Raw genomic sequence first — 93,578 nt, 5'->3', positions numbered from 1 at the left:
GGGGCCCCCCGGCGGGGGGGGGCCGGGGGCCCGGCGCCCGGGGGGGGGCGCCGCCCCCCCCCTGGTTGTGTTCAACCAACAAAAACCCCCGTGTTCGGCGGGGGGGGCCCCCCCCCGGGGCCCCCCCCCCCCCCGCTTCATTCCCCGAGGGCCCCGAGGGCCCGGACGGCTCCGACGGCCCCGAGGGTCAGAAGGTTGCCCCGGAAGCTCCCGCAAGTGCTCCGAAGACGATCGGTAGCAGGAGCAGTACGTGCTGAAGGCGAGGATGCCCGGCTCGTCGCGTCCAGGCCATGCATCCGGCCGTGGCGATGGCGAACACCGCGGTGAACAGGAGCGTGTCCGACCAACTCGCCTCGGCCCACGTGGATGCCAGCCACTGTGCGACCGTCATGGACCCGCCGAAGAGTGCGGCCCCTGACAGGACATCGCTGCCGCTCAGCGCCCTCGGTTCCGGCCCATTGCGCTTGAGGAAGCGCCAGAGCTGGAGAAGGAGTACGAGTACGGTCACGCACTGCACGACGACGGCGAGTACGAACGCACCCATGAACACATGCTGCATTTAAGGGCCTTCCTCCCTGTTGCCGGGTCGGTCAGCCGCCGCATGCCTTGACCACGCCGCTGATACCGCTGATGTCACCGAAGATCGCAACGGCCAGCTTCCACCGTTCCGTGCTGTTCCCTGCCTGTGCGATGAGCTTGGCGCCCTTGATGACGCCGCCGAACTTGGCGGCCTTGGTCACCAGGAGGCCGTTGCCGGCGACGAAGGCGCCGACGGCACCGATGCACGCGGTGACCCGCTTGGTGGTGTCCCACCACCCGTATTGGACACCCCCGTCGAGATGGGATGCGGCAGGGGCCTGGGGGGTGTTGACGAGAAGCGGAAGCGCGGCCTCCTGAGCGGCTTCGTTGCCCGGGTACATGGCTTCGGCGACCTGCTGCGGGGACGGATTCGACGGGAGGGCCAGCAGACGCTCTTCGAAGCCGTCCTCATCGATGGCGGCCAACAGGTCGATCTGGTCCTGAGCCTGCTGAACCTGCTCAGTCTGCTGCGTGTTGCGGGCCTCGACGGCGTGGTGCCGCTCTGCTGCGGACGCCATGGGGGCCGCCACGGCCACCGACGCGGCGGCGAGTGCGGTCAAAGTGGCAAGGCGTATGGACTTGCGGTTCACGTAGAATTCCTTTGCGGTAACGATGCGGGCACGTCTGCGCACTTATGGCCTAGGAACCATGCGCTCGTGCCCGCATCCCGGCGCGGTCAGCCCGGGACGTCATGAACCCTCTCTGGTCCAGACCTCTGACGCAACCTACAACCCCCTCTTTGTGATCTACCCCGCACCTTTATCTAAGGGGCAACCCTCGCCGCGCTAACGAAGTCGCCGTCTGAATAGCCATTTGGTCGTGCTTTCCATGGTCAACTTATGAGCACCTGTTGTGGCTGTTTCAGGCCTCACGCGCCTTCGAGCAGTCGCTTTCCGAGAAGCTCAGCCGCTTCCCCCGATAGGTGGGAAGGTCCTGGCGTGGCTGCCTGCAGGTGTCCGGTGCGCGATGGTTCGCGCGTGGGCGTGCCACCGGCTCACGTCAGGAGACGGGCTGGACCCTGGGGGATGCGCTGTCGGACGCGTCGAGACTGAGCGGGCACACGAGTGCGGAGAGGGAAGTCGTATGGCCTGCCCGGTAGTTGTTGTGCGGCGCGCTGTTTTCCTTTATGACGATGTCCGTCCTGGGTGTGCTCGGCCCCGTCGCAGTCGGGACGGCAGAGGCCTGGGGACGACCTCTCCCTGGCGGTACGACGATCGAGGTTGCGTCGATGTGGACGAGCGCGTCGGGAGAGCGTTGCGGACACCCGACAGGTCCGCCCCGGGCTGGTGTTGACGTTGATCATCTGAGTGCGCGGTGTACCGCGCGTAACGGCGCCGAGGACTCCGCAGAGGGCCGGTACGACGAAGTAGCAGGCCACCAGCACGCCTGTGCCGGCCGCGTCGAGGGAACTTCCGAGGACGAGGACGAGGACGAGGACGGGGGCGAAGAAGGCGGCGGTGGTTTCGGCCAGTAGAAATCCGGCGACGCCACCGGGTGGGGCCTCGCGCTACTTGCCGAACCGTCGAGAGCGCAAGCCAGCGGCTGGTCATTGATTTCTCAATGGCCGGTCGTCGGCCGTTGGGCATGGGTCAAGCCACTGTGCCGTTACGGGGTTCCTGAGCCCCGGGCAGGGAGCTCTTCGAGGACCTGCTCACTCTCGCCCCGCTACACTCCCAGCACTCGGAACGGAACAGGCACATCCTGCCGATGCGGTTCGGCCAGGAACTCATCCAGGCTGAGGTCGGCGAGAGCCTGGGTGTCGCACAGACGCGGGGCTCCTGCCTCCTGCCCCGCGCATCGTCAGCCAGCTCCACGGCCTCCGTCCAGCTGCTCATGCCCGCTCCGGCCCTGGGCGGCTCCACAGAGTCGCCCTGCCGACGGCCAACGCCTCTGAACCGCGGTTGCCTAGACCGGCATTGCGTGAATCAGGTGACGGTCCGGCGGTAGATCTGCCGGCTGCCGCCCTCGGGCCCTGGGGCGGCAGTCTCGGCGGGAGCGAAGCCGAGACGTTCGTAGAAGACGCGTGCGCCGCTGACGAGAGCACCGGGGTGGTCGGCCCCGAAGGTGACTACCTCGATGCTGCCCGGACCCCGCACCCACCTACGCATCGCGTCCGACATCAGCGCGTGACCGACGCCCTGCCCTCGTGCCTGTTCCGAGACGACAAGCCAGTGGATGTGGTACGTCGACGCCTGCGCTCCGAACAGCAGCCCGCCGAAGACTTCCGGTCCCGTCGATGCCGCTACGAGTGCCCTGGACCGACGGATGTGCTGGCGCAGAGCGTCATGGAAGCCGGCGTCCTCGACCATGGGACCGAACCAGTGCTCAACCTGGGCCGCCAGGCCGAGGAAGCCAGAGAAGTCCTCATCTTCTGCGAGTCTGACGATCATCCAGGCAGTCTGGCATGAGCAGGACGAGCGCTGCGTCATGGGCCCACCGCGAGTGCATCGGCTCCGGGCACGCCGGGAATTCGGGGACGTCAGTCAGGGTCTCTGTCTCAGCTCGCTCACCATGCTGGCGAGGGGGGGAGGGCTCTACTGCTTCCCCACGCTCTCCATGTGGGCCCCTCCTCAAGGACGGACCTCGGGTCTTGCACGCCCGCCCATGCGGCTCAAGCCCACCTGCCGACAGTCCCGGTGGAGAGACGCATGCTCAGGCACCCTCGGGCGTGATCAGACAGAAGGGATGGCCGACGGGGTCCTCGTAGACCCGGTAACCGACCGGCTTGTCCGAACCGTCCAGCAGCGCTGCACCGAGGGCGAGCACCTGGGCCTCGGCCGTATCAAGGTCCGCGACCATCACGTCGATGTGCATCTGCTGAGGGTGCGCGGGGTCCGTCCACCGTGGCGCGCGGAAGTCATCCACCCGCTGGAAGGCGACTACCGGTGCGCCTGCGTCGTTCTGGAGCACGACGAAGTCACCGGTGTCCTCCCCTCTTGAGAGTGACAGCAGCTTTTCGTAGAAACCGGCGAGTTCACGCGGGTCAGGGCAATCGATGACAACGGTGTATAGGCGTCCGATCATCCAGCTCACTATGCCACTCGCGCGAACGGGCCAAGTGGCTGGTGTGGCGCCCCAGTTCAGATGCTGCGTGGCCGTTCCGCGGCGACCGGCCCCGTCCTGTGAGTCTGCGGGTCGTACGCACCCGCGCCGGGGTCAAGTCCCAGCCCACCTGCCAGACAGAGCCGACCAGTTCAGACATCATCCGGTGCCCATCGCCCCCTGCCGTCACTGGAACATCAATTTTTTCCAAGCCTGTCCGCTGGTCCATGAATACGATCGCCGACGTGGTCACGAAGCAGGATGGCCGTGTTCCGTGACTATCGCCGTAGTCGTAAACGAACAGCGCCACCCCCGACTCCCAGACCTGACAGGTGCACCACAATCTCACGAGCTGCCTACAGGGAGCCGCTCCCCGCGCCCCCCACAGACGCCCCAAAGAAAGACAGGTGCCGCATGCGCGCGCTTCGAACCCTCCTGCTCGGCGGAGCCCTGGCTCTGGCCTCGTTGGCCTCGGCGCCCGGCGCCCTCGCTCTGGAGGGCGATCCCGCACCCCAGGGAACAGAGACCGTCACCACCCCCGCAGGGGCCGTCGACGCGATCCAGAGCTTCCGCAATCAGGCCACGGGACGTTGCCTGGACGACACCGACAACGGCGGTTTCCGCGCCTGGAGCTGCAACGGCTCCAACCCGCAGAAGTGGTCCGTGCACGTCTGGGGAGACAGCACCCGTCAGCTGCGCAACGTGGCCACCGGCCGCTGCATCGAGGACACCGACAACGGATTCCGCACCGTCGGCGCCTGCAACTCCAGCCCGGAGCAGAGCTGGTGGGTCACGGTCTGGGGTGACGGCACCGTCCGCTTCCAGAACCAGCTGACCGGACGGTGCATCGACGACAGCTCGCTGGGCCTGCGCACCTGGGGCTGCAACAACACCCCGTACCAGAGCTGGTCCTGACACCTGACCCCCTGACACCCGACAACTGACCCCCTGACCCCCTGACACCCCACAACCGACACCCAACCCCCGCCCCACCGGCGCGGCCCCGCCCCCGACAACGACCACGGAGCAGTCCCATGCGTACCCCCCGCCCACGACAACGACCACGGAGCAGTCCCATGCGTACCCCCCGCCCACGCCACGCCCTACCCAGAAGAACACTGCTCAGATCGGCGCTCTTACTGTCCTTACTCTGCTTACTGTCCACGGGCGCTCTCGCCGCCCCCGCCTCGGCCCGAGGTGGACACGAGGTGCCGGGGCCGCTCGGGAACCGTGAGCCGGCCACGGTGCTCTGTGACATCCCCCCGGACCGGGACATTGCGGTGATCCGCAAAGTGTACGAGGTCGGGCAACGCCGAGGCGTGTCCGACATGGTGATGCTCGCCGGCTTTGAGACGGGCTGGGTCGAGTCCCGGATGAACAACCTGAACTGCGGGGACCGCGACTCCCTCGGCGTCTTCCAACAACGCCCCTCGCAGGGGTGGTGCGACCCCGACCAGTGCCTCGACGTCGACTACGCGGCCAACAAGTTCTTCGAGGTCGCCCAGGAGATGGAACCCGGCTGGGCCACCGCCGGAGAGCTGGCGCAGGCCGTGCAGCGCTCCGCCTACCCGGAGCGCTACGCCCAGGCGGAAGGCTACGCACGGGAGTTGATGAGCGAGGCGTTCCAGCCGTACGGCACCATCGGTGCGAAGTTCGCCGGCCTCGGGGGAGAGGGCGGCCCGCTTGGCCGGCCGTTGCGCGCCGAGGAGGACGCCCGGCTCGGCGGACGGTTCCAGCTCTTCCAGAACGGAATCGTCATCTGGCACCCGGACGCCGCGCACGCGATCTACGGGGACATCCTGCAGAAATACTGGGACTCGGACTCCGAGCAGCGCTGGGGCTTCCCCACGATGGACGAGGCGGACGGCGCACAGGCGCCCGACGGGACCCGCGGCCGCTACCAGTTCTTCGAGCGCGGCCTGTTCCTGTGGTCGCCCGCGACGGGCGCGCACACCGTCCACGGCGCGATCTACGACGCCTTCCACGCCGGCGGGCACGAGGGGACGTACGGCTACCCCACGGCCGACGAGGTCGACGAGGCGGGCGGCAAGGCCCAGCGCTTCCAGAAGGTGACCTTTCACTGGAACGCGACCCGCGGCACCTGGATCACCAACAACTAGCAGGAGACAGCTATGAGATCGCTGATTCTTCGGCGGGTGATCGGGGTTGTGGCGCTGGCGCTGGTCTCCCTCGGCCTCGTGTTCACCGCGCCGACGACCGCAAGCGCCTCGGAGCCCGGTGGCTCGATCGGCCGGGGCGAGGTGATGGACCGCGCGTGGTCGTGGGTTGCCGAGCGGGTGCCGTACGGCCAGAGCGGCTGCTACGAGAACGAGTTCGGCTGCTACCGGCCGGACTGCTCGGGCTATGTGTCGATGGCCTGGAATCTGCCCACCTCCCTCACCACCTGGGACCTGTGGAACGTCACGGTCGACGTTCCCGCGAACGATCTGCAGCCCGGTGACATCCTGCTGCGCGACTCGGGTGGCATCGACCATGTGGCGCTGTTCGCCCGCTGGGCTGATGCAGCCCACACGCAGCCGGTGGTGCGCGAGGAGTGGGACTTCGGCCAGGTCGCCGAGGAACGGGTGTGGGGCAACGGCCTCCGCGGCTTCACGCCCAGGCGCTACAACAAGCTCGACGACCTGATGCCGTACGGGACCATCAGGGCCAAGTACGACAGTACGGGCGGCCCTTCCGGACCGTTGGGCTGGCCCGTCACGGGCGAGCGCGACTCCTCCCTCGGCGGGCGCTTCCAGCAGTTCCAGAACGGCATCGTCATCTGGCATCCCGATGTCGCGCACGCGATCTACGGGGAGATCCTGCAGAAGTACTGGGACACCGACGCCGAACGCCGCTGGGGCTTTCCCACCACGGACGAGGCCGACGCCAGCACTGCGCCCGGCGGAAACCGCGGCCGCTACCAGTTCTTCGAGAAGGCCCTGTTCCTGTGGTCCGCCGAGACCGGCACGCACCCCGTGCAAGGCGCGATCTACGACGCGTTTCGCGAAGCCGGCCACGAGAAGGCGCTCGGATACCCCACCACCGACGAGACCGACGAAGCAGGCGGCAAGGCCCAGAGGTTCCAGAAGGTCACCATCCACTGGCACCCCGACAGAGGCACCTGGATCACCAATAACTAGCGGCGTCCACGGCGTCCAGCTACAGCCGGGGGCATGTTCGCTGCTTCCGCCCTCCCTCGGGCATCGATCCGAGGTCGGCGTACGACCGCGACCGCCTACCCAAGGCATCCGAGCCCACCAGTCCAACCAGTTCGCGCAGTACAGCCAGCCCAACCAGTGCAACAGGAGCAACCAGCCCCACCAGACCAACCGACCGAGTCAACGAGACCAACCAACCGAGGAGAATCGAATGCGATCGAGGAAAATGGCGGCCGCCTTGTCCGGCCTCCTGCTGACGGCCGGACTCACCGTGGCGCAGGCCCCCACGGCGCAAGCAGCGGCTCCGTGCGAAGGCACCTACACCATCGTCGTCGGTGGCACCGGCAGCTCATGGAACAACGACCTGTTCTACGGCAACATCCAGCAGCACGTCGGGTACCCCACCCAGATTCCCAACGGTGCGAGCGCGCGGGCAGGCGTCAACGAGCTGAACCGGCTGGTCCGCGACCAACGTGCCGCGTGCCCGGCCCAGCACGTCAAGATGGGCGGTTACTCCCTGGGTGCCGCAGTGGTACACATCTGGGTCACCGAGAACTGGCAGACGTTCGACAACGTCAATGCCGTCCTGGTCGCGGACCCCAAGCGCAAGGGGCCTCCCGGCGCCAACGGTGGATCCGTGCCGTTCGGCGGAATCGTCGGCGCCCCACTCGCGGGTGCTGACGACTTCTTCGGCAACGTGCCGGTCAAAACGATCTGCCACTGGGACTACGTCTGTGACGAGTCGGCCGGCATCTGGACCTACCCGCACAACCACGTCGAGAACTACAAGGCGAACGACTTCAACATGGACCACCACAACGACGTCGCCAACGAGCAGTGGCACAACGGCACCTGGTACCCCCGCCCGTGAGGCCGTAGGCCGAATGTCCTGGGGTTGAGTCCGGAAGTTGAGTCCGGTTGCGAGGGCGCAGGCACGGTGGCGCGGGTGCGTTTCGACCGGCGTCGCATGCCGCAGCTGCACTGCCCTCGCGGAACTCACGCCGCGGGGAGGCCGATTCCTCATCGAAGGGCACCGGCGTGCGCTGTTACGCCGTCAGATCGGGCCGGCTCGATCTTGTACGGGGGCGGGGGGCGCACGCCGGAGTCACCTCCGCCGCGTACCGGCAGCTTGCAGCCGGGTCGCCAAGGGGGAGTGACCGACGCAGGAGGAGAACGGGATGTTGCATCCGGCGCCGGCCCGCTCAGGCAGGTGCAGCCGGCGTCGGACACCTGGCGGAGTCGGCCTCGTGGCCGCGATGTCGGTGGCGGGGTCCGCTCGCCGAGGCGCCGAGGTCGCCGAGATCCCCGTAGGGGGCGCACGCCCCCTGGTGGCTGGCCGCCGGGGACATGCGTCCAGCGCCTGGACGCTGTCGCAGGGCTCGTCCCCCTGCCTTCGCCGGACGCGGATCGTGAGCCCGAAGGGCTAGTTACTCCAGCCGAAGATCGTGACTGGCTGGAACGGCTCATGCTCTGCGAGGCTTGCGCGGCTTGGCCCAGCTGCCGGGCGGCCGGTTTCGCTCCTGGGTGAGGATTGCCGCGTCGAACTCAGCCTTGCTGGTGACCGTTCGTGGCTCTGGTTCGAGCACGGCCGCAGCCGAGCGCCACGGGACAGAGGAGGCCCAGCCGACGAGGGGCATGGTCTCGTTGTAGTGGCGAGCGAACCGCGCGGTGATGAGGGCCGGCATCTGGTAGTTCAGGTCGCGCGCGTGCTTGATGAACGTCTCGGGAAGTAGGACGTGGTGCGTTTCCAGATAGTGCGGGAAGTCCTGGCGCCAGATCCAAGTGCCGTCGGTAAGCAGCGATGAGCAACCCAGGGAGTGGCGGTGCGCGTTCCCGGTGATGGCGTCGCGGCCGGGCCGTTCCACCCCGTTGGCACCCATGCCTGCGGCCACCCCTGACCATCGGTGTTGAAGACTGCAACTTGTGCGGTGGCCGCGAAGCACAGCGTAGATCCTGCCCGTCGGCACCAGACTTTCGAAGTCCTGACGGGCCGGCCAGCGGGCTGACTCGCGCAGGTGGAGCCCCGGCACGGGGGGGACTTGGTGTTGGGGCTGGTGTCGGACCCGCCGCGCAAAGACTGCTGGAGCTCGCCAAGTGGGCCGGACAGGCGACTCCCGACGGCATGCAGCACCCCGATGCCCCCGTGAAGTGAATCCCACCGATCCGCCCGCGCCGCGAACGCAAAGCAGTCCACTCACTACTCGCGAGCGCTAAGCAGCAGCGCACGTAACCTCATTTGCCACCTCCGGTTGCCGGCTTGACGCGGTTTGCCAGCCAGTGGCTCATCGTGTCGAGGTACCCGGGAACGAGGGCGGCCGACTGTTCTGCCTGCAGACGATGGTCACCGCCCGGGAACACCTCCACGGACAGGGTGGCGTGGGGCGGGCGGGCCGAGTAGCAGGAGGCGGCGGCGAAGATGCGGATGCTGTCGGCGACCGGCACTGTTGTGTCCGCACCACCGAACAGCGCCAGATGCGGGCAGCGCAGCTGGAGCAGGTCCGGGACCGGGTCGTGATCCTGTTTCCGCTTCAGGAACGACCAGAGGTGTTCGTCCACTTCGCCCCAGTAGTAGTCCAGTCCCGGCGGCGCTCCCGCGTCGTCGACGAGCTGTTGAGCCGTAGAGAAGCCGACGTCGCGTCGGCCTGCTTGTGCCAGCTGGTCGTACAGGCTCAGGGTGTTGCGGATCTGAGGGTGCCCATCGCCGTGCAGGTCCGTCAGGTGGTTGGCGAGGGCGTAGCGTTCCTGCTCAGCAGGGCTCACACCCGGGCAACTGTTGGTGACCACCCACGGCAGGCCATCGCGCGCCGCGGAAGCACGCAGAGCGACCCAGCCTCCCTCGCTATGCCCCCAGAGCCCCGCCGCCCGTGGCTGAACCTCTGGTTGAGCACGGAGGAAACTGAGCGCGGCGGCTGCATCAGCCGCCAGATCGTCCAGGGTCGCTGTGCGCCAATCGCCGGATGACTGGCCGACACCGCGTTTGTCATAGGAGAGCACGGTGAATCCGGCCTCTAGAAAATGCTGCCTGATGGGTGGGAAGTACGTGCCGTTGTCCCTGTCTGTGGGCCCGGACCCGCCGATCATCACCACGCCAGTACCGGCCAAGTCGGTCTCATCTGGCACTCGCAGTGAACCGGCGAGTTTTACAACCCCGTTGACGAACGTGACGTCCCGCACTCTCACGCTTCTCATGAACTCAGTCTCACGGTTACGGACCGATGTGTTCCTTCATCTGGGGGGAGTGCGTCAGCCGGCCGTACTGGCTGCCGCCTGTCGCGCTCCGTCCAGGATCAGGCATCGGCCTCGTACGGGAGCAGAGCGAGCATCCCTTCCACGAGTACCACGACGGCGACCACCTCCCCGGCCGAACAACGGCCCACCCACACGGGGTACGTACCGTCTCCGGTCATCGCAAGGGCGACCAACTCGCCGCCGGAGGCCTGGTCCTGGGTGCGTAGTAGGTACCTGGAGACGCTAATGTGCTCGGCCGTGTCCGGATCTCCCTGGATGAGCCCGCTCTCGAAGAGGTCGAGGAGCGGCTCCGGGCCCCGTCGTCGGCGAAGCAACCGGTGGCACCGTCAGTGTCGAAAGCCGGTGATCTGGTGGTCGACGAACGACCGGGGGTCGTCGTCCGGTCTCCTGGCCATTTCCCAGGAAGCGGCGGGGGCCGCGCTGACGAGCAGGCGGACGGCCGTGGTGGCCGTACTTGTGACCTGGGTCGCTGTCCACTCAGAGTGGTAACTGTGGCGGGCCTGCGCCTCGTCGAGTACGTACTCCCCGGGTGGGGCGGGGAGCGTGATGTGCGGTCCGTCGCCATAGTCGATGCTGGGAGGCTTCGTGATCCCGTGGGCCTGGGCCGAGACCAACGGCCAGTTGTCGAACGCGGGCCGGATCATCCAGCATTCGTCCTCCGGAAGGACGGGAAAAGTGGCGTACGAACCCCCGAGCTCACCACGACGCTCCTCCGTCCGCCGACCCCTTCCATCAAGGAAGAAGTCCTTGGTAATCCTGGGGCACCCCTCACCGAATTCCGCCATCCTGGGGCGGTGTAGGCCGTGTTCATCGGCGTGGTGTTCGTACCGGATGTAGAGCCGTTTGGACTGGCGCAACCCGGCACAGGCGCACTCGGCCTCCCGGCACCCCTGGTCGAGACCGTCACCACGGTCGGTATGCAGACGCCGCGTCTTGCGACGGAAGCGTCCTCGCAGCCCCCGAGTGAGAGGGTTGGTGTCGAGCGGTGGCGGGGGCCGGGTGACGTCGTGCCGGTTTCCGCCGATGAGCGTGGCAACGAGAGGGATGAGTAACTCCTGACGTTGCTGGACGCCGCGCGCATCTGAGATCAGAGCAGTTTCAACTGGTACCGGGAACAACCGCCGTAAGCGCCGGATCCACCACCACCCAAAAGCAAGGGCACGTGGAGACAGAGGCAATTGCCGTCCAGCTGGTCGCACGTTGAGCCGGCTCGGCGAACTTCCTGACAGGCTGCTCTGTACGATCACTGAATATCGGGCGTTGGACCGTCCGTCGTGTGCCGAGATCAGCAAGTGGTGTCCTGCCCGGACGATTGAGGGAGTTGGCGAGTGGCCGCGTTGGACTTCTATGCACACGTCGCCATTGGCGGAGAGGTCCTGGGAGTTGGCCTCGGTGCCGACCCGGAAGCCTGGGAAGCCGCCTTGGGTGCGACATACCTTGATGTCCCCACAAGGGGGCTACTGCGGCGGGACTACGGGCTCGTGGAAATCAACTTCTCGCCTGAGCGGTCAGGGCGACAAGGACGGATGTCGTGCTTCGGCTTCGGCGTGAAGATCCAGCGACTGCTGTACGACCAGTCCCCGAGCACCGTGCCGCCCCCGCTCTCGCGGGAGTACGGGGAATTCCCGCCCAGAGTTCCTTTCACGGAACTGCGGACCACCATCCTGGCCCTGGGCCACACGATCGCACTCGACCAGAGCAACACGACGAATGACATGGACTGCTACCGCGTATCTGCTTCCGCTGCCCGTATCCACGTCGTCAGCGACCCTGACCCGTACGGGTCAGGCGCATCAGATCCAGACGGGCATCGGAGGGGCGACATCTGGTCCATCGGGGTGGAGTGACCAGCCAGCCGACGCGGCTCAGCCGAGGCAAACTAGCTCGCCGTATCAGCGGCGTCGGCCCCGCCTTGGCCGATCGCGTCCAACGCGCGGTGCAGGACTTTGTGGACTTGTCCGTGGGCCGAAATCGTGGTCACCAGGCCCTGCGCCCGGTAGTGGTTGACGACCGGCGCCGTCTCGTTGCGGTAGACCTCCAGTCGCTTACGAACGGTTGCCTCGCGGTCGTCTTCACGTTGGTACACCTCAGCGCCGCAGAGGTCGCAGACTCCTGCCACTTCAGGCGGGCCGTAGTCGACGCGAAAGATGTGCTCGCGGTCCTGACGGCACAAGCGTCGTCCAGCGATCCGTCTGATCACCTGGCCCTCGGGAATTTCCAGGTCGAGCACGGCGTCCAGCCCCAACTTGGAGTCGGCCAGGATGCCGTCCAGCACCTGCGCCTGGGCAACGTTGCGAGGGAAGCCGTCCAGCAGGAACCCGTGCTCGGTGTCCGGGCGGGCGAGGCGCTCTCCGATCACGCCGATCGTGACCTCGTGCGGTACGAGGGCGCCGGCGTTGATGTGCGTGTGGGCGTTCTGGCCGAGCTCCGTGCCCCGGCCAATGTGCTCGCTAAACAGGTCACCGGTGGAAACGTGCGGGATCGACAGATGTGCGGCAAGGTGCACCGCCTGGGTGCCCTTGCCGGCCCCGGGCGGCCCGATCAGGAGGATGCGCATCGATGTGAGAACCCGTCGTCGTGCGGCCCAGGATCGGTCCCGGATTCGCAGCCGTGCCTGAACGCTAGTGCCGTTCCACATGGGGGCGCGATCCGGCGTACCCCAAGACCGTAGCTCGGGATAACCCCCGGCGTGAGCCTCACCTTTCCCCGGCCGGCTCACCCAGCACGCCAGCAACTAGAGCTGCATCAGGCTACGTCCGCCTCCTCTGGAGTCTACTGACAGGCGGCCAGAGGGCCGCATCCGGCGGCTGTGCGAATGGACTCGCGTAGGGTGCGTGGGTGTTCAATCGACTTGAGATCAACGTGTCGCCACCAGGCCCCCGCTGGGCTGCCCAATTGTCTCTCCGGATCGACGGCGAGGAAGTGGTTGCGGCCACAGTCGGAGAGGGAGGCCGCGGTCCGTTTGCCGAGGAGGCATTGCCGGCCGATGGCCACGGCCCCCTCTGGGCGACCGAGCAGGGACGACGTGTAGTGCTGGGTGAGCCCGAGTGCACGGGCGGATGCTGTGGCTACCTGTCCGTGTTCGTGCAACGCCACGGCGGGATCGTGGAGTGGTCCGACTGGCAGGTGCCTGCCGATGAAGCGCGCCCTCCGGCCTTTCACTTCGACGCCGATCAGTACGACGGTGAACTGATCCGCGCGCTGTCTACGTTCACCTCGTGACTGTCTGCCGCGTGGGCGGTTTCCTGCGCGGCTTTCCAGGCCAGACTGATCGCGTGGCTGGACGTGTACAGGTTTGTGAGAGCCAGGACAACGAAGGCCGACGGCCGCTGCGGATTATCCGCCGGGGCACCGGGCCGGCGGTGATCTGGCGGCAGGCCCAGATGGTGCTGCTGTTCGCGCAGGGCATGCCGGTCGCGAGATTCCGGGACGGGATGGTGCAGCGCGGCGCGAGCCTGTCGCTGGCCCAGGACATGGCCGACATGGTCAACGGGTGCTTGACGCGGCCGTCCCATCCGGCGCTTGGGGAACCGGACGCGCACTTTGTGATCGCGTGATGTTGCCCCTCGAAATGATCAGAGTCGGCCGTCTCCTCCGGTGAGTACCGCGCTGTCATACCTCAGCCGTCGTCGAGACTGGCCACCGCCTGCGGTGAGGACGGGCGGGCCGTCGCGGCGTGACGACGAATGTGCGGGCGTCAGTCGTAGAAGAAGAGCTCAAGGTCCTCGATCGATCCCGGCCGGGTGATGAAGCCCTCGGCCTTCGCGATCTGGTCCTCCGGTGGCGGTTCGCCCTTCAGGAGCCGATGCATCCAGATTTCACCCTGCTCGCCGACCGCGTAGATGCCAGACAGCAACTCGGTCATGCCAGCAGGGTTTGACGGGATGCGTGCGGCGACGGGCTGGAGCACCCAACCGCCGGACCGGCCGCGAGCTGCAGCACCCCGGCCCAGTTCGGACTCCGCCCCTACCGATACCGCGTGGCCAGCGAAGGCACCGCCCTGCTCGCTCTCCACATGACCGTCATGACGGTGGGTTGCTGCCCTGCAGTATGTCGCCGGCCCGGAAGACGAGTTCGTCCGCACGCGTGTCGGTGAGGACGAGGCGAGCAGCGTGGGGCGGGTCTACTTCGGTGACGAAAAACTTGAAGGTAGCGCTGGATCTCTGTCAGGGTCAGGGTGATGGCCAGGCTCTGGCCGTTCGCGTGGTGAAAACGGGCTCCAAGTCGTGTTGTCGCCAGACAGCGCACAACGATGGCAAGCATGTCGGTACTGACACTTTCCACCTCGACGACCTGGACCTTGGGCAGTGACTCTCGGGACTAGCCCATGTCGCCATGGTCCCAGGGCGTGGTCAGCTACCTGAGCGGGCTGTCGACGAGGTACCCCGGCCCGGTGGAGCCTTCCTTCGGAACCGCGCGATCTACTGTCCGGAAGCTCGACGAGCGGCCGCACCTGTCCCGGCACCGAGGCGGGAATCACTCTCCCTCGACCGCGGGACCCTCACCACGATGATGTGGGTGCGGGCGCCTAGAACCACTCTGCGCGGTCCGGCTGCCCAGGCCCCTCGCGCCGGCGGACGGCACCCGCGAGGCTGCGGCAGGGGCTGCCCCCCTGCTTGCAGTGCTGCTGATGCAGGCATCGGCGGGGTTTCCGGCGGTGGGGAGACCGCCGTGCGTGATGTGCCCGCCGGTGTGGCAGAAACGTGCGTTCAGCCCAGTTCCAGCACGCCCACCGTTTGGTCTCCGCTGGTCTCTCCGGTGGGTTGGAAGCCGAGTGCCAGATAGAAACCCACTGGGCCGTCCGCTCCGGGATGCCAGGTGGTCGTCAGCCGCGTGCCTCCTCGGCGCCGGATCTCGTTGGCAACGGACTGCACTGCGAAGCGTCCGAAGCCCCGGCCCTGCTTTCCATCAGCGATGTTGAGACGCCAGAGTCCGGAACGGAAGTCAGTGCCCTTGCCGGTCCAGTCGATGTCGAAGAAGGCCATGAGGAACCCGACGACCTCGTCGTCGTCGCAGATGAGCCGGGGCCATGCGATGCCGGGATGGACGTATGCCTCAGCGAGTGACTTCACCACGGGTGCCACCAGGTGTTCCTGGTCGGCGCGGACCCTCAGGTCGATGGCGCGCTCGAAGTTGTCAGCAGTTATCTCTTGCAGGTGAAGCGAAGTTGGCATGTCGGCAGTTTATGTAGGTGCTGCAAGCGATTTCCGGAGTGTGTTGGCCATGATCAGCCGACGGACCGGTACTTCGTTGGCTCAGTCGTCGGCGCGTGCGCTCGCTAGGGTCCTCCCGGAGCTGTGCGATTGGTCAGCGGCGCGTGTGGCCGGGTGCGAGCAGGCTGGTCAGATCAGAGATCGTCTTGGCGGACGGCTGCGGTAGCGGTAGCGGCGGACGTTCTCCGGCTTCTTGCGCCGGGACTTCGCCATCAGCATCAGCAGGGAGGCACCCTGCTCCCCGTGGTGGGTGAGGCGGAATCACGGCAGCAATCTCGCAGGTTCCAGCCGGCCCCGGCCCCGGCCCACGCATCGCGGTGTGTTCGTCGAACAGGGCGCGGGCCCGGCCGTAGGAGATTCGAGCTGAGCCGGTGTCCGGGCACACGTCGCGCGGGCTGACGACCTTCCCCGGGTCGGGGCGGCGGTAGGTAACGAACACCGGACCGCGGGTGCGGCCGCGCAGGAGGCGGGGCAGTAGTCGGGCGGTGTCAGTGTCTCGTCACGGACAACGGGAGCGCTTCACGTACTGGATCAGTCGCACTGGCGGGCAGGGGCCTACGACAGCGTCGACATCGGGCGCAGGTCCACCCGGACCGCCAACGCCGGGGGCGAAGCCGTAAGACGAAGCCGTAAGACGAAGCGTTTAGTCGTTCGGGGAACAGGCCGAGCGCACGGGTGCGGTCTCGGCGCAGCGGTTCACGCACGCCAAGCCGGTGCTCAGGTACTCGTCGGCTCGGGGGAGTCAGCCGAGTCGGCGTCGATGCGGACGTCGTCGCCGCGAGAGGTTTTGCCGAGGAATGAGCAGTCGTACTCCATTACCAGGTGGCCGAGATCGTTCGTCCGCACCCGCGCTTGTGCGTAACCGTCGCGGTCCCGGTACTCGACTTTCAGGTCGTCATGGTCGGCCTTGCCCTTTGCCGTGCCAAGGGCCACCGTCTTCTGTTCGGGCTCGCCGTACATGGCTGTCAGCTCGTACACGACGTACCCGCTCCTGCTGTCCCACCCCCCTGTGAGCCGCAGGATGTCGTCGGAGAAGCTCAGGGGGCCGTCGAGGTCGTACCTTTCCCCGTGCTCGTTCTCGTACGCGTAGCCCATCGGTTGCTGCACCTTCCCTTCCGCGCCGGCGCGGGCCTGCTGCCTGTGCTGGACGCCATGATCACCGTTCCCTGAGTGCGGCCGTACATGCACGCGGCCGCGGCTTCGGTGTCGCGCGTCGGGGAGTGCTCCGGCCGCTCGTGTTGTGGGTGCGTCGCGTGGACGCGTCCCTGCGAGGTGGTGGTGGCTCCGTCACGTCAGGACGACGCACCCCTGCCGTTCCAGCTCGCTGAGGAGCGGTGGCGAGGGATCGACCTCGTTCCAACGCAGATCCAGCTTCTCCAGCGACGGCATCAGGGCGAGCCACTCGGGCAACCGGCCAAGGCGGTTGCTCCGCAGGTCGACGTGGCGCAGGCGCGGGAGGCCGGCCAGTGACTCCGGCACCTCGACCAGAGAGTTCTCGCGTAGGTCCAGGTGGCGCAGTTCGCGGAGGCCCGCTGCCGACGTCGGCAAGTGCTCGATCGCGTTGCCCCGGAGCCACAGCTCGCGCAGGTTGTGGAGCCGGCCGATGGCATCGGGCAAGGTGGTGAGCCGATTGTGCTGCGCCCTCAGCTCGACGAGGCCGCTCATCCCGCCGATCGTCTCCGGCAGGGTGGTGAGGGGGTTCTCACCGACATTGAGGTAGCGCAAGCGGGTCAGGTTTCCCAGAGAGTCCGGGAGCCGTGTCAGCTGGTTGTCGTGCAGGTAGAGGCAGCCGTTGAGCTCGGTCAGGGTGCTGAGTTCTTCGGGGACCGACGTCAGCGCGTTGTGGCCCAGGTCCAGGGTGTTCAGCTGGTGAAGCTGCCCGATGTCCGGAGGAATCGCCGTAAGTCCGTTGTCCGCGAGGATCAGCACGCGGAGTTCGGTCTGCCGCCAGACCGACTCGGGCACCTCTCCGAGCTCTTGACGCCACAGGTTCAGTGTGTGCCGCACGGCCTTCTCCTTTCATCGGTCCTCCTGGGCTTCGATTCTCGTCCCGGTTTCGGGGTCGGCAGGAAGTGACGACAGGAAGTGACGACAGGGTGAGCCGGGCCTTGGGTCGCGCGCCTCAGCCCTTGCTTTTACGAGGAGTTGTGCGGATTTCCGGCACAGTCGCGCAGTCCAGGCCCGTGGAATCCCGTGGAACGCGGCCGTCAGTATGCGCGGTAGCTCGTCGAGCGGGCCGCGCCCTCCGAACTGCCGGTCTGCCAACCACTGGCATGCCCGTGCTCTTCTCGGATCCGGAGGGGCGGGCCCGGTGTGGTGTGGCCAGCTAGGGCATCAGCTCGACGTGTGGGTGCTCCGGTGCTGCCGGACAGACGTAGAGCTGCTGTGCGTAGCCACTGCCGAATTGGACAGCGGTCGGTCGCTTCGGCGCGGGGTTGGTGCCGAGGCAGCCGGCACGGGCGTTTGCTGGGGACGCGACCGCGGTTGTTCACCCCAATTCAATGCCTTGGGCTCGGAGGCATCGATCGGGGGCTGTCCCTCCGGCGCAGTGCGGTCCAGGAGGGACCGGTCTGTTCCCGGTCTTCGCGACCCTCGTGCAGGCAGGCGCCACCGCGGCGAAGACGCAGCGCTGAGTGCGTCAGCGCAGGCGCGTTGCGGCCATCCCGCCGTCGATGTCGAGGGTGGCTCCGTGGACGAATGCGGCCTCGTCGCGTACGAGGAAGCGCACCGCGTACGCGATGTCGATGGGGCGTACCGGTGCACCCGCGGGCGTTCCCTTCGCCATTTCGGCCAGTGCGTCGGGGTTCTTGGAGGTACCGGGGGTGGCAGTCGCTCCCGGGGCCACGGTGTTCACCCGTACGCCGCGCGGCCCGTACTCGGCTGCCCACGCCCGCGTCAGCTGCTCCACGGCGGCCTTGGTCGCCGGGTACAGGGCCTTGAAGGGAACGCCGACCCGAGCCATCCACGAGCCGATGTTCACGATGGCGCCGGTGCCTCGCTCGGCCATGCGTGGCGCGAGAGTGGCCACGAGGACGTGCGGGGCACGGATGTTGGTGGCCCACAGCGCCTGCATCTCGTCATCGGTGACGGTCTCGGTCAGGAAGCCGGGGTACACGCCCGCGTTGTTGACGAGGATGTCGACGCGCCCGCCGAGTGCCTCCTCGGCCTGCTGCGCGAAGGCCCGGACGGCAGAGGGCTCGCCGCTGAGGTCCGCAGTGACTGCGTGCGCCTGCCCGCCGGCCTTGACGATCGCGTTCGCCACGCCCTGCGTACGAGCCTCGTCGCGTCCGCTGACGACAACCTCGGCGCCGGATGCGGCCAGGACACGGGCGATGGCTTCGCCCATGCCTCCCGACGACCCGGTGACCAGCGCGGTGCGTCCGGTGAGCGAGGTGTCGGAAGGAAGGGAGCTCAAGAGTTCTTCGTTCGTCTGCATGCTCCGATCCTTCCCTTTGATGACGCATTGCGTCTTGCTGCAAATGCTCGTTTTCTTGCCTGATCCCGTCTCGCGGCGCGAGCGGAGGCCAGCGCATTGCTTAGATGGCGTGATGGACGACGAGACTGCCGGAATGCTTGGTGGCGCCGTGGATGACGAAACTGCAGGTTTGCTCAGGTGGCGCCGTGGATGACGAAACTGCCGGATTGCTCAGGTGGCGCCATGGATGACGAGACCGCCCGCAGCCTCGACCGAGCGGCCGAGGTCGTCCTGCGGCGCGCCCCCAACCGGGAGCTGGCGCAGTCGCTCGGCCTTCGGCTCAGCCACGTCACAGCGCTGACGGAACTCGGTTACCAGCACTACCCCCCGTCCCTGTCCACCGTCCTGGCGGGCCGCAAGCGCACCATCGTCGGGGACGACGACCAGGTCTGGGGAGTGGACCGCTTCATCATCACCCCGGTCGACATTCCCGTCGTGTCCGGTGTGATCGAAACAGACCCCCGGCGCGGTTTCCTCGCGGCCCGGTGGCAGATCTCCCCGGCCCTGGTCAGGGAGGTCGCGGCTGCGATGCCGCGCAGCCGTCAGCCCGCGGGTGACATCCGCCGCCTCGGGACATGGACCCCTGCGTTGGCCGACGCCTTCGCAAGGATGGTCTCCTTGCTCGACGCACCCGAGGACATCCCCGTCCTTGCCCCGCTGATCTCACGCGAGATCGTCCTGCGCCTCCTGCAGACCCAGCAGGCTCCGCGCGTCCTGGCGGCGCTCGACGACGGTGACCCGGTCGTTCCGCACGCCGTGGCTGCGCTCACCGACCGCATGACCGAGCCGTGGTCGATGAGCACGCTCGCCGCCGAGATCGGCGCCAGCCAGCCGACGCTGTTCCGGCGCTTCAAGGAGGCGACGTCCATGACACCCATGCAGTACCTCAAGCGTCTGCGACTGGGCGAGGCCCGTCACCGCATGGTCGTCCTGGGCGAATCCGCCGCCCAGGCCGCCCTCAAGGTCGGATACCGGAGCGCCCCCCACTTCTCCCGTGACTACCGCCGGCTCTACGGAGCACCACCCGCCGCAGACAGCACGCGCCTGCGCGAACGGCTGCAGCAGGGAGAATTCGAGGGCGTACTCCGACCCGGGTTGTGAAGCGGCTGCACGCGCGGAGCGGACGCCGCCGCCGACACACCGAAGGTTTTCCGACACGCAGACGCCAGGCGGCAGTGGGGCCCGCTCCGCCTCGTGGCGGCCGGCGCGCAGCCGGGCGTCGGTGCAGGCGCGTAGCCGGCCGACGGCGCCGTCGACGTACTCGTGAGTCAGGGGTAAGGGGTAACCCGAACTCGACCGGGCCGGGCGCTCTCGTGAGGTGAGCTACTTTCCGTGCGGGTCAGTGCTGTTGAGGGCCTCGATCACGCGGTCGTAGTCACCACGAGCCTCGCCGTAGCGCAGGAACTTCACCTGCTCGACCTGGATCTCCTTCGCGTCGGGCCGGCTCTCGAGCAGGGAGATCACCTCGGTGATGAAATCATCGAGCGGCATCGCTGCCTCGTTCTCCTCGTGACCGGGCATGAGGGCCGTGCGGACGGCCGGCGGCTCCAGTTCCACCACCCTCACCGAGGTGTCGGCGAGCTGGAGCCGGATGGACTCGCTGAGCATGTGGATCGCGGCCTTCGAGGCGTTGTAGGTCGGTGTGAGCTTGAGCGGCGCGAACGCCAGCCCCGACGACACGGTCATGATCGTCGCGTCCGGCCGGCCCTGCAGGTGCTCGATGAACGACGCGATCAACCGGATCGGACCGAGCACGTTCGTGGTGATCGTTGTTTCGGCCGTGGAGAGGAACGACGCCGGGCTGTGCCAGTCCTCGGCGATCATCACGCCGGCCATCGGTACGAGGACATTGAGGTCCGGGTGGCGAACGAGCACCTGCTTCGCTGCGGCTTCGATGCTGGCCGTGTCGGCCGTGTCGATCTGGACGGTGTCGATACCGGGGTGATCGGCGGCGATCTGCTCCAGCAGTTCGGTGCGCCGACCACCGACGATGACCGTGTTCCCCCGCTCCTGCAGCGCGAGCGCCAGCGCCAGACCGATGCCGCTGGTGGAGCCGGGGATGAAGATGGTGTTTCCGGAGATGTTCATGCGTCCAATATCGACTGGTGCGGGGCGCAAGTGCAGAGACCACTTATCGGGGGATCGGCGATCCCTGGCTGAGGTACGTCGTTCGGCCGACACTGGAGGCATGGACCGACCAGCCCTCGCCGATTTCCTGCGCCGCCGCCGTGAGGCACTCCAGCCTGCGGATGTCGGCCTGCCGATGGGCGCCCGCCGCCGCGCCCCGGGCCTCCGACGTGAGGAGGTGGCCTCCCTGGCTGTCATGTCCACGGATTACTACACCCGGCTGGAGCAGCAGCGCGCGCCTCAGCCCAGCGAGCACATGCTGTCCTCGCTCGCGCGGGCCCTGCGGCTGACCGCCAGCGAACGTGACTACCTGTACCGCCTCGCCGGTCGCAACGCGCCGACCCTACTGTCGACCACGCCTCATGTGGCGCCCGCGCTGCAGCGCGTGCTCGACCGCCTGGTCGACACGCCGGCCCTGATCCTGAGCGATCTCGGCGAGACGCTGGTCCAGAACGACCTGGCCGCGGCCCTGTTCGGCGACGCGTCGCACCTGACCGGGCTCGCAAGAAGCGGGATCCACCGCTGGTTCACCGACCCCGGGGCCCGCACCATGTATCCGGAGGCGGACCGGGACCGGCAGAGCCGTAGCCAGGTCGCGAACTTGCGCGTCGCCTACGGGGTCCGAGGCCCCAAGTCCCGGGCAGGTGAGCTGGTACGGGCGCTGAGCAAGGTGAGCCAGGAGTTCGCCGAGCTGTGGGCCATGCACGAGGTCGCCCGCCGTTTCGAGGACCACAAGACGCTCGTACATCCGGAGGTAGGCGCCATCGAGGTGGACTGCCAAGCCCTTTTCACCGAGGACCAGTCGCAGGTCTTGCTGGTGCTCACCGCCGCACCGCGCAGCGAGAGTGCGGAGAAGCTGCGGCTGTTGTCCGTCCTGGGACAAGGCAGCTACAGCGCGTAACGCAAGCTCGACGCCGCCTGTGCGCCGAAGGCGACAGCGGCACCTGTAAAACGCACCCGGGCGCGGCCCGATCTGCGCCTGCCGGCCGCCGGACCGGCCTCGGTCCAGCTGGGCGGTCCCACCCTGAAGTGACGTGCCGCGCGAGGAGTGCCGGAGAGGCTCATGGGCCCTCGTCGTAACTGCGGGCGAGCTGTTCCACGGTGCTCAGCAGTTTTCGCAGCTGCTCCTGATCTTCGGCGGAGAGTTGGGCGCGCAGCCTCCGTTCGAGAGCGAGGACCCGGCGGTCGGCTCGGTCCAGGACGGTCTGCCCCTCGGCGGTCACGTGTGCCTCGCGCACATGGCGGTGGGTGGCGTGACGGGTCCGTGCGATCCAGCCCTCGCGCTCCAGCCGGGTCACGGTCTCGTTCATGGACTGGGAGCTGACGAAGCAGCGGCGGGCCAGCTCGGCGCTGGTGATGCCGGGGGACTCGGCCAGCATGATCAGCACGTTGTACTGCGTCATGGTGAGACCGGCCGCGCGTACGGCTGCGCCCTTCGCGACCTGGGTGGCGTGCTCGGCGGTTTTCACGGCGGTGAGCAGGCGCCGTCTGGGCGCGAAGTCGGGGTCCATGCGGCTGAGTATAGGTTCTTGATAGACATCAGGTAGCCTGATACTGAGCAGGATGCCTGTGACAACCACACGAGCAGGAGTCCGGGACACGTCACGACACGTCACGACACGTCACGGCCTTCCCGCCCGAGTACTGCAATCCCTTGCCCCTTCTGGAGATCGCTCATGGACACCCCCACCCCGACCCCCGCACCCTCCGCACCCCGCCCCGCAGACGTCGTCCAGCACTTCCTGAAGGCTTTCTGGGCGGGTGACCTCGACGCGGCTGCGAACCTGGTCGCCGACGACGCCGTATGGCATGTCGACGGCGCTCCCGGGGTCCCGCCGACGGGGCTGCGTCGCGGCCGGCGCCAGGTGCGGGAATGGATGGACGTCTTTCCCGCCGCGTTCGAGCCCCGCGGCGGGACCGTGCTCACCACGGTGGCGCAGGGCGCGGACGTCATCGTCTGCGGCCGCTTCCACTTCCTGGTGCGGCCGACGGGCAGGGTGCTCCGGGGCGACTACACGATGCGCTTCACTGTCCGGGACCGGCAGATCGCCCGCTACCAGATGTTCGAGGACTCCCTCGCCCTGGCCAGGGCGTTCGACGTGGCCTCCGACGATCGCAGCGGTCCGGACGCGCACCGGCTCCGGGTGAACGACACCGTCTACGGTTACGACGACCTCGGCGACGGGCCCACGGTGCTGTTCCTGCACGGCCTGTTCGGTGACCGGGCAATGTTTTCGCACCAGAGCGACGCCCTGCGCGCCCGGCACCGCTGCATCGTGCTGGACATGCCGGGACACGGCGCCTCGGTGGCGCCTGCGCGGGGCTGGACCCTGGACAGCATCGCCGACGATCTCGCCCTGATGGCCGAGGAGAAGGACTGGGGCCCGCTGACGCTCGTCGGCCACTCGCAGGGCGGCATGGTCGCCATGCTCCTCGCCGCCCGCCGGCCCGACCTGGTGGACAGGGTGGCCCTGGTCAACACCAGCGCACGCCCGGAGCCCCAGGAGCGGCTCGGGATGTGGCAGGAGCGCCGTGCCGTGCTCGGCGACGGCTCTCCCGAGCAGCGCGAGAAGCTGATGCGCGAGGTGCAGGAGAGCGTCACGGGTACCCGCTGGCGCACGGACGAGCCCGAAGCGGCTGCCGCCGAACTCCGATTGATGGCGGGCCAGGACCCGTACGCCATGCAACGCGCCCTGGATGCGGCAGTGTTGGAACGCCGCGACATGCGCCCGCTGCTGTCCGGCATCCAGGCCCGTACTCTCGTCCTGGCCGGTGCGGACGACAGGGCGACGCCGCCGGCCCTCTCGGATGAGATCTCCGGCCTGGTCCCCGGCTCGCAGCTCACCGTCCTGCCCGAGGTGGCCCACCACGCCACCGTCGAAGCGCCTGAACTGGTCACGCGCTGCCTGGAGCAGTTCCTCGCCGAGGGCGGCGGGGAGTAGGGGCGGCGAGGAGCGGTGGCGAGTATGCCTACTGCGCGGCCCCCGCCCGCCCTGTCTGTCCTGGGGCGGGGCCGGCCCTCCGGTACTCCCGCAGCGCTGGAGCGCACGTAGACCTTCGTACGGGCGGTAGGCACGGGGTTGGGTGGTCAGGAGCCGTAGGGCCTGTTCGTGAGGGCCTGCTGGAGGGGGAGCCGGGGCTGCGCGAGAAAATCGCCTCTGCTGCCTAGGCCTCGCCCGGGTGGTGTCGGCCGCTGGATTCGGCCCCGGAGCCGTTCTGAGCGCGAAAGGTGCGGCGATAGCTGTCCGGTGGGACGCCGACGGTCCGGTGGAAGTGTCGGCGCAGTGTGGTGGCGGTGCCCATGCCGGCGGCTGTGGCGATGGCGTCGACGGTGTCGTCGGTGGTCTCCAGCAACTCCTGGGCATGGCGGATGCGTTGGACATGGAGCCACTGGAGCGGGGTGGTGCCGGTGACCTGCTTGAAGTGGCGACCGAGGTGGCGTGAGCTCATACGTGCCTGGCGGGCCAGGTCCTCGACGGTGAGCGGCTCCCCCAGCCGTCCGAGCACCCAGGGGAAGAGGTCGGCGAGCGGGTGGTTGCCCGGGGTGGGCACGGGGGTCTCGATGAACTGGGCCTGGCCACCGTCCCGGTGCGGCGGTACGACCAGGCGGCGGGCGATCTTGTTGGCGTTGGACGAGCCGTGGTCGAGGCGGACGAGATGCAGGCAGAGGTCCATGGCGGCGGCCTTGCCGGCGGAGGTGAGTACGTCGCCGTTGTCGACATAGAGGACGTCCGGGTCCACCGTGACTTTCGGATGGCGTCTTGCGAGTTCCCGGGTGTGTGCCCAGTGTGTGGTGGCGCGCTTGCCGTCCAGCAGGCCGGCTGCGGCGAGTACGAAGGCGCCTGTGCACAGCGAGACCACGCGCGCACCACTCTCATGGGCGGCGCGTACTGCGTCGACGAGTTCGCCCGGAGGATCCTGGTCGGTGTCGGCCCAGGCCGGGACGATCACGGTGTCCGCGCTCGCGAGACGGTCGAGCCCGTGGTCGGGCTCCATGTGGAAGCGACCCACCCGCACGGCGCCCGGTCCGCAGACGGAGAACTGGTACCAGGGGTCCACGAGATGGGTCAGGTCCGATCCGAAGACCTCGACCGCCAGGGACAGTTCGAGATTCAGCATGCCGTCCGTGACGGCCAGCGCGACATGGTGCATGTCCGAAACTGTACGGGGTATGTCGTTTCAGACTCTCGGTGGGAATGCTCTTTCTCGACAGGATGTGCGTGTCAGGCCGCAACAGATCAACAGATCGCAGCGGTCATCCGAGTGCAGGGACATGCCATGAGGTCTGGTCAGAGGGTTGCTGTGTTCGGCGCGTACGGGCACACCGGGCGGTTCGTGGTGGCGGAACTGGTGGAGCGTGGGTTCGTCCCGGTGCTGTCAGGCCGGGACGCCGACAGGCTCAAGGCCCTGGCGTACGAAACCGGTCTCGACGCCCGCCCGGCGATGGTGGAGGACCCGGACTCGCTCGACGGCGCACTGGCCGGCACGGCCGCCGTGATCAACTGCGCGGGCCCCTTCGCCTCGACCACCGCCCCCGTGATCGAGGCGGCGCTGCGGGCCGGAATTCCGTATCTGGATGTGGCGGCCGAGCTTGAGGCCAACATCGACACCTTCGCCCACTTCGCCGATCGTGCCCGGGACGCCGGTGCGGTGATCGTCCCGGCGATGGCCTTCTTCGGCGGTCTGGGCGACCTGCTGGCAACCGCGGCGATGGGCGACTGGACCGAGGCCGACGAGGCACACATCGCGTACGCCCTGAGCAGCTGGCACCCCACCGCCGGGACCCGGCTCTCGGGCGCGGTCTCGCGGGAGCGGCGCGGCGAGCGGCGCATGCGCTACACGGGCGGCGGGTGGGAGTACCGCACCGACGCTCCGCCGGCCCTCGACTGGCGCTTCCCGGAACCGATCGGTCCCCGGGCGGTGATCGGGGAGTTCACGATGGCGGACGTGGTGACCGTACCCAGCCACCTGTCCGTCCCGGACGTGACCACCTACATGACGGTCGAAGCGGTCCGGGACATCGGGGCCCCCAACACCCCGACCCCGGTAGCGGCCGACGAGAGCGGAAGATCGGACCAGACTTTCCTCGTCGACGCGGTGGTACGCCTGGGCGGCACCGAACGCCGCGCCGTGGCCCGTGGGCAGGACATCTACGCCGTCACGGCACCCCTAGTCGTCGAAGCCCTCGCCCGGGTCCTCACCGGCCGCACCCGCACGGTCGGGGTCGCCGCCGCGGGCGAAATCTTCGACGCGACGGACTTCCTGCGCGCGTTGTTCCCGCACATCACGCTGGAACTTCTGCAGTAGTGGACTGTCTTCGGCCTTCGTGCCGGGCGGCACGTGGCGGTCTGGCCGGGGCGTGGTTGAGGCGGAGTCGGTGCCGGCGTGTCTTGCCGGTAGAGCTCCCGTTGCGGGAGACGGCTGCCCGCTGTTCGGCGTCGACCACGCGATCCCGTCGTCGAGGGCTGTCCGGTCGATGAACTTGAGGGCGGCGTGGCGCGACTTGAACGTCTGCGGGCCCCCCGCCCTGTAAACGGCAGACGCTGTTGCCGTCGTGGGCCCGCACCCGCGCCGGCCTCCCACCGGCTACGCCCCGTCCTGGCACAGCCGAGTTGGCGGGCACAGTGGCACACTTGGCGAACCGGGTATCGAACAGAGCTGACGGGCACCCCCTCCGCCACCGTGGCGGCCGGTGGGTGGCAAGTCCGGATGTCAGTGGCTGTCCCTAGGGTCAGCACATGAGAATTGAACTGGTCCAGGAATCGTGGGACCGCATCGACGCGTGGCTGCGCGAGCACGCGCCTCGCACCTTCGCCACCCTGAGGCCGCCCGCAGGGCTTGAGGAAATTGCGGCAGCGGAGGAGGAGCTGGGCGTCACCTTCCCTGCCGACCTGGTCGCGTCGCTGCTCCGGCACAACGGGGCCCGGGACGGGGCGGAAGCGTTCCAGTTCAGCACGCACGACCGGCTGCTCGGAACGAGCGAGATCGTCGAGGACACCCAGTGGATGCGCGGCATCGCCGAGGACCTGGACGAGGAGGAGGCTGAGTACTACTGGAGCGGCGGTTACCTGAAGATCGGTTCCTACGGGGTGACGGCTGACGGTCTCACCATCGACTGCCGCCCTGGCCAGGACTCCTGTGGTGCGATCGGTCGGTTCTTCGACGAGACCGGCACCGACTTCGGACATGCCGTCTCCCTGGGTAGGTACCTGGAGGAGCTGGCCGGCCTGCTGGAGAGCGGCCAGGACGGGGGAGCGGTCACGTTCAACGGCCGACTGTTCTGGGAGTGGGCCATGCCTCCCGGCCCGGACTGGGGAAGTGCCGGCGACCCTCTCCCCGGACCGGATGAGCAGTTGCCGGAGCTGGACCTGTCCTGCAGCCCTACCGATGTCCTCCATGTCGGAGCCCTGGACGGGCTTGAGGAGCTCGGGGCGCTGCTCGCGGTCCTGCCCCGTGAACAGATAGCCGAAGCGGCACGGAAGCAGCTGCGCAGAGTGGCCGTGGAAACGGGCCTGATCAAGTACCTGGAGATCGAAGCGTTCCTGGACGCGCTGGATCGGGGCGAATGCCTGCCGCAGCAGACACAGGCCGATCCGTTCGTACTGCGACTGCGCTCGGTGATCGTCCAGGCGGACACTCACCAGGACTCTCCTCGCCGGTGGGCCGCCGAGAGGATGGTGCACGGGGCCTGGGGCTCGCCCTACAGGTCCCTGTACGAGAGCGTGAGCCTCCGCGGCCGCCTCGCTGCCAACTGGCGTGCGGATCTGCACGCGGACCTGGGAAACCCGCCCCTGCCGCCGATACCTGACAATCGCTTCTGGGGGACCCTGCACAACCCTGCCATCGACTCCAGCTGGCACGCAGCGCAGTACGCCCGCGACCAGGGCTGACCGGTTCCGCGTGGCGCGTTTCATCTGGCGAGGCCCGCCAGATGAAACGCGCAGTCGCATCCGCGCGAGCGAACCCACTCTGCGCAGCGGGTTCGCTCCCGGCGGCGGTGACAATGACCGTATCCAGGCCAGGCAGTTGCGGTGAACTTCGGAACGAGCGTGCTGCGGGACTTCTCGATGAGCTTCGGGATGAAGCGGTCACCACCGCGCCGTAGGGGCGTCCATGACACAGGTCGCCAGGCTGCACGCGAGGTCGTGAGCGGGCGTGGCCCGCGGTCCTTGGAGTCCTGGACCCGCACCTCGGTTGCCGTCCGCTGCTGTACAGCCCTCGACGCATGCGTCCTGATAATCACCGCTGTAGGTGCTCTTGTGCCAGACGCTCGGAGGCAGCGGCACGGGTGTCTTACTGACGGTGCAGACGGGCAGCTTGGCCATGCGAGTCCCTGTACAACGCGCCTACGCATGTCCGTGTTCAGAAAAGCGAATTGTTGCCACGCAAACGGCGTTGCAGGAACGCGGCGAAGCTCAGATCTTCCAGGCAGGTGAGCGCCGAGCCGTCCGGCTCCAGGTAGGCGATGCGCCAGTCCCTTGGATCTTCCTGTGTGGTGAGCCACCCCATAGCTCAGCCGTCAGCTTCCCTCCAATGCCTGCAAGACGTGCCCTGTCCCAGCCCCTTGAGCCGTGCTGACATGTCGCCTCCCCGTTCGTCGTCGGTCCTGGTCGCGAGGCTCCTCGAAAGAGGGAATACGCGCACTCCCGCAATAACCCCTCCCGCGAATTCTTTCATGATTGCCGTATAGTCCTCCGGAAATTCTGTAACATATTCCCCCATAGTGCATTCGAATTGTTTGTTCGCGTATCGATGGAGTCCCGGTGCGCTGATATTACGAAATCGAGTAAGCACCTCCGTCGTTGGCTCGATCTCTGGGTCGGCCAGGGTGAAGGCCGCCTCCCGGGTCCTCTCGTGAACCTCCCAGAATGTGCCTTGCTCATATTCCCCGAACGTCTCAAAGAGGGGAGTGGTGTCACTGTGTCCGCTAAGTACCGTCCATATATTCCACCAGGGGCAGGAAGAAAGGGAAGCGAAAGGGGCTGCGCCCGGAAGAACAGTGAATCCTCCATGCTGGGCGATGCGCGCGGTGGGGCAAAGGGTGCAGCTCTTTCTAGATTCAGCATTGGAGAGTCGCGAACATTCGACTGGACAACATGCTTTGAGACTTACTCATCCAACAGTTCAACATCTAGGTTCCGAAGTGGAATTCCAGATTTTCCGGGGTCACCATACTGGAACCGAGCGTGAGCCTTGTGGTGCATGGATGACGACGAAGGCCCTCACCGTCACCGAAACTTGATCGCCTACCGGTAGTCAGGGCTACTTCATTGACAGACCTACCGCGCGAACATGCATCTCGCTGTACAGTAGGTGCATGTCATCGACCTACTCGATCGTAGAAGCCCGGGGCAAGCTCGGCGACCTCGCACGCCGTGCTGCGCAGCACGAACACATCACTCTCACCGACCGCGGCGTGCCCGCCGCCGTCCTCATCAGCCCCGTCGAGCTCGAGAACCTCCAGTCCTCCCTCGCCCTCGCCGAGTACGAGAACGAGAAACTGAACGGCACCCTGCGCACCGTCAGCCACGAGGAAGCGCGTCGGCGCCTCGGATTCACCAAGTGACCTACGAGATCCACTGGCGCCTCCAGGCCCTGCAGGAGGCGGAACGCCTGGCTGTGACCGACCCCGAAGGCATCCGGCAGGTGTTCGACTCTGCCGATCTCCTGGCCGAGGATCCCCGCCCGCAGGGTTCCTTCCCCTACGGGGTCAACATCCGCCGCATCCACGTCGGACGCTACCGGGTGATGTACGAGATCGAAGACGGCCGTCTGACGATCATTGTGTTCCACCTCGGACGTACCCCATAGGCGCGTGGGGACGGTAGGTGTCCAGCCACCAGTCACCCTCACATGCTCGTGATTTGCCCGCGCTGAGCGCTCATGCGCGATTTCCGCTCCATCAGTCGCCACTCTGGACCCGGTGCGTGAGTAACGAGGGTGGTTAACCCCCATGGGAACGGGGACCACACCTGGGGCAACCAGCTCGTCCCCGGGGCGGAACGCATCACTTCCGTGGCGTGCGGCGTGTGCGGCTGAGTACTTCGGGCATTTCGACCTCTCCGGCATCACCGTCCAGGAACCGGCCCGCACGTTCACTGGGCGCCTGGAAGTCGAGGTCAGGAAGTGGTCGAGCCGCTCGTCCTGGGGCTCCGGCCACAGCCACGCCGACGTTGCCGTGCACGTGCCTCACGACGGTGTGATCTTCGCCGGGGACGCCCTGTGACCGTCTGGCCCGCGTCCTGGAGAGTCCCGCCCACCTTGCCGCGGCCGGCGTCGGGCTGTTCAAAGCAAGCAGCCGGGTGATTGGCCGAGCACGCCGACAGGCTGGCCCATCCCGAGCGCCTGTTCACCGCGATGGCTGCCGCGTACAAGGACGAGGGACCCTTGACATCCCGTCGGGAACCCTTCCGCTGGTGGATGGAACGGCAGCGCTTGACGCCCTTTACTCGGACCCCACGCTCCATCCGAGCGTGCCTGACGAGTCGCCACCTCAACCAGGACCATGGGAATAGAGCTCGCGGCCGTGTAGAGCGCTCTGACCATGAGGGTCTGCCGGGCCTGGGTGGGCGAAACTCCGCATGGACGCCTCTGCCGACGGATAGCGTCATGTCCAGGATGAAGGGGGATTCGTAATCATGGCAGAACGTGTGGTTCCGTCTCGCGTAGTGGCCGCGGAGCGTGTCGCCTTCGAGGCGGGTTTCAAGAAGAGCTGCATCCCTCAGGTGGGCAGGTTGCTCAAGTTGGCTGCTGCTGCGAAACCCCACGGAGTCATTGCGGAGAGCGGCACCGGCTCGGGTGTGGGTACCGCGTGGCTGCACAGCGGGCTTGGCGCCGGTGCCCGCCTGGTCACCGTGGAACGGGACGAAGAGCTTGCGCGTCGAGCGGCTGGTGTCTTCGCGGACGACGACCGCGTCAGCGTCCTCACCGGGGACTGGCGGCTGCTTGAGCAGCATGCCCCGTTCGAAGTCTTCTTCTGTGACGGTGGAGGCAAGCGTGACGACCCCGAGCAGGTCGTCGAGCTGCTGGCTCCCGGTGGCCTTCTCATCCTGGACGACTTCACCCCATCGCCCCATTGGCCGCCTCGTTTCGGCAGCGAAGTGGATGAGCTCCGCTTGTTCTACCTCACTCACCCGGACCTGGAGGCAACTGAGGTACTCACAACCCCCGCTAGTTCCGCGGTAGTTGCGGCACGCCGCCTGTAGCTAGGAAGACATGGACCGTTCTTGATCACGCCGCGAGAGCTGGTCGGCCGCCCGGCGGATGCCTTTCGCGCTGTGAATGGGCGTTTCTTGCGCTGTGCGGCGAGGACTTCAGGGTGGCGGGCGCTGACGTTGCGCCAGCGTAGGTAGCAATGCGGGGCCCGGCCCTACGCGGGATGGCTGCGGCGGTACGAATTCGCCAGGGGGTGCCGCAGTGGGGCCGAAGTGCGTTCTTCTTCGCGCAGCCCCGGATGCCCGCGCCGGTGTGGGCGGGGAGGTTGTCCAGAACGATGTAGATCGGGGCGCCGTCAGGCCGGGCGCCGCGGATCGAGTTCACGCCTGCCAGGCAACGGGACGAGACCTGTGATGTGGACCCAGGGCCTGGCGCGTGAGGTGATCGGACGCAAGCCGTAGGGACCCACCTCAGCGAGGCCCGCGAGCGGGTCGAGGATGGGCCCGGTCGGCCTGCGGGAGGAGAGTTCGGGGGTTCGCCGCAGCCGTGGCCGGGCCGTTGTCCGATGACCCGGACGCGCTGCCATCGGCCGCCGATCGCACCGCCCGTAATGGAGCGGGAACCACGCGGCACGCGCGGTGGCTCCAGGCGCCATGGCTGAGTCGCACCGAACCCGCATCGTTCCACCGCCCGGACAGGATGACGGTCACGCGCCGCACGGCACAACTCCCGGACGGCGCGCCGCACTGTGACTGGGCGCCCTCGCCGACCAACATCTCCCCATCTCAACGCCGAAATGCCCCGCCGGTAGGGTCAGTTCGACGCAAGTGCTGATCTGGGGGACTCATGACTGCAGCGGGTGCACCGCCCATCGTCTTCGTACACGGGACGCGGCTCAGCGCGGGACAGTGGAGCCCGCAACTCGCCGCACTCGCCGAGGACTTCCGGGCGGCCGCTGTTGACCTACCGGGCCACGGAGCTCGCTCTGCTCAACCCTGGAGCCTTGACGCGGCGACGGAGATCATCGCTTCCGCAGTGGCATCGCTCGACCACGGGCCGGCGTTGGTCGTCGGGCACTCGCTCGGCGGATACGCCTCGCTGGAGTTCGCGCGGTGCCGCCCCGAACAGCTGCGGGGACTGGTCCTCGCGGGCGCCAGCGCCTCGACTCGTGGCCCATGGGCAACCCCGTACCGGTGGGCTGCCGGACTTGTCCCTCGCATTCCGGCGAACCGATTGGCCCGGTGGAACGACCGGTTGCTGCGCCGGCTCTACCCTCCCGACGTGGTGGAGGCGACCATACGTTCTGGATACGCCTTCCACACCCTGCCGGCAGCTTGGGGTGAGGTGCTGGGTCGCTTCGACGCGGGCTCGATGCGTCATGTGGCAGCCCCCGTGCTCATTCTGAACGGCGAGAAGGACACCGTCTTCCGGTCCGGCGAGAGGGGTTTCGCCCACGCGCATCCGAACGCCCGCGTCGAATTGATCCCGCGGGCAGGACATCTCGCGAACTTCGACGATCCAGCCGCCTTCACCGACGCTGTCCGCCGCTTCGCCCTGCAACTGCCTGTTCGCAGCTGAGCGGTGGCCGGTGTGGTGTGGCGGGTGGCCCGCTGCCACCTCGGGAGGGTTGGGCTCGCGGACACGGACCTGGAAGCTTCGGCTTTTCAGCTCATGGCCGCTGCCCATGGGTGCCCGAGAGCTCGACGGCCACCCGGATCAGTGCGGAAACGACTCCAGGGGCAATGATCCATTCAGGAAGCGCGCCGTCCGCCGGTCCACTGACGACACCCCAAAGCACCGTGGAAGCGGACAGAGAGAGGTGAGTACCCGCGATCGCCAGACCCAGCACGCGTTGAGATGGAAACAGCCAAACGAGTAATGCCCACACCAGAGAAACCAGGGCCCATACGGGGAACAGCAGGAGCACAGGTTTCCTCCTCAACTATGGAACTCCACGCTATCCCAACTGACTTGGTCTCATGGCCCTATGTAGAAGTATCGGTGTCAGCTCCCGATCTCGGCCGCGCCCGGCTGGAACTACGGAGCGCGACCGGGTCCACGCTCCGGCGTGGACGTTGTCGCTGAGCTGTGTGCCGACGGCCAGGCTCTCTTTTCGGCTGACCGCGCGGCCGTCGAAATGGAATCGCGGCCCAGCAAGTGCCTGCTGCTTCTCGGCTCGAACCGGAGGTGCCGGTGGTGTCCGGGTCGGAGGGGTGGCGGCGCGGCGCTGCGGGCGGGATCCGCCCTTTCCTCGCCCGAACACGCCATACCCGCGCGACGAACCGGATACGGACAAGTCCGGCCACCTCGGCGCCGAGCGCACTTTGTACCTTCCCCGGCCCGCCACCTCTTGAAAGGCAGACACACGCATGATCACCCACCACACCACCGGCCTCACCGGCCCTGCCCCCTCGGTGACGGTCTCCGTCAAGCCGCTCGTGCTGAGCGCTCCGCAGCGCGGCGAGGACCTGCACGTCCGCGTCACCGCTCCCACCACCGGCACGAATCTGCCCGTTGTGCTCTTCGCCCATGGCTTCGGCTCGAACCTGGACGGCTACGCCCCGCTGATCGACCACTGGGCGGCCGGTGGCTTCGTCGTCGTCCAGGCCACCCACCTGGACTCCAAGCGGCTCGACCTCCCCGCCGACGATCCCCGCCGACCCCGGATGTGGCGCTACCGAGTACAGGACATGCGGTGCATCCTCGACGAGCTCCCCACCCTGGAGGCGGCGGTGCCGGGCCTGTCCGGCCGCATGGATCGCAGCCGTGTCGTCGCGGCCGGGCACTCCTTCGGCGGCCAGACCGCCGGCATCCTGGTGGGTCTGCGCGTCACGGACCCGCAGACCGGTGCCGTCGAGGACCTTTCCGATGCCCGGGTCATGGCGAGCATCCAGCTGGCCACCGCAGGCAAGGGCGACGACGAACTGACTCCCTTTGCCCACGAGCATCTTCCCTGGCTCCGCGACCAGGACTTCTCTCACGTCACCGCCCCCGGCCTCGTCGTCGCCGGAGACAAGGACGACCTCCCGCTGACCACCCGGGGCGCGGACTGGACGACCGATCCATACACGCTCAGCCACGGCGACAAGAGTCTGCTCACCGTGCTGGGTGGTGAGCATTTCCTCGGTGGCATCTCCGGCTACCAGGTGGCGGAGACCACCGACGAGGACCCCGGCCGTGTCGCTCTTGTTCAGCAGGTCACGCTCGCTTACCTGCGGCACGTCACCGGCGTTGACCACACCGACTGGCGGCAGGCTGAAGCCGTCCTTACGGACAACCACCCACTGGGGCACCTGGTATCCAAGTAGCCCTCGCCACCGCGGCCTCGCGTCCCGTGTTGCGGGACGGAGGCCCACCGTGGTCAGCACCCGCCGCGGCTGAAGCCGCGCGGCACCGTCTCCCGGAGGGTCGAGGGCGTCGCTCTCATGTACGCCGCTCTTCTGCCCCAGTTCATGGATCCGCAGGCGGGCCCGGACTGGGCGCAACTGCCCCAGCTCGGTGGTGTACAGATCATCGTGGGGATCTCCGTGAACGCTCTGATCATGCTGGGCGCAGCACGGGTGTCGGGGTTTCTGGCCGCCCGGCCTCGCGTGATGACCGCTCAGCGGTTCGCGTCAGGCGGCTTGCTCGGCGTCTTCGCGCTGCGCACCGCTCTGTCCCGTACGCCCGTCTCGGCCTGAGCCGTGCCCGCGCGCCTGTGACACCGGTACTACTGGGATCATCCGAACACGTCAGGGAGATCGCCGACGCGATCGTGAGTGATCTGGGGTGTTCTCATCAGCAGCGCCCGGCGCCAGAACCAGCATGTCTGCTGCTGGGTTGCACAGGACGTCATGTTCGGAGCCAGATGGCGACGGACGCCGCGGTGGTGCCGAGGATGACGTAGCCGCGCTTGTCGTAGCGAGTCGCGACCGCCCGGGACTGCTTCAAGCAGTTGATCGTCCGTTCGGCGGTGTTGCGCTTCTTGTACCGGTCCTCGTCGAACCCCGATGGTCGTCCGGCTCGCGATCCCTTGCGCAGGCGGGCGGCCTGTCGGTCTTCTCGGGAATCGTGTGCCGGATACCGCGTCGCTGCAGGTACTGACGGCAAGGACCGTTGCTGTATGCCTTGTCGGCCGCGACGCTGTCGGGCTTCTTGCGGGCTCGACCCAGGCCGCAGCGAGGGACGCGGGTCTTCTCCAGCACCGGCGCGAACTGGGTGCAGTCGGCCCGCTGCCCCGGTGTAATGATCAGGGACAGCGGGCGACAGCGGCTGCCCGCGCTCAGGTGGATCTTGCTGGTGAAGCCGCCGCGCGAACGACCCAGGACCTCGCCTCCCGCACCACCTCCACCAGCTGGCCGACGAGGCTCTGCCGCGTGGTTTCGGCCTGGTGTTCCAGCGTCTCGTCCCCCTTTGCGGTAGCGAGGGTTGGCGGCGGATCGTTGCGGGCGCCAGCCGCATGCAGGTGCGCGCGCACGATGGTGGAGTCCACCGAGACGTCCCAGTCGATCTCGTCGGCTGCATCGGCTGTGGCCTGGACCTGTTGCAGCAGCCGTTCCCAGGAGCTGTCGGCGGACCAGAGCCGGTGCGCTCGTAAACCGTCTTCCACAGCCCGAACCGCTCCGGCAGGTCGCGCCAGTGCTCTCCGGTCCGTACCCGGTGCAGATTCCCGTCGATTATCTGCCGGTGATCGCGCCACCGACCACACCGGCCCTTGCTCACCGGCAGGAACGGCCGCAGCCGTTCCCACTCTGCGTCCGACAGATCACCGCGTCCACCCCGCCCTATGCACAGAACAACGATCCGGCCAGACGACTTTCACAAGATCGGCCGGACAGCTCCTAGGTCGTGGGTGATGAACAGACAGGTGAGACGGGCCTGTTCGCGGATGTCCGCCAGCAGGTTGAGGATCTGTGCCTGTACGGAGACGTCGAGTGCGGCCACGGCCTCGTCCAGCACCAGGGTCCTGGAGCGCACGGCCAGGACGCGGGCGATGGCGACCCGCTGGCGCTGGCCGCCGGACAGGTTGCGGGGGCGTACGTTGGCGTCCCGGGAGCTGAGCTGTACCTGGTCGAGCAGCTCAGGCGCCGTACGTCCGCCGCGAACGTGTCCAGGTCCTCGGCTGCGTGATGCCGTGCGGCCGTCTGGACGAGACCGATCGACAAGGGAGTCGTCATGGCTGAGGTGGCCTTCCGCACTCGGGGGCGTCCGGGGATGCGTCGAGCCAATCACCGGGCCGTGCAAGGGACAAGATCCGTTCTTCCAGCGGGAACCACAGGAAGATCCCGGGGGCGGGCACCGGTGTGGGTGATGGTGTGCGCACCGGCCGCATCCGTTGTCCGTTGCACTGCGCTCGATGCGCACCCCTGGCCCGGGTCGGCTGCTGCCCGAATCATCCCGGTGTGCAGGCACACGAGGCTGGGCGAGCGGAACAGCTTTTCCGGTAGGACGTGCTGTCCCGTCCCGTCCTGTCCCGTCCCGTCCCGTCCCATCCTGTCCCGCCCTGTCCCGTCCCGTCCTGTCCCGTCCCGTCCTGTCCCGTCCCTCGACCCGGAAGCCCCTCTGACCTGCCGTCCGCGGCTTGCCCCTGCCCGGCGATTAGGCTCAGGTGGTGACCCCCCGAATACCGCGCTCGCCTGGCCGCCGGAGGATGCCTTCCGTGCGCCTCGCTGCGGCGGCGCTGACGTTCCTGGCTGTCGCTCCTGTGCTGGTCACACGCTCCGGGCCCGCACCACGCCCTGCCCTCCCGGGGTACGACCTGCTGACGCAGAAGGACTTGGGCGCCCCGTGGGTACGTGTTACTCCGGCCCGCGTCGCCACCACCGCGGATCCGGACGTGCCCAAGACCGTCAACGCGGCCTGCCACCGCAACCAGCGCATCATGCTCGCATTCCGGCAACGGGTCGAGGAAAGCCTCCAACTCCCGAAGTCGTCTGCCACCGTCCCCGCGTCCTCCGCCGTCTTCCAAGCGGACGGCGGGAGCATCTACGAAATCAGTGTGCGGGCCGCCCGGCTCCCCGGCGAGGACATCGACCGCCTGGAGCGGTCCCTCGTCGAATCCCCCCGGGCCTGCGACGGCCAGGTGGTCCCGGCCCCGTACGGGGACCCGTACGGCCGCACACTCAACGAGAGCACTCCGGCCGCCCCCGCACTCGGCGACCACAGCGTCGCACTCCGACGCGTCACCACCCTGGGAGGCTCCGCGGACTGGCCGCCGAGCGGGGAGTCGCTCTACCTGATCCGCGAGGGCAACTACGCCGTCCTTCTCGTCTTTCAGGACCTGCACGCGAGCCAGGCCTACAAGGACGACCACCTGGTCCGGCGCGCGCTGGCGCGCGCCGCCGAGCGACTCCACCGCCTCAACTCCTGAACGCCCGCGTCATTCAGGAACGCGCCGAACTCGACCGGGCGCTCGGGCGGCCCGTATTTTGCGGCTTCAATGCGCTTGGGACTGTTGCGCGACCTCGCGCGGCCCCGGGCACCCACGGTCGGCAGCTGAGTCACGCGCCGGCGAGGGTCGCACCGGCTTGATCTACATTCTTGCTCAGTGCTGCACGCACCGAGTTGAGCGTGCCGATCGTGAGACATCTGGAGAAGCTCTTATGGGCGCAGGAATGATACTGATCGCCATCCCCGTGCTCGTCTACCTCGCGCTGATGGCAGTCTTCTGTGCCTTCGTCGGGGCGAAGACGTCCTCACCGAAGGTGGGTTGGGCGATGGCGGCCGGCGGCATGCTGCCGGTACTGGTTGCTTTCCTGATCATGTTCTGGCCTCGTTCGCATCGAGGATGATCGTCCACCACCCCGATCGGTGTGTCACTCGCTCATCAAAGCGCGCAGTGGGCGAATCCCGTCTGTCGCGATTCGGTTGGTGGTTGTTTCCACCGCGCCCACGGGGCAGGAGCAAGGCTGTGTGTGGGGGGCGGTACTTCGATGACGGCGGAGGTTCGGGCCTTGTTCGAGGACTTTGAGGCCAGGCAGGTTCAGGTCGATGGCGCGTCGATTTTCGTTCGCCACGGCGGCGAGGGGCCGCCGGTGGTGCTGTTGCACGGCCACCCCCGGACATCCGCGACCTGGCATCGCGTCGCCCCGCTCCTGGTCCGGCGCGGTTTCTCCGTGGTCTGTCCCGATCTCCGCGGTTACGGTCGGTCCACCGGCCCGGCGCCTACCGCGGACCACGCCGGGTACTCCAAGCGGGCCGTCGCCGGTGACGTGGTCGAGGTGATGCGTTCCCTCGGCCATGTCCGGTTCGCGCTTGCCGGGCACGACCGCGGAGGCATTGCCGCGCTCCGTCTCGCGCTCGACCGTCCGGACGCGGTCTCGCGGGTGGCGCTGCTCGACTGTCTGCCCGTCACAGAGCACCTGTCCCGCATCACGGCCGAGTTCGCCACGCAGTGGTGGCACTGGTTCTTCTTCGCCCAGCCGGACATACCCGAGCGGGTCATCAACGCCGATCCAGACAGCTGGTACCGCGGCGATCCGCAGAGCATGGGCCAGGAGAACTACGAGGAGTGGCACGCCGCCACGAGGAACCCCGACGTGGTGCGGGCCATGCTGGAGGACTACCGGGCCGGCCTCACCGTCGACCGGCGGCACGAGGAGGACGACCGCGCCGCCGGAGTACGGGTCCGGTGCCCGGCACTGGCGCTGTGGTCGCTCCGGGACGACCTTGAGGACCTGTACGGGGACCCGCTGAAGATCTGGCGGCAGTGGGCACCGGACGTACAGGGCCACGGCATCGACTCGGGGCACCACATGGCCGAAGAGGCCCCAGAGGCGCTCGCGTCCTCCCTCGCGGACTTCTTCGCCGGACGTCCGGTCAACTGAAGCGCTCAGCTACCAGTTCAGGGCGGTGGCGGTGGCGGTGGCGGCGGTGAGCTGATGTGCAGCCGCGCCTTGGCAAGACCGTGATCTCGGCATCGGCATCGGCGCTGGCCGAAGTCCCGAACATCCCGCAGGGGAGCGCCCCTTCGACACCGAACCGATGCGCGTACTGCTCCCAAGCCGGTGGCGAGCAGGACGAGTCCCTGAAGGAGGCGATGCGCATGTTCATTGGCTCCAGTGCATGGGTGCTATGGGGCCGAATCGGATCGGTGCGTCTGCCTGTTGGCGGTGTCGGAAGTCCAGGGACAGACCGGTGTCCCGCATGGTCGCAGGTAGTCGACTTGCTCCCGCAGGCCGGCGACCACTTGGCGTAGCGGCCGGTCACAGCCACGATCGCGACAGTTCTCCGACTGTCCGGCGCGGCGACGTGCGGGACTCGACCGGTATCGGTTCTGCGGGGCGGCGCGGGGCGCGGGTTGCTGCCCGCGGTGTCGTCGTTGGCCGCCAGGCGTACAGATGACTGCCCACGGACTGGGGCGCAGTCACGCCTGCCAACAGGCGTACAGAGGACCGCCCACGGACTGGCGCAGTCACGCCTACGCAGCGACGAAGCGGTCGTGCAGCTCGCCGCGGAGGTGTCCCGGGGGGAGCCGTCGGCCGTATGCGAGCAGGAGGAGATCCTGTGCGGCGCCGGACAGAGTCGTTCCGGTACCGAAGGACCAGTCGAGGTCGTCGGCCCGGAGTTCGATGCCGTCGAGGTCTGCTCCGAAGAACTTGAGGGTCCTGGCGTTGACACTCTCCAGCAGGATGCGTACGCGATCTTCGGGAACCCGGCGGTCGAGGCCCAGGGCGACGGTGATGTCCAGGCCGTGGATCACGTCGTGGCCCAGTGCTGCCTCGATCCCGCCGACCGGCGGCCTCCAGGGGTGCTCCGCGTTGTCACGGAGGAATGCGGCGTGCTCACGCGTCGAATGGGCGACCGCGTCCTTGTGGGCGCATCGATCGGTCATCCGATGGAGACGGCCTCGCGATCTGATCAGTTCCCACGTCATCTTGGAGAACGAGTAGCGAGAACCCATCGTCATATGGGCCGCGACCTCCCGTACCCGCCACCCTCCGCACAGACTCGGCGCGTCCCACTCCTCGGCCGACAAACCGTCCAGCACGGCCGCCAGCTCCCGGCGTTCGGCTGCGATCGCGGCTCTGATGTCCGCCGCTGGACTCCGGTGCCTCGTGTTCCCCATGGCGTCAAGGCTCTCGGCAACCCCGCCATAAGTCCAAGAGTTTGCCTGTCTCGTAGCTAGCATGAACAGTTATGGACATCCGGCAGCTGCGGTACTTCGTTACGGTCGCCGAGGAAGCCAACTTCACCCGCGCCGCCGCCCGGCTGCACCTGGCACAGCCCGGGGTGAGTGCCCAAGTCCGCCAGCTCGAAAGGGAACTTGGACACCCGCTGCTCGACCGCTCCGGCCGGTCAGTGACCCTGACGGAGGTGGGCAAGGCCGTACTGCCGTACGCGCGGGCGGCGCTCGGCGCCGTCGAAGCGGTACGCCAGATCGCAGACGAGTTCACCGGATTGCTGCGCGGTAGCGTCACCCTCGGCCTCGTTGCGGGCGCGGCCGCGGCAGCCGATGAGTTCGATCTGGCGGCCGTCCTGGCCGGCTTCCACGAGGACCACCCCCAGGTGGAGATCGCCCTGACCGAGAACACCTCGGAGTGGATGCTCGCCGCGCTCCACCGAGGGGAACTCGACATCGCCCTGATCGGACTTGCGGAGGAGGATGCCCCGCCCAGGATCTCCCTCCAGGTCCTGGTCGACGAGCCCCTGGTCGCAGCCGTCGCCCCGGACGACCCCTTGCTCGCAGCCATCGCCCCGGACGACCCGTCCCTCACCTCACCGGACCGCACAAGCATTCCGCTGGCCGAGCTCCGCGATCGTCCGCTGATCAGCCTGCCGCGTGGCACAGGGCTGCGCGGGGTACTGGACCGCGCATGCGCGCAGGCGGGGTTCCGGCCCCGCATCGCCTTCGAGGCGGCAGCTCCGATGTTCCTTGCCCAGCTCGCTGCCCGCGGTCTCGGCGTGGCGGTGGTCCCGGCCCTCCCCGACGGCGCGGCGTCGGCCTTCGGGCTGCGGACGCTGGAGATCACCGAACCGCGGCTGCGCGGCCGGGTCGCTCTGGCCTGGCGGACGGACGGCTCCTACAGCCCCGCGGCCACCGTCTTCCTGGACCTGCTGCGTACAGGACTCACCACGGCGGTGAGCGGTTAACGGCGGCTGAGCCAAACACGGCCTCCTGTCAGCGATTCGCCGAACCTCGGCGACCTGTCGAGTCAGCACTCTCGCTCCCGGTAGCAGCACCCGGCGCCGGCGCAACCAGCCCCCCCCGCATGACCGAACAAGGTCTTCGGGCCCTCCGCGTGCGCCCACGAGGGGATCCACCTCTCGCTCCACGACCCCCGCCGAGCCAGACCCTCGACCGCTGCACCACCGTCGCGGCGCTGCCAGACGGCAGCAGGGCCGCGCAGGCCATCCCGCACCTCACGAGGAGGTTCCTCGGTATCCCGCCCCAACTGCGGTGGACGCTTGCGCGGCCGCCCACGATGACCGACGGCAGTCTCAGGCCCCGCGGAGGCAGAAGGGATGCCCGGCGGGGCTGGCGTACACGCGGCTGCCGGTGCTGGTGTCGGCGCTGGGTGCCTCGGTGGGGCGCAGACGGGTGGCGCCGGCGTCGGTGGCGGCGTGGCCGGCGGTCGCGAGGTCTTCGACGCCGAAGTCGAGGTGGACTTGCTGCGAGACGCCTCCCGGCCAGTCCGGGGCGGTGTGGCCGGGGGCGGACTGCCTTCGTGTCCGCGGATCTCTCCACCCAGGAGGGGGCGGCCGCACTCCACCGCCGCGTCATCGACCATGTGGGCGGCGTGGACGTCCTCGTGAACAAAGCGGGCGCGCGAGCCCCCCGGCGCCGACCCTGAGCGGGTCGGACTGCGGGAGTCTGCCAGTACGGTCGCGCCCGCGGCTGCGAACCGGCGCGCGGTCGCCGCACCCAGGCCCCGGCTGCCGCCGGTGACCAGGACCCGCAGGCCGTTCAGACCCTCGTCGGTGATCCGCATCGGATACACACGGAACCGGACTCATCTTATGGAGGTCCCTTGCCGCCACCACGCCCGCTCCGCGCCGACGCGCGCCGCAACCGCGAAGCCTTAACCTCGTCCTCGACGGCCTGCGCCACGGTGTCCCGCGCGCGACCTGAGCCGAAGGGCGCGCGGCGTGCTGCTCCTGCACGTCCTAGGTGCGCTTCGTCGGTGAGCTGCCGGTCCATCTGCCGCGGGTAGGTATCGTCCACCGGGTCGAGCACCCGCAGCAGGAGCCCGGTCTTGGCGATCCGCCCGTACTCCACGAACGCCGCCCCGAGCGGGGTCGGGCGGCCGTCGCGGCCGAACATGCGCAGCAGGTCGTACGTGCTGCCGCATTCACCCAGGTGCCACCAGGCGAGGTTCGGCGTACGCGAAAGCCTTGATCCCGGCCCGTCGAAGCACCCGCGGTTGTCGCTGCGTCTACTGCGGGGGTTCGCCGCTACGGGACCATCCGCGCTTCTGGCCTTCGTCGATGAGGCACCGTCCGGCCTCCCACAGCGCGGTGGAGGCGTCGCCGATCACTGCTTTGCGACTGCGCACGTGGTCTGCCGTGACGCCCGGTGCCTGCCAGGTGCCGCCGCGTGCCATCCAGTTGAGCAGGAGGGGTTGAAGACGGTCCATCGCCTTGGCGAAGCGCGCTTCAGGAGTGCGACGCGCCTCGAATTCGTCCCACAGGGCCCGAACGGCCAGTGCCTGGTCGTCGGGCAGCAGCGCGAACAGTTCATCGGCGGCTGCCTGCTCCCGCCCCTGCTGATCCGCTTCCGCCACACCGTCGTAGAGCGGCGTGTCGCCCGCGTAGATCTCGACGAGGTCGTGGACGAGTACGAGCTGGACGGTGTGTCCCACGTCAATGGGCTCGTCGGAGTATTCGGCCAGGAGCGCCACCATCATGGCCAGGTGCCACGAGTGTTCCGCGTCGTTCTCGCGCCGCTCCACACAGGCCAACGGCGACTGCCGAAGGATCGCCTTCAGCTGGTCCACCTCGATGAGAAAGGTGAACTGCTTGCGCAACCGCTCGTCCAGTTTCTCGGGGAACGGAGTCCTGTCGACCAGCAAACCCCTGTCAAGATTCGTTGAGCTGTCGTCCATGGAACCATCGTGACACGAGGCGCCGGTGCGGCATCGGTGCCACGAATCGCTTGCGCGATCCCCAGCCGCGGAGGGGCACGGGGGCGCCGCCGAGAGCATGGCCCGGCGGCCGGGCCGTGCGGTGCGCCCACGTTCAATCTGTCCCGGATCCCCCGCGTCGGCGCGTCGGGTGGCTGTCCGGTCAATCCCTGATCCCTGGCGCTGTTAGCCGTCCCGTTCCTGAGCGGAGTCTGCTGGGCGGCCTTGGAGCGACGGGCCGCCGCCCCTCTGATCGATCTCCGCCTGGCGTGGCCGGCCAGGAGAGCTGAAGGTGCGTCGGTAGGCACCGGGGGTGGTGCCCAGACGTGCTCGGAACCGGCGGCGCAGGTTCACGGCGGGGGTGATTCCGACGCGGGCGGCGACGGCTTCGACCGGGAGATCGGTTTGCTCCAGCAAGGCACGTGCCGCATCGATGCGTTGGCCGAGCAGCCACTGTCCCGGGCTGGTGCCGAGTTGGTCGGTGAAGCGCCGGGCCAGGGTCCGGCTGGAAAGCCCGGCGCGTTCGGCGAGCCGGTCGAGAGTCAGCCGGGTGTCGAGGTGGGTAACGGCCCACTCCAGCAGTGGTGCCAGCGACTCGTCCGCCTTGGCCGGTGCGGGCCGTGCGGCGTACTGGAGTTGGCTGCCCTCCCGGTGCGGCGGCAGGACCATGTTTCTGGCGATGCGGGCCGCGTGTCCCGCGCCGTGGTCGGAACGGACCAGATGCAGGCACAGGTCGATGCCCGCACCAGTTCCGGCGCTCGTGGCCACGTCGCCGTGATCCACGAAGAGCACGTCCTCTTCGACGTGTACCGAGGGGAAAGCGCTGGCGAGACGCGCGGTGTCGCGCCAGTGGGTGGTGGCGCGGCGGCCGTCGAGCAGTCCGGCCTGGGCGAGAACGAAGGCTCCCGTGCAGAGGGCGACGACCCGCGCCCCGCGTCGGTGGGCGGATCGCAGCGCCGCGATGATGCTCGCCGGCGCGGGGGCTCCGGGCGGTTGCCAGCCGGGGACGACCACGGTGTCCGCCTGCTCCATGGCCTCCAGTCCGGCGTCGACGACCACCTCGTAGCCGGCTGTGGTCACCAGCGGGCCGGGGCGCTCGGCGCAGATCCCGAAGCTGTAGCGGGGCGGCTCGTTCTGAGCGACGTTCCCGAAGATCTCGGCGGCGCAGGAGAGTTCGAAGGTCGACTGAGGCGGGTTCAGCAGGGCCACCACCCGATGCGGACGCATGGCAAGAATGTACCCTCAGGTGTCTTTCCGGACACTCGGCCGGGTGGCCCGCACGGGGCACGGTGGACCCATGAGTGACACCAGCGAAACGAGAGTGCTGAGGGCCGCAGTCCAGGTCGACGGCGAGCCGGCGAGCTACCTGACCGCAGGCCGGCAGGACGCCCCGCCCCTGCTGATGCTGCACGGTACGTACTGGAGCCGTGTCTGGCTCCCCGTGCTGGGCCACCTCGCCGACGCGGGGCTGCGGCCCCTCGCGGTAGACCTCCCCGGGCTGGGGCGCTCAGCAGGCCAACTCACCGTGGCAACGGGCGCGGTTCCGGCCCTCGCCGACTGGATGACGCGGTTCGTCTCCGCGCTGCACCTCTGCGGCCCCATCGCTCTGGCAGGACATGACATCGGCGGTGCCATCACCCAGCACCTCGTTGCCCACGAGCTGCTCGAAGTGCCGCGGTTCGCATTGGTGAACTCGGTCCTCTACGATTCCTGGCCCGCGCCCCACGTGGCCCAATTCCGGGACGCGGAAACGGGCGAGGGCGTGCTCACCGCCCGCCGGCGGGCGATTGCGGGCGCACTGGCCGGCGCCGCCACACAGTCGTTGATCGCGGACTACGCAGATCCATGGACCGATGAGCGGGTGCGCCGCTCCTGGACGGCCCTGGCGAGCGCGGCCGACAACCGCTACACCCTGGACCTCGTTCCCGCGCTGCAGCGGTCGACGGTGCCCAAGCTGCTGATCTGGGGCGAGGACGACCGCCACGAGACTGTGGCGTACGCCGAACGATTCGCCTCAGAGATACCTCGCACCACGCTGGTTCGCATCCCGCACGCGGACCACATCCCCATGGAAAACGCCCCCGACCTCATCGGCCGTGCGCTCGCCGACTTCTTCCGGGCGTAGAGGAGCTCGTACAGTCGGCGGACCGGACGCCCGGTCAGCCTCCCCAGGGCCTCGATCTCTCCCTCGGCACTCTGTATGGCACCTCCGGTGCGCGGACGGTGTGAGGATGACGCAGACGTCCCAACCGGCGTCTGAAAAAGCAGATCCGACGGATCCGGCGCCAGCGCCAACACCCGCCGTGCGCAGGCCTGTTGGCCGACCGCATCGGCGTTCCGGGTTGTTACTGCTGGCTGGCAGAACGGACTCTTCGGCGCCCTGGCCCGCCCACTCTGCGAACTGCGCTCTCTGGCAGGGCGGTTGTCGCATTTACGAGTGGCCGTGGAGCGGCGGCGCCTGGCACTCGAAGCAGCGCAAATGGGCGTGACGCGCACCTACGTGATGGTGAACGACGCGTTTGGCGGCGGATCGCGGGGCTCCGGCCTCGCCGCGCTTCCAGTGGTCGCCGAATGCGGCACTGGTTGCTGTCAGGGAGCGGTCCGAAGAGGTCGGTGGCAGCGGCGTTGCACGCCAGCAGGTCCAGGTGCCCGTCGTGAACGGTGGCAGGCATGGTGTCCTCAAGGCTGTGAAGCACGCGCAGGAGCCCCGGCCGGATCGCCGTGCCGGGCGCTACGATTTCGGGAGGCAGTTCGCCGGCAAGACGCTACATGTGAGCGCGTTCCGGATCGGAGAGTACGAACGCTCGCGCCGGCGCGGCAACCGAGGTCCGGCTGGAGTACCGGTCCGCACGGAGCCACACTGGGGATCTCATGGTCTATGTCCTCATCGCCGGATTCATCGTCGTCCTCGTGTCCTGGGGAGGCCCGATCGTTCTCCTGTTCGCGGAGCGCACCAGGTTTCTGGCGCCGTGGCTGCTGGCCCTCGCCGTGTCCGGAACGGCCGCCGCCTTCGCCTTCGGTGGCGCCGATGACGGCACCACGATGGCCATTCTGAGTGCCCCCAGCGCCGTGGCCGTACTCATCTACGGGCTAATACGCTGGGGGTTTCGAGACAGCCCGTAGTTCGCGACGTACGCACACTGCGCGCCTTCGAACGGTGGCTGCCACGCCGTGGGGTCCTGGTCGCTCTTGCTGCGGTTGGTGCCCGAGGTGCCCGAGGTGCCTGCGGTGCCTGCGGTGCCTGCGGTGCCTGCGGTGCCTGCGGTGCCCGCCAGGAGGCTCCGGGAGTCTCCCGAGTCGTTCGCGTACGCCTGCCACCGCGCGAGCGACCGCGCAGAGGCCCCCGAGTCCCACGCTTCGGAAGCGCGACCAAGTGGTCGATGTCCAGCTTCCTCACCTACGGCGGGCAGGCCCGGGCGCTGCCGGCGTCCGGCCCGTTCCGTCCAGTGATGCTCGGGCTCAAGGCCGGCACGAGCTTGAGCAGGCGCTCGACGGTTACGGTAGGGCACTCGTCGCCGTCGCACATGACCGGGCGCTGCGGCGCCGGTTCACCAGCACGGAAATCTCACTCTCGGGGGCTTACGCATGTTGATCGATGGTTCTCCTTACGGCGTCGTCACCGGTCCCGATGGCGCCCTGTGGTTCACGGTGGTTCATCAGGGCCGGATCGGGCGGGTTGTCCCCGGCGAGGAGCCCGCGATCTTTCAGCTGGACCCTGCGGACGGCCAGCCCACTGTGATCGCCGTGGGGAGTGACGGCGCGTTGTGGTACACCGAGTTCGTCGGTGGCCGGATCGGGCGGATCACCGTGGACGGCGCGATCACCGCTTTCGAAGTGGCCTCGCCGTACGGCATCACGGCGGGTCCCGACGGATCCATGTGGTTCACACAGCTGCGGGACGACCGGATCGGGCGGATCACCTTGGACGGAGAGGTCTCCTCGCACCCACTGCCCGGTACGGGCGCGATGCCCTCGGCGATCGTGGCGGGGCCGGACGGTGCGCTGTGGTTCACGCTCAACCAGGGCAATGCGATCGGCCGCATCACGATCCGCGGCGAGGTGTCGACCTACCCGCTGCCCACACCGGGCGCGGCGCCGGTCGGCATCTGCGCGGGGCCGGACGACGCGCTGTGGTTCGTGGAGATCGGCGCCGGTCAGGTCGGCCGGATCGACACCTCGGGCGCGATCACCGAGTTCCCGCTGCCTGACCGTGCCGCCCGGCCACACGCCATCGTGGCAGGACCGGACGGTGCGCTCTGGCTCACCCAGTGGGGCGCCGGCACGCTGGCCCGCGTCACGACCGACGGGAAGATCCAGGAGTTCCCGCTGGAGGGCGCCGAACCCCACGGGCTGACCGTCGGCCCGGACGGAGCGATCTGGGTCGCGATGGAGTCCGGCGCCCTGACGCGTCACAGCGAGTAGACGAGCGCGAGCACTTGGAACCCGAAGGCCATCCCCTGGCCAGAGATCCCGGAGCGTCTCGCCCGTGTCTGGGGCAGTCCGCGCAGCAGAGAGAAGAATCTGCGGAACGAGGAAGTAATGTGGCGCGCACTCGCTTCGGAGTTCCCGGGAATCGGCATTGTGGCGCAGGACGGTGCCCCAAGTAGCGGCAACGGCAGGGGGCACCCGCCGGTGCAGTAAGCGTGATGGTCGGCCCGTGGACCTGTGTGCCGCGCGGGCTCCGGAGCGTCCGGGAGCCCCGGCCGTGCCCCGGGTGACCCCCTGATGCCCTCCGGGAGGGCCCGGCCTGCCGAACCGCATCGTGCGGGCAGTCTGCTGGTGCAAGTGAGTGGCGGACGGGTCAGTGATGCGTTTCGCTGACGTGCAGGGTCTGTTGGGTCAGATGCACCCGGTAGACCGTGTACCCCAGAGCTGCGCCGGCCGCGAGGAGCACCAGTGCGAGGGCGGTCGGCGGTGGCCAGTGGAGGATTTCCACCAGCTCCACGGCTTCCTTGAAGCCGATCAGCATGGCCCCGCTGCCGACCATGAACCAGCCGGCGCCCTTGTTGGAGAGGGCCAAGAACTCGGTGCGCTGCTCGGGTGTCAGGGACGCCATGACCTGCTGCTGCCACGCACTCTCCTTGCGGTGGGTCATCACGTACGCGACCGGTGGGAGCAGCCACCACCACGGCGAGACCCGCTCGGGATGAGCAACGTCCTGCGCCTGCGTTCTGACGGCAGACCGGACCCGGGTGACGCCACTCATCTCGACCGTGCCCTGATAGACCGGGCCGGCCACCAGTACCCAGGCACCCACGAACCCGCACCATGCCGCGATCATGTCCATTCGCGCATTATGCGGCCCCGCAGGGATGCGTCGCCGCCGACGTGCTCCTTGTCAATGAGAATTCCCGGCAGGGCCAGGGGCGTTGGACGGCGTTCTTCTGCAGCCCAGAATGAAGGCGACTTATAGAGCGCTTCTCGGACGCCCAGGACGTGTGGCGAAAATGCTGGTGAGGTCCCCGGGGGAGCCTGCCACCCTGAGCGTATGCCTCGACGAATCATGTTCGTGCAGCTGAAGACGGGCTACGACACCGACCGCGGGCCCTCGTGGATCGGGTGGGTGGACTTTTCGAAGACGTGGGGGACCGCGTACTTCCACGGGCGGACGCTGCGCCGTGCAGGGGGGATGTTCGATGCGAACTTCTACGACATCGAGACCGGCGAGGAGTTCTGGGTCTCCGGTCCCAAGCGGGACCGCGCCGACACTCGCTTCGCCCCCTCAGACCCCGAGGTCGATTCGGACGCCGCCGATGCCTATGACGCCTTCCTGGGCGGCGCGCCTCTGCCGGGCCGGGAGAACGGCTAGAGGGTGGAGGGAAAACGCTGGTCAGAGCCATTCGTTGGGCACTGTGGCGGTGTGTTGACTTCGACGGCCTCGGCTATCCGCTTGTTGAGGTCGTCGACCTCCTCGGTCAGGTGCCGGGTGTGGCGGGCCAGCAGCCTCAAGGTGTGGCGGGCGGCCCTGGCCAACGCCCTTGTGTGCTGGGGATCGAGGTCGGCGCACCGCTTGGACAGGTGCGCGTTGCTCAGCCCGTCCAGTACCCGCGGCCCGTCCAGTAACTCGCGGGGGGGGGGCGGAGTCAGCTGAGACCAAGAGGCTGTTGAGCTGGTTGATCGCGTGGATCCTGGACCTGATCGCGGACCCCTTCGACGGCTGAACAGCCGGGGCACCTCGACTGGACCGTCGTCGGCCTTCGCCGCGGCGGTGGCTCGTCCGGTCAGCACGGTGCGGACGGGCGGCCTTGGCGTCGATGGCGTCGGCCTTGCCGTGACGGCGTCGGGCTCAGCTTCCTCGCCCAGTTTCCGCAAGAGGAACGCAACGGTGGATCACTGGCGCGGGAAGCACTTGCGAAATTCACAGGTCCGGTCGACGGCGATCACCCCCGTCATGAACTGGTCGTCACACACAATTTCCTCATCGGCTGGCTCATCCGGGCGGCCCTCGATGCGCCCGAGTGGCGCTGGATGGGCCTCAATCACAGCAACGCGGCTCTGACGGTCATCCGCTACGCACCCGGCAAGCCGGCCTCCGTGCTCTTCTGCAACGACAGGCAGCACCTGCCCGCAGAACTGCGCTGGACCGGCTTCCCGCCCGAACTCCACATCTGACCGAGCTGGCCAGTGCCCGGACCCTCAGGAGACAAGGGAGAACTACGGTCGGTCAGGTGCCCGCAACGAGTGTGCCGAGGGACGTGCGCCGGTGGGTGACCGAGCGGCCTGTGCGGGTTGTCGTCGCCATGCCTGCCGATCTGAGCGCGGCCGCGTGGGACGAGGCCGTCGCGTTGCTGACGTGGAGGGCGCGGGCCAGGGACGTTGTTGTGTGCGGCTCGGCGAGGAGGCGCAGGGCGGCCCGTCGGGTGCGGCCCAGGACGGCGGCCAGGGTCTCTGCGGGAACGACCGGGCCCCCTGCGGTGGGCGGGAGCCCGGGGCCGGCGGGGTAGGTCAGGACTGCGGGACGGCCCGGGGTCTCCTGAAGAAGTGGGCCCGCCGGGTGGTGGAAGGTGGGCAGCAGAACCAGGCCGCGCCCGTCGAGGCGGACGTCGCGGTCCGGCGCCGGGCCGGGCCACTCCCACACATCCTCGTGGAGTCGGCTGCCCGGGGCCAGGCCGGTCAGGGTTGCGGCCACGCCGTGCTCGGCGACCGTCAGGGCGTAGTGGGTGAACTCCTCGCGGTGCAGGTCCTGTACGACGGACCAGACCGGGGCGAGGACCGTCTCGTACGCGGCCAACTGGGCGCGGTGCAAAGTGCGCCAGGCCGGCTCGTCGCCCGCGTGCAGGCCGTGGATCCAGCGAGGGGCGGGCGCCGCCCCGTGAACCCGCTCCAATTCGGAGCGGACGAGACCGGGGCCGGCGGCGCGGATCCGTTCGAAGCCGTCGGCCATGGTGTCGCCGAGGACGTCGAGGAAGGAAGGCGGGCGGCCCGCCGGAACCAGGTCGGCGAGCGGCTCAGTCGCGGCCGGGAGGGAGCGCAGAACACGGCCGCGCCACGGCGCGAACAGCGGCCCGCCCTGCTGGGTCACGGCTGTCGTCAGGGCGGCGTGCAGCTCCTGGAGCGGCGCCGGACGGGGCGCGAAGCGGGTCCGGGCGAAGTCCTGCGCGGTGAACCGGATTCGCAGCACGCTCACAACTCCTCGTCCTCGGCCAGCCTTTCGGTCAGGGCCTGAACCTTCGCACCGTAACGGCTCCCGCCCCAAGGATGTTCGTATGACTTCTCGACGCACTCTTCTGCAAGGCACCCTGTTCGGGAGTGCCGCCGCCCTGCTGCCCGCGGCTGCGTCCGCCTCCGGCAACGGCGCGTCCCTCCGGCTGCCCGCGGCTGCGTCCGCCTCCGGCAACGGCCCGTCCCTCCGGCTGCCCGCGGCTGCGTCCGCCTCCGGCAACGGCTCGTCCCTCCGGCTGCCCGCGCCCGCCGGCCCGTACCCCGTAGGCATCCAAAGGGTCCATCTGACGGACCCCGCCCGTAATGACCCGTGGGTGGGTGGCACGCGGGAGTTGATGCTGACCGTCCTCTACCCGGCCCGATCGGTACGCGGCCTCTCCCGGGCCCCGCAGCTCACCCCGGCCGAGGCCGGGGTGTTCGCCGAGTACGCGCCGCGCGTGCACCCGGGACTGCCGGAGCCGGGAGCGGTGGACTGGGGTGCGGTCCTCACCCACGGGTACGTGAACGCGCCGCCGCTGCCCGGACGGCGGCCGGTACTGGTGTACTCACCCGGCGGGGGTGACTCCCGCACGCTCGGCACGACCCTCGCCGAGGACCTGGCGAGCCACGGCCGGGTGGTCGTCCTCGTCGACCACCCCGGCGATGCTTCTCAGGTGGAACTGCCGACCGGGATACGAACGACCGTCCTGACCGGAGCGCCGGACCCGGCGACCTTCCGCACGATGACAGACACCCGGGTCGCGGACCTCCGCCTGGTCCTGGACCGGCTGAGCGACCTGCCTCCCGCACCGGTCATGGACTTCCGCCGGGTCGGGTTGTACGGGCACTCCGCAGGCGGCACGGCGGCGGTGTACGCAGCCTGCGGCGACCGCCGGGTCGGCGCGGTCGTGAACCTGGAGGGCTACCTCGACCTGTATCCGACGCCGGCCGAGGTCGACCGGCCACTGCTGCTGTTCCGCACCGACGGATTCGAGGGCGCCGCCCGTATCGAGTCCTCCTGGGCGGGCCTCCCCGGCCGCCGCATGCTGCTTGCCGACGCGAACCACTGGGCGTTCACCGACTACGGCTCGCTCGTCGCACGGCTCCAGATGGCCGGTCTTGTAACAGCGACAGCGCGTGCCGCGCTCATCGGCACCGCCGACCCGGTGATGGCACTCGCTGAGGTCCGGCGCCGGGTAGGGGCCTTCTTCGCCCGCCATCTGTTGTAGCGGAACCTTGAAGGGGCGGCCAGTGGCCCTCCGCTGCCGAACAACAGGGCGTCGATCGTCTGCCGTCAACCGATGGCGAGCTCAAGTGGTCAGCGCATCACCGCTGTTCAGAAAGTCAGGTGGACCTCTGCCGGAGTGCGGCCCACCCTTCGCTTTTCGTTGCTGATCAAGACCCTTCGGTAAGGAACGCCACCACAACCTCCAAGAACCTTGTCTGCCCTTCGACGTTCGCCATGTGCACCGTGGGCAGGACAGTGAACCGCGCCCCGGGTACGGTCGCGGCGAGCTGTTTGCCGTGGTCGGCCGACGTGACGGTGTCGTGCTCGCCCGCGATGACCAAGGTCGGGTTCTGGATGAGTGTCGCCGTGCGGCGCAGGTCGTAGTCACGCACCGCGGCCCAGCTGCCGGCCACACCCTCGCGTCGCGTGGCCAGCAGAGTGCGGCGGAAACCCTCGACAACCTCGTTGTCGCCCCGCAGCATGCGGGCCGGGAACCAGTTGTTCAGGAACATCTCCGCGGTGACCTGCATGTCCGGGGCCTCCAGCAGTTCGGCGATCGGCCGATCCCACTGATTCGCCGGGCCGAGGTACGCGGCGGTGTTGGAGAGCACCAGTCGGTCGACACGCTCCGGAACATGGATCCCCAGCCACTGCGCGACCATTCCCCCCAGAGACAGCCCCAGCACGTGCACCCGTTGCAGGCCCAGGGCATCCAGAAGCTCCACCACATCGCGCCCCAGCCGGTCAATGGAGTACGGGCCGCTCGGGACACCGGAGGCGCCGTGGCCGCGTGCGTCGTAGCGCAGCAGCCGGAAGTGCTCGGTCAGTGCCGGCACCTGACCATCCCACATGTGGAGGTCGGTGCCGATGGAGTTCGAGAGCAGCAGCACGGGCTTGTTCTCGTCACCGTCGAAGCGGTAGGCGATGCGGACACCGTCTCCGGTGGTGATGGCAGGGCGGGTTCGAGAAGGCATGTGAACTCCAGTGGTCCAGCGGCTATTGCGCTCAGCCTAGGAACACTGCCTGAAGATATCTATTACAAAGGTCGGAATTACACTGTAGGTTCTCTGGACAATGTCGAACTTTACGCTCCATGAATTGCAGTGCTTCAATGCCGTTGTGCGCGGCGGCGGCTTCCAGGCCGCCGCCGATCTGTTGCACCGCTCGCACCCTTCCGTGTTCGCAGCGGTAGCCAAGCTGGAGCGTCAGCTGGGTCTGGTCCTGCTGGATCGCTCGGGCTATCGGGTTCAGCCGACCGAGGCCGGGCAGGCCTTCCACCGCAAGGTGGGCGTCCTGCTGCACGACGCCGAGGAACTGCAGGCCTACGCCGCGCAGTTGGCGATGGGTGAGGAGTCCGAGCTGCGCGTGGCGCTCGGCGACCTGTGCCCGCTTCCACCAGTGCTGGAAATACTCGGCAGCTTCTTCGGCCGGCGCCCGCAGACACGACTGCACCTGCTGTTCGAGACCGTCACCGGTCCCTGGGAGCGACTGCTGGAGGACGAAGCCGACCTCATCGTGCACCGCGTCCTCAAGAGCGACGTCCGGATGGAGTGGATCGATCTCGGCCGCGTCGCCCTGGTGCCCGTCGTGGCGCCCGGCTTCCTGCCCTTCCCTCCGGACGCCGACATCACACCGCAGCGGATGCAGGCCCTCACTCAATGCGTGGTCCGGGACTCGTCGCGGCATCCGTCCGAACAGGGCCACTTCCTGGTGGAGGGCGCGCCCCAGACCTCTGTTCCGGACCACCTCATGAAGAAGGAGCTGATCTTGCACGGCATGGCGTGGGGACACGTGCCGCGGTTCATGATCGAGACCGAGCTGCGCAATGGAAGCCTGCTTTCCATTGCCGGTCAGCACTTTCCCGGTGTGGTCGAAGAACTCTCGGCGGCGCGACGGCGCGACCGTCCGCACGGGCCGGTCGCCGACCAGCTGTGGAACTTCTTGGCCCGCCACGCACCGGTCCTGAAGCCGACGCTCGGCCGTGTACCCGGGGTGAAACAGGCGCCGGAACGCGACAGGTGACGTTGCCGGAGCTTGGCCGATGCGCGCCATGAACACGGTCCGCTCTCTTATGCGGTCGGCGTGGCCCTTGTGGCGGGAGTAGTCCTGAATCATCACGCAGGACGCTGGGCATTCCCGGCCCGGTGCCCGCATGATCAGGATCACGTCCCGGTCGGCCGGGACCATCGTGCAGGCACCGGATAATCGCTGTTATGCGCAGTGAATACGACCCGGAACTTCTCGATCGGACGGAGGTCTACCGCCTGCTTACGTCGACTGTGGTGCCCCGCCCCATCGCCTGGGTGTCGACCGTCTCCGCCGACGGTGTGGACAACCTCGCCCCGCACTCATTTTTCACGATCTCGTCGGTCACACCGCCGATCGTGCAGTTCACCTCGGTAGGTCGCAAGGACTCCCTGCGCAATGTCGAGTCCACCGGGCAGTTCGTGATCAACCTGGCGTCCGAGCCGTTCATTGAGGAGATCAACAAGACCGCTACGGACTTCCCGCCCGGCGTGAGCGAGTTCGACGCGGTGGGAGTGGCTCGGGAGCCCAGTGCGCGGGTGAGGGCGCCGCGCGTCGCCGGGTCGCCCGTGGCGCTCGAGTGCGAACTTCACAGCACGCTCCTGCTCGGCGACTCCACCGTCGTCTTCGGGCGGGTAGTGCACGCCGCTGTCGATGAGTCCGTCCTCGACCATGGGCATCCCGAGGTGCAGCGGCTGCGGCCCCTGACGCGGCTGGGCAAGGACGAATGGGGCACCGTCGGAGACATACGCGACCTCCGCCGCATCCGGTACGCCGACTGGCCCGCCTCGAACTGAGCGTGCCAACCGGCGAATCCTGCCAAGTAGTGCGCCCAGACACTTCGATCGGACAATTCCCTCCAGGTGGCCCGGGCGTTCGATGAGGCTGCCCGTACTCGCCTGGTCGTCAGCGCGGACCTCACAGGCGTACGCATCGCCTGAGCGCGACCGCGAGCGCTCTTGGTGAGCATTGGTGCGCTTGTGGCGACTCGGTCGGGTGGTCTTGTGGGTCCCCCGTGCACAGGGTCTGCCGAAGACCATGAGCGTGCCAGGAGGCCGAGTTGCCGCAGTTGTACCTGAGGTGCGCAACTCGCAAACCCGCCGGACTCTCCGGCCTTGGGACTGGCGATCTCTCATGTTCAGGTGTCGCGTATTCGAGGCCGGGCGCAGATCAGGGTTCGCTCGATGCCGGCGTGCTCGGCGGTTCGCACGCCGCGCAGCAGGAGCGCCCCGTCGACGGCGTGATCCTGCAGGTTCGAGGTGGCCTCGGCGAGCGCTACGCGGACCTCACCGGCGCGGTGCTCACTGAGCCCGACCCGCCGGGGAGCAGTTTCTTCGGGGCAGGCCAGGGCTTCATGTTGTCCTCCACAGAGGCGTGGGCGGGGAGCCCCGCCGTACTGGTGGGCTCCGTGTGCCCCTGACCCCGGCGTTCACTCTGCCACCGGGTACTTCCGGAGGTGGTTGCCAGGCCCAGGGCATCGCCGGAGACGGGCACAGTTTGCCTCCCTTCCGGACAAGCGGAAATCTCTCCTCACGGCAGTAGACATTGTGGGTTGGGTGTGGTTATGGTTTCTCTCGTAGCCCAGAGAGACAGCAGGGCCTGGCAGAGACGAACTGCCGGGCAGCAGTACCGCAGTTGAAGTACGCATGACGGTGCGGTGGTGGAGTTGCGAAGCCGGTCAGTGGCAGATGGCGACGGAACTGACCACCGGACCGGGTGGCCCGCAGTGATCAGGGGCCGCCACCCGGTAGAGCCCGCGGTGCACGCGGGAGCAGTACCCGTAGGTGCAGTACCAGCAGTGCAAGTGCAGTACCCCTGGTGAAGGCGCCGACTGCGGGCGCGCGCACCGGGAAGACCGGCAGTGGGGTTCTGAGCCAGAGCAGACGCAGGACGGGCGACGGGGCTGGCTGCCGGAGATGAGGTGACGCTCTCCCAGGTCACCGGCGCGGTGCTTTTCCAGGCCGCGAGCAGTATGCAACACCGCAGTACCAGCAGTGCGCATTACCAGCAGTTCAGTTGAGTGGTCCCAGAGGGATGAACGGAGGAGTGCACGCATCATCAGGATCGCCCGGACGTGTGTGCGTTGAGTCCGGGTACCGCAGGACATCGAGAAATTGAGGTGGTCTGAGGTCAAGCAGCCGCGATCCCCGCAACCCCGACCGTCACACGGTCGGACAGGCGGAAACAGAGGGCCGGTGCAGTATCAGGGCCGGCAGATGGTGTAGCAGTTCCTTCGGGGCCCGGTGCCACATGGCACCGGGCCCCTCCGACATACCCCCACCTACCGCCAGGTGGCCTGCGCGCCCTGGGCGAGACCCGCCTGATCACCCCGCTGCGCTCCGCGGGCGGTCACCGCCGCTACTCCCGCTACCAGCTGCGTATCGCCGCTGGCGCCCGCGAGCTCGTCGACCAGGGCACCCCTCTTGAGGTGGCCTGCCGGATCGTGACTCTTGAGGATCGGCTCGACGAGCGCAGCGGATCAACAAGGAGTACCGCCGCACCACCGGCCCCAACGACACCCGTGGCGAGACGGCCGCGGCCTGAACGACCAGCCGGGACCGGAGCGGGAGGGCCTCAAGGAGCGTTGCCTCGGCCGAACGGTCCTTCCCCGTGGGGCTGTCGGGTGAGGCCGGAAACACTGCCCCCTCCGCTTGGTGGTCGGCTCCGGAAGTCCTTCGAGGGTTGGCTCCGGAGCCGGGACCATGCGTCAGATGCCGGGGCATGCGGTGTCACGGCTACAGAGGTTCGGGGCCGTCCGGGGAAGCCCGCGTGTGGCGGCCGCTGCGCGTCGCTAACTGCCCCTCCTCGTCTGCCCACTTGATTACTTGAGGTCGGAGAGAAGTCCGTCAAGTGCCTTCTGCAGAGCCTCGGAGTTTGTGGTGTCGAACCACGTGGTGCGGATGCGTTCGTTGGCTCCTTTCGGTGTCTCGTGGTCGGCCGCGAGTTGGTGCAGGGAGCGGGTCTCGTCACCCAGTGCGCGTCTGAGCCCGCCGTCCTCACGTACGCCTGTCCCCGCCCGCAGCACCCCGCACCCCTCGGCGGCTGTCTTCGGCCGCACGCCGCGGGAGGGCCGGACCGCCGAACGGGCACCCCGCCCGGCCCGATCTGCCGGAGGGCCGGCTGACGGCCCCGGTGGAGGCGTGAGGGGAGTACAGGGCCGGGGCTCGGGTGCCTCTCCCCGCAAAGCGTTCGGACGCCCGGTTCCGCGATGACGGCGCTCAAATCGCTCGCAAGGGCGCGATCAGGACGACCGGTCGTGCATCCGGGGGTCGTACAGGTATTCGCCACTCCCGCCGTCCCGGTCGGCCGGGGAAACCCGCAGTTGGGGCCCGGTGCTGCCGTCGAACGATCGCCATCGCGAAGAACGGGTGTAAGAGCGAGGGGAGTTCTCCGCCCGTCGGCCTTCGTGCGAGCGCTGTCTTGTTCTCCGCGGCGGTCCTGTCCTGAATCGCGTTGTTGATAGTTGGCGGGCGTATTCGTTTCCGCAGACCAGGCGCACCGCTCCTCGCGTACACCTCTCCCGTGCGCCCGCCCGGCCCGCGTTTGTGCTGGCAATGGCGAGTTTCCGTCCTGTGGAGCCCAAGATCCGTCCGTCAGGATGATCGTGACGGGTCGGCGGCAGGTACGCCGACGAGTGGAGGAACGGTGCAGCACTCATCCGGGTCCGCAAGGAAACGGGTGGAGGAGCCCTTCTTCCCCCGGTCCGATCCGTGCATCGACCAGTTGCGTTCCCGTTCCATTTGCTCAGCAAAGTCGTTCCGTCAAGCAACCGCGCCTGAAACAGAGTGGACACACGCATGACAACGTTTCCCAGCACGGCCATTCACGACTCGGTCACCACGCTCATCGATGACCTGGACCGGCACCCGGTCTACGAGAACGAGTACTTCAAGCTCCTTGAGGGAACGCCCTGGACCGGTGACGCGTTCGACTTCCACCGGGCGAACTTCTACCACCGCACCGAAGGCACCGTGAAGGGCATAGCCCACGTGTGCGCCCAGGCCGCGGCCCACCACGACATGGACACCCTCGTCCTGTTCTCGCACATCCTCAACGAGGAGACCGGCGACGGAAACCGGGCGCACTGCCACGAGGTGCTGATGGAGAACACCCACAACCTGCACGGCCAGGTCGAGTTCGGGGTGGCTCCGATGCTGGTCAAGGAGGCACGGGAGAGCAAGCTCGTCATCCCGGAGACCCTGGAGTACCGGCAGCGCACGCTGGACCTGCTGACGGCCGGCTACCACAGCATGCTGGGCGTCGCGATGGCCCTGGAGTCCCACGCCGACCGGATGCTCAAGATCTGCCGCACGGCGTTCCGCAACACCAACAAGAACCTGCCGCAGGACAAGTTCGTCCACGACGTCGAGGTCTACTTCAACGTCCACGTCGGCGACGCGGGCGTCGAGGAACGACACGCCGCGGACGCCAAGAAGTGCGTGGTGAACAACTGCCACAGCGAGGCGGACGTGGCGGCCATCGCCGCCGCCGCGACGGAGACGCTGGACATCCAGCTGCGCATGTGGAACGCGATGCACAAGGCCGTCACCCACTGAGTCCGCGGTTCCCCGAGGCTGCCCGCACGACTCCGGAGAGGTAGACCGCACGACTGTGCAGAAGAACCGAGGAATCTCCCGCGCCATCCTGAACATCCCCGAATCGGTGACCCACGGCACCGCGGCGAAACTCCTGGCGATGAACAGCACGCTCGCCCCGGAGGACCAGGTCATCGACCTCAGCATCGGCGCCCTGGACACACCCGCCGACCCCCGGATCGACCGCGGCGTGATCGACTTCATCCGTACGCGGCCCGAGGTGCTCCACGCGTTCGCCCCCATCAAGGGATTCCCCTTCCTACGGGAGTCCGTCGCGGCGCGCGTGAACCGGCTGCACGACATCTCCTACGACCCGAAGAGCGAGATCCTGGTGACGCCCGGCGGCGTCAAGGGCTCCATCTCCGTGGCCTTCCATGCCCTGCTTGATCCGGGCGACGAGGTCGTCGTCCCGGTGCCCAACTGGCCCCACTACCCGGACATGGTGCTGCTCCACGAGGCAGTGCCGACGACCGTCCGCGTCACGGCCGAGGACGGGCTGACGGCGCCGGCCCTGGCGCAGGCGCTCAACGACCGCACCAAGATCGTGGTGCTCGGCGACTGCGTCAACCCGACCGGCAAGATCTACTCCACGCAGGAGCTCTCCGCGCTCGCCCAGGTTCTCGCCCGGCACAACCAGCGGCGCGAGTCCGACGGCGCGAGCCCGGTCTACGTCCTGTTCGACTGTCCCTACGAGGCCCACGTCCTGGGCGAGCGCGCCCGGACCTTCGCCGCCGTCGAGGCCACCCTCCCCGACGGGACCCCCGCCCCGATGCGGCCGTGGACGCTGACGGTGACCGGCCCCGGCAAGACGTACGGCATGCACGGCGACCGGATCGGCTACCTGTGCGGACCGCCCGACATCGTCGAGGCCGCCGCCCGTGCCCAGGTCAACCTCACGTCGTTCGCCTCCACCTACGGCCAGGTCGCGACGCACCTCGCGCTCCAGCCGGACATGGACGAGGTGGCCACCGAACGGGCCAGGTCCGCGCGAGCGAACCTGGAGGTCATGCTCCGCGAACTTCAGTCCGTGCCCGCACTGCGGGTCAGGCCCCCCGACGGCGGCTACTTCCTCTTCGTCGACCTGTCGCACTACGCCCATGCCTACCAGCAGCACGGATACGTCACGGCGGACCAGTTCCTGCTGGAGGAGGCGAGGGTCGCCACCATCTGCGGCAACCACTTCGCCCAGGAGAAGGAGTTCGACCACTACGTACGGATCAACTGCGGCCGTACGGGTTCCACCCTGAGCCAAGCCGGCACACGCATCAGGGTTGCCCTCAGCCGTCTGGAGTCCTGAGCTGAAAGCCAACACGGTGGGAACTGTCAGGTACTGCGTCATCGGCACCGGATTCGCCGGAACCTGCGCGCTGTGGCACCTGGTCCGAGAACTGACCGCTCCCGGCCGTCGGTCCCCGCTCTCCCGTCCGGCGGTCTCGATCGCCACGGTGGAGCGGGGGCCGGTCAGCGGCCCCGGATACCCCTACGCCAAGGACAACGCCCAACTCGGGCACCGGTGCAACAACGAGGCGAGCACCATGGGCATCCATGGCAACGACTTCGTCGACTGGCTCGCCGAGAACAAGCCCCGGCTCGTCGCCGACCACCCGGAACTCGTCCTGGAGACCCACCCCGGGATCGACCTGGAGCAATGGCGGCCCGAGGACGGCGAGTTCTATCCGCGCGCCCTGTTCGGCCTGTACCTGGAGCACCGGTTCCAGGACGCGGTACGGACCGCCCGGGAGCACGGCATCGACGTACGGCAGTACACGGAGCACGAGGCCGTCGACGGGTGGAGCGCGCGGGACGGATTCTCCGTACGGCTCCGCGCCCTGGCGACGGGACGCGAGTTCGACCTGGACGGGCTTGACCGGGTGCTGCTGAGCACCGGGCACTGGCAGTCCGCGCAGGGCGACCCGCTCGCGGAACACCCGGGGTACCTCGCGGCGCCCTACCCGCCGGGCAGGATCCTGCCCGCCGTCGCCGACCGCGTCCGCTCGCGGCGCGGTGCGGGCGACCGCCCGCGGGTCTACGTCCAGGGCATGGGGCCCAGCGGCATCGACGCCGTCATGACCCTGTGCGACGAGGGCGCGTTCACGTACACCGCCGACGGGCACATCGACTCCTACCGGCCCGCCCCGACGGCAGGGGGGACGCAGCCCCTGCACATTGTCGTCGGGTCGCGCTCCGGCTTCTTCCCGCCCGTCCGTGGCCCGCTCACCGGCCACGAACTGCACCATCTCACCCCCGGCGCCCTGGCCGGCATCCGGAGCGGGAACCGCGGACAGCTGCGGCTCGAACTCGTGCTGGACCTGCTGGACAAGGACCTGCGCCGGGCGACCGACGGGGCGCTCGGGTGGCACGACGTGGAGAAGCCCCGCTTCGCCTCGGCCAGGGAGAAGCTCGTAAGCGACCTCCACGACGCACGCCACGGCAACCTCGTCTACACGCTCGTCCTGAAAGCACGCCGCATGTGCTTCTACCGGGAACTGACACCCGCCGACAAAGCCCTGTACGACCGGCACTTCGACACGCACTTCATCCGCACCGCGGTACCGATGCCGACGGCCAATGCGGAGAAACTGCTCGCCCTCATGGACGCCGGGGTCCTGTCCACCGTGCAGCACGGTTACGCGGACCCACCGGTCGGCGTGCACGAGGACGGCGGATTCGTGATCGCCCACGAGACGGCCGACGGCGAGCGCTCCCGGCTGCGGGCCGACTGCGTCGTACGGGCCAAGGCGCACGACTTCGGCCTGGAGCGCCACCCCTCGCCCCTCGTGCGCAACCTGCTGCGGCGGGGCGAGATCGTGCGTCACGAGGAATCGGGCTACGCCACCGGCGGGCTCGCCCTCGACCCGCACGGCGACTACCGGGTGACCAGGCGCGTGGGAGGAATCACCGGCCCCTCGCCGCACCTGTCGTCGTACGGTTCCCCCGTCAGGTTCTGGCAGACCGAGAACAATTACGCCGGGGCCTTCGTGAGAGCCGCCGAACAGGTCGCCGCCGACTGGGCGCAAACCGCGAGAGGCATTCCGCAGCAGACCGGCAACCCCGAGGGCACCACCGTCCCGGACGAGTCAGAGCTGATCACCACCGAAACACGGAGCTAACCATGGAAATGAAAGAGTTCTACTACCAGGACGGTCTGCGGGTCAGCGTCTTCAACCTCGATCACGAAGCGGTGCCCTACCACTTCCACAACGAGGTATCCGACATGGTGTACTGCTCCCGGGGGCAGATAGCCATCGAACTCCCCGAGGCCGGCGAGGTGTTCACCGTGCATCCCGGCCAGGTCTTCCAGGTGCCCCGCACGAACAAGCACCGGTTCGTCAACGGAGCACCCGTCGGCACCCGCTCGCGGTACGTCCTTCTCCAGATCGGCGCGTTCGACATCAACTTCGTACCGCCCGCCGAAGGGCTCGCGGAGAAGGTCGCCGACCGTGAGGCCACGCACGTGGCGGACGCCGAGGTGTACATCGAGAACCGCGAGGGGGACATCCGCAAGCTCGCCGAGCACTTCGCGGCGGAGAGGCCCGAGGTCCTGACCGAGGAGGAACAGGGCGACGTGGTGCAGGCGCTGCGCTGCTTCGTGGACCGCGGGATCGCGGCCGAGCACCCGAGGGCCGCCGTCCAGCCGTGACCGACGCCGCTCCCTTCCCGTTCGGGCCGACCACCTTCGTACTGATCGTCCTCACGTTCTTCGTGGGCGGCCTGTTCAAGGGACTGACCGGTCTGGGCCTGCCGCCCGTCGTGCTCGGTGTGCTCACCGCGACGATCGGTATCGAGCCCGCAAAGGCGCTGATCGTCATCCCGACGTTCCTGACCAACGTGGCCCAGGCGGTCCGGGGCGGCCACGGCCGGAGAATCATCCGGCTCACCTGGCCGTTCCTCCTGGCGGCCACGGTGTTCACCCTGTCGGGGGCCCTGACGCTGAGCTACTTCCGGGCGAACGTGATGTCCGCCCTGCTCGGCGTCGGGCTCGCCGTCTACGGAATTCTCGGCCTTTTCCGACTGCGGGTGAACATCAGGGGAAAATGGTGGAATCACCCGATCGGTGTCTTTCTCGGAGCGGTCAACGGATTCCTTACCGGAATGACCGGATCCTCGGCCGTGCCGGGTGTTTTCTACCTCCAGTCGATCGGTCTGCTGCGGGACCAGCTGATCCAGAGCATGGGGATCCTGTTTACGCTGTCGACGGTCTCCCTGGCGTGGTCGCTGCGCACCCAGGACCTCCTGGACATGAACCTCCTCCTCATGTCGGCGGCGGCCCTGGTACCGGCATTTCTGGGAATGTCGCTCGGAAACAAGATCCGCCACAGCATTCCCGAGGAAAAATTCCACACGGTACTCTGTACCGCTCTGGTGCTGCTGGGCCTCTACATCACGGTCCAGAATCTTGCCAAATGACACCGAATCAGTTCATTGACGAGGAGACACACATCATGGAACAGGCCTTCACCGAGTTACTGCGCGAGCTGGAGGAATTCGGCGAGGCCAACGACTCGTCCACGGACGAGCGCAGCCGCAAGATGCTCAACATCACGCACGACACCGGCGCGTTCCTCGCGGTGCTCGTCAAGGCGTGCAAGGCGCGCAACGTCCTGGAGATCGGCACCTCCAACGGCTACTCGACGCTCTGGCTCGCCGACGCCGTGGGCGAGGGCGGCACGGTCACCACGGTCGAACTGGCCGAGGAAAAGGCGGAGATGGCCGGAGAGAACTTCCGGCGCGCCGGACTCGACTCCCGCATCCGGCAGATCACCGACGACGCGGGCCGTTTCATCGCCGGGCGCGACGCCGGCGAGTACGACTTCCTCTTCCTGGACAGCAACCGCGCGCAGTACGTCGGCTGGTGGGACTCGCTGCGGCGGATCCTCGCGGACGGCTGCCTGCTCGTGATCGACAACGCCGTCTCGCACGCCCACCAGCTGGAGGAGTTCAACAAGCTTGTCGAGGCGTCGGACGACTTCTCCGGAGTCCTGCTGCCCGTGGGCAAGGGCGAGTTGGTGCTCCTCAAGGAGTCCGGGGACGCGTCCTAGCCGTACTCGTACCCGACTTCGTACCGCACTCGTACTCGCCTTCGTATCGCGCGTGTACGCGTACCCGATTTCGTATCGGCCCGTATCCGCAGCCTCATCCGTACCCGGATCCGTACTGAGGAGTACCTGCCTTGGACGTCATGACGGCCATTCTGACGCGCCGCAGCATTCACGAACTCGCCGGTCCGGCACCCTCCGACCAGGAGTTCGCCTACCTGCTCAAGGGAGCTGCCGCCGCCCCCGACCACGGCGGACTGCGCCCGTGGCGCTGGATCCTGCTCCGGGACGCGGAACTCGCGGCGGTGGGCGACCGGCTCGGCGCCGACGCGGAGGACTGCGGGGACTCCGCGGAAGGAGCCCCGGCCGGGGAGGAGTCCGTACGGGCACCCCTGAAGGCGGTGCTCGTCTTCTCGCCGATCGCGGAGCGCGGGGTGCCCGAGTGGGAGCAGCTCGCCGCGGCGAGCAACGTCGCCTACGGCCTGATGCTGCTGCTGCACGCCCGCGGCTTCGGCAGCGTCTGGCGCAAGGGGCGGTGGTGCCGGAGCGAGCGGAGCCGGGAGCTGCTGGGCATCGGCCCGGACGAACAGCTGCTGGGCTCCCTGGACATCGGGACGCCCGGTGTCCGGGTGCGGCCGGACCGTCGGAGGGTCGAGGACGTCACGGACCGTGTGTGCGTCCTGCGCACCTGACGCCTGGGCGTCCCGCTTTCCGTGCCACCGGGACGGGCCGGCCGGGGTGCCCTGGCACCCTTTGACGCTGGGCTCGTCCCAATTCCTGATCGACCAGCCTCGGCCACGCGTACCCGGCTGTCCTGGGAGCCGGGCAAGGGCCGGCCGACCGTGCGGCTGTTGACCCGGGCCCCTTCTCCCCGTCCCCGACGACGACGGGGAGGTATACACCGCAACGCGCTCGGCCTCATCGAGGAGTGCTTCGGGCTCTCGCTGACGAAGGCCCCGATCGTCAGCCGGACCCTGTCGGCGGTACTGCTGGAACCGGCGTAGTTTGACCGCTGCCCGTGCGCTGATAGCTACCGGCTCTTGCGGCACCCGCCCGGTCATCGCCACCGTTGGTCCGGTGGCAGCTGTCGGACCGCTCACACGATGGGTCGAACGGTGCTGACCTGCAGCGACTGGTCCCGACGACCTGCGTCGCGAGTCACCCAACTCGAACGGCACAAACCAGACTTCCGTGTCAACGGAAAAGGGCTGTCCGTGTGGGTGCGCGGCTCGGCGCATTCTCTGGTTTTTCTGGTGCCGTAGGGTCTGCGGTCGAGGGCCGGGCGCTGGAACCGGTCCGTTGCGCAGAGCAGGAGCTGAGCGATGACAGGTCTTCCTGCCGCTTCGCCGGACGGACCATGGCTGAAGGCGGTGCCACCGACTGACGTGGAGGCGGCGCGAATGGAGGCGGTGCGCCGCTACGACATCCTCGACACCCCGCCGGACGGGGCGTTCGACCGGGTGGCGGCGATGGCGGCCCGTCTGTTCGACGTTCCCGTGGCGAGTGTGACGATCGTCGATGCCGACCGGATCTGGTTCAAGGCCGTCCACGGCCTGGACGGCGTCGCCCAGATCGGGAGGGACCCGGGGCTGTGCGGGTCGGCGATCCTGCGCGACGACACCCTGGTGATCCCCGACACCACGACCGACCCGGCCGCCTGCACCAACCCGCTGGTCACCGGCGACCTGGGCGTGCGGTTCTACGCCGGGGCGCCGATCATCACGTCGGACGGGCACCGGCTGGGCACCGTCAACATCCTGGACACCAAGCCACGCCTGATCACCGAGGACGACACCGCGACCCTGGCCGACCTGGCCGCGATGGTCCTGGACGCCATGGAGCTGCGCCTCTCGGGCCTGCGCCTGCTGCGCGGGGAGCAGCAGCGGCGCAAGGCCCAGGAGGAGGCGCGGGTGCAGGCAGAGCAGGACACGGAGGCGATCACCGCGTTCGCCACCACCCTCCAGCGCACACTGCTGCCCCCTGCCCTGCCGGCGATCCCAGGGCTGGAGTTGGCCTGCCACTACCAGACAGACTCACCGCGGGACGTCGGCGGTGACTTCTACGACGTCTTCCCGCTGGGCGGTCAGCGCTGGGCGTTCTTCCTCGGCGACGTGTGCGGCAAAGGCGCCGAGGCCGCCGTCGTCACCAGCCTCACCCGCTACACCCTGCGCGAGGCCGCCCAGCACCACGAGGCCCCCACCGACGTCCTGAACGCCCTCAACAGCGCCCTGCTGCTCGACCCCTCGACGGGCAGCCGGTACTGCACCTGCGTCTTCGGCACGCTGCACCCCGCCCCCGGCGACGGCTTCACCGTGACCGTGGCCATGGGAGGCCACCCGCCCGCGTTCCACGTCCGGCGCGAGGACGGAGATGCCGGCGGACTGGTGGTGGAGGGGGTACGTCCCCCGGGTGGCATGCTCGTGGGCGCGCTGGAGGGCGCCCGGTTCGCCTCTCGTACCTTGCACCTCGCCCCGGGCCACGGCCTGTTGCTCTACACCGACGGGCTCACCGACGCCCGCCTCCCGGACGGAACCATGCTGGGCGAAGAGGGTGTGGCGGCCTTCCTCACCACCCGCACCTTCCCGGACGCCGGGCGCCTGATCGAGGACACCATCGATCTGATCGCCGGCCTGCCCGCAGGCCCCGGCGACGACGTCGCCCTGCTCGCGCTCTCCGTACCCCTGGAGCCGGCTGCCGGGCAACCGGCCACCGCGTCGTCCTCCCACACCCTGGCCACCACGCCCGCCTACGGCGCGGCCCGCACAGGCCAGGAGCACTGACCCGTGACCGACGACCTCACCCTCACCATCACACGCATCGACGGCCATCTGGCCATCCTCAGCGTGGACGGAGAGATCGACATACAGACCGCCCCCGCCCTGCGCAAAGAAGCGCTGGAAGTCATCGCCAGGGGGCACCCGCACCTGATCCTGGACCTGACCGGCACCACCTTCTGCGACTCCTCCGGCTTCAACGCCATGATCGGCATCATGCGCTGCGCGATGGCCGCAGCAGGCTCCCTCTCCCTGGCTGCGGTCCCCGACCGCCTGCTGCGCACGCTCGACCTGACCGGACTCAGCAGCATCATGTCGTCCTACCCCAACACCGATGCTGCGAGGAACGCCCGCGCCGCCATGGCCCCCGAGCCCGCCTGACCCAGGCCCGGTCCCACTCCAGTGACAAGCCGTCCAAGTTCGGTCGCACCGGCGGGGCAGCGCGGGGGAGCTGCCGCGGACACCTCCGAAAAGTGCTTCTACGGCAACGACCCGGAGGCCCCCGCCAACCACGTCTTCGGCAAGGTCACTCCCATGGCCAGTGACACCGCCGTGGTGCCGAGGCGGGGTACCGGGACGGGCAAGGAGCCGTCCGCGGCGGGGTGGAGCGGAGCGGCGGGTGTGCCGAGGAAGTCCGCGGACCACGGGTCGGTGACGGGGAAGCGCGGAGTGAGCCGGCAGGTGAGGGGCTCCTCCGCGAAGGACTGCAGACGGACCAGCAGCCGGCCCGGTCGCGGCACGGTCAGGCCGACGATCCGTACGCGGGGGTCGTCGAGGGTGAGCAGGGCGTAGGAGGCGGCGGGCCGTCATCGCGGTGGCCGGGCCCACACGGGGCAGCGCGGCGGCCGGCCGCGGCCGCAGGAACGCCTCGACACCATCGAGGACCAGGACGGTGGGCTGGCCAGGAGCGCTCGCGTCGGCGGCCATGGAGGCAAGCATCCGGTTGGGCGCGGCGCCCACGCTGGGACGCGAAGGATGGAGCGATCGGACACGAGGTGCTCCCCCTCACGGGCCGCGAGCCCTTCCCTGAAGACCTTTTTCGAATACCTGTTCGATAGTATCGGATCGGGCCAGATGGCGCGAAAGAGTCCGGGTTCTTTGGCCTCTGACAGGCGATCTTGATCGTTTGACAGGTGAATCTGACCGCTTGGCTCCGCTCGCTTCCGGTGGCGGTGCTTGTCCCGGGTTCCGTCCTCCAGTCGGCCATGATCAGCTCGTCGGGACGTCTTGCGCGTCCGGCTACAGCGCGCGATTCAAGGAGGAGTGGACATGGCGGAGCGGCAGAGCGGCACCGTGAAGTGGTTCAACGACGAAAAGGGGTTCGGGTTCATCACCCCGGAAACCGGTCCGGACCTGTTCGTGCACTACAGGGCGATCCGGGGGGAGGGCCCCAGGAATCTCAGGGAGGGCGAGAAGGTGTCCTTCGTTGCCGTGCAGGGCCCAAAGGGTATGCAGGCAGACGAGGTTCAGGTGGGGGGCTGAGTCCTGGTAGGGCGTCAAGAAGGTTTGACGGTCGGTCAAGATCATCTGCCAAAGGGCATCCTTTGACAGATGATCTTGACGGCTGATGTGAGTCTGGCCGGGCCTGTGGCCTTGTCGGTACATCGTTAAGGTCGGGTTCCATGGTGGGTGAAGACGTCACGGACAAGGGCCGCTTTCTCGTACTGCACGACTACGGAATGGGTGGCTCGTGGTGGTGGGTCCGGGCGCGGTCGGCGCGGGAGGTGCGTGAAGTGTTCGCCTGGGTCGAGGTGGTTGCCGATCCCGAGACCGTGGCCCGGTTCGAGGCGGAAGAGCTGGAGGAGGCCGACGTCGACGCGCCCCGAATGCCTGCGGGCCTGGACGAGCTGCGTGCCGAGCGTGATGCGCAGCGCGGACAGGAGGGCTTCGGTGCACTGGCGGACAGGAACATCGTGTATCTGCGGCGCCGTTGGGAGGAGGACGATGAACGGGTCGACTACCTGATGGAGGTCGGCTCCGACGGGCGTCGGCTCCGCCAGGTGGAACTGCCGCAGAGCGGAATCACCCTTCGCAGTGGTCCCGACGACTGGTCATTCAATCCACCAGTGGTGGACCTCTTCGCCCCAATGCTGGCCGGTCAGGAGATCAGCCAGAGCGACTTCGAAGAGCGTTGGGCACACGCCCGCCCCACGGACTCCGACGAGTAGGAACCAATCCAACCGGTCAAGACTCACACGGCAAACGGCGAAGATCACCTGTCGGGGGTCAATATAGCTGGGCCGGGGTGTCGCTGACGCAGGCGTCGCAGGCCTGTGAGGCGGGGTCGGTGTTGATGAGGTGCAGGGCGTCGGCCACGGGGATGACGTGGGCTTTGCGGCCGGTGCGCATCCAGCAGTCCGTAACGGCGTGGAACTGGATGCGCACCCCGTACTCTGGCCGGCGGTCCGCTGCCTCTCCTTCGCGAGCATTCCGGGGCCCCGTCCTCCGTGCGGCCGCGTTGGCCGGGACGGGTTCCGGCGGGCGCGGAGCCCGAAGCGGCACCTGGAGGGCGTTCTGCAGCGGCATGGACAGGACGTCGCCCGGCAGCCCGAGTGACGGGGCTCCGGGTGCGGGCGCGGCGGCGGCGCCGGGGGCGAGCAGGCCCGCGAGTACGGCTGCGGTCGCGGCCAGGGGGAGGGTCAGGCGCAGGGACTTCGTCCTTCGAAAGATCACAGTGGGTCGTGGTCTTCGTAGCGCAGGACGGTGCCCCAAGTGCCGGAAACGGCAGGGAGGTTCAGCCGCCGGTGGCGGTAGGCGTGATGATCGGCCGACCACGACGGAGCACACAGGCAGGCGGCCGGCACGCACCCGTTGTGCCCGCACCGCGCGTCTGTTTCGCCGAAGCGGGACCAAGGAGAGCGCCTGAGAAGCCTCTCTCCACTCACGGCCTGCACCGGGGCGCACTCGACCGAGGCGTCCACGCCGGGCTCACCTCGGCATCCCATGCCCCCGATGCGGCGGACAGCTCACCATGCGCGGCGCCCGTGGTCCCGCACCTGCAGTTCGTAAAGTCGTTGAGCTTCTTCCAGCCGCAGCCAGGTCTTGCTCGTCGGCAACCAACCGGCCACGTCCCAGATTGACCAGGCAGAGCGGCTGCGGCGGCCGACTGGCATACCGGACGGGGCGGTGCGGCTGAGGCCGCGCGATTTGATCCCCGACACAACCGGCGACGTCCGGGCTGCCCACCCCGAGTACCTGGACAAGTCCGGCAGCCTGGTGGCAGACATCGCCGGCCTGCTGGTGGAGAACGGCGACCGCGCACTGTTGATCGACGTAGGGTTCGGACCCCAGTCATGGCAGCCCGCGCCGGACGGCCAACGCGGCGCGATCCACGGGGCGCGCTCCTGGACAGCCTGGCCCAACTCGGCTGCAGGCCCGAGCAGATCGAGGCAGTGGCCTTCAGCCATCTGCACCCCGATCACACCGGCTGGGCCTGGCAACTCGCACCTGGCGCCGACCGGCTCGCGTTCGCCCATGCCGACTATCTGGTGTCCGAACCGGAATGGGACCGGCGCGACCTCCTCGACGCGCAGGAGGTCGCCGTCCTGACACCGCACATCCGTACCGTGGCCGACGGACAGGAGATCTTCCCGGGCGTACGGATGAGGATCACCGCCGGTCACTCGCCCGGACATGCCGAGTACGTCATTACCTCGGGCGGGCAGCGGCTGCGGATCGAGGCGAGTTTGGCGGGGTCGACGACGATGTGGATGGCGGTGATCCGGCCTTCGGCGACGGTGAAGGTGATGAGGGACAGAGGGGTCCCGTCGGGGCGCCAGGACATGTGGCCGGGGGTGCCGTTGACGAGCACGGGCCGGTTGTGGGCGGCCTCGCCGGAGAACATGCGGGCACCGGTGGCGACCTTGGTGGCGCCGAGGGTGACGATGACGCCGTCCGCGGTGTCGACGGTGAGCTCCACGTCGGGGTCCAGGACACGCGGGAGTGCTTCGAAGTCGCCGCTGCGGGCGGCGGCGCCGAACGCCGGGACGACTTCACGGTGTTCGCGTCCGGAGCCCGTCGGTCAGTCCGTGGCGTGGACCTTTGCGCGGGCGCGGCTGGCGACCATCTTGGCGGCAACGGTGGACTTGCCGAGAATCGTGAGTATCCCTGCACCACCGGTCTCGTCGCCGCCTTTTCCTCGCGTATGCGCGCCTTTGACGGGGTGAGCCCCTCGTGCCTGCAGCCGTCGATCTGTCAGGACTGGAAACGGTTGCCGCGGTCGGCGGCGGCGAGCCGGACGGCTGTGTCGGCGCTCTGCGGGTCTGGTGACGCAACCCGGTTCGGGTCCACCGAGGCCCTCGTACGTGACGGGCAGGTCGTCCGGCTGTACGGCGAGCCTCCACCGCCCCCGACGACGCCTGGTCCCGGGCGCCACGCTGACCTGGTGGCCCTGTACTGGTGGCCCTGTACGGTGACCCGTTCGCCGACATCCTCGCCACGGGGCGCCCGCGCCTGGTCGTGAGGGACGGACAGCCGGTACGGGCCGGTGAGTGACTCCTCACGGGGGCTGGAGTGCAGTCCCCTGCGATGCACAGGTGACGTGACCAGCCAATCGCGGACGGGGCCCGACCATTACTAGCTCCTCGCCCCCCTATGGGCGGAGGTTGGCGAGGGCCCGCGGAGGCAAGTGTCGGGCGAGTACAGCAAGGGCTCCGGCGACTTCCTGAATCCGTTCCGGATCGTCGGCACCAAGCGCTCTGGCGAGTGCGTCGTCGATCGTGGTCGCCCGGACCTGTTCCACCCGGTCCGAGAGGCCGGGGGACTGACGGACCAAAAGGCGGCGACGGTCCGCGGGGTCGGGTGCTGTCGTGATCGCACCCGTCTCCTTGAGGCGAGCGACGGCGGTGGACACCTGACTCTGTGGCAGGCCGGTGCGTGCGGCGATCTCGCCGACGGCACTGTCCGGATGGGCGGCGATGTCGCTCACCGTGATCAGGACGGACCGAACGGTACCGGGGTGGCGTTCGTTGCCCCCCTGCGGCTCCGGCATGGCTTCCTCGCCGATCTTCATCAGGGTTCGTCCCAGCAGGAACAGCTCTACTCCATTCATGCCGTCACCGTACATCGAACTCGATGCATCTATTGTGATGTATCGAGTTCGATGGATTACCCTCATGGTCGGATCCCGGAAACTCCGGGGACCAGGTGAAGGGGTGGACACTGTGCGGAAATGGCACGCAAACCCGTGGGCTGTCCTGGTGACGCTCTCCGTCGGGTTCTTCATGACCCTGCTGGACCTGACGATCGTGAACATCGCGATCCCGGAGATGATCGACGGGCTGGGTGCCTCGCTCGACCAGACGCTCTGGGTGGTGAGCGGTTACGCACTGGTCCTGGCGGTGCTACTGATCACCGCCGGCCGCCTCGGGGACCTGTTCGGGCCGCGGAACCTCTTCGCCACGGGGCTGGTGATCTTCACGCTGTCCAGCGTCGCCTGCGGGACGGCCGCGGGCCCCGCCGTGCTGATCGCCGCCCGTGCTGTCCAGGGGCTGGGCGCCGCCTTGCTCGTGCCCCAGACGACGGCCCTGATCGTCTCGGTCTTTCCCGCCCGGCGGCGTGGTGCCGCCATGGGGGTCTGGGGCATGGTCGCCGGTCTTGCCACCCTGTCCGGCCCCACCCTGGGCGGCATCCTGGTCTCCACGGTCGGCTGGCGCTGGATCTTCCTGGTGAACGTGCCCGTCGGCCTGGCCGCGCTCGTCCTTACCTTCCTGGTCGTCCCCGACCTCCGGCATGGCCGCAAGCACCGTTTCGACGTGCTGGGCGTACTGATCGCCACAGCGGCGCTGTTCTGTCTGACCTTCGCCCTCCAGGAGGGCGAGCACTACCACTGGGGCCCCGGTATCTGGGCGCTGCTGGCCGCCGGCGCCCTGCTCGTCGCGGGATTTGTGCTGAACCAGCGCGGCAAGCAGGACCAGGAACCGCTGGTGCCGTTCGAGATCTTCCGCGACCGTAATTTCACCGTCATGACCGTGCTCGTCGCGTTGGTGTCGATGGCCATGATCGGGCTGGTGCTGCCGTTCAACCTCTATCTGCAGTCGGTACTGCACATGAGCGCGATCAAGGCCGGAATGGTGCTTGCCCCGTCCTCGCTGGTGTCGATGACCGTCGGGCCGTTCGCCGGACGGCTCTCAGACCGCATCGGCGGAAAATACCTGCTGATGGCCGGACTGACGTTGTACGCAACCGGGATGCTCGCGATTGTGCTGATCGCAGGGGTGGCCACGCCCTGGTACGCGTTCATCCCTGCGACCGTGGTCACAGGCCTGGGCATCGGTTGTGTGGTCGCTCCGATGTCCACCGAGGCAATGCGCAATGTCGAGCCCCGGCTGGCCGGCGTCGCCTCAGGCGTCAACAACACGGCCCGTCAGATCGGCTCAGTCATCGGCGCGGCGACGGTCGGTGCTCTGCTGCAGGGCCGACTGGCTGCCGAGCGGGCCACGGGCAAGACGTCCGCCGACGCGTTCATCGCCACGATGCACGTCACCACGATCCTGCCGATCGCCGTGGTCGTGGCTGGAGCGCTCGCCTGCCTGCTGGTACGCAATCACACCAAAGCCAAGCCCGCAGACTCCACACAGACCACGGTCCCCCGGGAGACGACGACACCCGGTCGCTGACCCAAGGGACCGGTTCTCCAGCAGGGCGAGCTGGCGGGCGGTTGGGCCGCCAGCCCTACCAGGTGGCGGCCCAGCAGCCCTTCGTCGGACACCAGAGGCCCACCCCTCCGTACAGCCTGATGAATCGAGTTTCTGTCTGCGGGTAAATCGGGGTGCTGCGTATGCAGCTGCCCGGCCGCAGTCCGTGTGCCCGTCGTTCACGGCCAAGGTTCACCCCGAAGGCTCCGTCGAGAACGCGGGCCGGCCAAGGGGGTCCTGGAGTCATACAACGACCTCGGCGGTCACCCCGAAAGGCGAGTGGCGACTTGAACTCCGTCCGCAGACGCCCTACGAGGGGAACCAGGTGCATGTCCGCTACCGTTTCGACGGCGTCACCGAGGGGTCGCTCGGGGCTGCGGTGCAGGCTGGTGAGGAGTACTTCGCCCATGCCGGCGGTCAGCCGAGGATGCCCCGCCGGTACGCGGCCGCCACCGCCGCCGCCCGGTCCCTCACGTCCAACTTGCCGTAGATGTGGATCAGATGCGTCTTGACCGTCGCCTCGCTGATGAACAGCGCACGAGCGATCTCCCGGTTCGACGCGCCGCGCGCAACGTGCTCCAGCACCTGCAACTCCCGTGCGGAGATCGTGTCCCCGACAGGCGGCGCGGTGGGGCCGCGCACCGCCGTGACCAGGCGTGAGGCGACCGCCGGGGACAACACGGTGCGGCCCGCCGCCGCCCGGATGGCCGCGACCAGCTCATCGCGCAGCGCGTCCTTCAGCAAGTACCCCGTCGCCCCGGCCTCGATCGCGGGAAGGGTGTCGGAGTCGGTGTCGTAGGTGGTGAGCACCAGCACACGGGCCCGGGCGCCACGCCGGGTCAGCTCGGCGATGGCCTCCACGCCACTGCCGGCCGGCATACGAAGGTCCATCAGGACGACGTCCGGGTCCACGCGCAGCGTCATCTCCACCGCCTCCGTGCCGCCGGACGCCTCTCCGAGCACGGTGAAGCCGTCCGCGGGCTCCAGCATGCCGCGCAGGCCGTCGCGCACCACCGGGTGGTCGTCAACGATCAGCAGAGTGATCGCCCCGTTGTTCTCAGCGTTCATAGGGCACCGACGGTACGCGTGCGGACACGGCAGTGCCCAGGCCCGGCTCAGACTCCACGGTCAGCTCCCCCGCCAGCCGCACCGCGCGGGCACGCATGCCCTTCAGACCGAACCCGGACGCGGTGTCGCGCTCGGGCAGGGCGGACGGGTCGAAGCCGTGGCCGTCGTCGCGCACGTCGAGCACGACCTCCTCGCCCATGTAGGACAGGGTCACGCCGACCCGGGTGGCCTTCGCGTGGCGTGCCGCGTTGGACAACGCCTCCGCCGCGATGCGCAGCAGCGTCGCCTGCACCTCCTCGTGCAGCGGCTTGTCGGAGCCGGTGAGGGTGAACTCGGCGTGCACACCCGTGCGTTCGGACCAGCGGATGACGGTCTTCTTCAACGCCTCGGGCAGGTCGTCCTCGGCCAGCGCGACGGGCGCGAGGTTGGCGACGGCCCGGCGTGCCTCGCGGAGGCTGTGGCGGGCCAGTTGCAGGGCTCGTTCGGCGTGGACGCGGGCCTTGTCCTGTTCCTGGGTGTCGGTGACGACCTGGAGCTGGGTGATGACGCCGGTCAGGTCCTGGGCGACGGTGTCGTGGATCTCCGCCGCCAGCCGGCGGCGCTCGTCGGCGATCCCGGCCTCCTTTGCCTGGAGCAGGAGTTGGTCGTGCAGGGCGGCGTTCTCCACCAGGGCCCGCTCCAACGCGACGTTGGTGTGCTCCAGCTCGCGGATGGTCGCCACCCGCTTCTTGGCGCGGTCCTCCTCCTTCTCCGCGTCTTGCTGGACGGTCAGGTAGATGCCCATGTTGGTGGCGACCAGCACGCCGTAGAACACCCAGCTCGCCAGGTCGTCGGGCGGCAGACCTCCGATCTGCGCGCCGGCGATCGTCACGGCGGTGGCCAGCAGGCCGAGGGGAACCCAGCGGCGGGGCACCAGACGCTCGGTGTCGAAGCATCCGACCGCGGCGTAGAAAGCGCAGAACGGGTTGATCCAGGCCAGGCCGAACGCCAGGGCCGAGCGCAGCGCGTAGTACACGGCACCGGCCGCACTGGGGCCGGGCCGGCTGCGTGCCACCAGGTCCCACCACAGCTGCAGGACGAGCGCCGCGACGGCAAGCATCCCCGCCGCCAACCAGTCAGCGCCGTCCATGCCGACCAGGGACGAGGTCGCAACGGCGAGCACCAGACTGACGCCGAGGAGGACGGGAGGGCTGAAGCGAAGGAGTAACCGCGGCTGCGCGTGGTGCGCGGCCTGCGGCTCGGTGATTGAGGGGGATGCGTCCGGTGCCACGCCCTCAGTGTCGGCCATGGCGCCCGGCGCGCGTGACACGTTCGTCACTCCCAGCGGAACCAGCGCGCGGCGGACGCGGACAGTACCAGCGTCCACAGTGCCAGTACGCCGAGGTGGATCGAGTCCGGCCAGTCGCCGGCGGTGGCCTGGTTCAGGGCCTGGGCGGCGGCGCCGAAGGGCAATGCCTCCACGATGTTGGCCATCAGGTCGGGCATCTGCTGGATGGGCATGTAGACGCCGGCTGCGAGCATCGCGGGAAAGAACACCGAGATGCTGACCGCCTGGGCGATCTTCGTGGTGGGGGACAGCGCGGAGATCAGCGCGCCGAGCGCCAGCACGCACACCACCGCCAGCAGCAGGGTCAGCAGGTAGCCCACGACCTGGCTCGGCAGGGCGACGTCGGAGAAGATGCGCCCCATCCAGGGTGAGCACAGCGGAGATCAGCGAGGCGGCGGCGTGCAGTCCCACCTGAGCACCGAGAACGGCGGTGGGGCGCACGGGGGTGGTGGACATCCGGCGCAGGATGCCGCGCTCACGGTAGCCGGTGATCACCGGAGGCATGGCCATCAGACCAGCCATGATCATCGAAAGGAGCACGGCGACGGGCACGTAGGCCTCGACGGTGGAAAGGCCGCCGATCTCGTCCTTGGGCTCTGTCATGGACGGAATGAGGCCTAGGACCAACAGCAGCAGCGTGGGGAAGGCCAGGACCCAGAACACCGAGCCGGGCTCCCGGAAGAACAGGATCAGCTCGGCGCGCAGCACGGCCCGCCCGGGACGAGGCGTGGCGGTAGTGGTAGTTGCCGGGGGTGCGGTGGCGGCGCTCATGCTCCGGCTCCTGTCAGGTCGAGGAAAGCGTCATCGAGAGTGGAGTCGGTGACGCGCAGCTGGTGGGCGCTCACCTGGTTGCGGGCGAGCAGGCTGATCACCGCGTTGACGGTCTCGTCGGTGCCGGCGAGGGTGACCCTTTCCTCATGGTGTGTAACGGAAGCGAGACCCGGCAGGGCAGCGAGGACGTCTTCCTCCAGTGGGCGGGAGGGGGTGAAGGAGATGACGGTGCCGCTCGCGGACTGCGCCACCAGACCGGACGGGGTGTCCAGTGCGACGACCCGCCCCCGGTCGAAGATCGCGACCCGGTCGCACAGCCGCTGCGCCTCCTCCATGAAGTGCGTGACGAGGAGGATGGTGACGCCGCTCGCCCGGACGTCCTCGATCAGCGACCACACTTCGCGCCGCGCCGCCGGGTCCAGGCCGGTGGTCAGCTCGTCCAGGACGACGACCCGAGGGGTGCCGACCAGGGCGAGCGCGATGGCCAGCCGCTGCTTCTGGCCTCCGGACAGCTGTGCGAAACGGGTGTCGAGCTTTCCCTCCAGGCCGAGGCGTGCGGCCAGGGTGCGCCAGTCGGCGGGGTTGGGGTAGCAGGCGGCGTACAGCTGGAGTGCCTCGGCGACGGTGAGCTTGCCCTGCAGCTCGCTCTCCTGCAGCTGCGCTCCCACGATGTGTGTCGTCTGTGCGCGGTCGGCGACCGGGTCCAGCCCGCACACGCGGATCGTACCGCCGTCTGGAACGCGGAGTCCAAGGATGGACTCGACGGTGGTGGTCTTGCCGGCGCCGTTGGAGCCGAGAATCCCGAAGATTTCTCCCGCCTCCACCGGGAGGGAGACGCCGTCCACGACGGGTCGCCCGCCGTAGCTCTTGCGCAGATCGTGAACTTCAATGAGAGTCATGCCCCCAAAGTGCCGGGCCGGACCGGGCTGATACATCACCCATCACGCTCGCCGGGGGTCAACCGATGGGTTGATCGCCGGGGGTCAACCGATCGGTTGCCCCCTTACGCCCCCCTACCGCACGACCCCTACGACCCTGACATTGCCTCGGGGTTTCCTCAGCGGGCTTGCGTGCCCGCCACTACCTCAGCCGCCGCGGCAGGCCACGAGATGGTTGCGTAGCTACCAGTCGTTCCTGGCCGAACCCTCCTGCGCAGGCGTCCCCAGGCGGCACCCGGGTCGGTGTCCCGCTACCAGCAGGTCTCCCTGAAGGCGCACGGGCATGAGGACACCTCCGGCTATGAAAACTTGCAGGTCACGCGGGAGAAGAACGGGTTCCGGATCGGGGGGGTGGTCGAGCAGGCCGGCAGGTCCAGGAGACAGGCCAGGACACTGCGCTGACGCGCGGTCAGGCCGTCGGCGTCCTCGTGGATGGCCGGCGGACGTCCGGGCAGGCCAGGGGCAGCACGCATAAGATCCCCCTTGTCGATCTTGCGTGCACCCGACCGTAACCCCACACTCCCGGGTGAGAGAACACCAATTCGAGCAGACAGGCACGGATCGCCGCGCCAAGGGGACCGCCGTGCACCGGGCGGACTTCCCCGGGTTCTTCACGTACGTACCGCTCAGCGGCGCCTGCCTCGGTGTACGGGCTGACCAGGAAGGCCGACCACGCTGCACGCGAGATCGTAAGCGGGCCCAGCCCGCGGTCCTTGGAATCCTGGACCTGCACCTCCGTACCGTCCGCTGCTGCGCAAGCCTCGACGCAGGCGTCTTGGAAATCGCCGCTGTAGGTGCTCTTGTGCCAGACGCTCGAAGGCAGCGACATGTGTTTCTCCCTGGGGTGAAGAAGGGCCTGCACGACGAGCAACTTGTCCCTGCGAGTCCAGGAACAACGCGCTTCGTGTGACGGCGAGTTGAGGGCCGGCACGATCAGGGGCGGGAGAGAAGACCATGTCGAACGCCGGGCGGCGACCTCTTCGCGGGTGCGCTCCGCACGTTCGGCGCGCTGGCGGTAGCCGCGCATCCACACCCCGGCGAGGGTCACGCAGCGATCCAGCCGGAGACCCGCAGTGTGTTCAGGGCACCGCCGGCGTCGGAGATCCAGTTCGCCCCGACGGTTCCGGCGATGATCACGGCGCACGTTCACTTCGTCCAGCCTTGATTCAGCGAGACGTCCTTCCGTCAGGCTGGGGTGATTTCTATGTCCATGAGTGGGGCGTACTGCTGCCCGGCGTAGCAGTCGCTGTCGTGCAGGTCGCCCTGGGTGGTGGGTCTCGGGAGAGAGACCTTGACGGCGAGGGCCAGGGGGTGGTTGACGACGAGGACGTTCCGGGGGTCGGCGCCGAAGAGGGTGGCGAAGAGGTTCTCATTGAGGAAGCCGCTGGCGACGAGGGCGTCGTACGCGTCCTCGTCGTGGCACATGAAGTCGAAGGTGAGGGTGAAGGGACCGGCGTTCTTGGAGCGGACCAGGGAACAGTGGTCGAGCAGGGTGGACATGGTTACAGCTCCTCGGTGGTGGTGCGGAAGAGTTCGGTGGGGGTGACGCCGGTGACGACGTGGTTGAGGGTGAAGCGGTACAGGGCGCCGCGGTCCGTCTCCGGGGGCGAGTAGGGGTACGCGAGGGTGGAGACGAGGCCGTCGTACTCCGGGACGGGCAGGTGGCTGCTGGCGTGGGCGACGAACGTGGCGACGGCGTGCGCGGTTTCCTGGGTGGGAGCGGTGACGGTTATCAGGACGCCGAGTTCGCGAGGTGTCAGCGGTTCGGGTTCGTGGCCGGCCAGGACGGCTCCCGCACCGTAGAGGCGGTAGTCGATGTCGATGTCCGCGGGGTCGACGGCCCCGTCGAAGACATCGAGGATCTTGGCGTCGAAGTACTGCTTGGCCATCGGCAGGAGCTTGGGCAGGGTGTCGATGACGACGCGGTCGCGGACGCCGCCGATGATGACGGTCTGGTAGCCGACGAGTTCGGCGCCTTCGAGCTTGTTGGTGTAGCCGTCGGCGGGCAGGTAGCGGGCGCCGCGTACCCGGACGGTCCGGTCGTCCAGCCCCTCGTACGTGGCGTCGGTGGTGTCCAGGACGCCGGAGGGTTCGGCGATGTGGAAGGGGTCGGCGTTCTCGTACAGCGTGTGTGCGGCGACCGAACGCGGGGTCAGGCGGCTGCCGTCGGCCAGGGTGGTGACGTCGAAGTGATCGTCTCGCAAGGTGACGAGCAGCCCGTTGGCGGACGGGGGGATCGCGCAGGCCGCGCCGCATTCGACGGTCTTGGCCATGTGCCAGGTGAGCCCGGGGTCGGCGCCCTTCAGATGGGGCAGGGCGGCGAACAGGGCGGTGTCGCTGGCCCGTCCGGCGAGGATGACGTCACAGCCGTCCTCAAGGGCTTCCTGGATGGGTTCGACGCCCATCATCGCGACGGTGTGGCTGCGCTCGAACAAGTCCCGGTCGATTGCCGGTGCATTGGTGAGCGGCTGGATCCGCCCGGCGTCGTAGAGGTCCTGGAGGCGCGCCGCGGACTGGTCGGAGTAGATCAGGCCCAGCTTGAGGTGCAGGTCTTCCTCGGCTGCGAGGGTACGGACGATGCGGGCGACCTGATCGACCCCCACGTCGCGTCCGGAGGTGCCGCAGGAACCGATGATCAGCGGTACGCCGAGCTCGTCACGGGCCTTGAGGAGCAGGCGCAGGTCTCGGGTGACGGCCTGGGCGGACAGTTTGGGGGTGCCGGAGCCCAGGGCGGCGGGTCCGGAGTCGGTGGACCCGGCGTCGCAGGCGATCACGTCCGGGCGGGCGCTGACGCCCCGCCGGAAGGCGTCGGCGTCGAACCCGGCGCCGAGCGCGCCGGTGGGGGCCAGGATGCGGAGTTCCATGAGGTGGTGCCTTTCGGGGGGTGCGGTGGAGTCGGCGGGCGGGAGCGTCAGCCGGTGGCGCGGCTCGGGGTGCGGCGGGCGGGAGCGTCAGCCGGTGGCGCGGCTCGGGGTGCGGCGGGCGAGGCGGGTGAAGACGGCGAAGGTGACGGCGGCGAAGACGGCAGCGTTCAGGAGCATGTACCGCCAGCTGGTGAGGTCGATGGTGGTGCCGAGGATGGCGGGGCCGAGGGCCATGCCGGAGGCCGAAGCGATGGTGTACAGGGAGGTGTAGGTGCCCAGCACCTTCTGGGTCGGGGCCAGGTTCCACAGCGCGACGAGTGCGTTGACGGCGAACGAGGCGTACCCGACGGAGGAAATGATCATCGACACGACGGTTCCGGGCACGCTGGGCCAGAAGAATCCGACGAGCAGCCCGGCGATGAACAGGGCGACGCCGTGCCGCATGGCACGCAACTGCCCGAGCCGGTTGGAGAGGTAGGCGATCGGCAGTACGCAGACGAGGAAGGCGACGGCGCCGGGCAGGGCGAGACCGCCGGCCTCGCCCCGGGTCAGGCCGAGCACCTGGGTGCCGTACGGGGTGGTGAGCGAGCGCAGCGCCGACCACATGCCGGCGAAGCAGAAGATGCCGATCATCAGCAGCAGGGTGGGGCTGGACGGGGAGCGGAGCGCGTCCTTCAGGACGGCCCGGGGCGAGGTGAACCCGCGTTCGCCGTCGGCCTGTTCCTCGGGCAGTACGGCCTCGCTGTGGCGGCGCCCCAGGAAGGCCCAGGACAGTCCCAGCATGGTCAGCATCAGTAGCGGGGGGACGGCGAAGGCGAGATGCAGGCTGCGGTCGACGACGAGGAGGCTGATCAGCGAGGAGACGACGATCGTCAGGCTGACGCCGGCCTTGATGAAGCCCTGGGCCTTGCTGCGGTTGCCCGGTCGCACGTAGTCGGAGACCAATGTTTCGGTCACGCCCTTGAAGGCGTTGGCGATCGCAGCGAACCCGACCACGCACACCAGCAGTACGGGCAGGTTCGTCGCCCAGGGTATGAGGACGAACGGCACGGTGGCGATCACCGCGCCGGCCAGCACGATGGGCCACCGGCCGGCCCGGTGGCGGGCGATTCTGTCGGAGTAGAACCCGACCGACGGCTGGGTGAGGATTCCCCAGGAGTGGTCCAGGCCCATGATCAGCCCGATGATGCCCGCGGAGGAGAAGTAGTGCCGCAATTGCTCGGGCACCTGGGCGTCGTAGAAGTTCCAGACCGCCTCCTGGGCGAAGACGGCCATCGCGACCCAGAGCACCGCGCTGCGGTTCATGCGCTCGCCTGCCGTGGGCTCTGCCGGAGCGGCCGCGCCGGTGGCGGTGGGGGAATCGAACGTCATATCGGCTCCTGTTTGCCACATGCTATAGCAAGAGTGAGATCAGTCCGTTGGGCGTGTCCCGACGCCGGGTGGCGGGCTGACAACTGGGGAGTGGACGGGTCAGGTGTTGGAGAGCTGGACCAGCGCGGCGCGGTGGTGGCGCGCCGCGAGTTCCTCGGCGCGGTCCTCGTCCCGTTCCAGGAGGGCGTCCAGGAGTTCACGGTGCTCGCGGTAGCGGGCCCGGAAGGCTTCGCCCCGCTCGGGCACGATCCTCATGGTGAGGTCGAGCCGCTCCTCGTCACTGAAGGCGCGGGCCTGAGCCAGCAGGCCCTCCAGGACAGGGTTGGCGACACACGCCTCCACCTGGTGGTGGAAGCGTCGCAGCGTGTGGAAGACAGCCGTCAGCTGGTCGGCGACATCAGCTTCCGGTCCCTGCTCGGCGACCGTCTCCTCGATGCCGGCCACGATCAGGTCGCTCCGCGCGAGCAGCGACACCAGGCCCGTGAGCTGCTCGGCCGTCGCGTTGCGGGCCGCGAGGCGGGCCATGAGCGCGGACAGGCGGACCTCGGCCTCGACGATCTCGGAGCGGGCCGCCACGGAGTGGTCCGCGATCCGCAGGGAGCGCGGTCCGACCCGCTCGACGACCTTCTCGTGCACCAGCTGGCGCAGCGCCTCGCGGATCGGTGTGGGACTCACTCCGAGCCGGGTGGCGAGATCGCGCTCGGTGATCTTCTCGCCCGGTCGCAGAACTCCCTCGCGGACCGCGGTCCGCAGCCGCCGGTAGGCCTGGTCGGCCAGCGACATGGTCTCCATGGGACCGAGTGCGTCAGTGCTCATGGGGCCAGAATGACTGGTGCTATAGCAAACGGTCAATGGCTTGGACGTGAATCATTGGCCAGGCCCTCCAGTAGTTTCACGCACCCCTGACCGTGGTCGTGCGGAGTTCTGCGGCCGGCATGGGCGTCAGCCAGAAGACCCGGCAGGCCATCGAGGAGGCGGCAGCCCGCCTCTTCGACGAGCATGGCTTCGCCAACACCACGGTGAGCGCGATCGCCCACGCAGCCGGCGTCGGTGAGCGCACCTTCTTCCGCTACTTCCCCACCAAGGAAGCACTCGTCGTCGGTCAGGTCCGCGACCTCATTCCACGCCTCGCCCAGTTGCTGCGCGACCGGCCCGCCGAGGAGCCCCCTACGAGGCGATGCGCAACGCCGTCCTTGAGCTTGCTGCCCAGCACGACGTCCCGCCCGCCATCTTCACGGCGGGGCCGCCGGTCCGCCTGGGTCCCGAGTCACGCGCCGACCGCTTCCTGCTCGCCGAGCTGGAGACCGCGGTCACCGACACCCTCCATGAGCGCCTGGGGGCGAACGCATCACATCCGGATGCGGCGGCCCTGCGGCTCCAGGCGGCGGTGAAAGCCCGGGCGGGTATCTCCGCACTGCGGGCGCTCTTCATCGTCCGCGCCGATGACGAGGCCACGCAGCTGACGATCGGACAGTTCGGCGACCTCGTCCAGGCGGCTTTCGCCGCACTGGAGGGACGCTAGGCACCCGCGCAGCACGGCTGGTGCCGAATTGGCCGTACAGGGCCGCGGCTCACCTGAGTGCTCCCCTGACGGCCGACGCGAGGGACGCTGCGACTGCTACGACCGTGCCGGGATGAAGGGCCTGGCCAGCACGGCCTGCGCGGCGCGCTCTCCGGCGGCGAGAGCACCTTCTATGTGTCCGGCGTACTCGTCGGCGGTTTCCGTTGACGCCCAGTGCAGCCGGCCCTCGAGCGCCGGCTGCCGGTAGAGGGAGTGACCGAAAAGGGAGTAATCGGCAAGGCGCTGCACGGTCGAGGGCGCGGTCCAGTGCTCGGTGCTCCAGTCCTGCACGTACACGGCGCGGGGGGTGGCCGCGCCAGGGCCGAAGAGCTGCGCCAAGAGCGTGGGGACGGCGCCCTCGAATCCGGGGCGGAGCGTGCGCGCATGGGCGAAGCCGAAGAGGGCGGCGGGGTGGCCGTCGGGTCCTGCCATGTCGTGGATCTCTTGCAGCGGCCCGGTCCGGCTCATCGCGGCGCCGGCCAGCCCCAGCCGACGCCAGAATGCGGACTCGTAAGTGGCCACGATCTTGACCGCCGCGCCCATCCAAACGGGGGTGGCGCGGGCCAGGCGTATCAGCTCGGCGGGGAGGGCCCCGGCGAAATCGATGCGTTCCAGGGCCAGGGCTGGGGGGACGGCCAGGACGACGTGCTCGGCGTGCAGCGTTGCGTCCTGCGTGTGCACGTGAAGGCCGCCCCGCTGGTGCGGGCGGATGGCGGTGACCGGTGTGTCCAGGCGCAGCCCGCCGACAGGCAGCGCCCCGGCGAGAGTGACGGCCAGGCGCTGGGCTCCGCCGTGGAACCGGCGGGCGGGCGCGTCGAGGACATTGCCGGGGAGGCGCCGGGTGCCGGTGGTGTCCTGGACGACGGTGTCTCCGGCGAGGTGCTGGTCGAAGGTGGTGATGCTGCCGCGCGCGGCCAGTGCCCGCACCCGTTTCTCACCGTCCCAGAACCAGGTGGCCCCCAGGTCGAGTCCTGGCTGCGAGGCGGATGCGGAAGTGGAGAGCAGGCGCCCGCCGATCCGGTCGCGGGCCTCCAGGACGAGCGCGTCGCGGCCGGCGGCGTGCAGCGCGGCGGCCGCGCTAAGCCCGGCAGCGCCGGCGCCGATCACGATCACGTCATGGCTGGCGTGGTGCGGCATACGGGGTCCTTTTCGAGGCCGGGCGGTCATTGGCCGCTGGTGTCGAGAACGATGCGGAAACGCGGTGCCCCGGAGCGCAGCCGGGTCACGGCGTCGCCGGCCTGTTTCAGCGCCATGCGCTCGATCAGCGGGCGGATGTTGTGGGTGACGGCGAACTCCATGGCCTGCTCCGTCTCGCGTGCACTGCCGGTGAGATGGCCGGTGAGAGTGTGCCCGTTCATGACCAGTTGGGCCGCCGGGACGGTGACCGAGCCCGCGTCGACCCCGACCAGCGTGAGCTGCCCGTGCGTGTTCAGCCCGGCGAGCAGCTCATCCACGGGGGCCGTGGAGGAGGCGGTGTAGACGATGAGGTCGGCTCCGCCCAGTGCCTTCAGGGCAGCTCCGGGCGCATTGGCGTCGCTGTCGATGTAGTGGTGGGCGCCAAGCGTGCGGGTGAGTTTTTCGCGTTCCTCGCCGCGGGCGATGGCGATGGTCTCGTAGCCGAGACGGGCTGCGAACTGCAGGGCCAGGTGCCCCAGTCCGCCGATGCCGAACACGGCGAGCCGTCCGCCCGCGGGGATGCCGGCCTTGCGTACGGCGTTGAAGGTGCTCACCCCGGCGCAGCCGAACGGGGCTGCGTCGAACAGGTCGAGGCCGTCGGGGACACGGGCGAGGGCGTCGGCGGGCACCGTGATGCTCTGGGCCCAGCCACCGGGGTAGGACAGACCGGGAATCTTGCGCTCCGGGCAGTGCACGACGTCGCCCGCCCGGCAGAAGGCGCAGTGCCCGCAGCTGCCGCCGAACCAGCCGACCGCCACCCGGTCCCCGACCGACCAGCCCTCGACCAGATCGCCCACCGCGGCGATCGTCCCCGCGACTTCATGCCCGGGCGTGACGGGGAAGGTGGTACCGCTGCCGACGGCATCGGCGGTGCCGAGGTCGGCGTTGCACACGCCGCTCGCCCCGACAGCCACGCGCACCCACCGCGCAGACGGCGGCGCGGGTGTGTCCAAGGACGGGCGCAGTGGCCCCCCGGGCTCCGTCACCATCATGGTCACTGACCTGCCCGCCATGGCCACCATCCCTCTCCGAAAATATTTCGCTCCTATAGGAGACGCTTATGCTGGGTCAGCACGCCTCCTACCGTAGGCACTGATGAAGAGGCCCGGTAGAAGACACCGGTGAATAGGGCGATAAGGAACGGCTATGGCAGAACGAGTGAACCTCGAAGGGCTGCGTTACGCGCACGCGGTCGCCGAGACGAAATCCTTCAGCGCCGCCGCCCGGGCGTACGGGGTCACTCAGCCCGCCTTGTCCAACGGCATCGCCAAGCTGGAGGAACGCCTGGGTGACAAGCTCTTCGAACGTTCGCCGCGCGGAGTCACCCAGACCGCTTTCGGCGCCCGGATCCTGCCGCTGATCACACAGGCCCTGGCCGCCCTGGACGCGGTCACCGTGGAGGCCAAGCGGCTCACCGAACCCGGCGCGCAGAAGATCCGGTTGGGACTTTCGCCGCTGATCAGTTCCGCGTTGGTGACCCGGGCTTTCAGCATGGTCCGCGATCTGCCGGTCCCTCGCGACCTGGTGCTGCGCGAGGCAGACATGCAGGAGCTCCGCGGCTGTCTGCGTGCCGGTCAGCTCGACATCATCCTGATCCCGGCCGTCAGCGCGATGCCGCGGTTCGAGCACCGGGTGATCGACGTCGAACCGGTGGTCGTCGTCACCCCCGACGCCGACGCGAGCGCCCCGCTCGAACTCCAGGAGGCGGGGGAGGAGCAGTTCATTCTCGTCCCCGACACCTGCGGCCTGACCACGTTCACCGCGCAGCTCTTCCAGTCCCACGAGATGCCGTTGCGCACGTATCCGGGAGAGGCGGCCAGTTACCAGGTTTTGGAGGACTGGACTCGGCTGGGTCTGGGCGCGGCCATGGTCCCCCGCTCCAAGCTCACCTCGCCCGACGTCCCCCACCGCCCCCTGATGGACCAGGGGCGCGAGGTCCAGATCTCCTTCGAGGCGGTCTGGGATGCCGAGTCCCCGCTCGGTGCCGACCTGCTCCGGCTGGCCGACGGCCTGGCAGCGGCCCGCCGCTGATCCGGCCAGGAGCGGCAGCTGCGGACGGTGTCCTGATCATTCCGGCGAGGGCGGCAGGGCCTCGGCGCCGAAGGGCAGAGGCAGCAGATCGCAGATACCGACCCGGTAGATCTGCGACAAGGTCAGGTCCGCACAGAGCACGTCCACGTTCCGGCGGGGTGCGCCGGTGACATCGAAGATGCGCTGGCGGCATCCACCACATGGGGTGACGGGCCGCCCGGGATTCCCACTCCTCGGGTCGCCGCCCACCACAGCGATCGCCTCGAAGTCACGCACTCCGGCCGTGACAGCCGCGGCCAGGGCCGCGGCTTCGGCGCACACACCGAGCGGGAACGAGGACGACTCGTAGAACGTACCCGTAAAGATGTCCCCGTTGGCCGCCTGGACGGCCGCTCCGACTTGAAAGCGCGATGCGGGGTTCAGCGCCCGGGGTGCGACCTCGAGCGCCCGCTTCAGCAGGCGGGTCTCCGCCGGGGGAAGGTCACTGAAAGGCACGGTCGGGTTGAGCATGTGAGTCCTTCGCTGCGAATCGGGGCCGCCACCGTCGTTCAGGCGGCGGCCAAGGGCGCCCGGAGCGGGTGAGCAGGGAGCGCGGAAGTGAGGTGCGCACCGCTGCGAGGTGGTCGGAGCACCACCCCGCCCCGCACCGGCCTGCGCTGCTCGGCCGACGGAGCTGGCTACTGCCCTCACTGTCTGCGCCAGCCTAACGTCGCCAGTAATAACCACAGGTTATGGCGACATTCAACATGATCCTCTACCGGACCTCGCGACTCATGCCTAGCTTTGCAGGCAGATGGCGAAGCCCGCAATCTACGGCTCCGTCCCCGCCGCACGAGAGAGGCATAGCCATGGCATATCTTGAGATCACGCTGCAGGTCGATCCGGGCGACCGTTCCGCTGCCGCGGCCGTCTACGCCAAGTACAAGAATCCCTTCCTGGACACCGTTCCGGGCGCCACCAGCAAGGAACTCCTCGTCCGCGACGAGGACGTCCAGGTACTGCACGGCTTCCGGTCCGCAGCAGACGCCCAGGCGTACCTGGAAAGCGACCTGTTCACCCGCGACGTGACCAGCGGGCTGTCCCCGCTGCTCCAAGCGGCCCCCGAGGCCCGCGTCTACGACAGCGTCTGACCTCCCAACCATGGGCGGCTGCCGGCCAAATTCCCCCCACCGGCAGCCGCCCGCGGCCGGAGATTCCTTGCGGGCGGCCTCGCGCCGGAGCTGCACCCCGCGTCTCTACGCCCACCGACAGGCAGACCCATGCACGAGCTGCACCGGCTACTGCGCGAGTACGACCGCGCCCGCGCCTACACCGACGACCTGTGGAAAGACCTCACCGCAGAAGAGGTGACCTGCCCCCACGAGAAATCGAGCGCCATCGGCTGGCACCTCGGCCACCAGGCGCACGTCGCCCACTTCATGATCCGTAACCTCACCGCAGCCGAGCCCAGCCCCGACCCGGAACTGGACGGCCTGATGGACTCGGCCAACCCGGAGAAATTCCGCGGCGCGCTGCCCACCGTCGACCGGCTCACCGCGTTCCGCGACACCGTCGCCGAACGCGTCCACGCCCGCATCGGCGACATCGCCGCCGGGCAGGTCAGCGCCCCTGATCAGCTGACCGTCATCGGCGGCCACCTGCTGACCGCGCTCATCAACCATGAGTACCAGCACGACCAGTGGATCAGTGAGGTCCGTGCCGACCGCCTTGGTCACGCTCTGCCGTCTGACCCCGCCTCGGACCAGCTCAGCCGCGTGAACGGCTACCTCGTCCTCACCCCCCACCCCTGACCGCGCATCACCGCCCCCACACGCCCAGCCCACGACTCTCGACATCCGGAGCACCACATGTCCAGCACCAGCATCGACTTCACCGGCCAGAAGATCATCGTCATCGGCGGCACCAGCGGCATGGGCCAGGCCATCGCCCGCACCGTCCTCCAAGGAGGCGGCAGCGCGATCGTCACCGGACGCTCGCAAGAGAGCGCCGACCAAGCCGCTTCCGCCCTGTCGGCGCACGGCCACACCGTCGGCCTGGCGGCCGACCTGGCCGACCCGACGGCCGTCGACCACCTGCGCGAGACCCTCACCGAACAGCACCCCGACGCCACCCTCCTGGTCAATGCGGCCGGCGTCTTCGCCCCCAAGCCGTTCCTGGAGAACACGGCAACCGACTACGACCGCTACCAGGCCATCAACCGGGCGTTCTTCTTCCTCACCCAGACCGTCGCCGCCAACATGATCGCCCGCGGCGTGAAGGGATCCATCGTCAACATCGGCTCCATGTGGGCGCACCAGGCCGTGGCCGCCACCCCGTCCGCGGCGTACTCGATGGCCAAGGCCGGGATTCACTCCCTGACCCAGCACCTGGCGATGGAACTGGCCCCGCACGGCATCCGCGTCAACGCGGTGGCTCCCGCCGTCGTCCGCACCCCCATCTACGAAGAGTTCATCCCCAAGGCGGACCTCGACTCCGCACTCGACGGCTTCAACGCCTTCCACCCCCTGGGCCGGACCGGCACCCCCGACGACGTCGCCGCCACCGTCGCCTTCCTGCTGTCGAACCAGACGGACTGGGTCACCGGAGCCGTCTGGGACGTGGACGGCGGGGTCATGGCCGGCCGCAACTGACGGACCAGTACCACCTGCTGACAACAGTCCTTCACCCAGCCGCTGCCGAACCCGGCTCCCCAAGGGGCCCGCCCGTGAGCAGCACAGATCCCATCCACAACCCGGGGACATCGGACGCGCCAGAAGCCGAAACGCTGGGGTTCTGCCGAAAGCTGCCGAAGGCTGAACTGCACGTGCATTTGGAGGGATGCCTCGAACCTGAGCTCCTGATGACGCTGGCCCGGCGCAACGATGTCGCCGTGCCCTGGGCGACGGCCGAAGAACTCCGCAACGCCTACTGCTTTGAGGACAGGTGCTGCACGAATTCATCAAGTCCGGCCAGTACAAGGCCCAGCGCAAGGACCTCCTCACTGCCACGCACAACCTGCAGATCGAGAACTTGATCCGTAGTGCCGCCAGCGTCGCGGCCACGGCACAGGCGAACGCCAAGAAGGCAGGCGAAGCAGCTCAGCACGCCGCCGGCGCAGCCACTGAGGCAGCCAAGTACGCCCAGCAGGCACTTGACTTCGCCGGGCAGGCTCAGAACTTCGCCGATGAGGCGAAGAAGTCGCCCAACCCAGCCGAGGCGTCCGCGGCCCAGGCCGCAGACTCCGCCAGGACCGCGCGCAAGGCGGAAGCAGACGCCCAACAGTCCGCGCGTAACGCGGAGCACTCCGCTACTCGCACCGACTCGTACGCCGCTGCTGCCCGCGGCTCCGCAGACGAGGCTTGGGCGTCGGCCCGCATCGCACACGATTCCGAGATCGCGGTCGGCAAGGACAGTGACGCGGCCAATCAGGCGTCGAAGGACGCGTTGGCTGCTTGGGTGATTCTGGCAGACAAGGAAGCGAAGGAGAGAGCTGCGGCGGCCCGGATGATACCGGTCGCAGGCGAAGTTGCCGACCTCGCAAACTCCGGGTGGTACGGCCTCGAAGGCGATGCACTCAACGCGTCCCTCTCTGCGGCCGCAGCCATTCCTGGTCTTGGATGGGGCGCTACCGGTGCTAAATGGGGTGTCAAGGCGGGAAGTGCCCTGGAAGCCTTCGTCAAGGCGGAGAAATCAGCAGGGAAAACCGCCCATATATGGGCAGCGGCGCAGGTCCCGGACCGTAAAAAACAAGCTCATAGTCCCGGCGGAAGTACGATCTGGTCCGTCCGTGCTTCCGCGATGGCGTCGGGAGTGAGCCCGTGGACCTGCGATAGATCTACCCCGTCCAGTTTGGCGCCGGTGAGCGTTGCCCCGGTCAGGTTGGCGCCGGTGAGAGTGGCTCTGTACAGGCTGGTGTGGGTGAGTGTCGCCTCGGACAGGTTGACGCCTGTGAGTGTCGCTCTGTCCAGGTCGGCGCCTGCAAGATTCGCTCTGGTCAGGTGTGCGTCGGTGAGTGTGGCCCTGCGCAGTTTGGCGCCGGTGAGCGTGGTCCTGGACAGGTTGGCGCCTATAAGCGTCGCTCTGTCCAGGTGGGCATCGGTGAGAGTGGCCCAGGCCAGGTTGGCGAGTCGGTACGCAACCGTGTGATGCTCGCCCTGGCCTACGACGCGGCACTGCGCCGTGAGGAACTGTGCTCGCTGCGGACCGACGATGTCGATCCGGCCCACCGCACGCTGCGGATACGGGCGGAAACGACGAAGAACCGGATGGAGCGGGTGGTGCCCTACTCGGCACCGACGGGGGTGCTGCTGTCGGACTACCTCGCCCACCGGGCCACGATCAGCCGGGCCCGCGGGCCGCTGTTCCTATCGGAATCGCGCCGCAATCACGCCCAGCCACTGAGCCTGTGGACCTGGTCGAAGGTGGTCCGCAAGCTCGCGCTGGCTTCCGGTGTCGAGCGGTTCTCCACGCATACCACCCGGCATCTGTGTCTGACCGATCTGGCCCGGATGGGCTGGGAGTTGCACGCGATCGCGGCGTTCGCCGGACACCGTCACACCGACACCACCCTTCAGTACATCCACCTCTCCGGCCGGGACCTGGCCGACAAACTGACCCGCGGCATGAACCACATTCATGCCTGGCGAATACAGATGCTCACCGCCCAGGCCGGCACGACGGCGGAGGCGTCGCAGTGACCGGGCCGTCACTGGTCATCGCCACCGAGGCCAACGATGGTCGCTGGTCCTGGCCCATCGTCCCGGGCCGCTACGACACGGCCGTCGCGGTCCGCCCTGCTGAGGCACGGGCCGTACTCGAACTCGGTGTCCGCAATCTGCGCCAGCTGCAGTACCACGACCCGGCCGCACCGGGCTGGCGCGTGATCGCACGGCTGCTGGGTCCGCTGGAGGCGGTCAACGCCGCACTCGACTCGCCGCCCACTGCGCACCGCCGACGGGCCATGCTCGACGTGATCGCCCTTCTGCTGACGCACAGCGCGCAGACCGGCCGCAGCTACTGGGGCTGGGACACGCAGGAATGGACCCGTCTACTCGGCCGCACCCAGGCCGAGTTCCGGCAGCACGCACCCGCCTGGGCCGGGGACGAAGTCCGCCCCTACCTTGCGGCGCACGCCTACCTGCTCGGCTCCTTCAACGAGTTCCACCAGCTCGGCAGCTTCCAACGCCTCACACTGTCCTGGCGGATCTTCGGACGCGACCGCGTCACCAGCGAGATCGCCCGCATCCGCACGGTCCTTGGCACCTGGGGCTACCAGCTGGGCCAAGCCGACGACACGCTGCTGCCGTCGGTCGCCTGCCAGCTGTTCCTGCTCAACCACAGCCCGCACCTGGAGGACATGGACACCGCACTGTTCGACCGGGTCCGCCGCGACCGGCTGCTGGAGGGCTCCCAGTTGAACACTTTGCACGTTCTGCAGCGCGCGGTCGCCACGCTCGGCTTCAGCGATCCGCCCCTGCAGAGCACCGGCCGTCACTCGGCGCGGGCCACCGGCGGCGCCAAGATCTGGGAACAGTGGGCCGACCGCTGGCACGACACCTCAACCCTCACCCCACGCGTCCGCGGCAGCATCCGCTCCACCCTCCTGCGAGTCGGCCGGTGGATCGCCGCCGAACAGCCCGACGCCGCCGACCCCACCGACTGGACCCGCCAGACCTGCGCGACCTGGATCGTCGCACTGGACCGGATGAAGGTCGGCGACTACGTCCAGCGCACGGCTGGCCTGGGGGACCGGCTCGGCAAGCCGCTGGAGGCGCCCACCAAGGCCGGACAGATCACTGCACTCCGTACCTTCTTCCGGGACTGCCAGGAATGGGAATGGCTGCCCCGCCGCTTCGACCCACTGCGCGCTCTGGCCATCCCCCGCAGCATCACCGCCCTCCTCGGCCCGACCCGCGGGTGATCGCTGACGAGGTCTGGGCGAAGCTGTTGTGGGCCGGTCTCAACCTTGATCCCGCGGATCTTCCGCCGACCCGGTCCGGGCACTTCTACCCCTTCGAGCTGGTCCGCGCGGTCACACTGACCTGGCTGTTCTCCGGTCAACGCAGCAACGAGATCGCCCGGCTGAGACTCGGTTGCATCCGCTGGCAGCACGACGGAGCACCCATCGCCGGCGACTCACAGCAAGTACTGGCCCGCGACGCGATCTGCCTCCTCGACGTTCCAACCCAAAAGACCGGCATCACCTTCACCAAGCCGGTCGACCCGATCCTCGGCCAGGCCATAGGCGTCTGGCAGGCCGTCCGCCCCGACCAGCCGAAGTTCACCGACCGCCGCACCGGCGAGCACGTCGAGCTGCTGTTCGCCGTCCGCGCCCGCCGCCTCTCCACCAGCTACATCAACAACACGATCATCCCGATGCTCTGCCGCAAGGCCGGAGTCCCGGACGCCGACGTCCGCGGGAACATCACCAGCCACCGAGCCCGGTCAACCATCGCCAGCCAGCTCTACAACGCCAAGGAACCGATGACGCTATTCGAGCTGCAAGCCTGGCTCGGACACCGATCGCCGTAATCCACCCAGTACTACGCGAAGATCACTCCGAACACTCTGTCCAAGGCGTACTCCAAGGCGGGCTATTTCGAGCGGAATGTCCGCACCATCGAGGTCCTGGTCGACCGGGACGCGGTCGCCTCCGGCGCCACCGCGACCGGCGAGCCCTGGCAGCATTACGACCTCGGACACGGCTACTGCACCTACACCTTCTTCGAACAGTGCCAGCACCGCATGGCCTGCGCACGCTGCGACTTCTACACCCCCAAGGACTCCACGAGAGCCCAACTCCTCGAAGCCAAAGACAACCTGCAGAAATGACTGCAGCGATCCCGCTCACCGACGAAGAACGCGCGGCCGTCAACGACGGTCAGGCCGCTCTGGACCGCCTGCTTGACCGTCTGGCCGACACTCCGACACCCGCAGGCCCGACACCCCGCGAACTCGACGTGCCGGCCAGTGCATGCCTTCTGCCACTCATCGCCGTCCGGCAAGGCAGTGCAGGCCCAGCGTCGCGCTGATATCGGAGTGCGAAGTGGCGCGGGAGAGTGTCACAGTCACTGTCGTGACCTTGATGGACGTACTCGTCGACTTCTCCCGCACTGGCCGGCTCGGGCCCCTGAACTGCGGAATGTCCCTGGCTGAGGCTGAAGACCTTCTCGGCCCGGGGCGCCCGCACCCGGCCCACCGCCTGAAGGGGCCCGACATCGACGGTTACCCGTACTCCTGGGACGGGCTGGGGCTGGTGGTCACTCAGCGGACCGTCAGCGGGATCTGGATCAACCTCTGGCCCGGTTCGGCCGCCAAACTTCCGCCGCTCGTCCTGCCTGATGCCGACTCGTTCGAGGCCACCGTCCTCCGCGAGGAACTGGTCGACGCCCTCGACGCCGCTGGCTGTCGGCATGCGGTCAACAGCACTCTCACATTCGGCGAGCAGTCGAGCATCCTCACCCAGCCCGCTGACGTTTGCGCGGTCTTCAGCCTGCCGGGACGGGACAACCACGTGCCG

The 93,578-nt window shown here is 68.5% G+C and carries 97 protein-coding genes and 12 pseudogenes (1 of these 109 running past the window's edge); 59 read left to right on the top strand and 50 right to left on the bottom strand.

From position 1 onward, the window contains the following. Nucleotides 1–187: 187 nt before the first annotated feature. The 4 genes from ACIQM4_RS28765 to ACIQM4_RS28750 all read right to left on the bottom strand — a co-directional run bounded on the left by ACIQM4_RS28765 (nucleotide 188) and on the right by ACIQM4_RS28750 (nucleotide 3,603). Complete coding sequence (locus ACIQM4_RS28765; RefSeq protein WP_401597412.1) at nucleotides 188–559, bottom strand: hypothetical protein; 372 nt, start codon at nucleotides 557–559, stop codon at nucleotides 188–190. 31 nt (nucleotides 560–590) lie between these two features. Next, nucleotides 591–1,169 carry a hypothetical protein gene (locus ACIQM4_RS28760; RefSeq protein ID WP_401597409.1) on the bottom strand — a complete coding sequence of 193 codons (579 nt, stop codon included), beginning with the start codon at nucleotides 1,167–1,169 and terminating at the stop codon, nucleotides 591–593. Nucleotides 1,170–2,504: 1,335 nt separating this feature from the next. Beyond that, entirely contained in the window at nucleotides 2,505–2,969 is a 465-nt protein-coding gene (locus tag ACIQM4_RS28755; RefSeq protein WP_401597406.1) for a GNAT family N-acetyltransferase, read from the bottom strand. A 262-nt stretch (nucleotides 2,970–3,231) separates the two neighbouring features. Then, on the bottom strand, nucleotides 3,232–3,603 hold the full coding sequence (locus ACIQM4_RS28750) for a VOC family protein (protein ID WP_401597404.1): 372 nt from the start codon (nucleotides 3,601–3,603) through the stop codon (nucleotides 3,232–3,234). 432 nt (nucleotides 3,604–4,035) lie between these two features. Here ACIQM4_RS28750 and ACIQM4_RS28745 point away from each other — a divergent pair, with 432 nt between their 5' ends. The 4 genes from ACIQM4_RS28745 (at nucleotide 4,036) to ACIQM4_RS28730 (ending at nucleotide 7,650) form a co-directional block, all read left to right on the top strand. Continuing rightward, nucleotides 4,036–4,536 carry an RICIN domain-containing protein gene (locus ACIQM4_RS28745; protein WP_401597401.1) on the top strand — a complete coding sequence of 167 codons (501 nt, stop codon included), beginning with the start codon at nucleotides 4,036–4,038 and terminating at the stop codon, nucleotides 4,534–4,536. A gap of 365 nt (nucleotides 4,537–4,901) precedes the next feature. Continuing rightward, entirely contained in the window at nucleotides 4,902–5,741 is an 840-nt protein-coding gene (locus tag ACIQM4_RS28740; RefSeq protein WP_401597398.1) for an LGFP repeat-containing protein, read from the top strand. A gap of 12 nt (nucleotides 5,742–5,753) precedes the next feature. Further along, the gene (locus tag ACIQM4_RS28735) at nucleotides 5,754–6,761 is read left to right on the top strand and encodes a hypothetical protein (protein WP_401597396.1); all 1,008 of its coding nucleotides are present in this window, start codon (nucleotides 5,754–5,756) and stop codon (nucleotides 6,759–6,761) included. A 229-nt stretch (nucleotides 6,762–6,990) separates the two neighbouring features. Then, a complete protein-coding gene (locus tag ACIQM4_RS28730; protein ID WP_401597394.1) occupies nucleotides 6,991–7,650 on the top strand; it encodes a cutinase family protein in 660 nt (219 codons plus the stop codon). A gap of 592 nt (nucleotides 7,651–8,242) precedes the next feature. Here the strand turns inward: ACIQM4_RS28730 and ACIQM4_RS28725 are convergent. After that, complete coding sequence (locus ACIQM4_RS28725) at nucleotides 8,243–8,659, bottom strand: hypothetical protein (protein WP_401597391.1); 417 nt, start codon at nucleotides 8,657–8,659, stop codon at nucleotides 8,243–8,245. A gap of 352 nt (nucleotides 8,660–9,011) precedes the next feature. Beyond that, nucleotides 9,012–9,953, bottom strand: a complete 942-nt coding sequence (locus tag ACIQM4_RS28720; RefSeq protein ID WP_401597389.1) for an alpha/beta hydrolase family protein — start codon at nucleotides 9,951–9,953, stop codon at nucleotides 9,012–9,014. A 41-nt stretch (nucleotides 9,954–9,994) separates the two neighbouring features. On the opposite strand from ACIQM4_RS28720, the gene ACIQM4_RS28715 reads away from it, so the two are divergent. After that, a complete protein-coding gene (locus ACIQM4_RS28715; protein WP_401597387.1) occupies nucleotides 9,995–10,234 on the top strand; it encodes a hypothetical protein in 240 nt (79 codons plus the stop codon). 120 nt (nucleotides 10,235–10,354) lie between these two features. Here ACIQM4_RS28715 and ACIQM4_RS28710 read toward each other — a convergent pair whose 3' ends face one another. Beyond that, nucleotides 10,355–10,672, bottom strand: a complete 318-nt coding sequence (locus ACIQM4_RS28710) for a hypothetical protein (RefSeq protein ID WP_401597384.1) — start codon at nucleotides 10,670–10,672, stop codon at nucleotides 10,355–10,357. Between the two features lie 882 nt (nucleotides 10,673–11,554). Here ACIQM4_RS28710 and ACIQM4_RS28705 point away from each other — a divergent pair. After that, nucleotides 11,555–11,875 carry a hypothetical protein gene (locus ACIQM4_RS28705; protein WP_401597381.1) on the top strand — a complete coding sequence of 107 codons (321 nt, stop codon included), beginning with the start codon at nucleotides 11,555–11,557 and terminating at the stop codon, nucleotides 11,873–11,875. Nucleotides 11,876–11,907: 32 nt separating this feature from the next. Here the strand turns inward: ACIQM4_RS28705 and ACIQM4_RS28700 are convergent, their stop codons facing one another. Then, the gene (locus ACIQM4_RS28700) at nucleotides 11,908–12,585 is read right to left on the bottom strand and encodes an adenylate kinase (RefSeq protein ID WP_401597378.1); all 678 of its coding nucleotides are present in this window, start codon (nucleotides 12,583–12,585) and stop codon (nucleotides 11,908–11,910) included. Nucleotides 12,586–12,866: 281 nt separating this feature from the next. Between ACIQM4_RS28700 and ACIQM4_RS28695 the strand changes: the two genes are divergently transcribed. Continuing rightward, a complete protein-coding gene (locus tag ACIQM4_RS28695; RefSeq protein WP_401597376.1) occupies nucleotides 12,867–13,250 on the top strand; it encodes a hypothetical protein in 384 nt (127 codons plus the stop codon). 53 nt (nucleotides 13,251–13,303) lie between these two features. Further along, a pseudogene (locus tag ACIQM4_RS28690) lies at nucleotides 13,304–13,459 on the top strand (IS630 family transposase); the annotation flags it as partial. A gap of 266 nt (nucleotides 13,460–13,725) precedes the next feature. On the opposite strand, the gene ACIQM4_RS28685 reads toward ACIQM4_RS28690, so the two are convergent. The 6 genes and pseudogenes from ACIQM4_RS28685 to ACIQM4_RS28660 all read right to left on the bottom strand — a co-directional run bounded on the left by ACIQM4_RS28685 (nucleotide 13,726) and on the right by ACIQM4_RS28660 (nucleotide 18,677). Continuing rightward, entirely contained in the window at nucleotides 13,726–13,893 is a 168-nt protein-coding gene (locus ACIQM4_RS28685; RefSeq protein ID WP_401597373.1) for a hypothetical protein, read from the bottom strand. An 844-nt stretch (nucleotides 13,894–14,737) separates the two neighbouring features. After that, nucleotides 14,738–15,202 (bottom strand): GNAT family N-acetyltransferase, encoded by a 465-nt coding sequence (locus tag ACIQM4_RS28680; protein WP_401597370.1) that lies wholly within the window; start codon nucleotides 15,200–15,202, stop codon nucleotides 14,738–14,740. Between the two features lie 133 nt (nucleotides 15,203–15,335). Beyond that, a pseudogene (locus tag ACIQM4_RS28675) lies at nucleotides 15,336–15,737 on the bottom strand (site-specific integrase); the annotation flags it as partial. Nucleotides 15,738–15,958: 221 nt separating this feature from the next. Next, nucleotides 15,959–16,336: a hypothetical protein gene (locus ACIQM4_RS28670; RefSeq protein WP_401597367.1), complete on the bottom strand. Its 378-nt coding sequence runs from the start codon at nucleotides 16,334–16,336 to the stop codon at nucleotides 15,959–15,961. 192 nt (nucleotides 16,337–16,528) lie between these two features. Then, nucleotides 16,529–17,248 carry a leucine-rich repeat domain-containing protein gene (locus ACIQM4_RS28665; RefSeq protein WP_401597364.1) on the bottom strand — a complete coding sequence of 240 codons (720 nt, stop codon included), beginning with the start codon at nucleotides 17,246–17,248 and terminating at the stop codon, nucleotides 16,529–16,531. Between the two features lie 631 nt (nucleotides 17,249–17,879). Further along, nucleotides 17,880–18,677 (bottom strand): SDR family NAD(P)-dependent oxidoreductase, encoded by a 798-nt coding sequence (locus tag ACIQM4_RS28660; RefSeq protein WP_401597362.1) that lies wholly within the window; start codon nucleotides 18,675–18,677, stop codon nucleotides 17,880–17,882. Between the two features lie 222 nt (nucleotides 18,678–18,899). Here ACIQM4_RS28660 and ACIQM4_RS28655 point away from each other — a divergent pair, with 222 nt between their 5' ends. Further along, the gene (locus ACIQM4_RS28655; protein ID WP_401597359.1) at nucleotides 18,900–19,817 is read left to right on the top strand and encodes an AraC family transcriptional regulator N-terminal domain-containing protein; all 918 of its coding nucleotides are present in this window, start codon (nucleotides 18,900–18,902) and stop codon (nucleotides 19,815–19,817) included. 222 nt (nucleotides 19,818–20,039) lie between these two features. Here the strand turns inward: ACIQM4_RS28655 and ACIQM4_RS28650 are convergent, their stop codons facing one another. Then, nucleotides 20,040–20,804, bottom strand: a complete 765-nt coding sequence (locus ACIQM4_RS28650; RefSeq protein WP_401597357.1) for an SDR family oxidoreductase — start codon at nucleotides 20,802–20,804, stop codon at nucleotides 20,040–20,042. A 100-nt stretch (nucleotides 20,805–20,904) separates the two neighbouring features. Here ACIQM4_RS28650 and ACIQM4_RS28645 point away from each other — a divergent pair, with 100 nt between their 5' ends. Beyond that, the gene (locus tag ACIQM4_RS28645) at nucleotides 20,905–21,744 is read left to right on the top strand and encodes a helix-turn-helix transcriptional regulator (protein ID WP_401597354.1); all 840 of its coding nucleotides are present in this window, start codon (nucleotides 20,905–20,907) and stop codon (nucleotides 21,742–21,744) included. 160 nt (nucleotides 21,745–21,904) lie between these two features. Here ACIQM4_RS28645 and ACIQM4_RS28640 read toward each other — a convergent pair whose 3' ends face one another. Continuing rightward, complete coding sequence (locus tag ACIQM4_RS28640; protein ID WP_401597351.1) at nucleotides 21,905–22,354, bottom strand: MarR family winged helix-turn-helix transcriptional regulator; 450 nt, start codon at nucleotides 22,352–22,354, stop codon at nucleotides 21,905–21,907. Nucleotides 22,355–22,519: 165 nt separating this feature from the next. Between ACIQM4_RS28640 and ACIQM4_RS28635 the strand changes: the two genes are divergently transcribed. Continuing rightward, nucleotides 22,520–23,785 (top strand): alpha/beta fold hydrolase, encoded by a 1,266-nt coding sequence (locus tag ACIQM4_RS28635; RefSeq protein WP_401597348.1) that lies wholly within the window; start codon nucleotides 22,520–22,522, stop codon nucleotides 23,783–23,785. A gap of 223 nt (nucleotides 23,786–24,008) precedes the next feature. Here the strand turns inward: ACIQM4_RS28635 and ACIQM4_RS28630 are convergent, their stop codons facing one another. Next, nucleotides 24,009–24,995, bottom strand: a complete 987-nt coding sequence (locus ACIQM4_RS28630) for a helix-turn-helix domain-containing protein (RefSeq protein ID WP_401597345.1) — start codon at nucleotides 24,993–24,995, stop codon at nucleotides 24,009–24,011. Between the two features lie 126 nt (nucleotides 24,996–25,121). On the opposite strand from ACIQM4_RS28630, the gene ACIQM4_RS28625 reads away from it, so the two are divergent. Together ACIQM4_RS28625 and ACIQM4_RS28620 are read left to right on the top strand one after the other, a co-directional pair. Beyond that, entirely contained in the window at nucleotides 25,122–26,150 is a 1,029-nt protein-coding gene (locus tag ACIQM4_RS28625; RefSeq protein WP_401597342.1) for a saccharopine dehydrogenase family protein, read from the top strand. A 431-nt stretch (nucleotides 26,151–26,581) separates the two neighbouring features. Then, nucleotides 26,582–27,733 carry an SMI1/KNR4 family protein gene (locus tag ACIQM4_RS28620; protein ID WP_401597340.1) on the top strand — a complete coding sequence of 384 codons (1,152 nt, stop codon included), beginning with the start codon at nucleotides 26,582–26,584 and terminating at the stop codon, nucleotides 27,731–27,733. Between the two features lie 472 nt (nucleotides 27,734–28,205). Here the strand turns inward: ACIQM4_RS28620 and ACIQM4_RS28615 are convergent, their stop codons facing one another. After that, on the bottom strand, nucleotides 28,206–28,352 hold the full coding sequence (locus tag ACIQM4_RS28615; RefSeq protein ID WP_401597338.1) for a hypothetical protein: 147 nt from the start codon (nucleotides 28,350–28,352) through the stop codon (nucleotides 28,206–28,208). An 808-nt stretch (nucleotides 28,353–29,160) separates the two neighbouring features. Between ACIQM4_RS28615 and ACIQM4_RS28610 the strand changes: the two genes are divergently transcribed. From ACIQM4_RS28610 to ACIQM4_RS28590, 5 genes are all read left to right on the top strand, one after another. Further along, nucleotides 29,161–29,409: a type II toxin-antitoxin system prevent-host-death family antitoxin gene (locus ACIQM4_RS28610; protein ID WP_401597335.1), complete on the top strand. Its 249-nt coding sequence runs from the start codon at nucleotides 29,161–29,163 to the stop codon at nucleotides 29,407–29,409. After that, entirely contained in the window at nucleotides 29,406–29,654 is a 249-nt protein-coding gene (locus ACIQM4_RS28605) for a type II toxin-antitoxin system RelE/ParE family toxin (RefSeq protein ID WP_401597333.1), read from the top strand. The genes ACIQM4_RS28610 and ACIQM4_RS28605 overlap by 4 nt, the downstream gene beginning before the upstream one ends. Before the next feature lie 142 nt (nucleotides 29,655–29,796). Then, the gene (locus tag ACIQM4_RS28600) at nucleotides 29,797–30,069 is read left to right on the top strand and encodes an MBL fold metallo-hydrolase (RefSeq protein WP_401597331.1); all 273 of its coding nucleotides are present in this window, start codon (nucleotides 29,797–29,799) and stop codon (nucleotides 30,067–30,069) included. Nucleotides 30,070–30,481: 412 nt separating this feature from the next. Then, nucleotides 30,482–31,048, top strand: a complete 567-nt coding sequence (locus ACIQM4_RS28595; RefSeq protein ID WP_401597328.1) for an O-methyltransferase — start codon at nucleotides 30,482–30,484, stop codon at nucleotides 31,046–31,048. Between the two features lie 796 nt (nucleotides 31,049–31,844). Next, nucleotides 31,845–32,576, top strand: a complete 732-nt coding sequence (locus ACIQM4_RS28590) for an alpha/beta fold hydrolase (protein ID WP_401597325.1) — start codon at nucleotides 31,845–31,847, stop codon at nucleotides 32,574–32,576. 91 nt (nucleotides 32,577–32,667) lie between these two features. Here ACIQM4_RS28590 and ACIQM4_RS28585 read toward each other — a convergent pair whose 3' ends face one another. Further along, on the bottom strand, nucleotides 32,668–32,925 hold the full coding sequence (locus ACIQM4_RS28585; RefSeq protein ID WP_401597322.1) for a hypothetical protein: 258 nt from the start codon (nucleotides 32,923–32,925) through the stop codon (nucleotides 32,668–32,670). A gap of 442 nt (nucleotides 32,926–33,367) precedes the next feature. Here ACIQM4_RS28585 and ACIQM4_RS28580 point away from each other — a divergent pair, with 442 nt between their 5' ends. Together ACIQM4_RS28580 and ACIQM4_RS28575 are read left to right on the top strand one after the other, a co-directional pair. After that, nucleotides 33,368–34,306, top strand: a complete 939-nt coding sequence (locus ACIQM4_RS28580) for an alpha/beta hydrolase family protein (RefSeq protein ID WP_401597319.1) — start codon at nucleotides 33,368–33,370, stop codon at nucleotides 34,304–34,306. Between the two features lie 117 nt (nucleotides 34,307–34,423). Further along, the gene (locus tag ACIQM4_RS28575) at nucleotides 34,424–34,678 is read left to right on the top strand and encodes a hypothetical protein (RefSeq protein ID WP_401597317.1); all 255 of its coding nucleotides are present in this window, start codon (nucleotides 34,424–34,426) and stop codon (nucleotides 34,676–34,678) included. Between the two features lie 151 nt (nucleotides 34,679–34,829). On the opposite strand, the pseudogene ACIQM4_RS28570 reads toward ACIQM4_RS28575, so the two are convergent. Together ACIQM4_RS28570 and ACIQM4_RS28565 are read right to left on the bottom strand one after the other, a co-directional pair. Continuing rightward, nucleotides 34,830–35,765 (bottom strand): annotated as a pseudogene (locus ACIQM4_RS28570) (IS5 family transposase). A gap of 36 nt (nucleotides 35,766–35,801) precedes the next feature. Beyond that, nucleotides 35,802–36,059 (bottom strand): annotated as a pseudogene (locus ACIQM4_RS28565) (ATP-binding cassette domain-containing protein); the annotation flags it as partial. A gap of 577 nt (nucleotides 36,060–36,636) precedes the next feature. On the opposite strand from ACIQM4_RS28565, the gene ACIQM4_RS28560 reads away from it, so the two are divergent. The 3 genes from ACIQM4_RS28560 (at nucleotide 36,637) to ACIQM4_RS28550 (ending at nucleotide 38,803) form a co-directional block, all read left to right on the top strand. Continuing rightward, complete coding sequence (locus tag ACIQM4_RS28560; protein WP_401597314.1) at nucleotides 36,637–37,347, top strand: hypothetical protein; 711 nt, start codon at nucleotides 36,637–36,639, stop codon at nucleotides 37,345–37,347. Nucleotides 37,348–37,591: 244 nt separating this feature from the next. Then, a complete protein-coding gene (locus ACIQM4_RS28555; protein WP_401597311.1) occupies nucleotides 37,592–37,768 on the top strand; it encodes a hypothetical protein in 177 nt (58 codons plus the stop codon). Between the two features lie 162 nt (nucleotides 37,769–37,930). Beyond that, nucleotides 37,931–38,803 (top strand): alpha/beta fold hydrolase, encoded by an 873-nt coding sequence (locus ACIQM4_RS28550; RefSeq protein WP_401597308.1) that lies wholly within the window; start codon nucleotides 37,931–37,933, stop codon nucleotides 38,801–38,803. Nucleotides 38,804–39,396: 593 nt separating this feature from the next. Here the strand turns inward: ACIQM4_RS28550 and ACIQM4_RS28545 are convergent. Beyond that, a complete protein-coding gene (locus ACIQM4_RS28545; RefSeq protein WP_401597306.1) occupies nucleotides 39,397–40,044 on the bottom strand; it encodes a maleylpyruvate isomerase family mycothiol-dependent enzyme in 648 nt (215 codons plus the stop codon). 71 nt (nucleotides 40,045–40,115) lie between these two features. Between ACIQM4_RS28545 and ACIQM4_RS28540 the strand changes: the two genes are divergently transcribed. Further along, nucleotides 40,116–41,069 (top strand): LysR family transcriptional regulator, encoded by a 954-nt coding sequence (locus tag ACIQM4_RS28540; RefSeq protein ID WP_401597304.1) that lies wholly within the window; start codon nucleotides 40,116–40,118, stop codon nucleotides 41,067–41,069. A gap of 21 nt (nucleotides 41,070–41,090) precedes the next feature. On the opposite strand, the pseudogene ACIQM4_RS28535 reads toward ACIQM4_RS28540, so the two are convergent. From ACIQM4_RS28535 to ACIQM4_RS28510, 6 genes and pseudogenes are all read right to left on the bottom strand, one after another. Then, nucleotides 41,091–41,227: pseudogene (locus ACIQM4_RS28535) on the bottom strand (DUF4158 domain-containing protein); the annotation flags it as partial. 190 nt (nucleotides 41,228–41,417) lie between these two features. Next, a complete protein-coding gene (locus tag ACIQM4_RS28530) occupies nucleotides 41,418–41,684 on the bottom strand; it encodes a VOC family protein (protein ID WP_401597301.1) in 267 nt (88 codons plus the stop codon). Between the two features lie 35 nt (nucleotides 41,685–41,719). Beyond that, nucleotides 41,720–41,908, bottom strand: a pseudogene (locus ACIQM4_RS28525) (SDR family NAD(P)-dependent oxidoreductase); the annotation flags it as partial. A 191-nt stretch (nucleotides 41,909–42,099) separates the two neighbouring features. Beyond that, a pseudogene (locus ACIQM4_RS28520) lies at nucleotides 42,100–42,255 on the bottom strand (Tn3 family transposase); the annotation flags it as partial. Nucleotides 42,256–42,352: 97 nt separating this feature from the next. Next, nucleotides 42,353–43,021, bottom strand: a complete 669-nt coding sequence (locus ACIQM4_RS28515; RefSeq protein ID WP_401597299.1) for an HD family hydrolase — start codon at nucleotides 43,019–43,021, stop codon at nucleotides 42,353–42,355. Between the two features lie 204 nt (nucleotides 43,022–43,225). Continuing rightward, nucleotides 43,226–44,266: a GlxA family transcriptional regulator gene (locus ACIQM4_RS28510; protein ID WP_401597296.1), complete on the bottom strand. Its 1,041-nt coding sequence runs from the start codon at nucleotides 44,264–44,266 to the stop codon at nucleotides 43,226–43,228. Nucleotides 44,267–44,336: 70 nt separating this feature from the next. On the opposite strand from ACIQM4_RS28510, the gene ACIQM4_RS28505 reads away from it, so the two are divergent. Beyond that, entirely contained in the window at nucleotides 44,337–45,164 is an 828-nt protein-coding gene (locus tag ACIQM4_RS28505) for an alpha/beta fold hydrolase (protein ID WP_401597293.1), read from the top strand. A gap of 220 nt (nucleotides 45,165–45,384) precedes the next feature. Here ACIQM4_RS28505 and ACIQM4_RS28500 read toward each other — a convergent pair whose 3' ends face one another. Further along, the gene (locus ACIQM4_RS28500) at nucleotides 45,385–45,756 is read right to left on the bottom strand and encodes a hypothetical protein (RefSeq protein ID WP_401597494.1); all 372 of its coding nucleotides are present in this window, start codon (nucleotides 45,754–45,756) and stop codon (nucleotides 45,385–45,387) included. A 154-nt stretch (nucleotides 45,757–45,910) separates the two neighbouring features. Here ACIQM4_RS28500 and ACIQM4_RS28495 point away from each other — a divergent pair, with 154 nt between their 5' ends. Beyond that, nucleotides 45,911–46,162, top strand: coding sequence for a hypothetical protein (locus ACIQM4_RS28495; protein WP_401597291.1), 252 nt, complete (start codon nucleotides 45,911–45,913; stop codon nucleotides 46,160–46,162). Nucleotides 46,163–46,624: 462 nt separating this feature from the next. Further along, nucleotides 46,625–47,461, top strand: a complete 837-nt coding sequence (locus tag ACIQM4_RS28490; RefSeq protein ID WP_401597288.1) for a virginiamycin B lyase — start codon at nucleotides 46,625–46,627, stop codon at nucleotides 47,459–47,461. A 379-nt stretch (nucleotides 47,462–47,840) separates the two neighbouring features. Here ACIQM4_RS28490 and ACIQM4_RS28485 read toward each other — a convergent pair whose 3' ends face one another. Beyond that, nucleotides 47,841–48,326 (bottom strand): hypothetical protein, encoded by a 486-nt coding sequence (locus ACIQM4_RS28485; protein ID WP_401597285.1) that lies wholly within the window; start codon nucleotides 48,324–48,326, stop codon nucleotides 47,841–47,843. 201 nt (nucleotides 48,327–48,527) lie between these two features. Between ACIQM4_RS28485 and ACIQM4_RS28480 the strand changes: the two genes are divergently transcribed. Then, the gene (locus ACIQM4_RS28480) at nucleotides 48,528–48,848 is read left to right on the top strand and encodes a hypothetical protein (RefSeq protein WP_401597283.1); all 321 of its coding nucleotides are present in this window, start codon (nucleotides 48,528–48,530) and stop codon (nucleotides 48,846–48,848) included. 476 nt (nucleotides 48,849–49,324) lie between these two features. Next, nucleotides 49,325–49,651: pseudogene (locus ACIQM4_RS28475) on the top strand (histidine phosphatase family protein); the annotation flags it as partial. A 52-nt stretch (nucleotides 49,652–49,703) separates the two neighbouring features. On the opposite strand, the gene ACIQM4_RS28470 reads toward ACIQM4_RS28475, so the two are convergent. Beyond that, nucleotides 49,704–50,660 (bottom strand): ArsR/SmtB family transcription factor, encoded by a 957-nt coding sequence (locus tag ACIQM4_RS28470; RefSeq protein WP_401597491.1) that lies wholly within the window; start codon nucleotides 50,658–50,660, stop codon nucleotides 49,704–49,706. An 85-nt stretch (nucleotides 50,661–50,745) separates the two neighbouring features. Between ACIQM4_RS28470 and ACIQM4_RS28465 the strand changes: the two genes are divergently transcribed. Next, nucleotides 50,746–51,909, top strand: coding sequence for an alpha/beta hydrolase family protein (locus ACIQM4_RS28465; RefSeq protein WP_401597280.1), 1,164 nt, complete (start codon nucleotides 50,746–50,748; stop codon nucleotides 51,907–51,909). Nucleotides 51,910–52,075: 166 nt separating this feature from the next. On the opposite strand, the gene pcaD is transcribed toward ACIQM4_RS28465, so the two are convergent. Then, nucleotides 52,076–52,882: a 3-oxoadipate enol-lactonase gene (gene pcaD, locus ACIQM4_RS28460; protein ID WP_401597277.1), complete on the bottom strand. Its 807-nt coding sequence runs from the start codon at nucleotides 52,880–52,882 to the stop codon at nucleotides 52,076–52,078. 100 nt (nucleotides 52,883–52,982) lie between these two features. On the opposite strand from pcaD, the gene ACIQM4_RS28455 reads away from it, so the two are divergent. The 4 genes and pseudogenes from ACIQM4_RS28455 to ACIQM4_RS28440 all read left to right on the top strand — a co-directional run. After that, nucleotides 52,983–53,930, top strand: a complete 948-nt coding sequence (locus ACIQM4_RS28455) for a LysR family transcriptional regulator (protein ID WP_401597275.1) — start codon at nucleotides 52,983–52,985, stop codon at nucleotides 53,928–53,930. Between the two features lie 191 nt (nucleotides 53,931–54,121). After that, on the top strand, nucleotides 54,122–54,730 hold the full coding sequence (locus ACIQM4_RS28450; RefSeq protein ID WP_401597273.1) for a flavin reductase family protein: 609 nt from the start codon (nucleotides 54,122–54,124) through the stop codon (nucleotides 54,728–54,730). Nucleotides 54,731–55,125: 395 nt separating this feature from the next. Next, nucleotides 55,126–55,353, top strand: coding sequence for a hypothetical protein (locus ACIQM4_RS28445; RefSeq protein ID WP_401597270.1), 228 nt, complete (start codon nucleotides 55,126–55,128; stop codon nucleotides 55,351–55,353). Between the two features lie 867 nt (nucleotides 55,354–56,220). Further along, nucleotides 56,221–56,477: pseudogene (locus ACIQM4_RS28440) on the top strand (MerR family transcriptional regulator); the annotation flags it as partial. A 277-nt stretch (nucleotides 56,478–56,754) separates the two neighbouring features. Here the strand turns inward: ACIQM4_RS28440 and ACIQM4_RS28435 are convergent. Further along, a complete protein-coding gene (locus ACIQM4_RS28435; protein ID WP_401597268.1) occupies nucleotides 56,755–56,991 on the bottom strand; it encodes a hypothetical protein in 237 nt (78 codons plus the stop codon). Between the two features lie 739 nt (nucleotides 56,992–57,730). On the opposite strand from ACIQM4_RS28435, the gene ACIQM4_RS28430 reads away from it, so the two are divergent. The 9 genes from ACIQM4_RS28430 to ACIQM4_RS28390 all read left to right on the top strand — a co-directional run bounded on the left by ACIQM4_RS28430 (nucleotide 57,731) and on the right by ACIQM4_RS28390 (nucleotide 66,719). Beyond that, entirely contained in the window at nucleotides 57,731–58,489 is a 759-nt protein-coding gene (locus tag ACIQM4_RS28430; RefSeq protein ID WP_401597265.1) for an iron-containing redox enzyme family protein, read from the top strand. A gap of 55 nt (nucleotides 58,490–58,544) precedes the next feature. Continuing rightward, nucleotides 58,545–59,825 carry a pyridoxal phosphate-dependent aminotransferase gene (locus ACIQM4_RS28425; RefSeq protein WP_401597262.1) on the top strand — a complete coding sequence of 427 codons (1,281 nt, stop codon included), beginning with the start codon at nucleotides 58,545–58,547 and terminating at the stop codon, nucleotides 59,823–59,825. Between the two features lie 16 nt (nucleotides 59,826–59,841). Next, nucleotides 59,842–61,638, top strand: a complete 1,797-nt coding sequence (locus tag ACIQM4_RS28420; protein ID WP_401597259.1) for an FAD/NAD(P)-binding protein — start codon at nucleotides 59,842–59,844, stop codon at nucleotides 61,636–61,638. Between the two features lie 2 nt (nucleotides 61,639–61,640). Further along, nucleotides 61,641–62,168: a cupin domain-containing protein gene (locus ACIQM4_RS28415; protein WP_401597256.1), complete on the top strand. Its 528-nt coding sequence runs from the start codon at nucleotides 61,641–61,643 to the stop codon at nucleotides 62,166–62,168. Next, a complete protein-coding gene (locus tag ACIQM4_RS28410) occupies nucleotides 62,165–62,935 on the top strand; it encodes a sulfite exporter TauE/SafE family protein (RefSeq protein ID WP_401597253.1) in 771 nt (256 codons plus the stop codon). The genes ACIQM4_RS28415 and ACIQM4_RS28410 overlap by 4 nt, the downstream gene beginning before the upstream one ends. Further along, nucleotides 62,932–63,567, top strand: a complete 636-nt coding sequence (locus ACIQM4_RS28405) for an O-methyltransferase (RefSeq protein WP_401597250.1) — start codon at nucleotides 62,932–62,934, stop codon at nucleotides 63,565–63,567. Before ACIQM4_RS28410 ends, ACIQM4_RS28405 begins: the two co-directional genes overlap by 4 nt. Nucleotides 63,568–63,707: 140 nt before the next feature. Further along, nucleotides 63,708–64,256, top strand: coding sequence for a nitroreductase family protein (locus tag ACIQM4_RS28400; RefSeq protein ID WP_401597247.1), 549 nt, complete (start codon nucleotides 63,708–63,710; stop codon nucleotides 64,254–64,256). A gap of 630 nt (nucleotides 64,257–64,886) precedes the next feature. After that, nucleotides 64,887–66,344: a PP2C family protein-serine/threonine phosphatase gene (locus tag ACIQM4_RS28395; RefSeq protein WP_401597244.1), complete on the top strand. Its 1,458-nt coding sequence runs from the start codon at nucleotides 64,887–64,889 to the stop codon at nucleotides 66,342–66,344. 3 nt (nucleotides 66,345–66,347) lie between these two features. Next, on the top strand, nucleotides 66,348–66,719 hold the full coding sequence (locus ACIQM4_RS28390) for an STAS domain-containing protein (RefSeq protein ID WP_401597241.1): 372 nt from the start codon (nucleotides 66,348–66,350) through the stop codon (nucleotides 66,717–66,719). Nucleotides 66,720–66,817: 98 nt separating this feature from the next. Here ACIQM4_RS28390 and ACIQM4_RS28385 read toward each other — a convergent pair whose 3' ends face one another. Further along, the gene (locus ACIQM4_RS28385) at nucleotides 66,818–67,078 is read right to left on the bottom strand and encodes a hypothetical protein (RefSeq protein WP_401597238.1); all 261 of its coding nucleotides are present in this window, start codon (nucleotides 67,076–67,078) and stop codon (nucleotides 66,818–66,820) included. Between the two features lie 529 nt (nucleotides 67,079–67,607). Between ACIQM4_RS28385 and ACIQM4_RS28380 the strand changes: the two genes are divergently transcribed. Both ACIQM4_RS28380 and ACIQM4_RS28375 read left to right on the top strand, forming a co-directional pair. Then, a complete protein-coding gene (locus ACIQM4_RS28380) occupies nucleotides 67,608–67,820 on the top strand; it encodes a cold-shock protein (RefSeq protein ID WP_401597235.1) in 213 nt (70 codons plus the stop codon). 140 nt (nucleotides 67,821–67,960) lie between these two features. Further along, the gene (locus ACIQM4_RS28375) at nucleotides 67,961–68,506 is read left to right on the top strand and encodes a hypothetical protein (RefSeq protein ID WP_401597232.1); all 546 of its coding nucleotides are present in this window, start codon (nucleotides 67,961–67,963) and stop codon (nucleotides 68,504–68,506) included. 58 nt (nucleotides 68,507–68,564) lie between these two features. On the opposite strand, the gene ACIQM4_RS28370 is transcribed toward ACIQM4_RS28375, so the two are convergent. Continuing rightward, nucleotides 68,565–69,011, bottom strand: a complete 447-nt coding sequence (locus ACIQM4_RS28370) for a hypothetical protein (protein WP_401597230.1) — start codon at nucleotides 69,009–69,011, stop codon at nucleotides 68,565–68,567. Between the two features lie 620 nt (nucleotides 69,012–69,631). On the opposite strand from ACIQM4_RS28370, the pseudogene ACIQM4_RS28365 reads away from it, so the two are divergent. Further along, nucleotides 69,632–69,946, top strand: a pseudogene (locus ACIQM4_RS28365) (MBL fold metallo-hydrolase); the annotation flags it as partial. 11 nt (nucleotides 69,947–69,957) lie between these two features. On the opposite strand, the gene ACIQM4_RS28360 reads toward ACIQM4_RS28365, so the two are convergent. Both ACIQM4_RS28360 and ACIQM4_RS28355 read right to left on the bottom strand, forming a co-directional pair. Beyond that, nucleotides 69,958–70,257, bottom strand: coding sequence for a hypothetical protein (locus ACIQM4_RS28360; protein ID WP_401597510.1), 300 nt, complete (start codon nucleotides 70,255–70,257; stop codon nucleotides 69,958–69,960). 672 nt (nucleotides 70,258–70,929) lie between these two features. Then, nucleotides 70,930–71,388: a MarR family transcriptional regulator gene (locus ACIQM4_RS28355; RefSeq protein WP_401597227.1), complete on the bottom strand. Its 459-nt coding sequence runs from the start codon at nucleotides 71,386–71,388 to the stop codon at nucleotides 70,930–70,932. 148 nt (nucleotides 71,389–71,536) lie between these two features. On the opposite strand from ACIQM4_RS28355, the gene ACIQM4_RS28350 reads away from it, so the two are divergent. After that, on the top strand, nucleotides 71,537–72,955 hold the full coding sequence (locus tag ACIQM4_RS28350; RefSeq protein ID WP_401597224.1) for an MFS transporter: 1,419 nt from the start codon (nucleotides 71,537–71,539) through the stop codon (nucleotides 72,953–72,955). Nucleotides 72,956–73,390: 435 nt separating this feature from the next. Here ACIQM4_RS28350 and ACIQM4_RS28345 read toward each other — a convergent pair whose 3' ends face one another. From ACIQM4_RS28345 to ACIQM4_RS28305, 9 genes and pseudogenes are all read right to left on the bottom strand, one after another. Next, nucleotides 73,391–74,041, bottom strand: coding sequence for a response regulator (locus tag ACIQM4_RS28345; protein ID WP_401597221.1), 651 nt, complete (start codon nucleotides 74,039–74,041; stop codon nucleotides 73,391–73,393). Then, nucleotides 74,031–75,329: a sensor histidine kinase gene (locus tag ACIQM4_RS28340; RefSeq protein ID WP_401597489.1), complete on the bottom strand. Its 1,299-nt coding sequence runs from the start codon at nucleotides 75,327–75,329 to the stop codon at nucleotides 74,031–74,033. Before ACIQM4_RS28340 ends, ACIQM4_RS28345 begins: the two co-directional genes overlap by 11 nt. Nucleotides 75,330–75,355: 26 nt before the next feature. After that, nucleotides 75,356–76,139: pseudogene (locus ACIQM4_RS28335) on the bottom strand (ABC transporter permease). After that, nucleotides 76,136–77,038, bottom strand: coding sequence for an ABC transporter ATP-binding protein (locus ACIQM4_RS28330; protein ID WP_401597218.1), 903 nt, complete (start codon nucleotides 77,036–77,038; stop codon nucleotides 76,136–76,138). The pseudogene ACIQM4_RS28335 and the gene ACIQM4_RS28330 overlap by 4 nt, the downstream one beginning before the upstream one ends. 448 nt (nucleotides 77,039–77,486) lie before the next feature. Then, nucleotides 77,487–77,906 carry a DUF397 domain-containing protein gene (locus ACIQM4_RS28325; protein WP_401597487.1) on the bottom strand — a complete coding sequence of 140 codons (420 nt, stop codon included), beginning with the start codon at nucleotides 77,904–77,906 and terminating at the stop codon, nucleotides 77,487–77,489. A gap of 356 nt (nucleotides 77,907–78,262) precedes the next feature. Continuing rightward, nucleotides 78,263–78,577, bottom strand: coding sequence for a DUF4387 domain-containing protein (locus ACIQM4_RS28320; RefSeq protein ID WP_401597215.1), 315 nt, complete (start codon nucleotides 78,575–78,577; stop codon nucleotides 78,263–78,265). Between the two features lie 2 nt (nucleotides 78,578–78,579). Then, complete coding sequence (locus ACIQM4_RS28315; RefSeq protein ID WP_401597212.1) at nucleotides 78,580–79,941, bottom strand: acyclic terpene utilization AtuA family protein; 1,362 nt, start codon at nucleotides 79,939–79,941, stop codon at nucleotides 78,580–78,582. An 87-nt stretch (nucleotides 79,942–80,028) separates the two neighbouring features. Continuing rightward, nucleotides 80,029–81,312 carry an MFS transporter gene (locus ACIQM4_RS28310; protein ID WP_401597209.1) on the bottom strand — a complete coding sequence of 428 codons (1,284 nt, stop codon included), beginning with the start codon at nucleotides 81,310–81,312 and terminating at the stop codon, nucleotides 80,029–80,031. A 99-nt stretch (nucleotides 81,313–81,411) separates the two neighbouring features. Next, nucleotides 81,412–82,128 (bottom strand): GntR family transcriptional regulator, encoded by a 717-nt coding sequence (locus tag ACIQM4_RS28305; RefSeq protein WP_401597207.1) that lies wholly within the window; start codon nucleotides 82,126–82,128, stop codon nucleotides 81,412–81,414. 119 nt (nucleotides 82,129–82,247) lie between these two features. Between ACIQM4_RS28305 and ACIQM4_RS28300 the strand changes: the two are divergent. Together ACIQM4_RS28300 and ACIQM4_RS28295 are read left to right on the top strand one after the other, a co-directional pair. Then, nucleotides 82,248–82,397, top strand: a pseudogene (locus tag ACIQM4_RS28300) (TetR family transcriptional regulator); the annotation flags it as partial. A gap of 92 nt (nucleotides 82,398–82,489) precedes the next feature. Further along, the gene (locus ACIQM4_RS28295) at nucleotides 82,490–82,834 is read left to right on the top strand and encodes a hypothetical protein (protein WP_401597507.1); all 345 of its coding nucleotides are present in this window, start codon (nucleotides 82,490–82,492) and stop codon (nucleotides 82,832–82,834) included. Nucleotides 82,835–82,930: 96 nt separating this feature from the next. Here the strand turns inward: ACIQM4_RS28295 and ACIQM4_RS28290 are convergent, their stop codons facing one another. Both ACIQM4_RS28290 and ACIQM4_RS28285 read right to left on the bottom strand, forming a co-directional pair. Next, nucleotides 82,931–84,010 carry a flavin monoamine oxidase family protein gene (locus tag ACIQM4_RS28290; protein WP_401597204.1) on the bottom strand — a complete coding sequence of 360 codons (1,080 nt, stop codon included), beginning with the start codon at nucleotides 84,008–84,010 and terminating at the stop codon, nucleotides 82,931–82,933. Nucleotides 84,011–84,036: 26 nt separating this feature from the next. Further along, nucleotides 84,037–84,963, bottom strand: coding sequence for an alcohol dehydrogenase catalytic domain-containing protein (locus tag ACIQM4_RS28285; protein WP_401597201.1), 927 nt, complete (start codon nucleotides 84,961–84,963; stop codon nucleotides 84,037–84,039). 232 nt (nucleotides 84,964–85,195) lie between these two features. Here ACIQM4_RS28285 and ACIQM4_RS28280 point away from each other — a divergent pair, with 232 nt between their 5' ends. Beyond that, complete coding sequence (locus ACIQM4_RS28280; protein ID WP_401597198.1) at nucleotides 85,196–86,080, top strand: LysR family transcriptional regulator; 885 nt, start codon at nucleotides 85,196–85,198, stop codon at nucleotides 86,078–86,080. A gap of 36 nt (nucleotides 86,081–86,116) precedes the next feature. Here ACIQM4_RS28280 and ACIQM4_RS28275 read toward each other — a convergent pair whose 3' ends face one another. Beyond that, complete coding sequence (locus ACIQM4_RS28275; protein WP_401597195.1) at nucleotides 86,117–86,590, bottom strand: cytidine deaminase; 474 nt, start codon at nucleotides 86,588–86,590, stop codon at nucleotides 86,117–86,119. Nucleotides 86,591–86,928: 338 nt separating this feature from the next. On the opposite strand from ACIQM4_RS28275, the gene ACIQM4_RS28270 reads away from it, so the two are divergent. From ACIQM4_RS28270 to ACIQM4_RS28255, 4 genes are all read left to right on the top strand, one after another. Next, the gene (locus tag ACIQM4_RS28270) at nucleotides 86,929–87,210 is read left to right on the top strand and encodes a hypothetical protein (RefSeq protein WP_401597192.1); all 282 of its coding nucleotides are present in this window, start codon (nucleotides 86,929–86,931) and stop codon (nucleotides 87,208–87,210) included. Between the two features lie 129 nt (nucleotides 87,211–87,339). After that, the gene (locus tag ACIQM4_RS28265; protein ID WP_401597189.1) at nucleotides 87,340–87,870 is read left to right on the top strand and encodes a DinB family protein; all 531 of its coding nucleotides are present in this window, start codon (nucleotides 87,340–87,342) and stop codon (nucleotides 87,868–87,870) included. A 57-nt stretch (nucleotides 87,871–87,927) separates the two neighbouring features. Beyond that, nucleotides 87,928–88,710 carry an SDR family NAD(P)-dependent oxidoreductase gene (locus ACIQM4_RS28260; protein ID WP_401597187.1) on the top strand — a complete coding sequence of 261 codons (783 nt, stop codon included), beginning with the start codon at nucleotides 87,928–87,930 and terminating at the stop codon, nucleotides 88,708–88,710. Between the two features lie 74 nt (nucleotides 88,711–88,784). Continuing rightward, nucleotides 88,785–89,093, top strand: a complete 309-nt coding sequence (locus tag ACIQM4_RS28255; RefSeq protein WP_401597184.1) for a hypothetical protein — start codon at nucleotides 88,785–88,787, stop codon at nucleotides 89,091–89,093. 718 nt (nucleotides 89,094–89,811) lie between these two features. Here the strand turns inward: ACIQM4_RS28255 and ACIQM4_RS28250 are convergent. After that, the gene (locus tag ACIQM4_RS28250; protein ID WP_401597181.1) at nucleotides 89,812–90,285 is read right to left on the bottom strand and encodes a pentapeptide repeat-containing protein; all 474 of its coding nucleotides are present in this window, start codon (nucleotides 90,283–90,285) and stop codon (nucleotides 89,812–89,814) included. On the opposite strand from ACIQM4_RS28250, the gene ACIQM4_RS28245 reads away from it, so the two are divergent. The 5 genes from ACIQM4_RS28245 to ACIQM4_RS28225 form a co-directional block, all read left to right on the top strand. Continuing rightward, on the top strand, nucleotides 90,205–90,756 hold the full coding sequence (locus ACIQM4_RS28245; protein ID WP_401597178.1) for a site-specific integrase: 552 nt from the start codon (nucleotides 90,205–90,207) through the stop codon (nucleotides 90,754–90,756). The genes ACIQM4_RS28250 and ACIQM4_RS28245 overlap by 81 nt on opposite strands. Beyond that, nucleotides 90,753–91,979 carry a hypothetical protein gene (locus ACIQM4_RS28240; protein ID WP_401597175.1) on the top strand — a complete coding sequence of 409 codons (1,227 nt, stop codon included), beginning with the start codon at nucleotides 90,753–90,755 and terminating at the stop codon, nucleotides 91,977–91,979. The genes ACIQM4_RS28245 and ACIQM4_RS28240 overlap by 4 nt, the downstream gene beginning before the upstream one ends. After that, a complete protein-coding gene (locus ACIQM4_RS28235) occupies nucleotides 91,976–92,590 on the top strand; it encodes a tyrosine-type recombinase/integrase (RefSeq protein WP_401597172.1) in 615 nt (204 codons plus the stop codon). The genes ACIQM4_RS28240 and ACIQM4_RS28235 overlap by 4 nt, the downstream gene beginning before the upstream one ends. A gap of 296 nt (nucleotides 92,591–92,886) precedes the next feature. Next, nucleotides 92,887–93,090, top strand: coding sequence for a hypothetical protein (locus tag ACIQM4_RS28230; protein ID WP_401597169.1), 204 nt, complete (start codon nucleotides 92,887–92,889; stop codon nucleotides 93,088–93,090). Nucleotides 93,091–93,134: 44 nt separating this feature from the next. After that, nucleotides 93,135–93,578, top strand: the 5' portion of a protein-coding gene (locus ACIQM4_RS28225; protein WP_401597166.1) for a hypothetical protein. Its footprint extends 48 nt past the window's final position; only the first 444 of its 492 coding nucleotides appear in the window; it begins with the start codon at nucleotides 93,135–93,137; its stop codon lies beyond the right edge, outside the window.

It is taken from the genome of Streptomyces sp. NPDC091272 (assembly GCF_044757485.1).
Classification (GTDB): domain Bacteria; phylum Actinomycetota; class Actinomycetes; order Streptomycetales; family Streptomycetaceae; genus Streptomyces.
This window is presented reverse-complemented; position numbering and strand designations above follow the sequence as displayed.

Excerpts from the sequence above, each read along its gene's own strand:
- ACIQM4_RS28765 (WP_401597412.1), bottom strand. The coding sequence starts at position 559 with ATGCAGCATGTGTTCATGGGTGCGTTCGTACTCGCCGTCGTCGTGCAG.
- ACIQM4_RS28755 (WP_401597406.1), bottom strand. The coding sequence starts at position 2,969 with ATGATCGTCAGACTCGCAGAAGATGAGGACTTCTCTGGCTTCCTCGGC.
- ACIQM4_RS28750 (WP_401597404.1), bottom strand. The coding sequence starts at position 3,603 with ATGATCGGACGCCTATACACCGTTGTCATCGATTGCCCTGACCCGCGT.
- ACIQM4_RS28745 (WP_401597401.1), top strand. The coding sequence starts at position 4,036 with ATGCGCGCGCTTCGAACCCTCCTGCTCGGCGGAGCCCTGGCTCTGGCC.
- ACIQM4_RS28735 (WP_401597396.1), top strand. The coding sequence starts at position 5,754 with ATGAGATCGCTGATTCTTCGGCGGGTGATCGGGGTTGTGGCGCTGGCG.
- ACIQM4_RS28730 (WP_401597394.1), top strand. The coding sequence starts at position 6,991 with ATGCGATCGAGGAAAATGGCGGCCGCCTTGTCCGGCCTCCTGCTGACG.
- ACIQM4_RS28725 (WP_401597391.1), bottom strand. The coding sequence starts at position 8,659 with ATGGGTGCCAACGGGGTGGAACGGCCCGGCCGCGACGCCATCACCGGG.
- ACIQM4_RS28715 (WP_401597387.1), top strand. The coding sequence starts at position 9,995 with ATGTGTTCCTTCATCTGGGGGGAGTGCGTCAGCCGGCCGTACTGGCTG.
- ACIQM4_RS28710 (WP_401597384.1), bottom strand. The coding sequence starts at position 10,672 with ATGATCCGGCCCGCGTTCGACAACTGGCCGTTGGTCTCGGCCCAGGCC.
- ACIQM4_RS28705 (WP_401597381.1), top strand. The coding sequence starts at position 11,555 with ATGTCGTGCTTCGGCTTCGGCGTGAAGATCCAGCGACTGCTGTACGAC.
- ACIQM4_RS28700 (WP_401597378.1), bottom strand. The coding sequence starts at position 12,585 with ATGCGCATCCTCCTGATCGGGCCGCCCGGGGCCGGCAAGGGCACCCAG.
- ACIQM4_RS28685 (WP_401597373.1), bottom strand. The coding sequence starts at position 13,893 with ATGACCGAGTTGCTGTCTGGCATCTACGCGGTCGGCGAGCAGGGTGAA.
- ACIQM4_RS28680 (WP_401597370.1), bottom strand. The coding sequence starts at position 15,202 with ATGCCAACTTCGCTTCACCTGCAAGAGATAACTGCTGACAACTTCGAG.
- ACIQM4_RS28670 (WP_401597367.1), bottom strand. The coding sequence starts at position 16,336 with ATGGGCTACGCGTACGAGAACGAGCACGGGGAAAGGTACGACCTCGAC.
- ACIQM4_RS28660 (WP_401597362.1), bottom strand. The coding sequence starts at position 18,677 with ATGCAGACGAACGAAGAACTCTTGAGCTCCCTTCCTTCCGACACCTCG.
- ACIQM4_RS28655 (WP_401597359.1), top strand. The coding sequence starts at position 18,900 with ATGGATGACGAGACCGCCCGCAGCCTCGACCGAGCGGCCGAGGTCGTC.
- ACIQM4_RS28650 (WP_401597357.1), bottom strand. The coding sequence starts at position 20,804 with ATGAACATCTCCGGAAACACCATCTTCATCCCCGGCTCCACCAGCGGC.
- ACIQM4_RS28645 (WP_401597354.1), top strand. The coding sequence starts at position 20,905 with ATGGACCGACCAGCCCTCGCCGATTTCCTGCGCCGCCGCCGTGAGGCA.
- ACIQM4_RS28640 (WP_401597351.1), bottom strand. The coding sequence starts at position 22,354 with ATGGACCCCGACTTCGCGCCCAGACGGCGCCTGCTCACCGCCGTGAAA.
- ACIQM4_RS28635 (WP_401597348.1), top strand. The coding sequence starts at position 22,520 with ATGGACACCCCCACCCCGACCCCCGCACCCTCCGCACCCCGCCCCGCA.
- ACIQM4_RS28630 (WP_401597345.1), bottom strand. The coding sequence starts at position 24,995 with ATGCACCATGTCGCGCTGGCCGTCACGGACGGCATGCTGAATCTCGAA.
- ACIQM4_RS28625 (WP_401597342.1), top strand. The coding sequence starts at position 25,122 with ATGAGGTCTGGTCAGAGGGTTGCTGTGTTCGGCGCGTACGGGCACACC.
- ACIQM4_RS28620 (WP_401597340.1), top strand. The coding sequence starts at position 26,582 with ATGAGAATTGAACTGGTCCAGGAATCGTGGGACCGCATCGACGCGTGG.
- ACIQM4_RS28615 (WP_401597338.1), bottom strand. The coding sequence starts at position 28,352 with ATGGGGTGGCTCACCACACAGGAAGATCCAAGGGACTGGCGCATCGCC.
- ACIQM4_RS28610 (WP_401597335.1), top strand. The coding sequence starts at position 29,161 with ATGTCATCGACCTACTCGATCGTAGAAGCCCGGGGCAAGCTCGGCGAC.
- ACIQM4_RS28600 (WP_401597331.1), top strand. The coding sequence starts at position 29,797 with ATGGGAACGGGGACCACACCTGGGGCAACCAGCTCGTCCCCGGGGCGG.
- ACIQM4_RS28595 (WP_401597328.1), top strand. The coding sequence starts at position 30,482 with ATGGCAGAACGTGTGGTTCCGTCTCGCGTAGTGGCCGCGGAGCGTGTC.
- ACIQM4_RS28590 (WP_401597325.1), top strand. The coding sequence starts at position 31,845 with ATGACTGCAGCGGGTGCACCGCCCATCGTCTTCGTACACGGGACGCGG.
- ACIQM4_RS28580 (WP_401597319.1), top strand. The coding sequence starts at position 33,368 with ATGATCACCCACCACACCACCGGCCTCACCGGCCCTGCCCCCTCGGTG.
- ACIQM4_RS28575 (WP_401597317.1), top strand. The coding sequence starts at position 34,424 with ATGTACGCCGCTCTTCTGCCCCAGTTCATGGATCCGCAGGCGGGCCCG.
- ACIQM4_RS28555 (WP_401597311.1), top strand. The coding sequence starts at position 37,592 with ATGATACTGATCGCCATCCCCGTGCTCGTCTACCTCGCGCTGATGGCA.
- ACIQM4_RS28545 (WP_401597306.1), bottom strand. The coding sequence starts at position 40,044 with ATGGGGAACACGAGGCACCGGAGTCCAGCGGCGGACATCAGAGCCGCG.
- ACIQM4_RS28540 (WP_401597304.1), top strand. The coding sequence starts at position 40,116 with ATGGACATCCGGCAGCTGCGGTACTTCGTTACGGTCGCCGAGGAAGCC.
- ACIQM4_RS28515 (WP_401597299.1), bottom strand. The coding sequence starts at position 43,021 with ATGGACGACAGCTCAACGAATCTTGACAGGGGTTTGCTGGTCGACAGG.
- ACIQM4_RS28510 (WP_401597296.1), bottom strand. The coding sequence starts at position 44,266 with ATGCGTCCGCATCGGGTGGTGGCCCTGCTGAACCCGCCTCAGTCGACC.
- ACIQM4_RS28505 (WP_401597293.1), top strand. The coding sequence starts at position 44,337 with ATGAGTGACACCAGCGAAACGAGAGTGCTGAGGGCCGCAGTCCAGGTC.
- ACIQM4_RS28495 (WP_401597291.1), top strand. The coding sequence starts at position 45,911 with ATGGTCTATGTCCTCATCGCCGGATTCATCGTCGTCCTCGTGTCCTGG.
- ACIQM4_RS28490 (WP_401597288.1), top strand. The coding sequence starts at position 46,625 with ATGTTGATCGATGGTTCTCCTTACGGCGTCGTCACCGGTCCCGATGGC.
- ACIQM4_RS28485 (WP_401597285.1), bottom strand. The coding sequence starts at position 48,326 with ATGGACATGATCGCGGCATGGTGCGGGTTCGTGGGTGCCTGGGTACTG.
- ACIQM4_RS28480 (WP_401597283.1), top strand. The coding sequence starts at position 48,528 with ATGCCTCGACGAATCATGTTCGTGCAGCTGAAGACGGGCTACGACACC.
- ACIQM4_RS28465 (WP_401597280.1), top strand. The coding sequence starts at position 50,746 with ATGACTTCTCGACGCACTCTTCTGCAAGGCACCCTGTTCGGGAGTGCC.
- pcaD (WP_401597277.1), bottom strand. The coding sequence starts at position 52,882 with ATGCCTTCTCGAACCCGCCCTGCCATCACCACCGGAGACGGTGTCCGC.
- ACIQM4_RS28455 (WP_401597275.1), top strand. The coding sequence starts at position 52,983 with ATGTCGAACTTTACGCTCCATGAATTGCAGTGCTTCAATGCCGTTGTG.
- ACIQM4_RS28450 (WP_401597273.1), top strand. The coding sequence starts at position 54,122 with ATGCGCAGTGAATACGACCCGGAACTTCTCGATCGGACGGAGGTCTAC.
- ACIQM4_RS28430 (WP_401597265.1), top strand. The coding sequence starts at position 57,731 with ATGACAACGTTTCCCAGCACGGCCATTCACGACTCGGTCACCACGCTC.
- ACIQM4_RS28415 (WP_401597256.1), top strand. The coding sequence starts at position 61,641 with ATGGAAATGAAAGAGTTCTACTACCAGGACGGTCTGCGGGTCAGCGTC.
- ACIQM4_RS28405 (WP_401597250.1), top strand. The coding sequence starts at position 62,932 with ATGACACCGAATCAGTTCATTGACGAGGAGACACACATCATGGAACAG.
- ACIQM4_RS28400 (WP_401597247.1), top strand. The coding sequence starts at position 63,708 with ATGACGGCCATTCTGACGCGCCGCAGCATTCACGAACTCGCCGGTCCG.
- ACIQM4_RS28395 (WP_401597244.1), top strand. The coding sequence starts at position 64,887 with ATGACAGGTCTTCCTGCCGCTTCGCCGGACGGACCATGGCTGAAGGCG.
- ACIQM4_RS28380 (WP_401597235.1), top strand. The coding sequence starts at position 67,608 with ATGGCGGAGCGGCAGAGCGGCACCGTGAAGTGGTTCAACGACGAAAAG.
- ACIQM4_RS28375 (WP_401597232.1), top strand. The coding sequence starts at position 67,961 with ATGGTGGGTGAAGACGTCACGGACAAGGGCCGCTTTCTCGTACTGCAC.
- ACIQM4_RS28355 (WP_401597227.1), bottom strand. The coding sequence starts at position 71,388 with ATGAATGGAGTAGAGCTGTTCCTGCTGGGACGAACCCTGATGAAGATC.
- ACIQM4_RS28345 (WP_401597221.1), bottom strand. The coding sequence starts at position 74,041 with ATGAACGCTGAGAACAACGGGGCGATCACTCTGCTGATCGTTGACGAC.
- ACIQM4_RS28340 (WP_401597489.1), bottom strand. The coding sequence starts at position 75,329 with ATGGCCGACACTGAGGGCGTGGCACCGGACGCATCCCCCTCAATCACC.
- ACIQM4_RS28330 (WP_401597218.1), bottom strand. The coding sequence starts at position 77,038 with ATGACTCTCATTGAAGTTCACGATCTGCGCAAGAGCTACGGCGGGCGA.
- ACIQM4_RS28325 (WP_401597487.1), bottom strand. The coding sequence starts at position 77,906 with ATGTCGCTGCCTTCGAGCGTCTGGCACAAGAGCACCTACAGCGGCGAT.
- ACIQM4_RS28320 (WP_401597215.1), bottom strand. The coding sequence starts at position 78,577 with ATGTCCACCCTGCTCGACCACTGTTCCCTGGTCCGCTCCAAGAACGCC.
- ACIQM4_RS28315 (WP_401597212.1), bottom strand. The coding sequence starts at position 79,941 with ATGGAACTCCGCATCCTGGCCCCCACCGGCGCGCTCGGCGCCGGGTTC.
- ACIQM4_RS28310 (WP_401597209.1), bottom strand. The coding sequence starts at position 81,312 with ATGACGTTCGATTCCCCCACCGCCACCGGCGCGGCCGCTCCGGCAGAG.
- ACIQM4_RS28305 (WP_401597207.1), bottom strand. The coding sequence starts at position 82,128 with ATGAGCACTGACGCACTCGGTCCCATGGAGACCATGTCGCTGGCCGAC.
- ACIQM4_RS28295 (WP_401597507.1), top strand. The coding sequence starts at position 82,490 with ATGCGCAACGCCGTCCTTGAGCTTGCTGCCCAGCACGACGTCCCGCCC.
- ACIQM4_RS28290 (WP_401597204.1), bottom strand. The coding sequence starts at position 84,010 with ATGCCGCACCACGCCAGCCATGACGTGATCGTGATCGGCGCCGGCGCT.
- ACIQM4_RS28280 (WP_401597198.1), top strand. The coding sequence starts at position 85,196 with ATGGCAGAACGAGTGAACCTCGAAGGGCTGCGTTACGCGCACGCGGTC.
- ACIQM4_RS28275 (WP_401597195.1), bottom strand. The coding sequence starts at position 86,590 with ATGCTCAACCCGACCGTGCCTTTCAGTGACCTTCCCCCGGCGGAGACC.
- ACIQM4_RS28270 (WP_401597192.1), top strand. The coding sequence starts at position 86,929 with ATGGCATATCTTGAGATCACGCTGCAGGTCGATCCGGGCGACCGTTCC.
- ACIQM4_RS28265 (WP_401597189.1), top strand. The coding sequence starts at position 87,340 with ATGCACGAGCTGCACCGGCTACTGCGCGAGTACGACCGCGCCCGCGCC.
- ACIQM4_RS28260 (WP_401597187.1), top strand. The coding sequence starts at position 87,928 with ATGTCCAGCACCAGCATCGACTTCACCGGCCAGAAGATCATCGTCATC.
- ACIQM4_RS28245 (WP_401597178.1), top strand. The coding sequence starts at position 90,205 with ATGCTCGCCCTGGCCTACGACGCGGCACTGCGCCGTGAGGAACTGTGC.
- ACIQM4_RS28230 (WP_401597169.1), top strand. The coding sequence starts at position 92,887 with ATGACTGCAGCGATCCCGCTCACCGACGAAGAACGCGCGGCCGTCAAC.